110 protein-coding genes, 2 tRNA genes and 3 pseudogenes (1 of these 115 only partly in view) are annotated in these 112533 nt (G+C 64.4%); 48 read left to right on the forward strand and 67 right to left on the reverse strand.

Going from position 1 to position 112533, the window contains the following annotated elements; all coding sequences use genetic code 11:
- Positions 1-330 precede the first annotated feature (330 nt).
- The 3 genes from LB535_RS22675 to LB535_RS22685 form a co-directional block, all read right to left on the reverse strand.
- Positions 331-1497, reverse strand: coding sequence for a trans-sulfuration enzyme family protein (locus LB535_RS22675; RefSeq protein ID WP_224633778.1), 1167 nt, complete (start codon positions 1495-1497; stop codon positions 331-333).
- On the reverse strand, positions 1494-2930 hold the full coding sequence (locus LB535_RS22680) for a pyridoxal-phosphate dependent enzyme (protein WP_224633780.1): 1437 nt from the start codon (positions 2928-2930) through the stop codon (positions 1494-1496). The genes LB535_RS22675 and LB535_RS22680 overlap by 4 nt, the downstream gene beginning before the upstream one ends.
- A 203-nt stretch (positions 2931-3133) precedes the next feature.
- On the reverse strand, positions 3134-3532 hold the full coding sequence (locus LB535_RS22685; RefSeq protein ID WP_224633782.1) for a RidA family protein: 399 nt from the start codon (positions 3530-3532) through the stop codon (positions 3134-3136).
- A 170-nt stretch (positions 3533-3702) separates the two neighbouring features.
- On the opposite strand from LB535_RS22685, the gene LB535_RS22690 reads away from it, so the two are divergent.
- Positions 3703-4032, forward strand: coding sequence for a hypothetical protein (locus tag LB535_RS22690; RefSeq protein ID WP_140542969.1), 330 nt, complete (start codon positions 3703-3705; stop codon positions 4030-4032).
- A gap of 63 nt (positions 4033-4095) precedes the next feature.
- A complete protein-coding gene (locus LB535_RS22695; RefSeq protein WP_224633785.1) occupies positions 4096-4677 on the forward strand; it encodes a cysteine hydrolase in 582 nt (193 codons plus the stop codon).
- A 204-nt stretch (positions 4678-4881) separates the two neighbouring features.
- On the opposite strand, the pseudogene LB535_RS22700 reads toward LB535_RS22695, so the two are convergent.
- Positions 4882-5124 (reverse strand): annotated as a pseudogene (locus LB535_RS22700) (winged helix-turn-helix transcriptional regulator); the annotation flags it as partial.
- Positions 5125-5236: 112 nt separating this feature from the next.
- Between LB535_RS22700 and LB535_RS22705 the strand changes: the two are divergent.
- Positions 5237-6007, forward strand: coding sequence for a type 1 glutamine amidotransferase domain-containing protein (locus LB535_RS22705; protein WP_224633787.1), 771 nt, complete (start codon positions 5237-5239; stop codon positions 6005-6007).
- A gap of 106 nt (positions 6008-6113) precedes the next feature.
- On the opposite strand, the gene LB535_RS22710 is transcribed toward LB535_RS22705, so the two are convergent.
- Positions 6114-7454 (reverse strand): FAD/NAD(P)-binding protein, encoded by a 1341-nt coding sequence (locus tag LB535_RS22710; RefSeq protein WP_224633788.1) that lies wholly within the window; start codon positions 7452-7454, stop codon positions 6114-6116.
- A 371-nt stretch (positions 7455-7825) separates the two neighbouring features.
- Complete coding sequence (locus tag LB535_RS22715; RefSeq protein WP_140542964.1) at positions 7826-8011, reverse strand: hypothetical protein; 186 nt, start codon at positions 8009-8011, stop codon at positions 7826-7828.
- 309 nt (positions 8012-8320) lie between these two features.
- Between LB535_RS22715 and LB535_RS22720 the strand changes: the two genes are divergently transcribed.
- The 4 genes from LB535_RS22720 to LB535_RS22735 all read left to right on the forward strand — a co-directional run bounded on the left by LB535_RS22720 (position 8321) and on the right by LB535_RS22735 (position 11484).
- Entirely contained in the window at positions 8321-8683 is a 363-nt protein-coding gene (locus LB535_RS22720) for a septal ring lytic transglycosylase RlpA family protein (protein WP_095767965.1), read from the forward strand.
- 290 nt (positions 8684-8973) lie between these two features.
- Complete coding sequence (locus LB535_RS22725; RefSeq protein WP_095767964.1) at positions 8974-10251, forward strand: polyhydroxyalkanoate depolymerase; 1278 nt, start codon at positions 8974-8976, stop codon at positions 10249-10251.
- A 187-nt stretch (positions 10252-10438) separates the two neighbouring features.
- Positions 10439-11056 carry a transglutaminase-like cysteine peptidase gene (locus LB535_RS22730; RefSeq protein ID WP_095767963.1) on the forward strand — a complete coding sequence of 206 codons (618 nt, stop codon included), beginning with the start codon at positions 10439-10441 and terminating at the stop codon, positions 11054-11056.
- Positions 11057-11250: 194 nt separating this feature from the next.
- A complete protein-coding gene (locus LB535_RS22735; protein ID WP_140847511.1) occupies positions 11251-11484 on the forward strand; it encodes a hypothetical protein in 234 nt (77 codons plus the stop codon).
- Between the two features lie 208 nt (positions 11485-11692).
- Here LB535_RS22735 and LB535_RS22740 read toward each other — a convergent pair whose 3' ends face one another.
- From LB535_RS22740 to LB535_RS22755, 4 genes are read right to left on the reverse strand one after another with little or no spacing between them, the layout of a single operon-like run.
- On the reverse strand, positions 11693-12055 hold the full coding sequence (locus LB535_RS22740) for a helix-turn-helix domain-containing protein (RefSeq protein WP_224633791.1): 363 nt from the start codon (positions 12053-12055) through the stop codon (positions 11693-11695).
- Between the two features lie 24 nt (positions 12056-12079).
- Positions 12080-12604 (reverse strand): Smr/MutS family protein, encoded by a 525-nt coding sequence (locus LB535_RS22745; RefSeq protein WP_140847517.1) that lies wholly within the window; start codon positions 12602-12604, stop codon positions 12080-12082.
- On the reverse strand, positions 12601-13704 hold the full coding sequence (locus LB535_RS22750) for a murein transglycosylase A (protein WP_224633793.1): 1104 nt from the start codon (positions 13702-13704) through the stop codon (positions 12601-12603). Before LB535_RS22750 ends, LB535_RS22745 begins: the two co-directional genes overlap by 4 nt.
- Before the next feature lie 22 nt (positions 13705-13726).
- Positions 13727-14434: a Tim44/TimA family putative adaptor protein gene (locus LB535_RS22755; RefSeq protein ID WP_224633805.1), complete on the reverse strand. Its 708-nt coding sequence runs from the start codon at positions 14432-14434 to the stop codon at positions 13727-13729.
- A gap of 201 nt (positions 14435-14635) precedes the next feature.
- Here LB535_RS22755 and LB535_RS22760 point away from each other — a divergent pair, with 201 nt between their 5' ends.
- Positions 14636-15130: an FxsA family protein gene (locus tag LB535_RS22760; RefSeq protein WP_140847526.1), complete on the forward strand. Its 495-nt coding sequence runs from the start codon at positions 14636-14638 to the stop codon at positions 15128-15130.
- A gap of 352 nt (positions 15131-15482) precedes the next feature.
- The gene (gene secB, locus LB535_RS22765) at positions 15483-15986 is read left to right on the forward strand and encodes a protein-export chaperone SecB (protein WP_095767956.1); all 504 of its coding nucleotides are present in this window, start codon (positions 15483-15485) and stop codon (positions 15984-15986) included.
- Positions 15987-16187: 201 nt separating this feature from the next.
- On the opposite strand, the gene yidC is transcribed toward secB, so the two are convergent.
- Genes yidC through rpmH form a run of 3 tightly spaced genes read right to left on the reverse strand, consistent with a single transcriptional unit; the run spans position 16188 to position 18535 of the window.
- Complete coding sequence (gene yidC / locus LB535_RS22770; protein ID WP_224633806.1) at positions 16188-18017, reverse strand: membrane protein insertase YidC; 1830 nt, start codon at positions 18015-18017, stop codon at positions 16188-16190.
- Positions 18018-18030: 13 nt separating this feature from the next.
- Positions 18031-18384 carry a ribonuclease P protein component gene (gene rnpA / locus LB535_RS22775; RefSeq protein ID WP_095767954.1) on the reverse strand — a complete coding sequence of 118 codons (354 nt, stop codon included), beginning with the start codon at positions 18382-18384 and terminating at the stop codon, positions 18031-18033.
- A 16-nt stretch (positions 18385-18400) separates the two neighbouring features.
- Positions 18401-18535 carry a 50S ribosomal protein L34 gene (gene rpmH, locus LB535_RS22780; RefSeq protein ID WP_008833937.1) on the reverse strand — a complete coding sequence of 45 codons (135 nt, stop codon included), beginning with the start codon at positions 18533-18535 and terminating at the stop codon, positions 18401-18403.
- A 254-nt stretch (positions 18536-18789) separates the two neighbouring features.
- Here rpmH and LB535_RS22785 point away from each other — a divergent pair, with 254 nt between their 5' ends.
- Together LB535_RS22785 and LB535_RS22790 are read left to right on the forward strand one after the other, a co-directional pair.
- A complete protein-coding gene (locus LB535_RS22785) occupies positions 18790-20283 on the forward strand; it encodes a sensor histidine kinase (protein WP_224611275.1) in 1494 nt (497 codons plus the stop codon).
- Positions 20284-20471: 188 nt separating this feature from the next.
- Positions 20472-20548: transfer RNA gene (locus LB535_RS22790), tRNA-Arg, on the forward strand.
- A gap of 302 nt (positions 20549-20850) precedes the next feature.
- On the opposite strand, the gene LB535_RS22800 is transcribed toward LB535_RS22790, so the two are convergent.
- On the reverse strand, positions 20851-21705 hold the full coding sequence (locus tag LB535_RS22800) for an arylamine N-acetyltransferase family protein (RefSeq protein ID WP_224611273.1): 855 nt from the start codon (positions 21703-21705) through the stop codon (positions 20851-20853).
- 652 nt (positions 21706-22357) lie between these two features.
- Here LB535_RS22800 and LB535_RS22805 point away from each other — a divergent pair.
- A complete protein-coding gene (locus LB535_RS22805; protein ID WP_224633807.1) occupies positions 22358-22885 on the forward strand; it encodes a dihydrofolate reductase family protein in 528 nt (175 codons plus the stop codon).
- Positions 22886-23005: 120 nt separating this feature from the next.
- On the opposite strand, the gene LB535_RS22810 is transcribed toward LB535_RS22805, so the two are convergent.
- From LB535_RS22810 to LB535_RS22845, 8 genes are all read right to left on the reverse strand, one after another.
- On the reverse strand, positions 23006-23656 hold the full coding sequence (locus tag LB535_RS22810) for a 4'-phosphopantetheinyl transferase (RefSeq protein WP_224633808.1): 651 nt from the start codon (positions 23654-23656) through the stop codon (positions 23006-23008).
- Positions 23653-24132 (reverse strand): GNAT family N-acetyltransferase, encoded by a 480-nt coding sequence (locus tag LB535_RS22815; protein WP_224633809.1) that lies wholly within the window; start codon positions 24130-24132, stop codon positions 23653-23655. The genes LB535_RS22810 and LB535_RS22815 overlap by 4 nt, the downstream gene beginning before the upstream one ends.
- The gene (locus LB535_RS22820; RefSeq protein WP_224633810.1) at positions 24129-28142 is read right to left on the reverse strand and encodes a Pls/PosA family non-ribosomal peptide synthetase; all 4014 of its coding nucleotides are present in this window, start codon (positions 28140-28142) and stop codon (positions 24129-24131) included. The genes LB535_RS22815 and LB535_RS22820 overlap by 4 nt, the downstream gene beginning before the upstream one ends.
- A 313-nt stretch (positions 28143-28455) precedes the next feature.
- Positions 28456-29343 (reverse strand): RNA polymerase sigma factor, encoded by an 888-nt coding sequence (locus tag LB535_RS22825; RefSeq protein ID WP_224633811.1) that lies wholly within the window; start codon positions 29341-29343, stop codon positions 28456-28458.
- A 41-nt stretch (positions 29344-29384) separates the two neighbouring features.
- Positions 29385-29705 (reverse strand): hypothetical protein, encoded by a 321-nt coding sequence (locus LB535_RS22830; protein ID WP_224633812.1) that lies wholly within the window; start codon positions 29703-29705, stop codon positions 29385-29387.
- A 95-nt stretch (positions 29706-29800) separates the two neighbouring features.
- Positions 29801-30766, reverse strand: coding sequence for a ketopantoate reductase family protein (locus tag LB535_RS22835; RefSeq protein ID WP_224633813.1), 966 nt, complete (start codon positions 30764-30766; stop codon positions 29801-29803).
- A 96-nt stretch (positions 30767-30862) separates the two neighbouring features.
- The gene (locus LB535_RS22840; protein WP_224633814.1) at positions 30863-32518 is read right to left on the reverse strand and encodes an FAD-binding dehydrogenase; all 1656 of its coding nucleotides are present in this window, start codon (positions 32516-32518) and stop codon (positions 30863-30865) included.
- Positions 32519-32558: 40 nt separating this feature from the next.
- Positions 32559-33545 carry a Gfo/Idh/MocA family protein gene (locus tag LB535_RS22845; RefSeq protein WP_224633914.1) on the reverse strand — a complete coding sequence of 329 codons (987 nt, stop codon included), beginning with the start codon at positions 33543-33545 and terminating at the stop codon, positions 32559-32561.
- Positions 33546-34115: 570 nt separating this feature from the next.
- Between LB535_RS22845 and LB535_RS22850 the strand changes: the two genes are divergently transcribed.
- On the forward strand, positions 34116-34298 hold the full coding sequence (locus LB535_RS22850) for a hypothetical protein (protein ID WP_112128832.1): 183 nt from the start codon (positions 34116-34118) through the stop codon (positions 34296-34298).
- 34 nt (positions 34299-34332) lie between these two features.
- Here LB535_RS22850 and LB535_RS22855 read toward each other — a convergent pair whose 3' ends face one another.
- Together LB535_RS22855 and LB535_RS22860 are read right to left on the reverse strand one after the other, a co-directional pair.
- On the reverse strand, positions 34333-34641 hold the full coding sequence (locus LB535_RS22855; protein WP_224526116.1) for a UBP-type zinc finger domain-containing protein: 309 nt from the start codon (positions 34639-34641) through the stop codon (positions 34333-34335).
- A gap of 123 nt (positions 34642-34764) precedes the next feature.
- Entirely contained in the window at positions 34765-36432 is a 1668-nt protein-coding gene (locus LB535_RS22860) for an FAD-dependent oxidoreductase (RefSeq protein WP_224633815.1), read from the reverse strand.
- 208 nt (positions 36433-36640) lie between these two features.
- On the opposite strand from LB535_RS22860, the gene LB535_RS22865 reads away from it, so the two are divergent.
- The gene (locus LB535_RS22865) at positions 36641-36901 is read left to right on the forward strand and encodes a hypothetical protein (RefSeq protein ID WP_224633816.1); all 261 of its coding nucleotides are present in this window, start codon (positions 36641-36643) and stop codon (positions 36899-36901) included.
- Between the two features lie 268 nt (positions 36902-37169).
- On the opposite strand, the gene LB535_RS22870 is transcribed toward LB535_RS22865, so the two are convergent.
- From LB535_RS22870 to LB535_RS22915, 10 genes are all read right to left on the reverse strand, one after another.
- The gene (locus LB535_RS22870) at positions 37170-37952 is read right to left on the reverse strand and encodes a hypothetical protein (RefSeq protein ID WP_224633817.1); all 783 of its coding nucleotides are present in this window, start codon (positions 37950-37952) and stop codon (positions 37170-37172) included.
- A gap of 62 nt (positions 37953-38014) precedes the next feature.
- Positions 38015-38099 (reverse strand) — tRNA-Leu (locus LB535_RS22875).
- A 412-nt stretch (positions 38100-38511) separates the two neighbouring features.
- Complete coding sequence (locus tag LB535_RS22880; protein WP_224633818.1) at positions 38512-39132, reverse strand: 2,3-bisphosphoglycerate-dependent phosphoglycerate mutase; 621 nt, start codon at positions 39130-39132, stop codon at positions 38512-38514.
- Between the two features lie 31 nt (positions 39133-39163).
- On the reverse strand, positions 39164-39985 hold the full coding sequence (dapB, locus tag LB535_RS22885; RefSeq protein WP_224633819.1) for a 4-hydroxy-tetrahydrodipicolinate reductase: 822 nt from the start codon (positions 39983-39985) through the stop codon (positions 39164-39166).
- A complete protein-coding gene (locus LB535_RS22890; RefSeq protein WP_224633820.1) occupies positions 39982-41853 on the reverse strand; it encodes an ABC transporter ATP-binding protein in 1872 nt (623 codons plus the stop codon). The genes dapB and LB535_RS22890 overlap by 4 nt, the downstream gene beginning before the upstream one ends.
- 119 nt (positions 41854-41972) lie before the next feature.
- Positions 41973-42992 (reverse strand): glucokinase, encoded by a 1020-nt coding sequence (locus LB535_RS22895; protein ID WP_224611255.1) that lies wholly within the window; start codon positions 42990-42992, stop codon positions 41973-41975.
- Between the two features lie 213 nt (positions 42993-43205).
- On the reverse strand, positions 43206-44288 hold the full coding sequence (mepA, locus tag LB535_RS22900; protein ID WP_224633821.1) for a penicillin-insensitive murein endopeptidase: 1083 nt from the start codon (positions 44286-44288) through the stop codon (positions 43206-43208).
- Between the two features lie 126 nt (positions 44289-44414).
- Positions 44415-45317 (reverse strand): SDR family oxidoreductase, encoded by a 903-nt coding sequence (locus LB535_RS22905; protein WP_224633822.1) that lies wholly within the window; start codon positions 45315-45317, stop codon positions 44415-44417.
- A 13-nt stretch (positions 45318-45330) separates the two neighbouring features.
- Positions 45331-46482 carry a tRNA epoxyqueuosine(34) reductase QueG gene (gene queG / locus LB535_RS22910; protein ID WP_224633823.1) on the reverse strand — a complete coding sequence of 384 codons (1152 nt, stop codon included), beginning with the start codon at positions 46480-46482 and terminating at the stop codon, positions 45331-45333.
- The gene (locus LB535_RS22915) at positions 46463-47155 is read right to left on the reverse strand and encodes a glutathione S-transferase family protein (RefSeq protein ID WP_095767936.1); all 693 of its coding nucleotides are present in this window, start codon (positions 47153-47155) and stop codon (positions 46463-46465) included. Before LB535_RS22915 ends, queG begins: the two co-directional genes overlap by 20 nt.
- 216 nt (positions 47156-47371) lie before the next feature.
- On the opposite strand from LB535_RS22915, the gene LB535_RS22920 reads away from it, so the two are divergent.
- Positions 47372-48178: an undecaprenyl-diphosphate phosphatase gene (locus LB535_RS22920; RefSeq protein WP_224633824.1), complete on the forward strand. Its 807-nt coding sequence runs from the start codon at positions 47372-47374 to the stop codon at positions 48176-48178.
- A 227-nt stretch (positions 48179-48405) separates the two neighbouring features.
- On the opposite strand, the gene LB535_RS22925 is transcribed toward LB535_RS22920, so the two are convergent.
- From LB535_RS22925 to rph, 7 genes are all read right to left on the reverse strand, one after another.
- A complete protein-coding gene (locus LB535_RS22925) occupies positions 48406-48783 on the reverse strand; it encodes a YraN family protein (protein WP_140547157.1) in 378 nt (125 codons plus the stop codon).
- Between the two features lie 81 nt (positions 48784-48864).
- Complete coding sequence (gene rsmI, locus LB535_RS22930; protein ID WP_224633825.1) at positions 48865-49755, reverse strand: 16S rRNA (cytidine(1402)-2'-O)-methyltransferase; 891 nt, start codon at positions 49753-49755, stop codon at positions 48865-48867.
- A 10-nt stretch (positions 49756-49765) separates the two neighbouring features.
- Positions 49766-50197, reverse strand: a complete 432-nt coding sequence (locus LB535_RS22935; RefSeq protein ID WP_224633826.1) for a hypothetical protein — start codon at positions 50195-50197, stop codon at positions 49766-49768.
- Between the two features lie 170 nt (positions 50198-50367).
- The gene (hemW, locus tag LB535_RS22940) at positions 50368-51540 is read right to left on the reverse strand and encodes a radical SAM family heme chaperone HemW (protein WP_224633827.1); all 1173 of its coding nucleotides are present in this window, start codon (positions 51538-51540) and stop codon (positions 50368-50370) included.
- Positions 51537-52214 (reverse strand): RdgB/HAM1 family non-canonical purine NTP pyrophosphatase, encoded by a 678-nt coding sequence (gene rdgB / locus LB535_RS22945; RefSeq protein ID WP_224633828.1) that lies wholly within the window; start codon positions 52212-52214, stop codon positions 51537-51539. Before rdgB ends, hemW begins: the two co-directional genes overlap by 4 nt.
- The gene (locus LB535_RS22950) at positions 52214-52624 is read right to left on the reverse strand and encodes a VOC family protein (protein WP_095767929.1); all 411 of its coding nucleotides are present in this window, start codon (positions 52622-52624) and stop codon (positions 52214-52216) included. Before LB535_RS22950 ends, rdgB begins: the two co-directional genes overlap by 1 nt.
- A 184-nt stretch (positions 52625-52808) precedes the next feature.
- Positions 52809-53525 carry a ribonuclease PH gene (gene rph, locus LB535_RS22955; protein WP_027169620.1) on the reverse strand — a complete coding sequence of 239 codons (717 nt, stop codon included), beginning with the start codon at positions 53523-53525 and terminating at the stop codon, positions 52809-52811.
- A 220-nt stretch (positions 53526-53745) separates the two neighbouring features.
- On the opposite strand from rph, the gene hrcA reads away from it, so the two are divergent.
- From hrcA to LB535_RS22985, 6 genes are all read left to right on the forward strand, one after another.
- On the forward strand, positions 53746-54828 hold the full coding sequence (gene hrcA / locus LB535_RS22960) for a heat-inducible transcriptional repressor HrcA (RefSeq protein WP_224633829.1): 1083 nt from the start codon (positions 53746-53748) through the stop codon (positions 54826-54828).
- Positions 54829-54899: 71 nt separating this feature from the next.
- Positions 54900-55097, forward strand: coding sequence for a hypothetical protein (locus LB535_RS22965; RefSeq protein ID WP_095767926.1), 198 nt, complete (start codon positions 54900-54902; stop codon positions 55095-55097).
- 121 nt (positions 55098-55218) lie between these two features.
- On the forward strand, positions 55219-56559 hold the full coding sequence (locus LB535_RS22970; protein ID WP_224633830.1) for a PQQ-dependent sugar dehydrogenase: 1341 nt from the start codon (positions 55219-55221) through the stop codon (positions 56557-56559).
- Positions 56560-57002: 443 nt separating this feature from the next.
- The gene (locus tag LB535_RS22975; protein WP_140645935.1) at positions 57003-57620 is read left to right on the forward strand and encodes a LysE family translocator; all 618 of its coding nucleotides are present in this window, start codon (positions 57003-57005) and stop codon (positions 57618-57620) included.
- Positions 57621-57808: 188 nt separating this feature from the next.
- Positions 57809-58789 (forward strand): cysteine synthase A, encoded by a 981-nt coding sequence (gene cysK, locus LB535_RS22980; protein WP_224633831.1) that lies wholly within the window; start codon positions 57809-57811, stop codon positions 58787-58789.
- 109 nt (positions 58790-58898) lie between these two features.
- On the forward strand, positions 58899-59522 hold the full coding sequence (locus tag LB535_RS22985; protein WP_224633832.1) for a glutathione S-transferase family protein: 624 nt from the start codon (positions 58899-58901) through the stop codon (positions 59520-59522).
- Between the two features lie 295 nt (positions 59523-59817).
- Here LB535_RS22985 and LB535_RS22990 read toward each other — a convergent pair whose 3' ends face one another.
- Together LB535_RS22990 and LB535_RS22995 are read right to left on the reverse strand one after the other, a co-directional pair.
- Positions 59818-61065, reverse strand: a complete 1248-nt coding sequence (locus tag LB535_RS22990) for an RNA polymerase sigma factor (RefSeq protein WP_140847079.1) — start codon at positions 61063-61065, stop codon at positions 59818-59820.
- Positions 61066-61072: 7 nt separating this feature from the next.
- Positions 61073-61444: a YciI family protein gene (locus LB535_RS22995; protein WP_140847080.1), complete on the reverse strand. Its 372-nt coding sequence runs from the start codon at positions 61442-61444 to the stop codon at positions 61073-61075.
- A 259-nt stretch (positions 61445-61703) separates the two neighbouring features.
- On the opposite strand from LB535_RS22995, the gene LB535_RS23000 reads away from it, so the two are divergent.
- From LB535_RS23000 to LB535_RS23010, 3 genes are all read left to right on the forward strand, one after another.
- The gene (locus LB535_RS23000) at positions 61704-62663 is read left to right on the forward strand and encodes a TAXI family TRAP transporter solute-binding subunit (RefSeq protein WP_140847082.1); all 960 of its coding nucleotides are present in this window, start codon (positions 61704-61706) and stop codon (positions 62661-62663) included.
- 227 nt (positions 62664-62890) lie between these two features.
- Entirely contained in the window at positions 62891-65017 is a 2127-nt protein-coding gene (locus tag LB535_RS23005) for a TRAP transporter permease (RefSeq protein ID WP_224633833.1), read from the forward strand.
- Positions 65014-65391: a DUF1850 domain-containing protein gene (locus LB535_RS23010; protein WP_224633834.1), complete on the forward strand. Its 378-nt coding sequence runs from the start codon at positions 65014-65016 to the stop codon at positions 65389-65391. The genes LB535_RS23005 and LB535_RS23010 overlap by 4 nt, the downstream gene beginning before the upstream one ends.
- Positions 65392-65435: 44 nt before the next feature.
- Here LB535_RS23010 and LB535_RS23015 read toward each other — a convergent pair.
- The 4 genes and pseudogenes from LB535_RS23015 to LB535_RS23025 all read right to left on the reverse strand — a co-directional run.
- Positions 65436-67028, reverse strand: a pseudogene (locus LB535_RS23015) (DUF4166 domain-containing protein); the annotation flags it as partial.
- A 30-nt stretch (positions 67029-67058) separates the two neighbouring features.
- Positions 67059-67505: a thiol-disulfide oxidoreductase DCC family protein gene (locus tag LB535_RS23020; RefSeq protein WP_224607271.1), complete on the reverse strand. Its 447-nt coding sequence runs from the start codon at positions 67503-67505 to the stop codon at positions 67059-67061.
- Positions 67506-67590: 85 nt separating this feature from the next.
- Complete coding sequence (locus tag LB535_RS28890) at positions 67591-67716, reverse strand: hypothetical protein (protein WP_263481806.1); 126 nt, start codon at positions 67714-67716, stop codon at positions 67591-67593.
- Positions 67717-67718: 2 nt separating this feature from the next.
- Positions 67719-67865, reverse strand: coding sequence for a hypothetical protein (locus LB535_RS23025; protein WP_095770181.1), 147 nt, complete (start codon positions 67863-67865; stop codon positions 67719-67721).
- 398 nt (positions 67866-68263) lie between these two features.
- Here LB535_RS23025 and LB535_RS23030 point away from each other — a divergent pair, with 398 nt between their 5' ends.
- From LB535_RS23030 to ligD, 3 genes are all read left to right on the forward strand, one after another.
- The gene (locus LB535_RS23030) at positions 68264-68770 is read left to right on the forward strand and encodes a ferritin-like domain-containing protein (RefSeq protein ID WP_095770182.1); all 507 of its coding nucleotides are present in this window, start codon (positions 68264-68266) and stop codon (positions 68768-68770) included.
- An 81-nt stretch (positions 68771-68851) separates the two neighbouring features.
- Positions 68852-69715, forward strand: a complete 864-nt coding sequence (locus LB535_RS23035) for a Ku protein (RefSeq protein ID WP_224633835.1) — start codon at positions 68852-68854, stop codon at positions 69713-69715.
- A gap of 12 nt (positions 69716-69727) precedes the next feature.
- A complete protein-coding gene (ligD, locus tag LB535_RS23040) occupies positions 69728-72229 on the forward strand; it encodes a DNA ligase D (RefSeq protein WP_224633836.1) in 2502 nt (833 codons plus the stop codon).
- Between the two features lie 3 nt (positions 72230-72232).
- On the opposite strand, the gene LB535_RS23045 is transcribed toward ligD, so the two are convergent.
- Positions 72233-72943 carry an ArsR/SmtB family transcription factor gene (locus LB535_RS23045; protein WP_224633837.1) on the reverse strand — a complete coding sequence of 237 codons (711 nt, stop codon included), beginning with the start codon at positions 72941-72943 and terminating at the stop codon, positions 72233-72235.
- A 168-nt stretch (positions 72944-73111) separates the two neighbouring features.
- On the opposite strand from LB535_RS23045, the gene LB535_RS23050 reads away from it, so the two are divergent.
- Together LB535_RS23050 and LB535_RS23055 are read left to right on the forward strand one after the other, a co-directional pair.
- On the forward strand, positions 73112-73480 hold the full coding sequence (locus tag LB535_RS23050; RefSeq protein ID WP_224633838.1) for an NIPSNAP family protein: 369 nt from the start codon (positions 73112-73114) through the stop codon (positions 73478-73480).
- On the forward strand, positions 73477-73821 hold the full coding sequence (locus tag LB535_RS23055; protein ID WP_224633839.1) for an antibiotic biosynthesis monooxygenase family protein: 345 nt from the start codon (positions 73477-73479) through the stop codon (positions 73819-73821). Before LB535_RS23050 ends, LB535_RS23055 begins: the two co-directional genes overlap by 4 nt.
- A gap of 163 nt (positions 73822-73984) precedes the next feature.
- Here the strand turns inward: LB535_RS23055 and mbfA are convergent, their stop codons facing one another.
- Entirely contained in the window at positions 73985-74968 is a 984-nt protein-coding gene (mbfA, locus tag LB535_RS23060) for an iron exporter MbfA (protein ID WP_224549729.1), read from the reverse strand.
- A gap of 176 nt (positions 74969-75144) precedes the next feature.
- On the opposite strand from mbfA, the gene LB535_RS23065 reads away from it, so the two are divergent.
- The 3 genes from LB535_RS23065 (at position 75145) to LB535_RS23075 (ending at position 77248) form a co-directional block, all read left to right on the forward strand.
- Positions 75145-75468 (forward strand): hypothetical protein, encoded by a 324-nt coding sequence (locus tag LB535_RS23065; protein ID WP_095770189.1) that lies wholly within the window; start codon positions 75145-75147, stop codon positions 75466-75468.
- A gap of 319 nt (positions 75469-75787) precedes the next feature.
- Complete coding sequence (locus LB535_RS23070; protein WP_224633840.1) at positions 75788-76765, forward strand: threonine/serine dehydratase; 978 nt, start codon at positions 75788-75790, stop codon at positions 76763-76765.
- A gap of 159 nt (positions 76766-76924) precedes the next feature.
- On the forward strand, positions 76925-77248 hold the full coding sequence (locus LB535_RS23075; protein WP_224633841.1) for a hypothetical protein: 324 nt from the start codon (positions 76925-76927) through the stop codon (positions 77246-77248).
- 47 nt (positions 77249-77295) lie between these two features.
- On the opposite strand, the gene LB535_RS23080 is transcribed toward LB535_RS23075, so the two are convergent.
- The 4 genes from LB535_RS23080 to LB535_RS23095 are packed head-to-tail and all read right to left on the reverse strand — an operon-like array spanning position 77296 to position 81000.
- Positions 77296-78432 carry an ABC transporter permease gene (locus LB535_RS23080; RefSeq protein ID WP_224633842.1) on the reverse strand — a complete coding sequence of 379 codons (1137 nt, stop codon included), beginning with the start codon at positions 78430-78432 and terminating at the stop codon, positions 77296-77298.
- The gene (locus LB535_RS23085; RefSeq protein ID WP_095770115.1) at positions 78429-79349 is read right to left on the reverse strand and encodes an ABC transporter ATP-binding protein; all 921 of its coding nucleotides are present in this window, start codon (positions 79347-79349) and stop codon (positions 78429-78431) included. The genes LB535_RS23080 and LB535_RS23085 overlap by 4 nt, the downstream gene beginning before the upstream one ends.
- Positions 79346-80299 (reverse strand): HlyD family secretion protein, encoded by a 954-nt coding sequence (locus tag LB535_RS23090; RefSeq protein WP_224526199.1) that lies wholly within the window; start codon positions 80297-80299, stop codon positions 79346-79348. The genes LB535_RS23085 and LB535_RS23090 overlap by 4 nt, the downstream gene beginning before the upstream one ends.
- Positions 80296-81000, reverse strand: a complete 705-nt coding sequence (locus LB535_RS23095) for a CerR family C-terminal domain-containing protein (protein ID WP_224633843.1) — start codon at positions 80998-81000, stop codon at positions 80296-80298. The genes LB535_RS23090 and LB535_RS23095 overlap by 4 nt, the downstream gene beginning before the upstream one ends.
- A gap of 90 nt (positions 81001-81090) precedes the next feature.
- Here LB535_RS23095 and LB535_RS23100 point away from each other — a divergent pair, with 90 nt between their 5' ends.
- The gene (locus tag LB535_RS23100; RefSeq protein WP_224606543.1) at positions 81091-81564 is read left to right on the forward strand and encodes a CYTH domain-containing protein; all 474 of its coding nucleotides are present in this window, start codon (positions 81091-81093) and stop codon (positions 81562-81564) included.
- A complete protein-coding gene (locus LB535_RS23105; protein WP_224633844.1) occupies positions 81561-82493 on the forward strand; it encodes a CHAD domain-containing protein in 933 nt (310 codons plus the stop codon). Before LB535_RS23100 ends, LB535_RS23105 begins: the two co-directional genes overlap by 4 nt.
- Before the next feature lie 189 nt (positions 82494-82682).
- Here LB535_RS23105 and LB535_RS23110 read toward each other — a convergent pair whose 3' ends face one another.
- Positions 82683-83468: a helix-turn-helix domain-containing protein gene (locus tag LB535_RS23110; RefSeq protein ID WP_224587372.1), complete on the reverse strand. Its 786-nt coding sequence runs from the start codon at positions 83466-83468 to the stop codon at positions 82683-82685.
- Positions 83469-83581: 113 nt separating this feature from the next.
- Between LB535_RS23110 and LB535_RS23115 the strand changes: the two genes are divergently transcribed.
- On the forward strand, positions 83582-84436 hold the full coding sequence (locus LB535_RS23115; protein WP_224633845.1) for an ATP/GTP-binding protein: 855 nt from the start codon (positions 83582-83584) through the stop codon (positions 84434-84436).
- Positions 84437-84606: 170 nt separating this feature from the next.
- Positions 84607-85533, forward strand: a complete 927-nt coding sequence (locus LB535_RS23120) for a DMT family transporter (protein ID WP_224633916.1) — start codon at positions 84607-84609, stop codon at positions 85531-85533.
- 9 nt (positions 85534-85542) lie between these two features.
- Here LB535_RS23120 and LB535_RS23125 read toward each other — a convergent pair whose 3' ends face one another.
- From LB535_RS23125 to LB535_RS23140, 4 genes are all read right to left on the reverse strand, one after another.
- A complete protein-coding gene (locus LB535_RS23125; RefSeq protein WP_224633846.1) occupies positions 85543-87264 on the reverse strand; it encodes a SulP family inorganic anion transporter in 1722 nt (573 codons plus the stop codon).
- Positions 87265-87396: 132 nt separating this feature from the next.
- The gene (locus LB535_RS23130) at positions 87397-87666 is read right to left on the reverse strand and encodes a helix-turn-helix domain-containing protein (RefSeq protein ID WP_224633847.1); all 270 of its coding nucleotides are present in this window, start codon (positions 87664-87666) and stop codon (positions 87397-87399) included.
- A gap of 91 nt (positions 87667-87757) precedes the next feature.
- The gene (locus LB535_RS23135; RefSeq protein ID WP_224633848.1) at positions 87758-88459 is read right to left on the reverse strand and encodes a phosphatase PAP2 family protein; all 702 of its coding nucleotides are present in this window, start codon (positions 88457-88459) and stop codon (positions 87758-87760) included.
- Between the two features lie 18 nt (positions 88460-88477).
- On the reverse strand, positions 88478-88816 hold the full coding sequence (locus LB535_RS23140) for a hypothetical protein (RefSeq protein ID WP_224606559.1): 339 nt from the start codon (positions 88814-88816) through the stop codon (positions 88478-88480).
- 251 nt (positions 88817-89067) lie between these two features.
- Between LB535_RS23140 and LB535_RS23145 the strand changes: the two genes are divergently transcribed.
- Both LB535_RS23145 and LB535_RS23150 read left to right on the forward strand, forming a co-directional pair.
- Positions 89068-91065, forward strand: a complete 1998-nt coding sequence (locus LB535_RS23145) for a PhoX family protein (protein ID WP_224633849.1) — start codon at positions 89068-89070, stop codon at positions 91063-91065.
- 433 nt (positions 91066-91498) lie between these two features.
- A complete protein-coding gene (locus tag LB535_RS23150) occupies positions 91499-92536 on the forward strand; it encodes a phosphatidylglycerol lysyltransferase domain-containing protein (RefSeq protein ID WP_224633850.1) in 1038 nt (345 codons plus the stop codon).
- A gap of 362 nt (positions 92537-92898) precedes the next feature.
- Here the strand turns inward: LB535_RS23150 and LB535_RS23155 are convergent, their stop codons facing one another.
- From LB535_RS23155 to LB535_RS23190, 8 genes and pseudogenes are all read right to left on the reverse strand, one after another.
- Complete coding sequence (locus LB535_RS23155) at positions 92899-93660, reverse strand: ABC transporter permease (RefSeq protein WP_140845276.1); 762 nt, start codon at positions 93658-93660, stop codon at positions 92899-92901.
- Positions 93657-94583, reverse strand: coding sequence for an ABC transporter ATP-binding protein (locus tag LB535_RS23160; protein ID WP_224633851.1), 927 nt, complete (start codon positions 94581-94583; stop codon positions 93657-93659). The genes LB535_RS23155 and LB535_RS23160 overlap by 4 nt, the downstream gene beginning before the upstream one ends.
- Before the next feature lie 623 nt (positions 94584-95206).
- Positions 95207-96907 (reverse strand): phospholipase D-like domain-containing protein, encoded by a 1701-nt coding sequence (locus tag LB535_RS23165; protein WP_224633852.1) that lies wholly within the window; start codon positions 96905-96907, stop codon positions 95207-95209.
- Positions 96908-97824: 917 nt separating this feature from the next.
- Positions 97825-98764 (reverse strand): annotated as a pseudogene (locus LB535_RS23170) (IS110 family transposase); the annotation flags it as partial.
- 536 nt (positions 98765-99300) lie between these two features.
- Entirely contained in the window at positions 99301-100038 is a 738-nt protein-coding gene (msrA, locus tag LB535_RS23175; RefSeq protein ID WP_224633853.1) for a peptide-methionine (S)-S-oxide reductase MsrA, read from the reverse strand.
- Positions 100039-100349: 311 nt separating this feature from the next.
- Positions 100350-100631, reverse strand: coding sequence for a hypothetical protein (locus tag LB535_RS23180; RefSeq protein WP_224633854.1), 282 nt, complete (start codon positions 100629-100631; stop codon positions 100350-100352).
- Positions 100632-100717: 86 nt separating this feature from the next.
- Positions 100718-101410, reverse strand: coding sequence for a DUF1223 domain-containing protein (locus tag LB535_RS23185; RefSeq protein WP_224633855.1), 693 nt, complete (start codon positions 101408-101410; stop codon positions 100718-100720).
- A 179-nt stretch (positions 101411-101589) separates the two neighbouring features.
- The gene (locus LB535_RS23190; protein ID WP_224633856.1) at positions 101590-102081 is read right to left on the reverse strand and encodes an endonuclease domain-containing protein; all 492 of its coding nucleotides are present in this window, start codon (positions 102079-102081) and stop codon (positions 101590-101592) included.
- A 25-nt stretch (positions 102082-102106) separates the two neighbouring features.
- Here LB535_RS23190 and lepA point away from each other — a divergent pair, with 25 nt between their 5' ends.
- Entirely contained in the window at positions 102107-103912 is a 1806-nt protein-coding gene (lepA, locus tag LB535_RS23195; protein WP_224633857.1) for a translation elongation factor 4, read from the forward strand.
- Positions 103913-104055: 143 nt separating this feature from the next.
- On the opposite strand, the gene LB535_RS23200 is transcribed toward lepA, so the two are convergent.
- Complete coding sequence (locus LB535_RS23200; RefSeq protein ID WP_224633858.1) at positions 104056-104640, reverse strand: hypothetical protein; 585 nt, start codon at positions 104638-104640, stop codon at positions 104056-104058.
- Positions 104641-105061: 421 nt separating this feature from the next.
- Here LB535_RS23200 and LB535_RS23205 point away from each other — a divergent pair, with 421 nt between their 5' ends.
- The 9 genes from LB535_RS23205 to LB535_RS23245 all read left to right on the forward strand — a co-directional run.
- Positions 105062-105907, forward strand: a complete 846-nt coding sequence (locus LB535_RS23205; protein WP_224633859.1) for a hypothetical protein — start codon at positions 105062-105064, stop codon at positions 105905-105907.
- 140 nt (positions 105908-106047) lie between these two features.
- Positions 106048-106560 carry a hypothetical protein gene (locus tag LB535_RS23210; protein ID WP_224633860.1) on the forward strand — a complete coding sequence of 171 codons (513 nt, stop codon included), beginning with the start codon at positions 106048-106050 and terminating at the stop codon, positions 106558-106560.
- A complete protein-coding gene (locus LB535_RS23215) occupies positions 106557-107081 on the forward strand; it encodes a hypothetical protein (protein WP_224633861.1) in 525 nt (174 codons plus the stop codon). The genes LB535_RS23210 and LB535_RS23215 overlap by 4 nt, the downstream gene beginning before the upstream one ends.
- Positions 107082-107322: 241 nt before the next feature.
- Complete coding sequence (locus tag LB535_RS23220; protein WP_140633290.1) at positions 107323-107670, forward strand: hypothetical protein; 348 nt, start codon at positions 107323-107325, stop codon at positions 107668-107670.
- Positions 107671-107800: 130 nt separating this feature from the next.
- Positions 107801-108172 (forward strand): endonuclease domain-containing protein, encoded by a 372-nt coding sequence (locus LB535_RS23225; protein ID WP_224633862.1) that lies wholly within the window; start codon positions 107801-107803, stop codon positions 108170-108172.
- Between the two features lie 202 nt (positions 108173-108374).
- Positions 108375-108746, forward strand: a complete 372-nt coding sequence (locus LB535_RS23230; protein ID WP_140845363.1) for a hypothetical protein — start codon at positions 108375-108377, stop codon at positions 108744-108746.
- Between the two features lie 217 nt (positions 108747-108963).
- Positions 108964-110112, forward strand: a complete 1149-nt coding sequence (locus tag LB535_RS23235) for a CDGSH iron-sulfur domain-containing protein (protein ID WP_224633863.1) — start codon at positions 108964-108966, stop codon at positions 110110-110112.
- A gap of 53 nt (positions 110113-110165) precedes the next feature.
- Positions 110166-110468, forward strand: a complete 303-nt coding sequence (locus LB535_RS23240; RefSeq protein WP_140845289.1) for a cupredoxin family copper-binding protein — start codon at positions 110166-110168, stop codon at positions 110466-110468.
- Between the two features lie 328 nt (positions 110469-110796).
- Positions 110797-112533: the 5' portion of a hydantoinase/oxoprolinase family protein gene (locus LB535_RS23245; protein ID WP_224633864.1), read on the forward strand. Its footprint extends 285 nt past the window's final position; the window shows 1737 of its 2022 coding nt (coding positions 1-1737); the start codon lies at positions 110797-110799; its stop codon lies beyond the right edge, outside the window.

Here is a 112533-nt window from a genome sequence, read left to right on the forward strand (position 1 = left end):
CTGTCCGAAAGGACGACCAGGATTCATTCGGTCTCCTTCCCACTTCAACCATACACCAGAACCAACACACAGGATTCTAGGGTCTTCGCGCGTCGCTTCGCTCCTTGCTCCGCCCTAGAATGACGAAGGACAGGTTGGCGGGACAGCCCCCCTCTGGCCTGCCGGCCATCTCCCCCACAAGGGGGGAGATTAGCAGCTCCGCCGGCGCGCTCTTCCTGCAACGTCGATGATTTGCGAAAGCGGTCGCGACATCCAATCTCGGGGGAGATGGCCGGCCGGCAGGCCAGAGGGGGGTGTGACGGAACTCGACGATTGCCCCCAAGACCCTCACTACCCCAGTGCCTGCTCCAGATCCGCGATCAAATCATCGCCGTCCTCGATCCCACACGACAGCCGCACCAGCGAATCCGATATCCCGATCGCTCCGCGCTTTTCCGCCGGGATCGATCCGTGCGTCATCAGCGCCGGGTGCTCGATCAGGCTTTCGACGCCGCCCAGGCTTTCGGCCAAAGTGAAGAGCTGCGTACGTTCGAGGAAGCGTTTTGTTCCCGCCAGGTCGCGGTCGAGATCGACCGAGATCATGCCGCCGAAGGCGTGCATCTGCTGGACGGCGATGGAATGCTGCGGGTGGCTGGCGAGGCCGGGATAGATGACCCGGCGGACATCTCTTCGCGTTTCCAGCCATTGCGCTATTTTCAGGCCGTTGGCCGAATGACGCTCCATCCTGAGCGCCAGGGTTTTTATACCGCGCAGCGCCAGAAAACTGTCGAACGGGCCGGAAATGGCGCCGATGGCGTTCTGCAGAAATTTCAGCTGGGCGGCAAGGTTCTTGTTGTCGCCGACGACCGCCACGCCGCCGACCATGTCGGAGTGGCCGTTGAGATATTTCGTCGTCGAATGCACGACGATGTCGATGCCGAGCTCCAGCGGGCGCTGGATATAGGGGCTGCAGAAGGTGTTGTCGGCGACGGTGAGCAGCCCTTTGCGTTTGGCCAGGGCGGCGACCGCTTCGAGATCGACGATGCGCAGCAGCGGGTTGGTCGGCGTCTCGACCCAGAGCAGTTTAGTCTCCGGCCGGATCGCGGCCTCGACCGCGGCGAGGTCGGTGAAGTCGGCGAAGCTCACCTGCAGCCCGGCGGAGCGCTTGCGCACCCGCTCCATCAGGCGGAACGAGCCGCCATAGATGTCGTCGGTGGCGACGATATGGGCGCCGGAATCGAGCAGCTCGAGCACCGTGCCGATCGCCGCCAGGCCGGAGGCGAAGGCGAAGGCGGCCGAGCCGCTTTCGAGGTCCGCGACCGCGCGCTCGAAGGCGAAGCGCGTCGGGTTCTGGCTGCGGGCGTACTCAAAGCCCTTGTGCACGCCGGGCGACTGCTGGCCGTAGGTGGAGGTGGCGTAGATCGGCACCATCACGGCGCCGGTCAGCGGATCGTGGCTCTGGCCGCCATGGATGGTGCGGGTGGAAAAGGCCAGGCGGTTCTTGCCGTTCGAAGTCATTTGGCGCGGCGCCTCAGATGGTTGATCAGGTCGATACGAGTTATCAGGCCGATGAACTCTTCGCCATCGAAGACGATGGCGACCTCGTTGCGGTCGAAGACAGGCAGCAGCGCGTCGAGCGTCTGATTGGCCTGCAACGTGTGCAGGTTCGACGTCATGGCCGTGCGCACCGGCGCGTTGAAACGGTCCCAGCGGCCGTCATAGGGTCCATCGACCTTGGCCAAAATATCGCTCTCGTCGACGATGCCGACCAGCCTGCCTTCGTCCAGCACCGGCAGCTGCGAAACGTCGGAGCGGCGCATGCGGCCATAGGCGTTGAGCAGGGCTTCCTCCGGGCCAACGGTCACAATGTCGCCGGTGCGCGGCGAGCGCATGACCAGGTCGCGCAAATCGCCATGCTGTTCCTGGTCGGCAAGGCCCTGCTCGGCCAGCCAGATATCGTCGAAGACCTTCGACAGATACTTGTTGCCGCTGTCGCAGACCAAGGTGACAACGCGTTTTGGCGTCGTCTGCTCGCGACAGTAGCGAAGCGCTGCCGACAGCAGCGTGCCCGAGGAGGAGCCGGCCAGGATGCCTTCCCTGGACAACAGATCGCGCACCGCCAGCATGCTCTGCTTGTCGGGAATGGAATAGGCCTTTTTCACCAGCGACAGATCGGCATTGGGCGGCACGAAATCCTCGCCGATGCCTTCGACCGTCCAGCTGCCGGCCTCCTCCATCTTGCCGGTCTTGATCAGCGGCGCCAGCACCGAGCCGACCGGATCGGCCAGCACCATCTCGGTCTTGGGCGAGTGTTTCGCAAAAAAGCGGCCGAGGCCGGTGAGCGTGCCGCCGGAGCCGACGCCGACCACCACCGCGTCGACATCGCCTTCGAGCTGCGAGAAGATCTCCGGCCCGGTCGTGGTCTCATGCGCGAGTGGGTTCGCCGGGTTGGCAAACTGGTTGGCATAGAAGGCGCCGGGGGTCTCGGCGGCGATCTTCTCGGCCATGTCCTGGTAATATTCGGGATGGCCCTTGCCGACATCGGAGCGGGTCATGCGCACCTCGGCGCCCAAAGCGCGCAGATGCTGGATCTTTTCGCGCGACATCTTGTCGGGCACGACGAGGACGATGCGGTAGCCTTTCGGGATGCCGACCTGGGCGAGGCCGAGGCCGGTGTTGCCGGCGGTGGCCTCGACGATCGTGCCGCCGCGCTTCAGGCGCCCCTCCTTCTCCGCCGCCGCGATCATCGACAGCGCGATGCGGTCCTTGATCGAGCCGCCGGGATTCTGGCTTTCGAGCTTGATGAATAGGCGGCATTTGCCGGTGTCGAATTTGGTCAGCTCGACGACCGGCGTCTGGCCGATCAGGTCGAGCACCGAAGCGTAAGGAGGACGCAATCTCGACAGGTTGATGTGCGCGCCCTGCGGCGCCGCTTTTGTCTGCTCGCTCATCTTGAGTGCTCCATCGAAGCAGTTCGAGGCGGATGTCGGCAATCTCGCGCGTGGAGCCGCGGGAATCCATTCCGGCTTCGCGGATCGCGCGCCCTGTCTTTTCCAGCCCTTTTCATCAGGAAAGAAGATAGATCGTGCCAATCCGGCGGCGAGTGGAGGAATGGAATTTCACGGGCGCGTAGTCTGTCCGCTCAAGCGGGGAACTACGCAATCGCCGCCTGGCCCTCGATCTCGATGAGGAAGTCCGGATTGCCGAGGCCGACAACACGCAGCGCCTTGATAATGGGCGGCGGAGCACGGTTGGCCCAGAACGCCATCCAGGCGCCAAAGCCCGGAGCGATATCCTGGTCGCCAACGATATAGACCGACAGGCTGACGAGATTCTCCAGCTTCGCTCCGCCAGCTTCCAGCACCTTGGCCAGATTGGCCAGCGCCTGCGTCGTCTGCGCCGCGAGATCGCCCTTGCCTACGATGTTGCCTTCGGCATCGACGCCGTTCTGCCCTCCGACCAGCACAATGCGCGCGGAAGCAGGCAGCGACACGCCTTGCGAATAGGCGGGGTTGCTGTGCATGCCTCGCGGGTTCAACCTTTCGATAGTCATTCTCGTTCCTCCATGCCGGCAATGACCGGCCGCCCTTGTCTAAAATCAAGCGGCACAGAGGCCCAGCTTGAGGGCCTCTTCAACGCACCATATCGTTCGTTGCCGATGCCTTTTCCATCATGCTAGCCGAACGAAGCGCGGGACGAACAGCGCGTGCCAAGGAGCGGCCGATGAAGATTCTTGCCTATGACAATTTCAAGCCCGGCGTCACGCTCGACGATCTCAGGCCCTATCTGCGCGACGAGGTCTCGAATGTATGGCGGCTGTGGAAGCAAGGCATCGTGCGCGAGAACTATGCGCGCGCCGATGTCGGCGGCGTCATCATCGTCTTCGAGCTCGACAGCGTCGAGCAGGCCATGCGCTATACCGATGATTTCCCGCTCTCCAAAGCCGGGCTGCTGGAATGGCATTTTATCGCTTTCGACGCGCCGCTGCCGCTGGAATTCCTGTTCGACCCGACCGTCGATATCGCCAAACCGTGGGATCGGACGGCAGCATGATCCGCTCTGGCGAAGGCATCGAGATTCCGCAGCGCCTGGCCCGAATGGTGCGATCCGCGCCGCATGGCGCTGGTCGTCTACGACATGCAGGTCGGCATCTGCCGCCAGATCGAAGGCGCTGCGGCGATCGTCGAACGCACCGGCACGGCATTGGAAGCGGCGCGCTCGGCCGGCATGCGGGTGGCATTCACGCGTCATTTGTCGCTGCCGAAAAAATGGATGGGCGCCACGCAACTGCGCACCGCCATGGCCTGGCAGCGGTGCGACAGCCCCGACGCTGTCCAGCCATGGTTCCCGCGCGACGCCGAAGCGACACGGATCGTGCCGGAACTCGCTCCGCGCGCGGACGAGGCCGTGTTCGACAAGCTGACCCTGTCGGCCTTCGATTCCACCTCGCTCGGCTTTGCACTGCGTGACTGCGGCGTCCGTGCGGTGGCGCTCGCCGGCATCGCCATGGAGATCGGCATCGAGCCGACCGCGCGCCAGGCGACCGACAACGGCTTCGTCGCCGTGGTGATCGAGGACGCCTGCGGCTTTGGCAATAGCGAAGCGCGCGACCGCTCGATGGCGACGCTGCGCTTTCTTGGCGAAGCCGTCGTCACCGATGTCGCGGGCTTTTGCGGCGCGCTTGCCGATGCCGCTTGATCTCAGGCTGGAGGCCTTGTTCTTACGCAATTGCGGACGGAAGGCTACGGCGAAGTCGCCGAGCCCAACCGCTACGCACTTTCCTGGAATTGCTCCAGGCAGCTGCTTCAATGTCGGTGCGGAAGCGCACGCCCTCGGCGCGGCCATGCCGGATGCCCAGTCGTAGAGCGCCTGCAGCGCCGCGGCGAGGTCGCGGCCGCGCTCGGTCAGCGCGTAGCGCGCCTTGCCATCCGGCGAGGTCTCGAGCGTGACGAAGCCGATCTCGACAAGATCGGCCAGGCGCTGCGTCAGCATCTTGTCGGAAAGCGAAGGGATCAGCCGGCGCAATTCGGAATAGCGCAGCGGTCCTTGCTTGATCCGCGCGATGATCACCGTCTTCCATTTGCCGCCGAGCGCATCGAGCGCGAACTCGACCGGGCAGCCATAGAGTCTACCGCGTTGTGTCATGCGCCGATCCTAGGCAAGGGCCGCGCGCAGCAAAAGCGGAATTTACCCCGCCATGTGGCCAGATTGCCGTGCCCGGCTTCGTCGGCGACGACTTCATAAAAGGGAGAGCAAAATGAGTGTTCGGGATCCCAATCCGGTCAATGCACGAAAGCCGAAGCGGGTGGCGATCGTGATCGCCAATCCGGCCGTCTCCACCATAACGGGGTGGCCGGTCGGCTTCTGGTGGAGCGAGCTCACCCATCCCTGGTTCGCTTTCACCGAGCGCGGCTACGAGGTCGAGATCTTTTCGCCCGACGGCGGCAAGTGCGAAGCCGATGCGCTGAGCGACCCGCGCGATCCGTCGGGCTATTCGGAGGCCGATCTCATCTCGCTCGGTTTCATTTCGAACCCGAAGCTACAGGCGCTGGTCGACGACACACGGCCGGTGGCCGAGATCGATGTCGCTGGCTTCGACGCCATCGTCGTCGCCGGCGGCCAGTCGCCGATGTTCACCTACGAAGGCGCGACCGGTCTCCAGCAGGCCTTCGTCGCTTTCCACGAGGCCGGCAAGGTGGCCGCCGCGCTCTGCCACGGCACCGCCATCCTGCGCTATGCCAGGCGCGCCGACGGATCGCTGCTTGCCGTGGGCAAGACGGTGACCGGCTTTGCCAATGTCGAGGAGGATTTTGCCGACAACGCCACCTGGGCGATGGGGGCACTCGAACGCGGCAAGCATTTGATGCCGTGGCGGATCGAGGACGAGCTCAAGGCGATCGGTGCCAATTATATCCAGGCCGGGCTGTGGCGCGGCTTTGCCGTGCGCGACGGCAACCTGATCACCGGGCAACAGAATTTTTCCGGCGCCGAAACCGCCCGCGTCGTCTGTGAGGCGCTTGGCGGCTAGAGCACGATCCCGAAAAGTGGGAACCGGTTTTCGGAGAAGAATCACGCTCCAACAAAGAGTCAGATCAGGATGGCGATTCAACGAAACGCCATTCTGATCTAGAGCCTTATCCGAGCAGCTGCTTGCCCAGCTTCGCGCATTGCACGCGAATGTCGGGAATGGCGTCGATCTCGAAGAAGGTGCCGCGCGTCAGCGGTCCGGCGGCGAGCAGCTTCGACGACACCGTGCCGTCGGCCGCGATCAGCTCGCATTTCGCCGTGACATCGAGGCCGAGGCGCAGCGGATCGGGACGCGCCAGGCCGCGCTCGATCAGCGAGCGCACCACACCGTTCGACGTCCGCGAAATGTCGCGGGCGATGCCCATGCAATCGTAGAGCCGGGCGACGTCCAGGGTCTCGACGTCCTGCGTGCCGCGCGGCTGGATCTTCACGACGAAGCCGCCGTTCGGTTCTATGGCCACCACCCTGCCGGCGACGAGACGGATGCGGCCTGAGGCGACCGCCTCGGTGACGCGCGCATAGACTTCCGGCGCCATGCGGTGGCGGTGGATGTCCCACCAGGCCTTGGTGTGCTCGACGAAGCGGCGCTTGGCCGAGGACGGCCAATTCTGCCAGATCGTCTGGTTGAAGGGTCTGAGACCGTCGACGACGTCGCGCCAGTCGCCGCCGGCTTTCTGGGTCTCGCGGATCAGGTTGCGGAACCAGCCGACGAAATAGGAAAGCTGGGTGCCGAGCGGAATATCGGCGATATCGAGCTTGATCGGATTGCCCTTGCGGTGCGGCGACGGCAGCAGGCCGCGCCGCGACACCGCGACGATAGCGCCGCGATGGCCGCGCTGCTCCAGCGACAGGAAAGCGTCGACCATGCTCAGGCCGGTGCCGAGCAGCAGCACCTGGGCTTCAGCATCGAGCCCGGTGTCGGCCTCCGTCCCCATCCGGACGGCGTGACCTTGGAAGGCGCCGGGCTGCTCGTCATGACCGGTGGCCAGGACGGCGAGATGCGCCACGACGCTGGTGCCGTTAGCAAGCGCGACCTCCACGCCCGACGAGGTCGGCGCGATCGACAGGCTCTCCTCGCGGATCAGCCGCAGACGACTGGTGTCGCGCTCGCGCTCCTCGAGGCCCTCGAGCACATCCTGCAGATAGCGGGCGTAGAGGCTGCGCGGCGCATAGAACGGTCCCTGGTCCGGCCTCGCGAGGCCGCGTTCCAGCACCCAGCGCGCGAAATGCGTCGGGTCGTCGGCATAGGCGCTCATGCCGGAGGCGTTGACGTTGAGCACATGCGCCGAAAGCAGCGTCGAGTAAGCCATGCCCTGGCCGAAATGCGGCCGCTTCTCGATTAGCGTGACGCGCAGGTCCGGATTGGGCGACTTCAACAGGTGCGCGGCCAGCACGACGCCGCTGGCGCCGCCGCCGACAATGATGATGGAGTTGCCGCGTCCAACCATGACTGCTAGCCGAAACGTGACTCGAGCGATCAGCGCCGGGCGAGCGCCGCGGACGGCCTCAGCCGCAAGCCACGAACGATCGCCGGAACGGTTTTTTGAAGGTCGCGCATCGTTCTCTCACTCCCAATGTTGATAAGATTACTATACTAACCGTACCAAGCACGAAATCGCAGTCCCAATGCCACCCCCTTTGAAGCATGGATTTGCCGAGAAGGGATGACAGCCGGATTTTTCGTTCGCTGGGGTGTTTTGTGGGAGGGCGGCGGCCATCTTTCTTTGTCATTCTAGGGCGAAGCGACGCGCGCAACGATGCTGCTTGCCGGCGAATGCGACCGCCTGACCGCCAGCCGTCTCCGCCCGGACCGGCAAGGTCATATGCGCGAGCGGGTCGCCCAGCGCAGGCCGACCACGCCGACCAGCATGGTGACGAGGCCGATATAGAGCCATTGCGTCTGCCCGGTCATGAAACTGCCCTTGACGAGACCGAGGCCTTGCAGCGACCACAGCGCACCCAGCCCCAGCACAATCAGCGCCAGCACAAACCTGATCAATCGCATCGGCTGGACCCTCTCCGGAAGTCGATCCTGAACGGCAATGGGTACGCAACAAAAGACGTCGAGGAATCGAAGCAGTTCCGTCCTCAGTACTTAAAATCTTGTGGGCCGATCTTGCCCCGAATGTCCCGTATGCCGGCCCGATATTCATTGAGAATACGCCTTAACGGGGCCGTGAATATCATGACAAACTGTTTCGCGGCGACTCCAAACGTGTGCTGTCGCCATGGAACCGCCAGATCAATGCCGCATTTCCCGCCTCATTCGGCACATATCGGCGGGGCATATCTCTAACGGAGCCATCCCCAAAGCATGAAGAAAACTAACCAGACTGCGCTTGTCGCGGTAACGATCGCGGCTGGCCTGATGGCCGGCGCCTCATCCGCCTCCTCCGCCGCCGCGCAGTGCGGCCGCGCTTCCTGGTATGCGCTGCATTCCAGAACCGCCTCAGGGGAACGCATGAACCCCTCGGCACTGACTGCAGCCCATCGCTCCTTGCCCTTCGGCACCAAGCTTCGGGTCACCAACAAGAACAACGGCCGCAGCGTCGTCGTGCGCATCAACGATCGCGGTCCGTTCGTGAAGGGACGCATGCTCGATCTCTCCCGCGGCGCCGCCGGCCAGCTGGGCTTCATCGGTTCGGGCCATACCGCCGTCTGCATGGCGCGCGTCTGAGCCGCCTTTTTGATGCATGTCGTCATCCAAAGCGCTGCCCACTTCAGGGCGATATGCATTGGTCGTGTCCGGCATGAGGGGCCGGACACATATCCTTCACATTTCGGCAGCGCACATTGAGCCGGCTCGCCCGCTTAGGTCCGGTTTTCAACAGGTTGAACGAAAGATGCATTCGTCAGACAAAATGACGTATTGCATCGCAACAATATCTTGCTAACCTCGCCGGGAGACATTCAAGGCTCGGCGCAGTTCGTCGTCCTTTTGGTCGTCGGACGGCAGCGGGGTTCGCGATGTTCTACCAGCTCTACGAAATGAACCATGCGGCGCTGCAGCCGGCCCGCTTCTATGCCGACGCCGTGCGGCTCTTCTACTCCAACCCGCTCAATCCGGTTTCCCACACCCCCTTCGGCCGCTCGGTCGCGGCGACCGCGGAGCTCTTCGAGCGAACCACCCGTCGCTACGGCAAGCCGCAGTTCGGCCTGGACAAGGCCGTGGTCGACTGGAAAAGCGTCGACGTCACCGAAAAGACGGTCTGGTCGAAGCCCTTCTGCGACCTGATCCGCTTCGAGCGCGCGCTGCCCGCCGGCCGCAAGCCCGATCCGAAGCTTTTGATCGTGGCGCCGATGTCGGGCCATTACGCGACGCTGCTGCGCGGCACAGTCGAGGCGATGCTGCCCCATGCCGACGTGCACATCACCGACTGGGTCGATGCCCGCATGGTACCGGCGGCGCAAGGAAGCTTCGATCTCGACGACTATGTCGACTACATCATCGAGATGTTCCACGCGCTCGGCCCCGACACGCATGTGATGGCCGTATGCCAGCCCTCCGTGCCGGTGCTGGCGGCGGTGGCGCTGATGGAAAAGCGCGGCGACCCCTTCGTGCCCTCCACCATGACGCTGATGGGCGGACCGGTCGACACGCGCCGCAACCCGACCGCGGTCAATCTTCTGGCCAAGGAAAAGGGCATCGACTGGTTCCGCGATAATGTCATCATGCCGGCGCCATGGCCGGTGCCGGGCTTCGGGCGCCCGGTCTATCCGGGCTTCCTGCAGCTCTCGGGCTTCATGAGCATGAACCTCGACCGCCACATCATCGCGCACAAGGACTTCTTCATGCACCTTGTGAAGCATGACGGCGACAGCGCCGAAAAGCACCGCGACTTCTACGACGAATATCTGGCGGTGATGGACCTGACGGCGGAATTCTACCTGCAGACGGTCGACACCGTGTTCGTGCGCCACGCTCTGCCGAAGGGCGAGATGACGCATCGCGGCGAGGCGGTCGATCCGAAGGCGATCCGCAACGTCGCGCTGCTGACCATCGAGGGCGAGAACGACGATATTTCCGGCCTCGGCCAGACCCAGGCCGCGCATGATTTGTGCGTCAACATCCCGGCCGACAGGCAGGCGCACTACATGCAGCCGGCCGTCGGCCATTACGGCGTCTTCAACGGCTCGCGCTTCCGCTCCGAGATCGTGCCGCGCATCGTCGATTTCATTTCCAGCTATGGCCGCCAGCACCGGGTGGCGGCGAAGCCTAAACTGGTCCGTTCCGCCAAAAGCTGAACTCCGGAGCCCGGCATCAGCCTAGCCGCCGCCTGGCGGCCAGCGGTGTTGCACCCGCGCTTCTGTTGCGAAAGTGCCGCTACCGGATCGCGCAGGTAACCATGCCGCCAAACTGACCGTCGTCTCCAATTGACACGGACTGTAAATCGCCCTTAACGTTTCGTTAATAAAGAACAGGGCGGGGGCAATGACTTCCTCAGCGATGACGCGGATTCTGCGCTTGTGTGCAGCCGCAGGACTGGCGATCTCTGCGCATTGGGCGGTGCCGGCCTGGGCGGCTGGCGCGATGGCCACGGGCGGCCTGACCTCGCAACCGATCGGCCACTATGATTTCTGCAAGTCGCATCCGAGCGAATGCAACATCCGCCCGGTCAATCTCGGACCGGCCACCATGACGGACGGGCTGTGGCGCAGGCTGGTCAGCGTCAGCGCCAAGGTCAACGCCGCCGTCAAGCCGTTGAGCGATCTCGATCACTACGGCAAGGACGAAGTCTGGGCCTATCCGGACGACGGCTATGGCGACTGCGAGGACTATGTGCTGGAAAAGCGCCGCCAGCTCTACCGCCTGGGCATGTCGCTGGCCGACCTTTTGATCACCGTCGTGCGCAAGCCGGACGGCGAAGGCCATTCGGTGCTGACGGTGCGCACCGACAAGGGCGACTATGTGCTCGACAACCTGACCGACAAGGTCAAAGCCTGGGACGCGACCGGCTACCGCTTCCTCAAGCGGCAGGCGATCGACAACACCGGGCGCTGGGTCTCGATCCGCGACGGCCAGCCTGTGCTTGTGGGCTCGGTGCAGTAGGCAGAGCTGAGGGCGCTAACCTCGGTTTCGTCATTCGAGCAAAGCAAGGAGCGCAGCGACGCAGCGCAGGCCCTAGATGACGAAGAGAGGGTTTCGCTCTCTCGGACACATTATTTCGCATCTCTCCATGAACCTTTTGCGTCCGGCCGGCGACACACAGCCGTGGACGACAAACCCAACCATGGAGAATTTCAATGACTGCTTTACTGCGAAACACCCTGCTTGCCGCCATCGCGGTGTCGGCCTTGACCGGATCGGCCCTGGCGGACGAGACCACCAAAAGCTGTGCCAAGACCAATCTCAACGACCTGTGGAGCGGCCGTTGCTGCGGCGTCGACTCCTCGGCTTGTCTGGGCGGTGGTAACGGCGGCCGCGATCACAACAACAATGGCGGACGCGGTAGCACGAACGGCGCCGGCAAGCAGTGATTTCAGGAATAAGGGCTGTCCGCGGCCCAGCACACGGAAGCCGTGGCCCTCGCTGAACGTCACCGCGGTGCAGAACGATCTCTGTTCTGCACCGCCTTGTCCTTCGCGCGAGGTCACGGAATGGATCCTCAGGCCTGCGCGTCCGCTTCGCCCGTGGATGACGAAGTTCGGGCGGCTTCGGCTAGCCGCCCCGTTTCATCAGGGCAAGCTATCCGCGCAGCGCAGCGCGGACAGCCGCCGTGATTTTCCTCAGCTCCGCCTCATCCAACTTCTCGATGCTCTCGGCCAAAAGGTTGGCCAGCTCGGTGGCCGCCGGCGACAGGCCCGATGTGTCGATCCTGACCCTCGGATGCGAGCTTTCGGCGAGGCGGGCAAGATCCTCGGCGTCGTCCCAGATGATGTTGAAATAGCCGATAATCTTCTGGATCAGTGTCCAGGTCGGCGCGCCGCGGCGGCCGTGCTCGAGCGCCGAAAGATAGGCGGCGCTGACGCCGATGGCCTTGGCCATCGCCTTCTGGCTGACGCCGCGCTCGGCGCGCAGCGTCCTGAGCTTCTCGCCGAACGGGGTCATGTCGGCTGGCTCATTGCCGAATCCTCATGACCGTATCCGCCGCAGCCGCACATAGAGCGCGCCCGAGCCGCCATGATTGCGGGCGGCATGGTCGTGGCTGGAGACGAGATGCCGGAAAGCGGGCGTCGACAGCCAGGCCGGCACGGCGCGGCGCAATATGCCGTCGCCGCCCGAGGACGACCCCTTTCCGGTGATGATCAGCACGTAACGGATGCCGCCGGCATGCGCGCGGTTGAGGAAGGTGAGCAGCAGCGAATAGGCCTCGTCCTGCGTCATGCCGTGCAGGTCGACGCGGCCTTCGATCGGCAGCCGGCCTTTTTTCAGCTTGTGCAGCGTCTGGTCGTCGAGCGAATGCGCCACATGCGGCGCCTTCGGCTTGGCGGCCACGGCCGCTACGCCATTGGCGGCAGGCCGGGGCGTCTCAGGCTTGGGCTCGACGATGTCGGGGATCTCGACGGCCGTTTTGCCCTTCAGCGGCCGGGCAGAGCGCGCCACCAGGTTCCACAGGATGCGGTCGTCATCGCTGAGATGGTCGTCGCGGCGGCTCACCGGGTCGCTCCATGCAGAAGCGCACGCGGCACCAGCGCATAGAAATCGGCCCCGTTGCGGACCACGCCGGCGATCTCGCCGGCAGCGTCGCCTGAGCCGGCGAAGAGGTCGCCGCGCGCCGGACCGGTGATGGCCGAGCCGGTGTCCTGCGCGATCATCAGCCGCCGGAACGGTTTTTCGTCAAAGGCGGTGAGCGTCGGCGCGTCGATGTAGAAGGGCGTGCCGAATGTGTGCAGCAGGCGGTCGACCGCGACCGAGCGACCCGGCGTCAGCGGCACCTTGGCGGCGGCGATGGGCCCAAGCGCCGCGTCGTCGACCGCGGCTTCGCGGAAGAAAATGTAGGAGCGGTTCCGCCACAGGATCTCGTCGACCCGGTCGGGATGTGCCTTGAACCAGGCTCGGATCGATTGCATCGTTACCTTTTCCAGCGGGATCTCGCCGAGATCGCTCAAGACCTTGCCGGGGCCGGTGAAGCGCTGGCCCGATTTCGCGGCGTAAGTGACGCGGCAGAGCTTGCCGTCGGTCATCTTCAGACGCGCCGCGCCCTGCACGTGGATGAAGAAGGCGTCGACCTTCTCGGCGAGCCAGGCGATCTCGAGGTTCCGGCCGGAGAGCGCGCCGCGCTCGATTTCGCCACGATCGAAATATTCGACCGGAACACCATCGGTCCGGCGGGCGAAGGCCAGATAGGCATCCATGCCGGTCGGCCGGTTGCCGTCGTCGATTTCGATCAGGTCGGCGGGGCGCGACAGCAGCGGCACGGTGAACCGCCCGGTCCTGACCGGCGAGGCTTCGACCTCGGGCTCGTAGAAGCCGGTGACGAGACCCGAGCCGTTTTCGGGCCGCACCAGCATCGGCACGAAATGCCGTTCGAAAAAGGATCGCGCCTCGGACCTGCTCGGCGCCGAAACGGCACGCGCCTCGGCATACGCATCGGCAAAAGCATTGAAATCGACGCCGAGCGATCCGGTGCGGTAGGATTTTATCGGCGCGTGGAAGGCCGAGCGGCGAAACGCGGCGAAGGCCGCAGCATGGTCATCTTCGCCCCAGCCCGGAAGATCGCTGAAGGATTTTATGCCGAGTGCGGAAGAGAGCGGCACGACTGGGCCCCGCCGCTTGATCTCAATCTTCTTCTTCGGTGGCGACGAGCTTCCAATTCGGGTCGCGCGAGCGGGTGTCGCGGGCGAAGGTCCAGACATCCTTGACCTCGGCCACCGTTTCAGGGTCGCCGTCGATGACGGCGCCGGCCTTGTCGCGGGTTGCCGAGATCAGCTCGGAGACGACGCGCAGCGTGATATGCGCTTCCGAGCCCTTCATTTCGGCGGCGACGATGTCGGCCTTGTCGATGCCGACGAAGGAGGACTGGATCTTCTCCGATTTGGCCTCGCGGTCGCCGATCGCGGCGACGAAACCGTCATAGACTTCGCGCGACAAAAGGTTCTTCAGCGTCTTACGGTCGCCGTCGGCATAGGCCATGACGATCATCTCATAGGCCATCTTGGCGCCGTCGACGAAGGTCTTGGGATCGAAGGACGGGTCATTGTCCTTGATCGCGCGCAGGCCCCTGTTGAGGTCGGTATCCGGCTTGGCGAAGGCGTCGATATCGGCATAGATCTCGGGCGCGATTTCGCCCGGCGCGCGCTTGCGCGGCAGCGACACCACATTTTCAGGCTTTTGCGCCGCGTCGGCCTCGCGCGTGCGGCTCGCCGAATAAGGATCGAAGGGCGGGCGCTCGTTTCCGGTGCGACGTCCAAGCACGTTGCGCAGCTGGAAAAAGATCACAACCGCCGCAATCAGAAAGAAAATCGTGCCGAAGTCGAAGAAACCCATATTTTCCGCCAACTCGATCCCTGTCCGTGCCGGACCGGCGTAACCCCTGGGGACCGCGGTCGCATAGCGTTCAACACCCAAAGCATATAGAACGGCAGGCGCAATCATTCAAATCAAAGGCAGCCATACCTATCTAAAGGCGCCAAGGCCAGCGGCGATTGTCCGTCAGCGCCGCAAAAGAAGAAAGCGATCGGTCAAGACTTGCGCATCTCGTTCATCCCGCTGTTCCTGCTCCTGCTGCCGCTTCTGGAGATCGCCGGCTTCGTCGTCGTCGGCCGCGAGATCGGGGCTTTGGCTACGGTCGGGCTGGTCATCCTTTCCAGCGTCGCGGGCAGCCTGCTGCTGAGGCTTCAGGGTTTTGGCGTCATGGCGCGGGTGCGGGCGGAGATGGATGCCGGGCGCGATCCCAGCCGCCAGCTCGCGCATGGGGCGATGATCGTGCTGGCGGCGATCCTTTTGATCATTCCGGGCTTCATCACCGATTTCTTCGCCATTCTTCTCTTGTTGCCGCCGGTGCGCGACTTCGCCTGGCGCCTGCTGAAGAACCGCATCGTCATGGCGACCAGCTTCAGCCGCGGCTTTTCGGCGCGCCGCCGCAACAATGTCATCGACCTCGACGACAGCGACTATTCGCGCGACGATTATCCGGACCGGCCGGACCACAATTCGCCCTGGCGGCGGCTGAAGAACGATTAAGCGGCCAAAACGTCTACCGGTTCGCCCTCGGGCGGAGCGGGAAGCGAGCGTACCGCGCAGCCCACAGGATCCTGTGACTTCCGAGCGTTGCCGCGGTGCAAAATTCTGCTCCGCCGCATTGCACGGCTCAGGTCACGGAATGGATTCCAGGGTCTCCGCGACGCCGCTTCGCGGCTGCTCCGCCCTGGAATGACGAGGTTGGGAGGCTCCTGCCAATCCCCGCCGTTCGCGCTGTCCTGTTCCTTCTGCCGATGAGGGCGGCAAAACTTGTTTTGTCCGGCCGAGCATGGTAGCGAACCCGCGATTTCAATCCGGTCAGCAATGCTGCCCAGGCAAAAGGACTTAAAGGCTCATGGCCAGCAACGATGACGCCGCGACCGGCGCCGCCAACGGCAACGGCACCCAAAACCAGCCCTCGCTCAATGTGCTTGCGCAATATGTGAAGGACCTATCCTTCGAAAGCCCCGGCGCCCCGAATTCGCTGCGCGGCCGCGACAAGGCTCCGGGCATCGCAATCAATGTCAATGTCAACGCCAACCCGCTCTCGGACAAGCAGTTCGACGTCAATTTGACGCTGAACGCCAAGGCCTCCTTCGACCAGGAAGTGCTGTTCAACGTCGAGCTGGTCTATGGCGGCGTCTTCGCCATCAGCGGCTTTCCGCAGGAGCACATGCTGCCGCTGCTGTTCATCGAATGCCCGCGGCTTCTGTTCCCCTTCGCCCGCCAGATCGTCGCCGACGCCACCCGCAATGGCGGCTTCCCGCCGCTGATGCTCGATCCGATCGATTTCGCGCAGATGTTCCAGCAGCGCATCGCCGAGGACCAGGCTGCGGCTGGCAAGGTCCAGGTGAGCTGAGGTTAACCGGCGCTACACCCTATCGAAAGCCCGGCTTCGCGCCGGGCTTTTTTTTCGCTGTTTGCTCCGCCCTGGAATGACGGCCGGGAACATGGCCCCGGCCAATCTCGAAGGTTGACGGCTGATCGCTGGGCCTGATCAACAAAAAACCCCGGACAAAACGATGCCAGGGTTTTTTCGTCTTAGCAGTTCAGGAGCCGTCTATTCCGCCGGCGATGGTTTCTTGCGGAAAATCGATGCCAGATTGTCCCACAATTCGATCTTGGCGCCCTGGCGCTTCATGATCACGCCCTGCTGCAGAATCGACAGCGTGTTGTTCCAGGCCCAGTAGATCACGAGGCCGGCCGGGAAGCTGCCCATCATGAAGGTGAAGATCACCGGCATCCAGGTGAAGATCGCCGCCTGCGTCGGGTCCGGCGGTGCCGGGTTCATGCGCATCTGCAGGAACATGGTGATGCCCATGACCACCGCCCAGGCGCCCATATGCGGCAGGAAGGCCGGCGCCGCGAACGGCAACAGGCCGAACAGGTTGAAGATCGAGGTCGGATCCGGCGCCGCGAGGTCGTGGATCCAGCCGAAGAACGGCGCGTGCCGCATCTCGATGGTGATGTAGAGCACCTTGTAGAGCGAGAAGAAGACCGGGATCTGCAGCGCCACCGGCCAGCAGCCGGCCAGCGGATTGATCTTCTCGGTCTTGTAGAGCTCCATCATCGCCTGCTGCTGCTTCATCTTGTCGTCCGCGTATTTCTCGCGGATCTCGACCATCTTCGGCTGCACCTTCTTCATGTTCGCCATCGAGGCATAGGACTTGTTGGCGAGCGGGAAGAAGATGGCCTTGACGACGACGGTGGTGGCGAGGATCGCCAGCCCGAAATTGCCGAAGAATTTGTAGAGCGTGTCGATGAGCCAGAACATCGGCTTGGTGATGAAATAGAACCAGCCCCAGTCGATCAAAAGGTCGAACTGGCGGATCTGCCGGTCCTTGGCATAGGCGTTGATGGTCGAGACTTCCTTGGCGCCGGCGAAGATTTCGGATTCGACCGTCGTCGACTGGCCGGGCGCGATGCTGATTGCGTCGGACAGGTAGTCGGACTGGTAGCTGTGGCTGTGCGGCCCGTCCTTGAACTCGAAATAGGAAAATTTCGGCTGGAAGGGCTGCTTCTCCGTTGGGATGAGCGTCACGGCCCAGTATTTGTCGGTGATGCCGAGCCAGCCATTGGTCGACTTGCTGGGCGTGTATTCCTTGTCCTTCTCGATCTTGGCGTATTTGTATTCCTGCAGCCCCTCGCTGCCGGTCACGCCGATCAGGCCCTCATGCAGCACATAGGTGCTGGCGACGGCCGGCTTGTCGAAACGGGTGACGCGCCCGTAATTGTACAGCGAGACGGCGGCCGTTCCGGAATTCTGCACCGTGTCGGAAACGGTGAACATGTATTCGTTATCGATCGAGATGGTGCGCTTGAACGTCAGGCCCTTGTCGTTGGTGAAGGTCAGCGTCACCGGCGTCGAGGGCGTCAGCGTCGGATTGCCGTCGACGCTCCACACCGTATCCGCGCCGGGCACAGTGCCGGTGGTGTCGTTGCCGACGAAGCCGATCTCGGCGAAATAGCCATTGGGCAGCGACGACGGGTTGAGCAGCTCGATCTCGGGCGAGTTCTTGTCGACCGTCTCGGTGTAGTGCTTGAGCCTCAGGTCGTCGAGGCGCGCGCCGGTCAGGTTGATCGAGCCCTCGAGGCTGGGCGTGTCGATCTTGACGCGCTTGGTGGCGGCAATCGCCTGGTCGCGGCTGGCCGCGGTCACGCTGTCGCTGCCGGGCGCGCTGGGGATGGCGCCGGCGGTCGGGGCCGGCGTTCCGGCCGCGCCTGGATTGGTGCCCTGCGCTTCCTTCTTCTGCGCCTCGACGCGCTGTTGCTCGACGCGTGCCTGCTCGCGCTGCTGTTCCATGCGCGGGTTCATGTAGAACACCTGCCAGAGCGTCAGGATCAGCACCGACAGCGCGATGGTGATGAAGAAATTGCGGTTGTTTTCCATCGAAGCCCTTGGCCTATCGTGTTCCGCGCAGCCGGCGGGAGAGCTCGGCCTTCAACTGGCCGAACGGAATGGCAAGCACGTCTTCACGCCCGACGATGACATAGTCATTGCCGGGCGCCATGTCATCGGCGGCATGAACGCGCACGGCTTCCCTCAGCCGCCGCCGGACGCGGTTGCGCACCACGGCGTTGCCGACCTTCTTGGTGACTGTGTAGCCGACGCGCGGCGCAAGGTCATCGCCGCGGTCGAGAACTTCAACGAGAAAAAGCCGCCCGCGGCGTTTCTCGCCGCCGCGCACAGCCAAGAAATCCGCGCGTTTCAGAAGCCGCCCGGGAGTTTTCCCCTGTGGCTTGCCGGGTGCGGGCAACGATCTCGTCTTTCGTTCAGGCGCTGAGCCGCTTGCGGCCGCGGTTGCGACGGGCGGCAACGACGCCACGGCCACCCTTGGTGGCCATGCGGGCACGGAAACCATGCCGGCGCTTACGGACGAGCTTGGACGGTTGGTAGGTACGCTTCATTTGTTTTAATACCGCGGGGTGCGGCCCTTCTTGATTCTGTCACTGTGCAACAGGAGCTTTGCCGGGCCGGCCTAGGCGCGATCGAAACCGCGCCGGGACGAATGGCCCGAGCGTGAGCGGGCTTATAGAAAGAAGGTCTTTGGAAGTCAATCCGCCCCGCCGCGAGGCATTTTTCGCGGAGCCGACGATGAAATTGGCAAAAAAGCCGCAAATCGCATAGTCTTGGCCGATCAAGCCTTTGTGAATGCGCGTCAATGACGAGTGAAACTCTGCCCACGAACGAAAAGGCACAGCCGGCGGCGGCGAATTCGTCGCGCCGGGTGCCGTTGTCGCGCGGTCTGTCGACCAAGCTGCTTTTACTCACCATCGCCTTCGTGCTGCTGGCTGAAATCCTGATCTTCCTGCCCTGGATCGCCAGCTACCGGGTCAACTGGCTGAAGGAGCGCCTGAGCACAGCCGCCGCGGTGTCGATCGTGCTGTTGCAGGGCGAGCCCAACTCGCTGTCGCACAACGCCCAGAACGATGTGCTGATGGCGATCGGCGCCAAGGCGATCGCCGTGCGTGACGGCGGTGTCTCGCGGCTTCTGGTGGTCGCCGACATGCCGCCACAGGTCGACGCGCACATCGATATCGCCAATGTCGGCCTGATCAACGGCATGACCGGCGCGCTCGACACGCTGTTCTTCGGCGGCAAGCGCATGCTGCGCGTCTTCGGCCCGGTCGGCGACAGCGACAAGGAATTCGAGCTGATCATGCCGGACTACCGTTTGCGCGACGCTATGCTGAGATACTCGCGCAACGTCGCCGTCGTCTCGCTGCTCATCTCGCTGTTCACCGCCATGCTGGTCTATGCGGCGATCGACCTGATCATGATCGGGCCGATCCGCACCATGACGCGTTCGATCCTGGCCTTCTCCGAGGCGCCCGACGATCCCGGCCGCGTCATCCGCCCCGCCGACCGCGCCGACGAGATCGGGGTCGCCGAACGCGAGCTGTCGCAGATGCAGGACCGGCTGCAGAAGATGCTGTCGGAGCAGAAGCATCTCGCGGATCTCGGCCTGGCCGTCTCCAAGATAAACCACGACATGCGCAACATCCTGGCGTCCGCGCAGCTGATGTCGGATCGCCTGCGCCAGGTGAAGGACCCGACGGTGCAGGCCTTCGCGCCGAAGCTTCTGCGCGCCCTCGACCGCGCCGTCTCCTATTCCGAAGGTGTGCTTCACTATGGCCGCACGCAGGAGCCGGCGCCGTCGCGCCGCCGCGTGCGGCTGCGCCAGCTGGTCGACGACGTGCACGGCCTGCTCGACATCGAGGACGGCATCGAGTTCATCAACGCCATCGAGCATGCCTTCGAGGTCGATGCCGATTCCGACCAGCTGTTCCGGGTGCTCACCAATCTCTGCCGCAACTCCGTGCAGGCGATGGCAGCCGACACCGAAAGCGCGGTGGTGCGCCGGCTGGCCGTCGCGGCCGAGCGCCAGGGCAGCGTCAGCCGCATCACCGTCACCGACACCGGTCCCGGCCTGCCGCCCAAGGCGCGCGAGAACCTGTTCGCCGCCTTCCGCGGCTCGGCGCGCACCGGCGGCACCGGGCTTGGCCTGGCGATCGCGCACGAGCTGATCCGCGCTCATGGCGGCACGGTCGAGCTGGTCGAATCGATCGGCGGCCGCACCGTCTTCGCCGTCACCATTCCCGACCAGCCGGTGCGGCTCGACCAGGCGCGCAATGGTTTGCGCCGCCCGGCTTGAGCCCACCACCGCCTGCGGAGCCGCTTGTCGGTAGCGGCGCGCCTCGATCGGCATCGGCAAAACCACCTGCGACAAAACTTTTGCCGGATCGGCTTGCTTTTCGCAAATTCAGTCGTTAGGGAACACTCCACATCGCGGCCGGCCTTCTCGACCGGATCGCGGGGCCTGTGTCATGCACGGCCTGTTGCGCGCCCGTAGCTCAGCTGGATAGAGCACCAGACTACGAATCTGGGGGTCAGGAGTTCGAATCTCTTCGGGCGCGCCACTTCGCAATACGCTATTGGCGCCAAAATCGGCCGGTGCTTCGATTAACCAGTCAGGTTGTCGAGTTAAGTGCACTGGACTGCACCCGTGCGTGAGACACGCTAACTTCTGTGACAGGTTGTCCCTGAGGATGACCGATGACGGAATGGCGATCCGGACGTTTCCGACGGCGTACAATTGAAGGCGATCAAGCGTGCGGAAGGCGGCGAAGGCGTTCTGCCTGTGGCACGCAAGCTCGGGATATCGCGCAAGCTCCTGCATGATTGGATCAAGGCGTGGAAGGCCCTTGGGCCTGAGGGGAGTCTAAGCAAAAAACGGATGCGGAGCGTCTCCCGTCCCTTTCGCCTTCATAACCGCCACGCACTCATCGATCTGCTGATCGGACATGTTCAGCCCGAATTCGCCACGCAGCACGTCCCTGAATTCGATCTCGGTTGCGAGCCAGCGCTTCTCCGCGTGCCCCTCCGCGTCGCGGACCGTGACACGCGCATTGTACATGGTGATCCGACTCCTGTTCGGTCCCGGCTTCGCCACGATGATGTTGCCCTGGTATGGCGCGTCCGGGTGGGTTGCGGTGTACCAGTTGGTGATCTCGTATTCGCCATCATAGCGCGGGTAAGGAATGACCCGGTAAATGTGCTGCCAGCCACGGTTGAGCAGCGCCTGGAGCGTCAGCTCGCCGCCGACATCGATAAAGCGCATGACCTCGTGCGGCGTCTCTTGTTCGATCTGCGGCGCAAGCAAGAGCGCGCAGGTCGGCGCGAGGTTGCCGAAGCCGACATCCGCAAGATAAATTCCCTCCGGCAACTCCACTTTTAACAGCATGTGGATGGCCGGGCGCGGCGCATCGATCGCCAGCCCGCGTACGACACGCCCTTGCAGGCTTGTGATCCTGTAGCCGAGCGACCAAAGTCCGGCCCGGAACAGCATGTTCTGTTCAAAGCAGTATCCGCCGCGCTTGCTGGCGATCATCTTGTGCTGAAGCGAAGGCACATCGAGCTTGGGCGGAAGCCCGAGCATGATATCCAGCGTTTCGTAGGCGATTGAATGCGAGTGCGCGAAAATAAGTCGATTCAAGGTCTCAAGCGTTGGTGTGACGGGCCCGGAATAGCCGATGCGCGCAAGCCAAGCGTTCTGATCGAATTGCGTGTCGGACATCTCGCGCACCTCCGCCGTTTCGCAACGCCGATATTACCAGTCTGGGTCCGACCGCGAAACATGCCAGAAGTCTAGCATGTCGATGAGGGTGGCTCGGTCCGAGTTGAGTTCGAGAACAGCTTGGCACCTTTGAGACATGCCGACGGGCTCTGAGAAAGTCTCTTCCATCGAGCTCGAGCGGAAGCGGCCAGCCGACCGTAAAACGTCGCTATGGCCCATCGCGCCGTTCCCCGGATTGATCGAAATGGCCGCACTTGAAGGGTAAGCGGACCGCGAAATCGGGAAGACAGCTGGCCATGAGGCGTAGTGCAAGATCGCAGTCCGTCGCTGGTTATTCGGCCGGATCGTTTGGGCGGCGGCCGCATCATAGCGCCACGGCGAAGCAATAGTGCCCATCTTCATCGGCCGCGGCGCGCCAACAATTTCAGATATTTAGCTGAATCCCACCGTTTTCAAATGGCCGTTTTGAAACGGCTTTGCATCGTCGGAGCGCGGTTGGGAGAACCGCAACAAAGGATCGGGCGATCATCTGGCCCGAAACGTGTTGCGTTTATGTATGCGGCAGAACCAATTGCAAAATAAAATCAGTCGGCCTAATCTGAACCGATTGCACAATGCAATTAGATTTGTGATGCCGTGTGAGGAACAGACAATGGCCAAGCTCGCGTTCGGAATGAACCAGTCGCTGGACGGCTACGTCGATCACACGGCCTTCGGGCCGAGCCCCGCGCTTTTCCGCCACTTCATCGAGGAGGCCGAGCGTCAGGCGGGCAGCATCTACGGTCGCCGCATGTATGAGATCATGCGCTACTGGGACGACGAGCATCCTGAATGGGATGCCGAGCGACTTGCCTACGCAGCGGCGTGGCGGCGCCAGCCGAAATGGGTCGTCTCACGCTCGATGAAGTCCGTCGGTCCCAACGCAAGGCTTGTCGAGGGCGATCTCGGGGACGCTATCCGAAAGCTGAAGGCCGAGCGCGACGGCGAGATCGAGGTCGCCGGCCCGGATTTGGCGCGAAGCCTCACCCAGCTGGGCCTGATCGACGAGTATCGGATCTACCTGCACCCGGTGGTGCTTGGCCACGGCAAGCCTTATTTCGCCGGACCCCGACCGCCGCTCCGCCTGATGGCTCATGACCGGATCGAGGATGTGATCAGGTTAGCCTACGCTCCCGCCTGATCTCCGTCGTCCGACGCGCCCTCCGCCAGACCGCTTATTCGAGGCTCGCAGTTCGAATCTTCGGACGCTATTCGTCGTTCAAACGCCCACCCTGAAATGTCGGGGCAGGGCCCGGCGCGCCTATGCCGGGTAAGCCAGCGCCAGGATTCTGGGCGAGATGGTGAAGCGCACGGTCAAACGATTGCCGGATGAAGTGACCGCCTCGCTCGAGGTGAGATCGACGGCGATGTCCTCAAAGCCCAGCACCCGGCCGTCGAGCGGAAACGAGGCCTTGTAGACCGCCTCCTTGATCGCAAACAGAATGCGGCTGCCCAGGCGGGAATCAAGATCGCCCAGGCGATCTTGCGGCGTTGCCACCATGCCTCGGAGCTCGTGTGGCAAGGGCAGGGCAGGTTCGATGTCGACGCCTACGCTTCTCACCGCATCGGATCGCGCGGCGACCGCCATGGCAAGTTCATCGTCATGCGCGATTGAACCGACGATCCCTGCAGGCCAGATCGGGTTTCCCAGTTGGCCCCGCAAGACGGCGAGATCCGCAAAGCTCAGCCGCCGCAGCAATTCATGCGCGACCCGACGGCCCGCTCCAGTGGCGGCGCGCGCCCTCTGTTCGCGCGTGGCGATGGAAGCGCCTTCCGCCGGCAGGAGGTATTGTTCGTCGCCGGCACGAACAAGACGGCAGCCGGTGACGAGGCCGGGCGGCGTGAGGTAGGCCAGCGCCTCCTCGACGGCGCTTTCGATGTCCGGTTGCGCGTCGTCCGGCCGTGAGCTCACTTGCTGCCCAATTCGAGCACGGCAATCATCTCGCCATCCTCGTCCAGTCCCGCCTCGACGAAACCGAAGCCGGCATAGAGCCGGCGCGCCGCCTCGTTGTCCGGTTCATAACAGATCGAGACGCGGCGTATGTGGCCGAGCTGCGCGATCTCCTCCAGCGCCCGGGCAACCGCGGCACGGCCAAGGCCCTTGCCCTGTTCGCGGCGGTCGATCATGAAACGGTAGATGATCGCCTCGTCATCGTCGTCTGGAGCGCTGTACATTAGGAATCCGACGACGCGCCCGGCCGCAACGACAGCGCGGGCGAGGGCCTCGTCGTCTTCCCCGGCCTCTTCCAGCGAGTCGGCATTCGAGGCGACGAAGCCTTGCTGCTCAGGCATCAGCTCGAGCGCCAGGATCGCCGCCCGGTTGTCCTCGCCGACAGGCCGCAGGACAACCTGGCGGTCGCCCGTCCGCGCTTCGGCCGAACGCGTCACTGTTTCTGCCCGATCTCGATCGCGCGCGCGTCGATCGGCGTCACCACGCCATAGAGCTTGGCCGGGTTGCCGCGCCACACGGTGTTGGGCTCCAGCACTTCGCCCTTCATGACGAAGCAATCGAGGTCCGCCACGGATCCCTCGCCCATCACCACGGCGTAGTGGATGAAGGCGGCAGAGGCGAGCGTGCAGCCATTGCCGATGCGGATATAGTCGGATTTGAACGCGCCTTCCTCCAGCGAATGTGCCTGGATGACGCAGCCCTCGTTGAGCGTCGCGTCGTCGCCGATCTCCACCAGCGACCGCTCGGTGATGATGCTTCCCCCGTCATAGACGCGCCGCCCGACCTTCACGCCCACCAGACGCAGGATCAGCGGCCTGAACGGGGTACCGGTGAACAGGCCCATGATCGGCGAATCGGACAGTTTCCAATGGCGTTCGTGGCGCCAGAAGACCGGGTCGTAGATCGTGGCCATCCTGGGCTTCAGCCGGCGGAAACCGAGGCTGACCCGTTCGAGGAAGATGTAGAACGGAATGCCGATCGCCGTGGTCAGCACCACCGCCAGGAACAGCGCCGTCTGCTCCCATTCGTTGTAGTAGTTGAGCGCCCTGTCCCAGATGGCGAGCGTCAGGAACAGGATCAGCCACTGCGCGGCCAAGAACAGCAGCGCGGTGACCAGATTGTGGAGGTTCTTCAGCGGCAGCCGGCGGCGGCGCTCCTGGTCGGAGATCAATCCGAGAAGCTCCTTGTCGCGATTGACCATGCGCGGGATTTCAAAGGGCGGCGACCCCAGCAGCCCGACATTCTCGCGCACAGGACCATCGACCGGTACATGCACCTTGGTCCCGAGCAGGCAATTGTCGCCGGTGCGGGAATCCGGCGAATAGATGATGTTGTTGCCGAAGAAGTTGCGCTCGCCGACCCGCGTATGCTCGAGACGGAAGGAGTTGGCGGACTTCTGCATGTTGACCATGAACAGGCCGTCGGAGACCATCGTTTCCGAGCCGATCTCGCTGAGCTGCGGGTTTTCATGCCGCTGGTTGGTGCCGAAATTCGACCCGGTCTGGTTCACCTTGTTCAGCCGCCAGCCGATGGCGCGCAAATAGTAGACGACGGCCGAGCTGTCGCCGAACAGCACATTCAGCAGTCGCACGTTGCTGACCAGCTCCAGCATCGATTGCAGCCAGTAGTGAAAGCCGTAGAGCGAATAGTCTCGGCCGGGCTTCAGCATGAGGTTGAACAGCCGCGGCACGATGGCCGCCAGCAATACGCCGCCGATGATGAAGCCCGCCAGCGTCACCGTAGTGCCGATCGCCACGATGCCGATGGTCTCCTGATAGTCGTCACCGACATTTTCCCAGTAGGTGTGGAACAGAAGCGGGAACGGCGTGACGATGGCGAAGAGGATGAAGAGCTGGATCGCCTCGTAGATGATCCGGCGCGCTCGCGACAGCGGCACGTTGGGAACCGTGCAATAGTCCGCCTCGGTCGGAATCGCCGGCGATCCGTGCCAGCGCTCGCCGGCAGGGATCGCCTGTCCGCGATGCAGCGACGAAGCGTGGCCCAGCTGGGCGCCATCGCCGATGCGGGTGTCGATGTCCAGCGTCGAGCCGACGCCGACGAAAGCGTTGTGGCCGATGTCGAGCGGGCCGGTGTGGATGTAGCCCGCCTGGGCGCGGAAGCCCAGGATCATGGAATCCTTGCGCAGGATCGAGTTGTCCCCGATCCTGATCAGGTCGGTGCAGACCGGAACGGAGCGGCACTCGATAACGGTGCGGTTGCCGAGCCGGGCGCCGAGCAGGCGCAGGTAGAGGCTGTACAGCGGGCTGCCGCGGAATAGCACCACCGGCGCGCTGCGGACCAGCGTCTTGACGACCCAGAAGCGATAATAACGCCAGCCCCAGATCGGGAACGTCTCGGCCTTCCAACGTCCGACCAGCAGCCATTTGGCGATGATGGCAAAGCCGCTGAGCCCGAAGAATACGCTGGCGGACAAGAGAACGCAGCGCAGATAGAGCTGCACCGGGTCGTCCAGCGCGTCATAGACCCAGTTGAGTCCGTCATTGATCGCCCAGAGCGAGGCATAGCTGTAGAGCGTGTAGAACATGAGCTGCCCAAAGCCCGTGCTCCAATAGGCAAGGCCGGAAGCCCGATGCGTCAGCATCGGCTCGCTCGCGGCAACCGCGACCATCTGCGGCGCACGCAGGTAATCGGCGAGCTTCGCGACCGTGGGATGCAGGTAGATATCGCGCATCGAGGTCGTCGACCAGGCCTTGCGGGAGCGGATACGCGCGCAGAACCTCGCCATCAACAGCGAGTTTGCGCCGAGGTCGTCGAAGAAGTGGTCTTCGATGGAGATGTCCTCGAATTTCAGCACATCCTGCAGCGTGTCGACCAGGAACCTCTCGTCCTCGTTGCGCGGGTCGATCATCGCATGGCCGGCCGCGACGCGCGCGCTGGTCGGCTTTGGCAGCTTCCTCAGGTCGACCTTATTGGAGACGGTCATCGGGATCGCGGGCAGCTGCTCCAGATAGGCCGGGACCATGTAGTCGGGCAGCCGCTGCTTGAGCTCCCGCACTAGCATGGTGCGATCCACACTGTCGCCACCGCTCCTGGGGGCATAGTAGGCGACCAGTTCCGTGCGCTCGGGCTCGATCTCCCACGTCGTAACCGCCGCCTGCGCGATGCCTGGCTGCTCCAGCAGCACGGCCTCGATCTCGCCCAGCTCGATGCGGTAGCCGCGGATCTTCACCTGCGTGTCGATACGGCCGTGATACTCGATCTCGCCCTTGTCGTTGATGCGGCCGAGATCGCCCGTCCGGTAGATGCGGCCGCTGGGGTTGTTCGGCAGGCCGATGAAATCCTTGATGAATCGCTGTTCGGTAAGCTCCGGCCGGTTGAGGTAGCCTACCGCCACGCCCATGCCGCCGATGCAGACCTCGCCCAGTGCGTCGCCGGTCAGCACTTTCGGCTTTTCGGGGTCGAGAATGGCTATCGAATAGGTAGGCAGCGGCCTGCCGATCGTCACCGGCTCGTCCGGCGTCAGCAAGGCCATGGTGGCGGTGACCGTGGCCTCGGTCGGGCCATAGGTGTTCAGGATCTGGCGGCCGGGCTTCGCCCAGCGCACCACGAGCTTTTGCGAGCAGGCTTCGCCGCCGACCAGGATCGCGCGCAGGCTGGGCGCGTCGCTCTCGATCGACGACAAAAGCGTCGGACTGCAGGCCATGCAGGTAATATGATGCTCGCGCAGGAAGCTGGCCAGCTCCTCGCCAACGAGGGGCTGCTGGCCGGGGGCCGGCACGACCGTGGCGCCGGCGGCAAAGGGCACCCAGATCTCCTCCGAGGAGAAGTCGAAAGCGATGGTCATGCCCTGGTACACGCGATCGCCCGGCTGGTAACCGTAGGATGCTGCGGCGACCCGGATGAAGTTGCAGAAGCTCTGATGCGTGATGACCACGCCTTTCGGCTTGCCCGTGGTGCCGGACGTGTAGAGAATGTAACAGGTCTGGTCCTGGCTGCCCTCCGGCAGGGGCGCAGTTTCCGGCTTGAGGGCGATTTCGGATTCCGCCGAGTCGATCGAGATATGCGGAACCGGCAGGCGCGCCACGCGCGCGGCGTAACCGGAGACGCTGATCACCATCGTGACATTGGCGTCCTCGATGATCATCACCATGCGATCTTCGGGGAAGGCGGTGGCTAGAGGAACGAAGGCCGCCCCTGCCTTCATCACGGCAAGGATAGCGATATAGGTTTCGGCGGAGCGATCCAGCAAAAGGCCTATCCTGTCGCCCGGCTTCACGCCGCGCTCGATCAGCAGATGCGCGAACTGGTTGGCGCGGCTGTTCAGCTCGCGGTATGACCAGGGCCGGCCGCCGGAAATCACCGCCGGTGCTGCGTCGAAGCGGCTCGCCAGATCGCCGAAGAAGCGGTCGAGCCTCTCATGCGGCTCGCCCTTGTGGATGAAATCGGGGCCGATCAGGATCTGATCGCGCGGTGGCGATTCCGTCACGACTTTGGCTTTGGGCGCGTTTTTCTTGGCGGGTTTGCTTGCTTCATTCAGAGACATTGGAAGACCCGCGAGCCCGTGATGGCTCGCACTATGCCGTGATTGGCGAAAGACAATTGGCTGACGATGGTGAGCCAGTTGATTTGCCTTTGCGGCGGATTTGAGATGGCGTTCCGATCGACAATTCATGCCACGTGACGTTCACGATGATGTGACGGAGCGCCGATCTCCCCCGCGAAGCCGTATCGTTCTGCGCGCGCTCTGCGGGATCATCTCCGCAGGCAGCGGCTCGATCAGCTCGCGGATGCGTCGCAGCTCAATCGGTAGGGAAGCAGATATCCGCCTCGACGAGGCAATAAGGGACGTGCCGGAAATCGCGAATGCGCACGACCTCATCGCCGCGCCAGTCGATCAGCATGAAGCCGCGCACCGCATCGTGCGCCTGCGGGTTGCGGATCAGGATCGCCGGCTGGCCGTCGACGAAGCCGAGCGACAGCGCCCAGTCGCCGAGGCGGTCGTAATTGCCGAAATAGGTCGAGGCTTCCTTCTTGCCGTTGAGGCGGGCGCGATTGAGGACGTCGACCTGGATGTCCTCGGCGATCAGCGTCCTGACCCCGTCGAAGTCGCGTGCGTTGAACAGGTCGATGTAGCGGCGCAGCCGGCGCTCTTCTTCGGGATCGAGCCTCGGCACCGCCACGTCGTCCGGTGCCGAGGCCAGTGCCTTCAGCTCCGCCCGGCCGCGATGCAGCGCCGCCTTGGTGGCGGCTAAAGTCGCGCCCGTAACCTCGCAGGTTTCATGCAGGCTGAGGCCGAGCACATCGACCAGGATCACGGCGCTGCGCTGCGCCAGCGTGAGCCGCATGAAGCTGCGCAGGCTCGCCGCCGCCGCCAGTCTCGCCCCGGCGTCGGCGGAGAGATCTTCTATTTCGGTCATGTCGGCCTCGGTCATGCGCGAGCGCTCCCGCAGGCGGCGGCGCAGATGATCCTGCGCCGCATTATGGGCGATGCGGAACAGCCACTGCTCCGGACGCTCGACCATGGCACCGCCATCGTGAGCAGCAAGCGCCTTCACCACCGCCTCCTGCACGATGTCCTCGCCCTCGATCGCCGAGCCGGCCATGCGGGCGGCATAGCGGTGCAGCTTCGGGCGCAGCCCGACAAGCATGGATTCGAGTTCCGCGCGGTCGAATTTCGCTGCGCTCATCGTCCTCATTCTCGCCTCGCCGATTACATGCCGTGCCCTGGTCAGGCCGGCACGGCTTCATCTGCCCCGGCCAGCATACGATAGTCACCGACGATCTTCGCCGGCGACCTGGCAAGCGGCGTCGAACGTCGCGCGGCATGATCGGCGCCGAAGGCCTTGAACGCGTCGAGCTCGGTCAGCGCCGAGCTATCCTTGTCGTAGCCGACGATGTGGACGAACCCGCCATTCTCCAGTTCGAGCACCAGATAGCGCAAGGTTTGCGGCTGCGTTTCATCCAGCGCCTCGAACACTTTTGCCACCAGCGCCCGGTTCTCGGCGATGCTTGCGTCTTTCACGCCGTAGCGGATGAGATTGTAGGTCATGGTCGTCTCCTGTTTGCGATCTGCGTGAGGAAGACGTTCCATGGCCTCCAAAGAATTCCCGGGCCGGGTCTTATCTTTTTGATCGTCTGCGGCGATCAGCCGGTTCCGCCGATCATGGAGACGATCGTGTCGTCGCCGGCCGATTGCGGCCGCATCCGGCCGCTGGCCAACTCGACCGACAGTTTGCATAGGGCTGAGTTGACGGGCGTCGCCATGCCGTGCAGCCGCCCGAGAAGCACGATCTCGCCGTTGAGGAAGTCGGTTTCGAGGGAGCCGGTCCCGCGCACGATGCTCTGCAGCGTCGAGGAGCCGACACGCGTTCGGCCGGGGATGGCGGTTATGGTCAATTCCTCGCGCGCCATGGCGTCGGTCTTGTCCCAGTCGATCCCGGCGGCGGTGAGCACCGCCTCGGCTTCGGCGCGCGCCTTGGCATACCATTTCCGCTGCAGCTCCGTCTCGCCCAGCGCCGCGTCGATGATGTTGCGAAGGTTGGCGAGCAGCTTGCGGTACTTGCTGCTCATCACATTGTCCCTGGGGTCGGCGATGAAACCGGAGGCGCTCAGAACCCCGCATAGTTTCTCGACTGTGTCGTCGATTCCGGAAGGATAGCGGCCGATATCGAAGGCGCCGATCTTGGGCGCGAAATAGGCCGCGACCTGACCGGGCGTGTCGTAATCGGCCGGCAGCATGACCGTCGCGCCATAGACATTGGCGAAGAAACGCAAGGCCAGCGCCTCGTTGGCGACGCCGTTCTGGAAGCAGCACACCGGCTGCGCCGTGACACCGGCGGCGTTGAGCCGTTGCAGCGCCCCGAGCGTATCAGGCGTTTTCATCGTCAGCAGCACGACATCGTCTGGCTCGAAGGAAATCTCCGACGGGTCGGCATGGGCGGGAAAGCGCGCGGTCCTTGTGCCTTGCGGGGTGGAAAGCGACAGTCCCGAGGCGCGGATGGTATCGAGCTGCCTGCCGCGGGCGATGCCGAGCACCGTGTGGCCTGAAAAACTCAGCTGGGCCGCGATGGCGCCGCCGATGGCGCCGATCCCATAGACGATGATGCGCATGCTGTTCCCGTCATGATTGGGGTTGGGACTTCAGTCGAGTTGACCGAAAAAGCCTACAGCGTTGTCGCCGAGGCGGCGACCATCCGCGCCCTCCGTTCACGCAATCGTGGCCGCCGCCGCCCGCCCCGCGCTGCGCCCCGAAAAAATGCAGCCGCCGAGAAACGTGCCTTCCAGCGCCGCATAGCCATGCACGCCGCCGCCGCCGAAGCCGGCGACCTCGCCCACCGCATAAAGCCCCGGCACCGGCTGGCCGGCGGCATTGAGCACGCGGCTATCGAGGTCGGTCTGCAGCCCGCCCAGCGTCTTGCGGGTCAGGATGTTGAGGCGCACCGCGATCAGCGGGCCGTTCGCCGGATCGAGCATCTTGTGCGGCTTGGCGGTGCGGATCAGCCTGTCGCCGAGATAGGAGCGCGCACCGCGCAGCGCGGTGACCTGGGCGTCCTTGGAGAACGGATTGTCGAGCTGCATGTCGCGGGCGCGGATCTCGCGCTCGACCTGGGCGCCGTCCAGCAGCGGCTCGCCGCCGGCCAGCGCGTTCATGCGCGCCACCAGCCTGGAAAGATCGGCCTCGACGATGAAATCCTCGCCCTTTTCCATGAACGCTTTCACCGGGCCGGGAATGCCTGATGTCGCGCGGCTCAGCACCTGCCGCCAGCTTTTGCCGGTGAGGTCCGGGTTCTGCTCGGAGCCCGACAGCGCGAACTCCTTCTGGATGATCTTTTTGGTCAGGATGAACCAGGAATAATCGAAGCCGGTGCTCATGATGTGGCTGAGCGTGCCCAGCGTGTCGAAGCCGGGATAGAGCGGCGCCGGCAGCCTTTTGCCGCGCGCGTCGAGCCAAAGCGAGGAGGGGCCGGGCAGGATGCGGATCGCGTGCTCGGTCCAGATCGGCGCCCAATTCCTGATGCCCTCGACATAGTGCCACATGCGGTCGCGATTTATGATCGAGCCGCCGACCGCCTCGGTGATCGCCAGCATGCGGCCGTCGACATGATCCGGCACGCCGGTGATCATCCGCTTCGGCGGCGCGCCTAGGCGTTGCGGCCAGTTCTGGCGCACCAGCTCGTGATTGCCGCCGATGCCGCCGGAGGCGACGATCACCGCTTGCGCATGGAGCTCGAAATCGCCGGCCATGTCACGAGAACTCTTGCGGCCGCGCTCAACCGTGCTTGGCTGCAAGATGTCGCCACGTACGCCGCTGACCGTGTTGCCGCTGCGGACAATCTCGGTGACCCGGTGGCGGAACCTGAACTCGACCAGCCCGCGCTTCTGCGCCTCGCCCACGCGCAGCACGAAAGGCTCGAGCACGCCAGGCCCGGTGCCCCAGGTGATGTGGAAGCGCGGCACCGAATTGCCGTGGCCGACGGCATTGCCGCCGCCGCGCTCGGCCCAGCCGACGACGGGGAAGAATTTCATGCCCCGCTCGATCAGCCAGGAGCGCTTCTCGCCGGCGGCGAAGCCGACATAGGCCTCCGCCCATTTGCGCGGCCAGAAATCCTCCGGACGGTCGAAGGCGGCGGTGCCCATCCAGTCCTCGAGCGCGAGGTCGTGGGAATCGCGGATGCGCATGCGCCGCTGTTCCGGCGAATCGACCAGGAACAACCCGCCGAACGACCAGAAGGCCTGGCCGCCCAGCGACTGTTCCGGCTCCTGGTCGACGATGATGATTTTCTTGCCGGCCTCCGCCAACTCCGTCGCGGCGACGAGGCCGGCCAGCCCCGCGCCGACAATGATCACGTCCGCGTCAGCCATTTTCCCTCCCAGAACCAGCCGGCAAACTTATCGCGACGTCTCAGACGGGCTCCCAGCCGTCCTTCTCGCCGGCGCGGAAGATGGCGTCGATGACCTTCTGGTTGAGCACCGATTCCTCCAGCGTGAAGACGCGGTCCTTGCCGCCTTGCGCGGCGCGCACGAAGGCTTCGCACTCCAGCCGGTATTGCTGCGTGCCCGGGAAGCGAAACACCTGCGCCTCGCTGTGGTTCTGGTTGTGCAGCTCGATGCGGTGGTGATCGTAGAGCCCGGCATTGAACGGGGCGAAGACCTCGATGAAGCCCTTCTCGCCGTGGAATACCATCACCTGCCGCGCCGCCATCTGCGTCGACAGGTAGAAGGACAGCTCGAAATCGCCGAAATCGGCTCGGATCGAGGAATAGATGTCGGTGCCGAAAGTCTTGTCGCGCTCGATCGTCGCCTGCACCCGCAGCGGCTCCTTGCCGGTCGAAAAGCGCGTCGACACGGTCGGATAGACGCCGATGTCGGGCAGCGCGCCGCCGCCGAGATCGAGCTGGTTGCGCATGTTCTTGGGGTCGATATTGTAATAGGAAAACGCGCCCTGCACATGGCGCAGCCGGCCGATGGCGCCGCTTGCGATCAGGTCGCGCACCTTGATCCATTGCGGGTGGTAGACGACCATGAAGGCCTCGCAGACCAGCACCTTCTTCTCATCGCTCAGCTTGATCAGCGGTGGGATGTCCTTGGCGTCGAGCGCCAGCGGTTTTTCCACCAGCACATGCTTCCCGGCCTCGATCGCCTTTGCCGTCCATTCGACATGCTGGGAGGTGGGCAGCGGAATGTAGACGCCGTCGACCTCCTCGGAGGCGAGCAGGTCCTCATAGGAGCCGAAAGCATGACGGGCGCCGAAACGCTCGCCCAGCGCCTTGGCCTTCGATAGGTCGCGGCTGGCGATTGCCGACAGAACGCCGTTCTCCGACTCCACGATTGCCGGCAAAAGCTGCTCGCGGCCGATCTTTGCCGTCGACAGAACACCCCATCGGAACATCATGCTTCTCCATGTCGGTTACAGGCGACGAGGTTTGCCTGAAATCGGCGGAAAAGCCAATGCGTGAGGCAGCGCGCCTTCCTCGCCCCACGCAGTGGGCTACGGCATGCACACATTTCCAAGCGGCTGGCCTTTGGCGATAGCGTGCATGGCAGCTTAGAGCATGCATTGTCTTATGCAGCGCTGGTCGACCCCCACTCCGTCTCGGCTTCGCCGAGCCACCTCTCCCCCGATCGACGGGGTAGAGGAAAGGCGCCAAGCCTTTTGCCGTCAACGCTCGTCCAGCAAGGCTCGCTTCCTTTCCCTGCGGAGGGGGAAAGGTGGCGCTGCGAGACAGCGACGGATTGGGGGAACCACGTGGCAATCAAGCCTCAGGTCGATCAGTCACGCCAGTCACAGAAGATATGTGCATAGCGTAGACGAAGTGGTGAGAGTTGACCGCGCAGCGGACGAGAGGGGGGCAGCGCTGCCCTTTGCGATGCAGCAGATCGTCGCTCGTTAACCGAATCGGAAGGAGATGTTTAACGCTTCGTCTCTATGTCCGGCCCCGGGAGGCACAACAGAGCGAGCATGATGAACGATAGCCCCGAAAAGCGAAACGAATGGCGTGCCATCTTTTACGTGCAGGCGCGCGTCGCCATCCTGTTTGTGCCGGTTGTGCTCAGCCTTCTCCTCATCGGCATCTTCGCCGGCAATGAGCGCAAATCCGTGCCCGATGCCGTCGATCCGACCGTCACGAGTTCGGTGCGCTGAACAAGGCGTCGCCCGGCCGGCTTGCCCTGCACCGTCAAACAAACTTCGGGATCGGGCCGTTCTGCGGCGTCGTGTCGTCGCCGAGATCGATGAACACCTCGTCGACGAAGCACCAGCCCCAGCCTTCCGGTGGGTCGTAGCCCTCTATGATCGGATGCTGCGTGGCATGGAAATGCTTCGTCGCGTGGCGGTTGGGCGAGTCGTCGCAGCAGCCGACATGGCCGCAGGTCCGGCAGAGCCTCAGATGCACCCACCAGGAGCCGCTCTTCAGGCATTCCTCGCAGCCGAGCGCACTCGGCGTGACCTTTTTGATGTCCTTCGTATGCCTGCATTCGTCCATCATGGTCTCCTGGCCGGTTTGGCCTGTTGGTTCCAGAGCGTGATCCCGAAAAGTGGGAACCGGTTTTCGGAGAAAGATCATGCTCCAACAAAAGTTGGACCGTGATGGCGATTCAACGAACCGCCGTCACGGTCTAGCGGCGCCGTCCCGCGCCAGATAGGCATGCAGCGCCGCAACCACCTGGGCGCCTTCGCCGACGGCGGCAGCGACGCGCTTGGTCGAGCCGCAGCGCACGTCGCCGATGGCGAACACGCCGCTGCGGCTGGTCTCCATCAGCCCGTGCCCCGGTGTCGTGTCCGGTCCAGTGCGCACGAAGCCCTTGGCGTCCAGCGCCACGTTGCAATTCGCCAGCCAGTCGGTGTTCGGGTCGGCGCCGATGAACAGGAAGAGGTGGCGGATGGCGCGCGTCGTCTCCTCGCCGGTCGCCCGGTTGCGCCAGTGCAGCCGCTCGAGATTGCCGTCATGGCCCTCCAGCGCTGCGACCTCGGTCTCGGTCAGCACCTCGATGTTGGGCTGTGCCTTGATACGCTCGACCAGATAGCGCGACATGGTGGCGTCGAGGCTGTCGCGGCGCGCCAGCAGCGTCACCTTGCGCACTTGGCTCGCCAGATAGACGGCCGCCTGGCCGGCCGAATTGCCGGCGCCGACCAGCGCCACTTCCTGGTCCTGGCAAAGCCTGGCCTCGATCGGCGAGGCCCAGTAATGCACCGAAGTGCCCTCGAACTGCGCGAGGTTGGCGATATCGAGACGGCGGTAGCGCGCGCCGCTGGCGATCACCACAGCGCGTGAGCGCACGCTCTCGCCGTCGCCGATGGCCAGCCTGTAGCGGGCCCCATCGCCAGCGTCGTCCAGCAGCTTCGCCTCGTCGGGAATGACCATCTCGACGCCGAATTTCTGCGCCTGGTTATAGGCGCGCGCCATCAGCGCCATGCCGGTGATGCCGGTCGGGAAGCCGAGATAGTTTTCGATGCGGGCCGAGGCGCCTGCCTGACCGCCGAACGCGCGGCAATCGAGCACGATGGTCGACAGCCCTTCCGAGGCGGCATAGACCGCGGCCGCCAGCCCCGCCGGCCCGGCGCCGACGATCGCCACGTCATAGATTTTTTCGGCATCGATCGGCCGCAGCAGGCCGACGCAGCGGGCAAGCTCGGTCTCGCCCGGATTGTGCATCAGCTTGCCGTTGGGGCAGAGCACGATCGGCAGATGGTGCGGGTCGACATGGAAACGCTCGATCAGCGTTTTGGCGCAAGGGTCGGTGTCGGAATCTAGAGCGCGATGGGGAAGGCCGCTGCGCCGCAGAAAGCCCTGCAGCCGTAGCACGTCGCCATTGCCGGGCGGGCCGATGACGACCGGCCCGCTGGTGCCGCTTTCGAGCAGGCCGACCCGGCGCAGGATCAGCGCCCGCATGACGCGCTCGCCGAGATTGGCCTCCTGCACCATCAGGTCGCGCAGCCGCTGCGAGGGGATGACGATCGCCTCGACCGGCTCGACCGCCTCGGCATTGACCAGCGACGGCCGGTTCGACAACTGCGCCAGCTCGCCGACGAAATTGCCGGCGCGGTAGCTGATGATCGCCTCGCGCGGGCCAAGCCCGCCGGCCTGGGTGATGTCGACCTTGCCCGACAGGATAAGGATCAGCCCGGGCGAGACCGCGCCGGCTGTCACGATGTGGTCGCCGGCGGCATAGGCGCGTGCCTCGCCAAACCGGCGCATGCGCCCGATGTCCTCGTCAGTGAGCACGGGAAACATCTGGTCGCGGCGCGCGGCGATGGTCGGGCTGACGGAAGGGGCCATGGGGCGGACCGTAGCGCCCGGCGCGGCGGGTTTGAAGCGGTTTGTTGGAGGACTGGCCGGAAGGGGAGGTTGGCATGACTCGGAGGGTCAATGCGTTACCTCAGCCGAAGGATCGCAGCTGAGCAGAACCACGACCGCTACGGCTTTCGGTGATGGCCCTGACACTTGCGCCAACCTTGCGATACAAAACAGGCGAAGGAGGTGGAACATGAGAAAGGTGCTACTGACGATTTTGAGTATTTTGATTGTGAGCGCGGTGACCTTTCTGCAACCGGCAATGGGCAACGGAAAGGGCTTTAAGAAGCAGCTGCGCAAAGCAGCCGATGAAGCGGCCATAGCAAATGGCACCGCTACTCCAGAGCAGAAGGCAAGGGACGCCAGGCGCAAGAAGAGACAAGCCGAGCTAAATGCTATACGTGCCAAATTGCACTCTGGCAGCGGCCAGAACAAAGCCGCCGACTCAGACTGATATCCATGGCGCTGATGCTGCCGACCGGGAGCGCACGATTGCAAGACGCGTGTCTGGATGCGAGCTGACATTCGGGATTGCGCCGCCTATGACCGATATGCTCGCCGGCGGCATCCGCGTCGGTCAGAATGGGAAACGTCTGTCGCGGCGCGCGGCGATGGTCGGGCTGACGGAAGGGGCCATGGGCGGACCGTAGCGTCAGGGGCGGCTGGTTTGAAGCGGTTTGTTGGGCGACTGGCTGGAAGGGGGTTGGCTGCTATGCCTTCATCTATCCGAGCGACGTCGCCAGCTTGCGCAGCGTCCCGCGCGGATCCTCGGTGATGACTGAGCCATGCGAGACAAGGATGCGCTTGAGCGCCGGCTGTTCGGCCCATCGTCTCAATTGCGCTGCGAGTGCCGCCTTGTCGCGGACCATCGTCAGCTTGACCGGCCAGGGTATATGCGGCTCATCACCGGCAAATCCCATCATGCGCAATGCCCAGCCTGCAAAGCCGGATGCGCCGCGGATGTTGCCTACGATATCGTTGAGAACGAGCGTCGTGCCGTTTGGTCCGTCAATTTGCAACGCCGCTTCGCGATCACGGGTTCCGGGGACGGTGACGAGCTTGACGTCGGGATCCCCAAAGTCGCCGCGCGTCGCATCGACATGTACCGCCTTCTCGACGCTATTGAGCGCGCCAGCCGGTGCAATCACCTGAAGGGTGGGATAGCGATCCTTCCATGGCTTTGCATCGAGCCGATGATGATCATTAGGGACGATCAAGAAGGCCGGCTGGCCGAAGGCCTCGATCTCGCGCATCTGTTCGTCGTCGAGCGCGATGGCGCTGAAGATGACAAGCCGCCGGTCGCGCAGTCGCACCACGGTCATGCGCCGTTTCATGTTGCCAATTGGCATCGGTATGTCGCCGGTCACCGTCAGAATATCGTCGCCGACAGGAGAGAGCCTGCCATGCGGCAGAACCTTCCACTCCTTGAACGGCGCGGGCATCACGGAACCTCGGGTTAACCGGCAAGATAGGAACGGTTCAACGCGAGACGAGTTGCAGGACACAAAAAAGCCCGGAAAGTCCGGGCTTTTTTGCTCATCGCGTCAGATCGTCTGAAACGGGAATTTGGTGCCCAGAAGAGGACTCGAACCTCCACTCCTTGCGGAACACGGACCTGAACCGTGCGCGTCTACCAATTCCGCCATCTGGGCTGGTGGGCGCTCTAGTAAGCGGGCAAACGATGTGTGTCAACGCGCTTTTTTCGTCGGCATTGGCGCTGCTCCTCATCCGCCTGCCGGGCATTTCTCCCTGTGAACGGGCTACGCCATGCACACATCGTTCTGTGATTGGCGTGACTGATCAGGCCGCGGCTTGATTGCCACGTGGTTCCCCCAATCCGTCGCTGCTTCGCAGCGCCACCTTTCCCCCCTCCGGAGGGAAAGGAAGGGAGGGTCGCTGGACGAGCGTTGACGGCAAAAAGCTTGGCGCATTCCTCTACCCCGTCGATCGGGGGAGAGGTGGCTCGGCGAAGCCGAGACGGAGTGGGGGTCGACCAGCGCTACATTGGCCAATGCATGCGCCAGGCTGCCGTGCACGCTATCGCTAAAAGACTGAAAAGGAAGCTCACCCCTCCAGCACGTCCTTCTTGGCCACGGTGGAATCGGCGTTGAGCTTATAGATCACCGGCACGCCGGTGCCGAGCTCGAGCTTGACGATCTCCTCACCGCTCTTGCCGTCCAGCGCCATGATCAGCGCGCGCAGCGAATTGCCGTGCGCGGCGACCAGCACCGTCTCGCCGCGCAGCACATGCGGCTGCACCTCGTGCAGGTAATAGGGCCACACGCGTGCGCCGGTATCCTTCAGGCTTTCGCCGCCGGGCGGCGCGATGTCGTAGGAGCGGCGCCAGATATGCACCTGCTCCTCGCCCCATTTCTTGCGCGCGTCGTCCTTGTTGAGGCCGGAGAGGTCGCCATAGTCGCGCTCGTTGAGCGCCTGGTCGCGGATCGTCTTCAGGTCGCTCTGGCCGACGATGTCGAGGATGTGCTGGCAGGTCACCTGCGCCCGCTTCAAGGCAGACGTGTAGGCGATGTCGAATTTCAGGCTGCGCGCCTTGAGCTTCTCGCCGGCGGCAAGCGCCTCTGCTGTGCCTTGGTCGGTCAACCCGACGTCGCGCCAGCCGGTGAACAGGTTCTTCAGGTTCCATTCGCTCTGGCCGTGGCGCACGAGCACGAGAGTTCCCGACATGTTTGCTCCTATGGAATGGTTTGGATAGGGATCAGCTCAGGCCGAGCACGTCCCGCATGGAATAAAGCCCCGGCTTCTTCGCGCGGGCCCAAAGCGCGGCTTTCACCGCGCCGCGTGCGAAGATCGCCCGGTCCTCGGCATGGTGGGAAAGCGTGATGCGCTCGCCGGTGCCGACCAAGATCACGCTGTGGTCGCCGACGACGGAGCCGCCGCGCAGTGTTGCGAAGCCGATGGAGCCGGCCTTGCGCACGCCGGTATGGCCGTCGCGCACCCGCACGCTGTTGTCGGCGAGATCGATGCCGCGCCCTTTCGCCGCCGCCTCGCCGAGCAGCAGCGCCGTGCCGGACGGCGCGTCGACCTTGTGGCGATGGTGCATCTCCAGGATCTCGATGTCGAAATCCTCCGGGTCGAGCGCCTTTGCGGCCTGCTCGACCAGCACCGCCAGCAGATTGACGCCGAGGCTCATATTGCCCGATTTGACGATCGTGGCATGGCGCGCGGCGGCGGCGATTTTCGCGTTATCGTCGGCCGAGCAGCCGGTGGTGCCGATGACATGGACGATGCGCGCCTGCGCGGCATAGCCGGCGAATTCGACGCTTGCCGCGGGCGCCGTGAAATCGAGCACGCCGTCGGCCTTGGCGAATGCCGGCAGCGGGTCGTCGACGATCGGCACGTTGATGATGCCGATGCCGGCGAGCTCGCCCGCGTCCTTGCCTAGATGGGCCGAGTCCGGCCGCTCGACCGCCGCGGCGACGCGCGCGCCGGGCATTGTGTGGATGGCGCGGATCAGCGTCTGGCCCATGCGGCCGGCGGCGCCCACCACCACCAGGCCCATATCGCCGGCTTCACTCATGCGCTTCTCCTGACGGTCTTCTTGGCGCGGCTGCGCGATGCGGGAGTTTGGGCCGAAGTCTGGCTTGCCTTGACGTCGTCGACAAGCCCCAGCCCCTTCTTGCCCTGTATCCGGTGGAAGCGGGCATAGATGCTGTGCGGGTCGGCCATCAGCGTCGCATGCGTGCCTTCCTCGACCAGCCGCCCCTCCTCCAGCACGATGATGCGGTCGGCATTGACCACTGTCGACAGCCGGTGCGCGATCACGATGGTGGTGCGCCCTTCCATGACATGGGTCAGCGCTTCCTGCACGCGCGCTTCCGCCTCGTTGTCGAGCGCCGAGGTCGCTTCGTCGAGCAGAAGGATGGGCGCCTGGCGCACGATGGCGCGCGCGATCGAGACGCGCTGGCGCTGGCCGCCCGACAGCGTCACGCCGTTCTCGCCGACCGGCGTGTCGTAGCCTTGCGGCTGCTGGCGGATGAAATCGTCGGCGGCCGCCTGCTTCGCCGCCTGCTCGATCTCGGCGTCGGTGGCCGACAGCCGGCCGTAGCGGATGTTGTCGCGGATCGTGCCTTCGAATAGATAGGGCGCCTGCGAGACATAGGCGATCGATTGGCGCAACGACCGCTTCGTCACCTTCGAGATGTCCTGGCCGTCGACTTCGATCGAGCCCTGGTCGACGTCGTAGAAGCGCTGCAGCAGCGCCACCAGCGTCGACTTGCCGGCGCCCGAGGCGCCGACGATCGCCGTCACCTTGCCGGCGGCAGCGGTGAAGCTCAGGTTTCGCAGCACCGGCATGTCGGCGCTGTAGCCGAACGTCACATTGTTGAAGCGCACCTCGCCGGTGGTGATCTTCGCCTCAACCGCGTCGGGCGCGTCGCCCTGCTTCGGCTCGAGGTCGAGCAGCTCGTAGATCATGCGCGCATTGACCAGCGCGCGTTCCATCGTGACCTGCATGCGCGCCAGGCGCCGCGCCGGATCATAGGCAAGAATCAGCGCGGTGATGAAGGAAAACACCGCGCCCGGCGGTTGGCCGAGATACAATGCCCGAAAGCCGGAATAGGCGATGACGGCGGTAACGGCGAGACCGGCCAGCATGTCGGAAATCGGCGACAGCCGCTCGGAGACGCGGGCGATCTTGTTGCTGCGCTGCTCGGCCGTATCGGCCATGATGCCGATGCGGCGGGCCAGCTCGTCCTCCATGGTGAAGGCCTTGACGATGGCGATGCCTTGAACTGCCTCCTGCACCGAGCCGCTCAGCCGCGAGTTGATCAGCACGGATTCGCGGTTGATCTTGCGCACCCGGCGGGTGATGTAGACGACGGCCCAGATCAGCGGCGGTCCGATCAGCAGCGAGCTCAGCGACAACACCGGATCCTGGTAGACCATCAGGCAGACTAGGCCGATCAGCGTCACCGCGTCGCGGGTGATCGAAATCAAGGTCAGCGACAGCAGGTCGCGAATGCCGCCGACATTCTCGTCCAGCTGCGCCGCCAGGCGCCCGGAACGCGTATCGTTGAAGAAATTGACGCCGAGCTTCATCAGTTGGTCGAAACAGCGTTTCTGGTACCGGGCGACGAGATTGTTGCCGATCGTGGCTAACATCACCGCCTGGCCGTAACCGGCAAAGCCGCGCACGAGGAAGGCGCCCATGAAGCCGGCGCAGATCCACCAGACGGCGCCGCTGCTCCGTTCGTAGAAGATTTGATTGACCATCGGCGCCATGACCCAGGCCGAGAAGGCGGTCGCGCCCGAAACCAACAGCGAGCAGACGATGACGACCGCATAGGACCAGCGATGGTCATAGCCGTTTTCAGCGACGATACGGCGCAGCACCGCCGTGACCTCGGCGGGCCGGCTTTTTGCCTTGTTTGGATTTTGAAGTGTCAAATCGAAGCGCTTCGTGGGTTCTCGTAAACGTCAGGACGCCTTTTTCGCACCCTCTTAGCGCCCCGGCTACGGCTTGCCTATGGCGAAACTTCGTCGCGCCGTCCCGAGCGCCGGAGCGATCACGCCCGCCAGTGCCGCCCCGCCGTCCGCACGCCGAACAGCGAAGGCGTCCTGGCATAGGCGGCAAGCCCGAGCAGCGCCGCCAGCGGATGGGTGATGACGTAGACCGGCATTTCGCGCATCAGCGCGCGGTGCGGCGCCTTGTCCTCGAAGGCGGCGCGGAAATTGCCCGCTTTGAGCGCCGGCACGATCTTTTGCGCGATGCCGCCGGTCAGGAACACACCGCCGCGGCCCATGAACACCAGCGCCAGGTCGCCCGCGGTGCGGCCGAGGCAGGTGACGAACAGCGCCAGCGCCTCCTCGGCCACCGGATCGGACTTCGAAAGCGCCGCCGCCGTGACCTCGGCCGGCGTGGTCAAGGGCGTCGGCCTGCCGTCCGTGCTGGCCACGGCGCGGTAGACGTTGACGAGCCCACGTCCGCACAGGATCTGCTCGCCGGATATGCGGCCCTCAAGCTTGTCGATATGCGGGAACACTTCGAAGTCGCGCGGCGTGCGCGGGCCGATGTCCATATGCCCGCCCTCGCCCGGCACCGGTATCCAATGGTCGAGCGCATAGATCAGCCCGGCGACGCCGAGTCCCGTTCCGGGACCGAGCACGACCCGGCTCGCATTGGGTTCCGGCGTGCCGCCGCCGATCTTTTCCATATGCTCTTCGCCGAGCGCCACCACGGCCAGCGCCTGCGCCTCGAAATCGTTGAGCACGACGACCTCGCCCAGACCCAGATTGGCAAGCATCTGCCGAGGCCTCACGACCCAGGGGCAGTTGGTGAGCGGGATCTCGTCGCCGTCAACCGGCCCGGCGACCGCCAGCACCGCCGAGTTCGGCTGGATGGACGAGCGGTCAAGCACCGCCGCCTGGATCGCCTCGTCGATGGTCTTGAAATTCGCGGTCTGGACGATCTGCGGCTCGGTGGCTTCCGAATTGGCGTCGAGCACGATCGAGAAGCGCGCATTGGTGCCGCCAATATCGCCGATCAGGACCGGAAACCGCAGTCCCTTCTCGTCTTCGCCTGCCATGCTCTTGATCGTCCTCGTTGCGGCGCCGCTGCGCCGTTTCAATCGATTGACTAGCGCATGACCCTGCAAAGGGGAAGCCCGCTTGCGCCTTAGAGCAATTCCAGGAAAAGTGAGAGCGGTTGGGCTCGGCGCCCGCGCCGTAGCTTTCCATCCGGAATTGCGTCAAAGCGAAGAGATAGGGCGTTTCGCCGCTTCGTGAAACGGTGAAACGCACTAGTTCCCGGGCCTTGGCCTTGGCAGCGGGATGCCGATCTTTGGTGTCGGCGCGAAAGCGCTTGCCGCCGCCGGGATCGCGGCGTTGCCGCTGGCGATCGTTTCCGCCGGCTCGGTCGGCTGCGGTTCGGCCACGGCCACCGCGGCATCGCCGCCGCCATGATAGGTCACGGCCTCCAGCGAGGGCGCGTCCGGGGCATTGACCACGTCCTGGCATTGCTTGGGCAGGTTGGCCATCGTCATCAGGTCGCGCGCCTTGGGCGCATCCGGATTCTTGTTCGGCCGCCACGGCTCCTGGGTGAACCACCAGGCGAGCGGCTTGCCGCAGCCATCGTCGTCCGGCGTCGTCTCTTGCCCCTTGCAGAAGGGCGAGCCCGGCTGACAGCCGATGCGCATATGGAAATGATAGTCGTGGCCCCAGAACGGCCGGATCTTGCGCAGCCAGGAGCGGTCGCCGGTGACGGTGTCGCAGAGCTTCTTCTTGATGCCGGGATTGACCAGGATGCGCTCGACCTCAGGATAGCTCGCCGCGCGCTTCAAAAGCCGCGTATGCGCCGGCGTCCACAGCGCGTCCTTCACCAGATGCGTTTTTTCGTCGACCATCAGCGTCGCGCTCATGGTCTCGCGCTGCGCGATGGTCAGCGGTCGCTTCGGCATCGGCGTCAGCCAGATATCGGCGTCGAGCCCGATCTGGTGCGAGGCATGGCCGGTCATCATCGGTCCGCCGCGCGGCTGCGAGACATCGCCGACCAGAAGCCCTGGCCAGCCATCGGCGTGGGCATCGCGCGCGAGCTTCTCGATCAGCGCGATCATTGCCGGATGACCCCAGCGCCGGTTGCGCGACGGGCGCATCACTTCCCAGGTCGGGCCGTCCATCGGCAGCGCAACGCCACCGGTGAAGCAGCCTTTCGAATAGAAACCGAAGGATTGCGCGGGCGCCACGGCCGGCAGTTTTCGGGCGCCGAACAACTCCTTGGCACGAGGTTCGGCCGAAATAGCGACAGCCGCCAGCGCGGCGAGCGCCACCAGCGCCAGCGCGGCGGTCAGGAACGGCTTGCGGTCAGGCAGCGATCGCAAATTCATCAGGCTGGGTCCCTCTCCAGTCTATCCCTTTGCCGCGCGTCAAGCGATCTGATCAGGAACGAATCATACCACGCCGCGCGTCCCACAGCGATCAAAGCAGTAGAAGATGATCGTCCTTCACCGGCATCATCCTCGCATCGGGCTGCGCGGCGCTCCGTCCCGCCAGTTGCCCTCGGCCCACATCCGCTCCAGCGCCACCCGGTAGTTGGGAAACCGGAAGCGGTAGCCGGCCGCCTTGATCGCCTGATTCGCGACGCGCTTGTTCTCGCCATAGAAAGACCGCGCCATGGGCGAAAGTTGGGCGGTCTCGAAAGGAATTTCGGGCGGCGGCTCGATCCCCATCAGCCCGGCGGCGTAAGCCACGACGTCCTGCGGCGGCGCCGGCTCGTCATCGGTGACGTTGAAGATGCCGCCGAGATTGTTTTCCGCCAGAAGCCAGAGCGCCCCGGCGATGTCGTCGCAGTGAATGCGGTTGAACACCTGTCCCGGCTTGACCAGCCGCCTTGCGGTGCCGTCCTCGAGATTGGCCAGCGCGTTGCGGCCGGGTCCATAGATCCCGGAAAGCCGCAGGATCGCCACCGGCTTGCCGATCTCGCGGCCAAGCTTCAGCCATTCCTGTTCGGCCGCCACCCGCATCATCGAGCGCTTCGACACCGGCCGGCAGTCGCTGGTCTCGTCCACCCAGGCGCCGCCATGGTCGCCATAGACGCCGACGGTCGAGAGATAGCCGATCCATTCCAGCGCCAGCATCTTTGCCCGGATCGTCTCGCTGGCGGCGTTGAGCACCGGGTCGCCGGCCTCGTCGGGAGCGATCGAGACGATGAGATGCGTGGTCCTTGCGAGCGCATCGCTGACCTCGGGCGAGAGCGCGCCATCGAATTGTAGCGGCTCGATCCCGGCCGATCGCAGCACCTCGAACTTTTCCTGCGCCCGCGTCGTGCCGCAGACCGGAGCGCGCCGGTCATTGGCCCGCGCGAAAGCCTTGCCGGAATAGCCGGCGCCGAAGATGAGGAACCGTCTTTCGCCCATCGATGAACCCCCTTCAATCGGCCTTCGCCGGATGTGCCGGCGCGGCCAGCCATTCCTCCCGGACCGTCGCATCCGTCTCGGCTTTCGCAGCTGTGGCGGCAAGATCGCCAAATTCGCGGTCGGAGAGCAGTCGCGACAGGGCCCAGATTGCCGCACCCCGCACCAGCGGCGAGGCGTCGTCGAGCAGGTGATGCACAATAGGCGTTAGCGAGGCGTCGTCCGAATTGCCGGCGGCAATCAGCACGTTGCGGACAAAGCGGTCGCGGCCGATGCGCTTGACCGGCGAGCCCGAGAAGAATGAGCGAAATCCTGCATCGTCGAGCGCGAGCAGCTCCGAGAGCGGCGGCTCGCGAAGATCGGCGCGCGCGGCAAGCTTCGCCTCCGAAGCCGCGCTGGCGAACTTGTTCCAGGGGCAGGCGGCCAGGCAATCGTCGCAGCCATAGATGCGGTTGCCGATCGCCTCGCGGAATTCGCGCGGGATCGGCCCCTTGTTCTCGATGGTGAGATAGGAGATGCAGCGCCGCGCATCGAGCCGGTAAGGCGCCGGGAAAGCATTCGTCGGGCAAGCGTCGAGACAGGCGCGGCAGGAGCCGCAATGGTCGATCTCAGGCTTATCCGGCTCCAGCTCGGCCGTGGTGAAGATCGTGCCGAGGAACAGCCACGAGCCATGCGCGCGGCTAACCAGGTTGGTGTGCTTGCCCTGCCAGCCGAGCCCCGCCGCTTCGGCAAGAGGCTTTTCCATCACGGGTGCCGTATCGACAAACACCTTCACGTCGCCGCCTGCCTTCGCCACGATCTTGCCGGCGATCTCCTTCAGCCGGCCCTTCATCACGTCGTGATAGTCGCGGTTCTGCGCATAGACCGAGATCGCGCCGCGGTCGCGCTTTTCGAGGACATCGCGCGGGTCGCGGTCCGGGCCGTAATTCATGGCGAGAACGATGATCGAGCGCACCTCCGGCCACAGCGTCGAGGGTTCGGCGCGGCGCTGAACAGTGTCGGCGATCCACTTCATCGAGCCGTGGAAACCGTCGGATACGAATTCGGCGAGCCTTGCCGGCGCCAGCGGGATCGCGTCCGGCCGGGTCACCGCGACAGCCTCGAAGCCGGCGCGGCGCGCCTCCGCCTCGATCAGCGCGCGTAAGGTTTCAGAAGTCGAGGTCCGCATAATGCGATACCGGCGACAGGCCGCGCACCCGGTCTGAAAGCAGCGGCCGGAACGACGGCCGCGATTTCACCCGCGTGTACCATTCGCGCGCGGCGCCATGTTCGCGCCAGTCGATCTCGCCGAGATAATCGAGCACCGAAAGCGTCGCCGCCGCCGCGAGATCGGCGTAGGTTACCTTGTTGCCGGCCAGCCAATGGCGCGTGCCGGCCAGCCAATTGGTGTATTTCATGTGCTGGCGGATGTTGGCGCGCGCGGCGCGGATGGCGGCCGAGTCCGGCGAGCCGCCGCCGGCGGTTTCCGGCATGACCGGCTTCAGCACGCGCTCGCGCACCAGGTGGCGGGTCACTTCGCTTTCGGCCTTAGCCAGATACCAGTCGGTCAGCCGGCGGATTTCGGCGCGCTGCATCGGGTCCTCAGCGAACAGCCGCCTGTCGCGCTTGAGCACACCGCGCGTCTCGTCGAGATATTCGGCGATCACCATGGCGCCGACGATCGGCACGTCGCCTTCGGCGAGCAGGATCGGCAGCGTGCCGGCCGGGTTCAGCGCCAGGAACTCCTTGCGCCGCGTCCACGGCTTTTCCTCGATCAGCGCCAACTCCTCGCCATACTCGCCGAAAGCGAGGCGCACGAAGCGGCAGGTGGCAAACATGGGATGGTGGAAAAGCGTCAGCATGGTTCCGCGATGAAAAGGCGCACTGGCGAATCGGTGTCAGCGCCGATAAGTCTTGGCCGCCCGATTCCAGGGACTGTCATGGTGTTGCGACCTATAGGGGGACTTCCGCCCCATGACAAGCAAACCTTCCTCCCCCTCGGAGCATGATGTCGTCCGAAAACCGCTTCACACTTTTCGGCATCATGCTCTAGCCGCCATTCGAACCAAGAGGTTGCCATGGAAAGCCAGACCATCGTCGAAGCGCTGCTGCTTGGGCTGCTGGAGGGCCTGACCGAGTTCATCCCGGTGTCCTCGACCGGCCACATCCTGCTTGCCGGGCATTTCCTCGGCTTCCACTCCACCGGCAAGGCCTTCGAGATCCTGATCCAGCTCGGCGCGATCCTGGCGATCCTCAGCGTCTATTTCAGCAAGCTGTGGCAGATGCTGATCAAGCTGCCCAGCGATCCGCAGACCCGGCATTTCGTCGTCGGCATCCTGATCGCCTTCCTGCCGGCTGCCGTGATCGGCGCGCTGGCGCATGATTTCATCAAGACCATATTGTTCGAATCGCCCCGGCTGATCTGCATCATGCTGATCATCGGCGGCGTGGTGCTGCTCATCGTCGACCGCATCAACCTCAAGCCGGTCCACCACGATGTCGAGGACTTCCCGTTGAGCGTCTATCTCAAGATCGGCCTGTTCCAGTGCCTGTCGCTGATCCCCGGCACCTCGCGCTCCGGCTCGACCATCGTCGGCGCGCTGCTGATGGGCGTCGACAAGCGCGCGGCGGCCGAATTCTCCTTTTTCCTCGCCATGCCGACCATGGTCGGCGCTTTCGCCTTCGATCTCTTCAAGAACCGCAACGTGCTGACCTCGGCCGATTTGCCGATCATCGCCGTCGGCTTCATCGCTGCCTTCGTCACCGCGCTCATCGTGGTGCGCTTCCTGCTCGATTACGTCTCGCGCAACGGCTACGCGCTGTTCGGCTGGTGGCGGCTTGCGGTGGGCGGGCTCGGGTTGGCGGCGTTGATGGTCTGGGGGTGAGACGGGCTTCGCCCGCTCTGCTTTGTCGAGTTCCCGCCAACCCCCCTCTGGCCTGCCGGCCATCTCCCCCGCAAGGGGGGAGATCAGACGTCACCGCGGCTTTCGCCAATTGCGGAACCGAAGAAGGGCACGGCGCCCAAGCTGCCAATCTCCCCCCTTGCGGGGGAGATGTCCGGCAGGACAGAGGGGGGTGCTGTCCCGCCCAGCCTATCTCCGTTGAGCAGTCCTCAATTCCTCCCATAAAACGCATTCTCGACATGCACCGGCCAGCGCCAGGGCAGCACCGCCACCATGTCGAAACGCATCGACAGCCGGCCGTAATCCGGCTGGCGCGACAGCCACAAATCCGCGGCGCCCTCGATCCGGCGCTCCGATTCGCGGCCGATCGCTTCCATCGCCTCGATCAGCGTGCGGCGCGCCTTGACCTCGACGAACAGCACGAGGTCGCCGCGCCGGGCGATGAGGTCGATCTCGCCGAGCCTGGTGCGGTGGCGGCGGGCAAGGATGCGATAGCCCTTCAGCATCAGCGCCAGCGCCGCCAGCCACTCGCCGCGGTGGCCGCGCCGATAGGCCTTTCGGCGATGGCCGACCGTGCGTTCAGCCATCCCCGGTTCCTTTCTTTTTGACCATGATCTTGTCCGACCCGGAGGTCAGCGAATGCAAAAACCGGCCTCCACTTTTCGGGATCATGGCCTGTCCTTGAGCTCGATCAGCCGGCGGTAAAGCGCCTGCTTCTGGCCGCCGGTCATCTTCGCGGCTTCCGCCGCCGCCTTCGATGCCGGCATTTCGGCCGCAAGCGAGAGCAGGAGGCGGTCGATGTCGGCCGGCTGGTCCTCCGCCGCTTCGGGCGGACCGACACAAATAACGACCTCGCCCTTCGGCGTGTCGGCCGCCCCGTAATGGTCGGCCAGCTCGGCAAGCGTTCCGGTGCGCATCTCCTCGAAGGCCTTGGTCAGCTCGCGCCCGATGGCGGCTTTCCGCGCGCCGCCCAGCGCCTCGACCATGGCGCCGAGCGTCTCTGCCAGACGGCGCGGCGATTCGAAGAAAATCAGTGTCGCCGGCACCTGCTTGAACGTCTCCAGCTTGGTCAGCCGCTGCCCGGTCTTCACGGGCAGAAATCCGGCGAACAGGAAAGCATCGGAAGGAAGGCCGGAAGCGGTCAGCGCCGCAAGCGGAGCCGAGGGTCCAGGGATCGGCACGACGCGGATGCCGTGGTCCAGCGCCTCGCCGACCAGCCGGTAGCCGGGATCGGAAACCAAAGGCGTGCCGGCGTCGGAGATCAGCGCCACGCTCTGCCCGGCGGCCAGCGCCTCGATCAGCTTCGGCCCTGCCTCGCCCGCGTTGTGCTCGTGATAGGCGGTGGTGCGGCGGCGGATGCCGTAGCGCTCGAGCAGCACGCGCGAAACGCGCGTGTCCTCGCAGGCGACGATATCGGCAGCGGCCAGCGTCTCCAACGCGCGCAGCGTAATGTCGGCCAGATTGCCGATCGGCGTCGCCACCAGATAGAGCGCCGGCTGAAGCGGCCGCGCCGCGATCTCGCTTTGTCCGATCAGATAGCTGCGTTTGTCGCCGGTCACCGAATGCCCCTCATTCCGAGCAATTCCAGGAAAAGTGCGTCGCGGTTTTCCGTCCGGAATTGCGTGAGAACCAAGTCTGTTTCGCATGGCTGACGCCCCGTTGCAAAACGTGAGGTCGAGGCAACGAAATCGCCTTGCCTTTGCCACAGTGCGGAACGAAACCCACATCGGCGAATTTAACCCCTGATTCCCCGGGAGGAGGCAGGACCGAACGATGCCCAATCGCTTCGATATTTTTATCAGCCGACTTGAAAGCAAGACCGCCCGCGAGGGCATCCCTCCACATCCCATCGCCGCCGAGTCCGGCGCGCGCCGCGACAAGGCTGACCAGAAGCCTGTCCGTCACGGCGAGGCGCATGGCGAGAAGCACCGCGGCAAGCACCGCCAGAAGCACGACGCTTAAGGCGTCGCGTCCATCGTCATTGGCCGCGAGCGGCCCCACTTCGTCATTCCAGGGCGAAGCAAGGAGCGAAGCGACGCGCGCAGACCCTGGAATCCATTCCGTTACATCGAGGCGTTGCAGCGGGTTCAGAATTCTGCACCGTTGCGCGCTGCGATAAAGGTCACGGAATGGATTCTCGGGTCAAGCCCGAGAATGACGAAGGCGCCAGGTTACCTGGCCAAATCCGCCACCACCGCATCCAGCACGATCATCCCCGCCGTCGTGGCGCGCAGGCGGGCGTTGCCGACAGGCGCCACCAGGCCTTCTTCCTGCAGCACCGAGAGCCGCGCGCTTGAAAGGCCGCGACCCGAGAGCGCCTCGTAGCGCTGCAGGTCGATGCCTTCGGCCAGCCGCAGTCCCATCAGCAGGAACTCGTCCGCCTCCTCGGAACGCGTCAGGATCTCGCCGCCGGTGACGCCGTGGCCTTTGGCCTCGACCAGATTGGCCCAGGTCTCCGGCATTCTTTCCGCGATGGTCACCGTGCGGCGGCCGTTCTCGACGAAGCGGCCATGCGCGCCGGGGCCGACGCCGACATATTCGCCATAGCGCCAATAGGTGAGGTTGTGCCGGCTCTCGGCGCCCGGCCGCGCGTGGTTGGAAATCTCATAGGCCGGCAGGCCTTGCGCCGCCGTCACCTCCTGCGTCAGCGCGTAGAGGTCGGCGGCATGATCGTTGTCGGGCAGCGTGAATTTGCGCGCAGCGTAAAGCGCGTGGAAGGGCGTGCCCTCCTCGATGGTCAGCTGATAGAGCGACAGGTGGTCGACGGCATAGCCAATCGCCTGCTCCAGCTCCACGCCCCATGCCTCCGGCGTCTGGCCGGGTCGCGCATAGATCAGGTCGAAGGAGAGGCGGGGGAAAATGTCGCGCGCGAGGCCAATGGCGTGCAGCGCCTCCTCGACATTGTGCAGGCGGCCGAGGAAGCGCAGATCCTTGTCGTTGAGCGCCTGCACGCCGAGCGAGACGCGGTTGACGCCGGCGGCGCGATAGCCGCGGAAACGCTCGGCCTCGACTGAGGACGGGTTGGCTTCCAGCGTCACTTCGATGCCGGCCGGCACCGTCCAGTTCCTCGCCACGGCCTTCAGGACGGCGGCCACCGTTTCCGGCTTCATCAACGACGGCGTGCCGCCGCCGAGAAAGATGCTGGTCACCTCGCGTGGCCCGGTGCGGGCCCGCATGGTTGCGAGCTCCGTCTCGAAGGCGCGGGCAAAACGCTCCTGGTCGACCGGCTGGTGGCGGACATGGCTGTTGAAGTCGCAATAAGGGCACTTGGCCGCGCAGAACGGCCAGTGGATATAGACGCCGAAGCCGGGGCTGCGGTCGAGCGGTAGGGGCACTGCGCTCATGCGGATCCTGATCGCGCCAAATCCAATCTGGCCAAATTCAATCGCACTTCGGCGAATTTCTGAAAGGCGCGGGCGCGGTGCGAAAGCGCCGTCGCCTGGCCGGGCCTCCAGCCATGCTTTTCTTGCGCGCTCATCTCGCCAAAAGTCTTGTCGAAACCGTTGGGCAGGAACACCGGATCATAGCCGAAGCCGAGCGTGCCGCGCGGCGGCCACACCAGCCTGCCTTCGGCCTCGCCGCGATAATATTCGGCCTCGCCGTCGGGAAATGCCAGGCAGATGACGGCGACGAAGCGGCCGGTGCGCTGCGCGGGCTCCGTAGCGCCAACCTCCTGCAGCGCCACCTCGGTGCGCTGCATGGCCATGCCGAAATCCCTGCTGCCGTCCGGCGTCTCGGCCCAGTTGGCGGTATAGACACCGGGCGCGCCGTCGAGCGCGTCGACGCAGAGCCCGGAATCGTCCGACAGCGCCGGCAGTCCGGTCGCCTTGGCGGCGGCATATGCCTTGATATAGGCGTTCTCCTCGAAGGTGGTGCCGGTCTCGTCGGGTTCGGGCAGGCCGTATTCCTTGGCCGATTTCGCCTCGAATCCGAACGGCGCCATCAGGTCGGCGAATTCGCGCAGCTTGCCTTCATTGTGGCTGGCGACGACGATCTTTTTTCCGTTGAGCGAGTGCATCAGAAACCCCAGATCCTTGGCTCGGCGAACTCGATCGAATTGCCCGACGGGTCGCGGATATAGATCGAGTGCCCGCCCTGCGGCCATTCAAAATCGCTTTCGATGGCGATGTTGTTGGCGGACAGATGCTTGCGCCATGCAGCGATTTCATCGGCGGTTGCCGCAAAGCAGAGGTGCCCTTCGCCGGCCGTGCCGTGCGGCGGCACCTTCAGCCGAGCGTCCGGCGCCGGCGGGATTTTCGTAGCGTCGGCATTGAAGAGAAGCAATACGCCGTCGCCGCAGCGGAAGAAGACGTGGCGCCCTTCGACCTTGCCCAAGGCTTCGAGGCCGATGATGTCGCGGTAGAAGGCTTCGGCGGCGTGTAGGTCTGTGACGTAGAGGGCGGATTCGAGAATTGCGGAGGGTATCACGAGGCCCCCCTCTCTGCCCTGCCGGGCATCTCCCCCTCAAGGGGGGAGATTAGCTGTGGCCGCGCCGGCACCTCTTCTGCAGCATTGGTGATTGGCGAAAGCCGGCGTGACATACAATCTCCCCCCTTGAGCGGGAGATGGCCGGCAGGCCAGAGAGGGGAGCCTAGGCTCGGCATTCGAAAACCTAAGCCACCGCCATCTGCTGCAGGCTCACCAGCCGCGAAATGCCCTTCTTCGCCAAGCCCATCAGCGCCGCGAACTGCTCCTCGGAGAAAGGCTCGCCCTCGGCCGTGCCCTGGATCTCGACGATACCGCCCTTGCCGGTCATGACGAAATTGGCGTCGGTGCCGGCCGAGGAATCCTCCAGGTAATCGAGATCGATGACCGGCTGGCCGTCATGAATGCCGCAGGAAATCGCCGCGACATGGTCCTTAAGCACCTTGGCGACGCTCACCATCTGGCGCGCTTCCATCCAGCGCAGGCAATCGTAGAGCGCCACCCAGCCGCCGGTGATCGAGGCCGTGCGGGTGCCGCCATCGGCCTGGATCACGTCGCAATCGACGGTGATCTGCTGCTCGCCCAGCGCCTGCAGGTCGACCACGGCGCGCAGCGAGCGGCCGATCAGCCGCTGGATCTCCAGCGTGCGGCCGCCCTGCTTGCCGGCGGAGGCCTCGCGCCGCATGCGCTCGCCGGTCGAGCGCGGCAGCATGCCGTATTCGGCCGTCACCCAGCCCTTGCCGGAATTGCGCATCCAGGCCGGCACCTTTTCCTCCAGGCTCGCCGTGCACAGGACATGCGTGTCGCCGAACTTCACTAGGCACGAGCCTTCGGCATGCTTGGAGACGCCGCGTTCGAAGGAGATGGCGCGCATTTCGTCGGCTTGGCGTTTGGAGGGGCGCATTCGGCCTTCTTTCTTGTCGTTTCCGGAATCGTGGCCGGCTTGTAGACGTATGCGCAGCATGGCGCAAAGGAAAACGAGGTCGCAACGGAAAACGGGCCGCGCGACCGCAAACGCGCCACCGGTGACCGCAAACGCGGCACCGTGTGACCGCGAGCGCGGCACCGGGTTGCGCCGCCGTAGCTTAAGTCTATATCTTTTCGGAAGGAGGTTTCTCGCCGGAATGAACAAACCAGTCGATCCGACGTCGCAGTCGCCGGTACTTCAGTCACTCGACATGCGCTCGCGCGATATCTTCCGGCGGATTGTCGATTCCTATCTGCGCGACGGCGAGCCGGTCGGCTCGCGCAGCCTGTCGCGCATCCTGCCCTCCTCGCTGTCGCCCGCCACCATCCGCAATGTGATGAGCGACCTCGAGCATCTGGGGCTGATCTACGCGCCGCATGTTTCCGCCGGGCGGCTGCCGACCCAGAGCGGCCTACGCTTTTTCGTCGACGCCTTCATGGAGCTGGGCGACCTTTCCGACGACGAGCGCCGCACCATCGAGGCGCAGGTGCGCGCCTCCGGCTCGGGCGCGACGCTGGAGCATATGCTGACCGAGGCCAGCCAGATGCTGTCGGGCATGTCGCGCGGCGCCGGCCTCGTGCTCGCCTCCAAGCACGAGGTGGCGCTGAAGCACATCGAATTCATCCAGCTCGAGCCCGCAAAGGCGCTGGCAGTGCTGGTGTCGCAGAACGGCGATGTCGAGAACCGCGTCGTCGACCTGCCGGCCGGCACCACCGTGTCGCAGCTGCACGAGGCGTCCAATTTCCTCAATGCGCATATCCGTGGCCGGACGCTGGCCGAGGCGCGGGCGGAAATCGCCCGCATCAAGGACGAGACCAGGGCGGCCCTCGACACGCTGTCGCAGGATCTGGTCGAGAAAGGCCTCGCGGTCTGGGCCGGCGCCGAAAGCGGCCTGCCGGCGCGCCTTATCGTGCGCGGCCGCGCCAACCTCCTGGAAAACGTCACCGCTCAGGCGGACATAGAATTGCTTCGCCATCTGTTCGAGGATTTGGAAACCCAGGACGGACTGCTGCAGCTGCTCGATCTCGCCGAAGAGGGGCCGGGCGTGCGCATCTTCATCGGCTCGGAGAACAAGCTGTTTTCGCTGTCCGGCTCCTCGCTGGTCGTCGCCCCCTATCGCGACAAGGACGCCCGCGTCGTCGGCGCGCTTGGCGTCATCGGGCCGACCCGCCTGAACTACGCCCGCATCGTGCCGATGGTCGATTACACTGCACAACTGATTTCCCGCATGCTTCGTTAGGTGTATCGATATTCAGGTGAGGCCGGCCTGACCTGAACCTCGACACAGCTGAGGGTGCTAAGGAGAAGAACATGGCGCTGGAATCGCTCAAGGCCCAGATCAGCCTGCTGCTCGAGGAAATGGTGAACCAGCCCGAGGACGAGCACGAGATCCAGGAGCAGCTGCGCGAGAAATTGAGGGAGATGCGCGCCATGGGCCTGCCCCTGCCGGCTGATCTCGTCGAGTTGGAAAAGCGCCTCGACGACGACCTGGATGCCGAAGAGGCCTGAGGCCGGCAAGTCACGTGCGCGAGCTTCTCTTTTCGATCGTTAGCCCAATATGTTCTGTCTCCGGGGCCTTATCGACTGAGGCACCCGAAGGCAGGACATAGTGGCAGAGACGGAGGACAGCATGATGCGGATCGCCGGCCTTGCGGGCCTCGCGCTGGTTTTTGCCACGGCTGCCTTTGCGCAGCAGGCCGGTCAGCCCTTGCTCAGCGGCGAAAAAGCTTTCGGCGACTGGAAAGCCGACCGTCCGGGCGTGCGCCGGCTGCTGAAACCTGAGGATTTGCCGAAACCCGATATGACGGAGTCCGCTTCGAACGGCGGCGGCGTCACCGAGCGCCCCGAGGACGCGAAGCCAAAGCTTCCGCCTGGCTTTTCCGCCGAACTGATCGCATCCGGCATCGACAGTCCCCGCGTCGTGCGGGTGGCGCCGAACGGCGACCTCTTCGTTGCCGACAGCCGGGCGAACCAGGTGCGCGTCTATCGCCTGGCGGAAGGCAGCGCCAAGCCTACACAGGAGTCGATCTTCGCCAAGGGCCTGACCCGGCCCTACGGCATCGCCTTTTATCCGCTGGGCGACAAGCCGCAATGGGTCTATGTTGCCAACAGCAACAGCGTCGTCCGCTTCCCCTATCGCGAGGGTGACCTGGAAGCGTCGGGCAAGCCGGAAACCATCGTCGCCAAAGTCCCCGCCAGCCACCACTGGACGCGCGACATCGCCTTCTCGCCCGACGGCAAGACGCTCTATCTGTCGGTCGGCTCCGGCTCCAATATCGCCGAGGACATGGGCGCGAAGCCGAAGGGCGGTGTCGAGGCGTGGACGAAATCGCAGCCGCTGGGCGAGGCCTGGGGTCCGGAACAGGGCCGTGCCGACGTGCTGGCCTTCGACCCCGACGGCAACAACCGCAGAACCGTCGCCACCGGCCTGCGCAACTGTTCCGGCATGACCATGCAGCCGGCGACGGGCGCGCTCTGGTGCGTCGTCAACGAGCGCGACGAGCTTGGCGACAACACCCCCTTCGAATACGCAACCGCGGTGAAGGAAGGCGCCTTCTATGGCTGGCCGTGGTATTATATCGGCGACAATGAGGACCCGCGCCACGAGGGCGCCCGCCCCGATCTCGCCGGCAAGGTCACGGTTCCGGACGTGCTGATGCAGGCGCATTCGGCGCCGCTCAACATCGCCTTCTATGATGGCGCCAACTTCCCGGCCGATTTTAAGGGCGACGCCTTCGTCACGCTGCACGGCTCGTGGAACCGCAATGTCCGCACCGGCTACAAGGTGGTGCGGCTGAGGTTCAAGGACGGCAAGCCGACCGGCGAATACGAGGACTTCGCCACCGGCTTCGTCATATCCGACGACGCGGTCTGGGGCCGGCCGGTCGGCGTCGCCGTGGCCAGCGACGGCGCGCTGATCCTGACCGAGGACGGCAACGGGACGATCTGGCGTATTACGTATGGTGGGTAGCTCCTCCACGGAGGGTTTTTAGGGTCAGTGCAAACGTTGGAATTGGCGGAGGCCTCCCAACCTCGTCATTCCAGGGCGAAGCAGGAGCGCAGCTCCGTCGCGAAGACCCTGGAATCCATTCCGTGACCCTGATCATAGAACGCAGCGGAGCAGAATTCTGCACCGTTGCTACGCTTCGAGGTCACGGAATGGATCCTCGGGTCTGCGCGCGTCGCTTCGCTCCTTGCTCCGCCCGTGGATGACGAGGCCGGGCCGTTTCGGCCAATCTTCGAGGCATGCCACTCCACCAACGCAAGCATAAGGGATCGGTCAATTCCTCTTGCTGGGAAAACCAGCTCCGGCCGAGCTGGCGCAACGAATCCCGCCGTGAGGGAATTACCAGTGGCCGGGCGTCATGATAAAAGCCCCGCTCCCTTCGGGGAATCATACGCCAGGCCAGAACCATGACACTCACCGGATTCCTTGCCTACAGCGCCGCGCTCGGCGTCGCCGCCGCCATTCCGGGCCCCGGCGTCACGGCGCTTGTCGCCCGCGCGCTCGGCTCCGGCTTCCGGTCCTCGCTTGCCATGTCGTTCGGCCTGATGCTCGGCGACCTCACCTATCTCACCGCCGTCGTGCTCGGGCTCGCCTTCGTCGCGCAGACCTTCGGCATGGTCTTCCTCGCCATCAAATGGGCCGGCGTTGCCTATCTTGCTTTCCTCGCCTGGCGCTTCTGGACCAGCGGCATCACGCCCGAGACCGTCGAGGCGCGGAAGGCCAAAGGCGGGCTGGTGTCGAGCTTCATCGCCGGGCTGACGGTGACGCTCGGCAATCCCAAGACGATGATCTTCTATCTCGCCATCACGCCGACCATCGTCGACCTGAAGACGATCACGCTCGCCGACTACGCGATTCTTGCGATGCTCACTGTGGCGGTTCTGTTCGTGGTGCTGGTGCCTTATCTGGCGCTCGCGGCCAAGGCGCGCTGGTTCCTGAAATCGCCGCGCGCGCTGAAGGTGCTGAACCGCACCGCCGCCGGCTTCATGATGGGCGCGGCTGCCGCCATAGCGGCGCGTCAATAGGTTCCAATCTCAACCGATCCCGAATTCGGCCAAACTATTCCTGAAACCCGGCGTGGCGGAAAATGCATTTCCGGCCTCGGGCGCTTTTGAGCAACCGCCCCACTCGGATATTTTCCAGCCGCAGCCTATCTTGCGCGGTTGAAAGTCTTATTCTGTCCGCCTGTGCCATTGCCTTGGGAGCGAAACCAATGAACAAGCCCGTCACCTCCGCGCGCGTGCCCGGCCGCGGCCGCGTCTTCAACTCGATCACGGAGACGATTGGCGACACTCCGCTGGTCAGGCTGGACAAGTTCGCCAGTGAGAAGGGCATCGTCGCCGACCTTCTGGCCAAGCTCGAATTCTTCAACCCGATCGCCTCCGTCAAGGACCGCATCGGCGTCGCCATGATCGAGGCGCTGGAGGAGGCCGGCAAGATTTCGCCCGGCAAGACCACGCTGATCGAGCCGACTTCCGGCAACACCGGCATCGCGCTCGCCTTCGCCGCCGCCGCCAAGGGCTACAAGCTGATCCTCACCATGCCGGAGACGATGTCGGTCGAGCGCCGCAAGATGCTGGCGCTGCTCGGCGCCGAGCTGGTGCTGACCGAAGGCCCGAAAGGCATGAAGGGCGCAATCGCCAAGGCCGACGAGCTCGCCGCGACGCTGCCCAACGCCATCATCCCGCAGCAGTTCGAGAACCCGGCCAATCCTGAAATCCACCGCCGCACCACGGCCGAGGAAATCTGGAACGACACCAATGGCGAGGTCGACATCTTCGTTGCCGGCATCGGCACCGGCGGCACCATCACCGGCGTCGGCCAGGTGCTGAAGAAGCGCAAGCCCTCGCTGCACGTCGTGGCGGTCGAGCCGGAAGCCTCGCCGGTTCTGTCGGGAGGCCAGCCCGGCCCACACAAGATCCAGGGCATCGGCGCAGGCTTTGCGCCCAAAATCCTCGACACCTCGATCTATGACGAGGTCGTCAGGGTCTCGAACGAGGATTCGGTCGCCAATGCGCGTCTCGTCGCCCGGCTCGAAGGCGTTCCGGTCGGCATCTCGTCGGGCGCGGCACTCCAGGCGGCAATCGTCGTCGGCTCTCGGCCGGAGAACAAGGGCAAGACCCTCGTCGTCGTCATCCCCTCCTTCGCCGAGCGCTATCTCTCGACCATCCTGTTCGACGGGCTGGGGGCCTGAACGGACTGGACCGCTGAAAAGGCGCCGGTGGCATTCGTCGGCGGCTTGAGGCAGGCGCCGCTTCCGGCTCATATCGCCGCCGGCCCAATCGGCCGGTGGGAGGGTTTTCATGTACAAGCTCTATACGCGCCCAAACAGCGGCGGCTTCGTCGTCGAGGCGGCGCTTGCCATGGCCGGCGTGCCCTTCGAGCAGATCGACGTACCCAAGAAGGATCCGCCGGATCCGGCCTTCCTCGCCATCAGCCCTTTGAACCAGGTGCCCGTGCTGACACTGCCGGACGGTCATTCGCTGACCGAATCTGCGGCGATCTGCATCCTGCTCGCCGAGCGCCACCCTGAAGCTCGTCTCGCGCCGCAAGCGGGCTCGCCCGCCCGCGCCGATTTCCTGCGCTGGCTGGCTTTCATGTCGTCGGTGCTCTACCCGGCGGTGCTGCGGCTCTATTATGCCCAACGCTACACCACCGATGGCGACGGCCTGCAGCCGGTTAAGCAGGCGGCGGTCGCCGAGATGGATCGCGGCTTTGCCATTCTCGATCAGGCTTTGGCCGGCCGCGACTGGCTGGCCGGCAAGACGCTGTCGCTGGCGGACATCTACCTCGTCATGCTGGTGGCCTGGCATCCCGAGGTCCAGAAGGCGCGCGGCGCCTGGCCGAACATCGAACGCCTGTGGGCGAGGCTGCGCGAGAATGAGCTGATGCGCAAGCTGAACGCATCGCACGAGATGTGGGCCTAGGGCAATTCCAGGCAAGTGCGCAGCGGTTGCGCTGGCAGATCGCACGCCTTGGAGATTGGCCGAAACGGTCCGGCATCGTCATCCACGGGCGAAGCAAGGAGCGAAGCGACGCGCGCAGACCCGAGGATCCATTCCGTGACTTCGACGCGCCGCAACGGTGCAGAATTCTGCGCCGTTTGCATCCTTCGGCCAAGGTAACGGCATGGATTCTAGGGTCTGCGCGCGTCGCTTCGCTCCTTGCTCCGCCCTAGAATGACGAGGTCGGGAGGCTGCAGCCAATCTCCCTTCCATTGCCCTAATTCCTGACGAGCTTCGCCTTCTCGCCCTGCAGGAAACGCCGCAGCGCGGCGTCGCGCTCGAGGCCGATCGCCCGGTCGTAGGATTCTGCCGCCTGCTTGATATTGCCGAGTCTCGCCAACAACCCGGCGCGGGCGGCCCAATAGGGCTGGTAGTCCTGCAGCCGCTTGTCGTCGCCCAGCACGTAAAGCGCCGCTAGGCCGGCCGTAGCGCCCTCGGTTTCGGCGATCGCCACCGCCCGGTTGATCGCCACCACGGGCGAGCCGGCCACGGCCTGCAGCGCGTCATACAGCTGGCGGATCGCCGCCCAGTCGGTGCCGCTGCCGCGCCGGCGTGCCGTATGGGCGGACTGCACGGCGGCCTCCAGCTGGTAGCGGCCGATGATCCCCCTTTGCGCGGCGCGCACCAGCAAGGCTTCCGCCTCGTCGATCAGGCTGTCGTCCCAGAGCGCGATGTCCTGCTCGGCTAAAGGCACGAAATCCCCCTCCGGGCCGCGTCTCGCCGAGCGGCGCGCCTCGGCGAACAGCATCAGCGCCAGCAGGCCGAGCGCCTCGGGCTCGTCCGGCATCAGCGAGGCGACCAGCCGGCCGAGCCAAATCCCTTCGGCGGCGAGATTGCGCCGCCGGCTGTCGGTGCCGGTCGGATCCGACCAGCCTTCGGCGAAGGTGGCGTAGATCGCTTCCAGCACCGCGCCCAGCCGCTCGCCGAGCTCCGCCTGCTCCGGCACACGAAACGGAATCCCGGTCTCGCGGATGCGCGCTTTGGCCCGCACCAGCCGCTGGCCCATCGTTGCCGGCGAAACCAGGAAGGCCGAGGCGATCGTCGCGGCGTCGAAACCGAGGATCGTCTGCAGGATCAGCGGCGCGCGCACGCTGGCCTCGATCGCCGGATGGGCGCAGGCGAACATCAGCCGCAGTCGATCGTCGGGCAGATCTTCGCCCCGCACGCGCTCCTCCATCTCCTCGGCGATCAGCTTCAGATGATCGCGCGCCGCCTCGCCGGTCAGACGACGCCGCACGGCGTCCACGTCGCGCCGCCGCGCCACGGCGAGCAGCCAGGCTTCGGGCTGCGCCGGCACGCCGGTTCGCGGCCAGCGTTCGAGCGCGGCGGCGAAGGCATCGGCCAGCGCGTCCTCGGCGCCAGCGACGTCGCGCGTGCGCGCCGCGAGCCAGGCGACCAGCTTGCCGTAGCTGCGCCGGGCGGCCGCCTCGGCCGCCGCCCGCGCGATCTCCGAGCGATCATCCATCGCGGGGTCACTCCGCGGCGGCGACGTACTCTGCCATTTCCCAGATCGGCCGCAACTCGACCGTGCCGGTGCTGGACGCGGGGCAGCGCGCAGCCCATTCGATGGCCGTGTCGATGTCGGCTGCCTCGATCATGTAGAAACCTGCCAGCTGCTCCTTGGTGTCGGCATAGGGGCCGTCGAGCACGTTGGTCTTGCCGTCCGCCATCCGCACCGCGGTAGCCGCCTGCGTCGGGCGCAGCCGCTCGCCGGCGATGTACGCGCCGGATTTCTTCAGCGCCTCGGTATAGGCGCCATAGGCTGCGAGCACCTGCTGGGTCTGCTCCTTCGGAGCATTCGCCATCGCGGCTTCGTCATTGTAGATCAAAAGCATGTATCGCATGGTCTTCTCCCGTTTCTTGAGGGCCGCATCGTCGCGTGCCGGCCTATGTCGTGCGGCCTCGGCCGATTTCGACAGGCGCCGCGAGAATCTTTTTTTGCCGCGCCGCTGATGTGCCGGTCGATCGGCTCCTTTTGCCACTCTCAACCATTGGTCTAACGCACGCAATTGCGGGTTGGCATTTGCCTTCCGCCGTCTAAACTCGTCGCAGGCTCGCCAGGAGGGGCGGATTGCGGGCCAGCATTTCAGGGAGGAAATCGCGATGTTCAATTTCAGGACCAAGCTTGTTGCCGCCGGCGCGCTGGCCTTGGCGCTCGGCCTTGGCGCCGTGTCGGCCGGGGCGCAGGAATTCATCAATGTGCTCACCGGCGGCACGTCTGGTGTCTACTATCCGCTCGGGGTCGCCCTGTCGGAGATTTACGGCAAGGGCATCGAAGGCGCCCGCACGCAGGTTCAGGCGACCAAAGCGTCGGTCGAGAACCTCAACCTACTGCAGCAGGGCAAGGGCGAGATCGCCTTTGCGCTCGGCGATTCGGTCAAGATGGCTGCCGAAGGCAACACGGAGGCCGGCTTCCCGGGCAAGCTCGACAAGTTGCGCGGGATTGCCGCGATTTATCCCAATTACATCCAGATCGTCGCCAGCCAGGACTCCGGCATCAAGACGCTCGCCGACCTCAAGGGCAAGAGCCTGTCGGTCGGCGCGCCTGCCTCCGGCACCGAGCTCAACGCGCGCGCCATCTTCGCCGCCGCCGGTCTAAAATACGAGGACCTCGGACGGGTCGAATACCTGCCCTTCGCCGAATCGGTCGAGCTGATCAAGAACCGCCAGCTCGACGCCACCTTGCAGTCGGCCGGCCTCGGCGTCGCTTCCATCCGCGATCTCGCCACCTCGATTCCCATCAACGTCGTCGCCGTGCCGGCCGAGGACGTCGCCAAGATCGGCGCGCCCTATCTGTCGGTGGTTATCCCGAAAGGCACCTATGAAGGCCAGACGCAGGATGTCGCGACCGCCGCGGTCGGCAATTTCCTGATTACCCGCGCCGACGTCTCCGACGAGACCGCCTACCAGATGACCAAGCTGCTGTTCGAACATCTCGACCAATTGGTAGCCGCCCATGCCGCCGCCAAGGCGATCGATCCGGCCAAGGCGCTGGACGGCATGCCGGTGGCGCTGCATCCCGGCGCGGAGAAATATTACAGGGAAAAAGGGCTGCTGAAGTAGGGGGCGCGGCAGTCTGAGATGTCTTCGCCAGACACCCCCCTCTGGTCTGCCGGGCATCTCCCCCGCAAGGGGGGAGATTGGCTGTCGCCGCGCGCTTCGCCAATCGCCGATGTAGCAGGAAGAGCGCCGTCATTGACGCTTCCGATCTCCCCCCTTGCGGGGGAGATGCCCGGCAGGGCAGAGGGCGGTGCCTCGCACTGCCATTCGTTCATCCTGGAGCCCGTCGGATGACCGAAGCAGCGTCCGGAACAACAACCGAGGGCAACCCGCCCACGTTCCATCTTCCCGTCGCCGAGGAACAAGTCGAAGGTCTGCCGCCCGGTTTTGGCGAAGGCCTCGCCGGCAAGGCGGCCTTCCTGATTGCGGTCGCTTTTTCGGTCTTCCAGATCTACATCGCCGCTTATGGCAGCCTGCCCAGCCAGGTGGTGCGGGCCATGCATGTCGGCTTCCTGCTGCTGCTCGGTTTCGGCCTGATCGCCAATCTGCGCGCCAGGAGCGCCGCGGCGAAGGCGGGCTTCTGGGTGCTTGGCGTGCTGGGATTCGCCACCGGCCTCTACAATTGGTTCTTCTATGCCGACCTCATCCGCCGCTCCGGCTTCCTCACCACGCCCGACCTGATCGTCGGCGCACTGCTGGTGGTGCTGGTCTTCGAGGCGGCGCGGCGGCTGATGGGCCTGCCGCTGGCGATCATCGCCTTCATCTTCCTCGCCTATTGCTTCGTCGGCAATCATTTGCCGCCGCCTTTCATCCATCGCGGCTATGATTTCGCGCAGCTTGTCGACACCTTCGCCTATGGCACAGAAGGCATATACGGCACGCCGATCTATGTTTCGGCCGCCTACATCTTCATCTTCGTCGTCTTTGCTGCCTTCCTCGAACGGGCCGGCATGATCGCGCTGTTCAACGATTTCGCGCTTGGCCTCGTCGGTTCGTGGCGCGGCGGCCCGGCCCAGGTCTGCGTACTGTCCTCGGCGCTGATGGGCACCATCTCCGGTTCGGGTGTCGCCAATGTCGTCGCCAGCGGCCAGTTCACCATTCCGTTGATGAAGCGCTTCGGCTTCCGCTCCGCCTTCGCCGGCGCGGTCGAGGCGACCTCTTCGATGGGGGGCCAGATCATGCCGCCGGTGATGGGAGCCGTCGCCTTCATCATGGCCGAGACCCTGAACATCCCTTACGCCGAGGTGGTCAAGGCGGCGATCATCCCGGCGCTGCTCTATTTCGGGGCCTGCTTCTGGCAGGTGCATCTGGAGGCCGGCAAGGCCGGCCTGCACGGCATGGCCAAGGCGGAGTTGCCCAATCCCTGGGAGGCAGTCAGGAAGCACTGGCCGCTCGTGCTGCCGCTCGCGGTGCTGGTCTATCTGCTGTTTGCCGGCTACACGCCGATCTTCGCCGGCACGATGGGCCTTGCACTGACCGTCGTGCTCATCCTCGGCACGCCGCTGGCGGCGTTGATCGGGCCGTTCGCCTTTCGCCTCGTTTTCTGGCTGGCGCTCGGTCTTGCGGCGGCATCCTTCATGCGCTTCGGCGTCAATGTGCTGAGCCTCGTCATCGCGGCGCTCGTCATTGCCTGCCTCGCCTTCAAGGGCGGACGCCAGACACTGCGCATTTGCGTCGATTCGCTTGCCGAAGGAGCCAAGAACGCCCTGCCCGTCGGCATCGCCTGCGCCATCGTCGGCATCGTCATCGGCACGCTGACGCTCACCGGCATCGCTTCCACCTTCATCGGCTGGATCATCTCCATCGGCGAGAACAATCTGTTCCTGTCGCTGGTGTTGACCATGCTCACCTGCCTGGTTCTCGGCATGGGCATTCCGACCATTCCCAACTACATCATCACCTCCTCGCTTGCCGGCCCGGCGCTGCTTTCGCTCGGCGTGCCGCTGGTGGTCAGCCACATGTTCGTCTTTTATTTCGGCATCATGGCGGACCTGACCCCGCCGGTGGCGCTTGCCGCCTTTGCCGCAGCACCCATGGCCAAGGAAAGCGGCCTCAAGATCGGCATCCAGGCGACCAAGCTCGCCATTGCCGGCTTCGTCGTGCCGTTCATGGCCGTCTACACGCCGGCGCTGATGCTGCAGGACGCCGGTCCCATCGCGGCGTCGTTCGGCTATCCCGTCGAGGTCGGCTATATCCTCGTCAAGGCCTGCATGGGCATCGTGCTCTGGGGCGCCGCCGCCGTCGGCTTCCTCGCCCGCCGCATGGCCTGGTGGGAGCGTCTCGTCGCGTTCTGCGCCGGCCTGCTGCTGGTGGCCGCATTGCCGCTCACCGACGAGACCGGCTGGGCGCTGGCGTTTGTCTGGATCGGCTGGCACTGGTGGCGCGCCCGCCGGCTGTCCACGGCGGGGACCGCATGAGCCTGTGCATCCTTGCCGCCGGCAAAACGGTGACGCTTGCCGTCGCCGCCTTCACGCTGTCCTGGACGCATTCGGTGGAACGGACGCGCTGGCAGGAGGATTGGAACGTGTCGCCGGCCGGGCTGCAGGCCGTCGAGGCGCGGGTCAAGGGCTCCGGCGCCGGCATGGAGCCCCCGGAGGGCTCGGTGCTGCGCAGCGGCTGGTGGGTCTATGCGCCACGGATCGGACCCCAGCCGCGCCTGGTGCTCGCGGCGTCCGGCGCCACCGGGAAGGGTTGGACGCTGTGCACGGCCGCCGGCTGCCGCGAACTGGGCGAGACGGCCGGCGAACCCACCGTGCTCGAACCGTGCGACGGCTCAAGCCAGCCGCGGTAGCGCACGATCAGCCCGGCGACCGGGTGCGATATCTCGACATGGAAGCGGAAGCGGCCGTCCTCGACGGTTTCGTACGCGGTCGAGCGCGGACAAAGCCACATCGGCAGCGGCAGGCCGAGAAAGCTCCAGCGGCGCAGCACGAGCGACAGGCGGTTCTTGCCCGCCACCAACGCCATGGCGAAGGTGAGCGGGCCGAAGCGCTCGCAAAGCAGCCGCTCCGATCGGCCACGCCCGGCAAACTGCCGGCTCGAAAAACCGTACGTTGCGAAAGTCCGCGTCCAGGTCTCACCGTGCCCGTCGGCAGCGAAACGCACCTTGACGGGGACATCGGCCGCGCCAGGTGGGAAGCCGGCCATGCGGGCGGCAAGCCGGCTAAGAATGCCGCCGCCGCGTTCGATGCTGGCGCGTCCATTCGCCATTGCCGCTCCCTCATGTATGGCGCGGATTTCAGCCGGAAGGCTTTCCCACGCATCGCCGAGCAGATCGGGATAAAGCGCCTTCCCTTTGCCGGTGTCGTCCCTGAAGCCGGTGTAAATCGTCTTGCCGGCGAACGGCGTTTCATAGTCCTCCAGCTCGACGTCGCGCACGGCCGCCCGCGCGCCTGGTGGGGGCATGCGGCCGTCGAGCGCCTTGCGGACGATCGCCGCGACCGCCATGGACGGGATGAGCGGCCCGTCATCGCCCTCGGCCAACAGGTGCCAGGACCGCTTGTTTGGTCTGCCCTCTGCATCTGCGCCGTCGACCTCCACGAACATACCGCCGCGATGCTCGCCCCATGACAGCCGGTTGGTCGCCCAATGCATCAGCGGCGCCAGCGGCGACAGCGACCGCACCAGGCCAGCGCGGACCAGCCAAGCCAGGCCGATCAGCGCCCGGTGCAGCAGCTCGGGCACCGGGCCGGCGCCCATCCAGATCATCTTCGTTTCCGGCCACAACGCCTGCAGCGCGCGCAAATCCGGCACGTCGACCAGCGAGAACAGCGTGTTTCTCAACGGCACGCGCCCGGGCGGCGCGATCGTATAGCGCATCTGCTCGGTGAACGGATAACCTTCGGCCGGTCTGCCGCCCCGCAGCATCTGCACCGGCCGGCCGGCATAGCTTGCAATGGCGCGGATGACGTTCTCGCCGACGCCGGCGAAGGGCGACGGTGCGATGCCGCCGCGGATGCCGTCGACACGCACCATGCCGGCCGAAAGGCGCCGCACGACCGCCGCCGTCAGCACAGGAAAGCTCGACACGCCGGAGAGCACCATTACGCCGGCCGCCTTAGCCGCCGCGTCGAAGGCTGATACCCCGGCGACGAAGTCCGAACCGTCGGCAAGGTCGAGATAGTGGATGCGCGCACCGATACAGGCTTGGACCAGCCGGTAGCGCCCCTCGCCATAGGCCTGGAACGGACCGCTGGCGTCGACCACGATGTCGGGCAGCATGCCGGCGAGTTGCGCGGCAAGGTCGCCGTCGCGGTCGAATGCCGTCGGCACAAGCCTGGCCTCGGTCGCGCCCCGTCCTTTGCAGTAAGCCTCGGCCCTTGCCAGCGACCGGCCGGCGATAATGAGCTCGAGCCGAGGCTCATTCTCCAGCAATTGGACGATGCGTCCGCCGAAGGTGCCGTAGCCGCCGACGATGAGAAGCTTCATGCTCTGCCCCCAGTGTTGCCGGCACCGCCGTCAGCCGATCAATCGCTCCCGCAATTCGGCCGAAGGTATCTCGCAACTGTCTTTCCGGCCGAACAGCGCGTAGCGGTTCTTGGCTACGCGGTCATAGAGCCAGTCGCGCAGCGGCCGCGGCAGGATGAGCAGCGCCTTCGCGGAGCGCCATGGCCAGCCGAGCGCGTCCATGACGGCGACGAAACTGTCGAGCTTGGTGAAGGCCGCGCCGTCGATGATGGCGAGGTTGCTGTCGTAGTCGTCGGTCGGCAGGCCGTGCTCGCGAAACAGCGCCTCGCCGAGCGGCGACTGCGCGGTGGCGAAGCGGAAACGTCTTTTCCGGTCGAGCTTGAGGATGAGCTGAACGAAGCCCGAGCAGAACACGCAGACGCCGTCGAACACGATCAGCGGCTGGCGGGCGTCATAGGCCCGGCGCGGCAAGATGGGACGTTCGGGCAGGTCGGTCATGGCGGCCCCGGCTGCTTGTGACCCCCTTACGCTGTACCAAGGGGACACTAAGCTAGGGGAGACACTAAGGCAGCCGGCGGCGGCGTCAAAGTCGCGGCGTTGTCGCACGCCAGTTGCCGGCGAGCGTCAACCGCTCGGCGCGATAGGTGGTGGCGCGCTGGTCGGCGGCCGGCCGGCAGATGCGGCCATGGTGGGCTCGTTCGCGGGTCATGATCAGTTCACGCCGACGCCCAGCGAGTTGCCGCGGCGCGCGCAGGCCGGGCCTGGGCCGCGCATGTAATAGCGCTCCGGCCGATAGGTCGGCGCGACGAATTCGCGAATGGCTGCGGCATAGCCGGCGATGTGATTCCAGAAGTTCATTTTACCTGGTCCCTGTCCCGCTTTCGGATGTCCCGTCCGAATTGTTCGAGAGCATAGCGTCGAGGCGTGAATAGTCGGTGAACGTGATGTTAATTTCTGGTCCGAAACACGTTGCTTCGTGGCGGGATTGCGGCTGATTCGGGGTCTTTCGGCGCCTTTCGTCGCGATTCCGCTCCATGTGACTTTTGCATCACATATGTTTCGTTCCGATGTCGCTTGCGCGCGCATCTGTTTCACGTCCGGCCGGTGACAGGGAATTTCCTTTCGTGCGCCTGGTCGGGCAGGAACCTGTCCCGGAACACGACGTTGACCCCTCAAGGCCGGGGGCGAACCGGCCGTGTTGGCGGCCCTCTGCCGCGCAACTTCCCGACAATGCGAAACATGGAAAGGCAACCGCCATGGGCTTCTTTTCGAAAGACATCAAGACGCTGGACGACCTCTTCATCCACACGCTGCGCGACATCTATTATGCCGAGAAGCAGATCGAGAAATCGCTGCCGAAGATGATCGATAAGGCGACCGATCCGCAATTGAAGGGCGGCTTCGAGAAGCATCTCGCGCAGACCAAGGGTCACATCGAGCGGGTCGAGCAGGTGTTCGAGCTGCACGGCGTCAAGGCCAAGACCGTCAATTGCCCGGCCATCGACGGCATCCTCGCGGAGGCTGACGAAGTCAGCGGCGATGTCGACGACAAGGAGGTTCTGGATGCCGCGCTGATCGCCTCCGCCCAGGCCGTCGAGCACTATGAGATAACGCGCTACGGCACGCTGATCGCCTGGGCCAAGCAGCTCGGCCGCAGCGACTGCGCCAACGTGCTGGCCAAGAACCTCAAGGAAGAAGAGGCGACGGACCGCAAGCTCACCGAGATCGCGGAAAGCAAGGTCAACCTGCAGGCCGCCGAATAGCAGGCTGCGTGGCCAGCCCTCCCGGAACCCAAGCGAACCCCTGTCCGTTGCGGTTGAAACCGCATCGCGCAGGAGTTCGCAATGGCACCACGCCCGGCTTGGAAGGGCTATCTCAAACTGTCGCTGGTCACATGCGCCATCGAGCTCACCAACGTCGTGACCCATGCCGAGAAAGTCTCTTTCCGCATCCTCAACCGCAAGACCGGTAATACCGTGAAGCGCATCTATGTCGATGCGGGCACCGGCAAGCCGCTTGAGGAGGGCGACGAGGTCAAGGGCTATGAGGTGAGCGACGGCGACTTCGTCCATATCGAGGAGGACGAGATTGAGGCGGTGCAGATCGAATCCTCGCACACGATGAGCCTCGACGGCTTCGTCGAGAAATCCTCGATCGAGCAGATCTACCTCGACACGCCCTACTATGTTTCCCCGGCGGACGAGGTGTCGCAAGAAGCCTTCGCCGTCATCCGCGACGCGATGGCGGCCAGGAAGATGGCGGGACTTGCGCGCATCGTGCTTTATCGGCGCGAGCGGCCGGTGGCGATCGAGCCGCTCGGCAAGGGCATGGTGCTGACCACCTTGCGCTACGACGACACGGTGCGCCGGCCGGCGACGGTGTTCGAGGACATCGCGGCGGCGAAGACCGACAAGGAGATGATCGACCTGGCCCAGCACATCATCGACGGCAAGACGACGAAGTTCGACCCGTCGAAATTCGACGACCGCTACGAGGAGGCGCTGCTTGAGCTGATCCGCGCCAAAAAGGCGGGCAAGAAGGCGCCCAAGGCCAAGGCGCAGCCAAAGCCGTCCAACGTGGTCAACCTGTTCGATGCGTTGAAGAAGAGCCTGAACGCGGAAGGCGGCGGCAAAGCCGGCAAGGCCACATCGAAAGCGGCGGCCGGGAAAAGCAAGAGCAAGGCCGCGCCAAAACGCAAATCCGCATAGGAGGATGGCGGCATGGCCGGCCTCGAGCAGTATCACGCCAAGCGCGACTTCAAGCAGACCGCCGAGCCGGCCGGCAAGGTCGGCAGGCAAAAGCAAGGCGGCGGCATCTTCGTCGTCCAGAAGCATGCCGCCACGCGGCTCCATTATGATTTCCGGCTTGAGCATGACGGCGTCTTGTGGAGCTGGGCGGTGACGCGCGGCCCGAGCCTCGATCCGCATGAGAAGCGGCTGGCCGTGCATGTTGAGGATCACCCGATCGACTACGCGTCTTTTGAAGGCACCATTCCGAAGGGCCAATATGGCGGCGGCTCGGTGATCGTCTGGGACGAAGGCAAGTGGACGCCGGATGGCGATCCGGCCAAGGGCATGAAGAAGGGCCATATCGACTTCGAGCTCGAGGGCCACAAGCTCAACGGCCGCTGGCATCTGGTCAGGCTGCGGCCCCGCCCGGGCGAGAAGCGCGACAACTGGCTGCTGATCAAATCCGACGATGCCGCCGCCCGGCCCGGCGAGGATGTTCTCGAGGAGGAACCGAAATCGGTGAAGTCGGGCCTGACCATCGAGGAGGTGGGCGAAGGCAAGACCGCCAGGGGGCAGACACCGAAAGTCTGGCAATCCAACAGGCCGGCTGCCGCCAAGACCAAGGCCGGGCCTGGCAAGCGTCTCGAATTCATCGAGCCGCAGCTGGCGACGCTGGAAAAGGATGCGCCCGCCGGCGAGGACTGGCTGCATGAAGTCAAATTCGACGGCTACCGCATGCAGGCGCAGATCGCCGGCAGCGAGGTCCGGCTGCTCACCCGCGCCGGCCTCGACTGGACCGGGAAATTCGAGGGGCCGGTCACCGCCGCGCTGGCCAAATTGAAATGCCGCGACGCCATCATCGATGGCGAGATCGTGGTGCTGGCAGACAGTGGCGTGTCGTCCTTCCCGATGCTGCAGGCGGATCTGTCGGCGCGCCGCGCCGACCGCTTCATCTATTACGTCTTCGACTTGATGAGGCTCAATGGCGAGGATCTGCGCCGAGAGCCGCTGGTCGAGCGCAAGCAAGCCCTGGCTGAGCTGCTCGGCGAGCAGCCCGAAAATTCGGCGCTGCGCTTCAGCGACCATTTCCACGAGCCCGGCAAGGTGATGCTGCAACATGTTTGCCGCATGGGCCTGGAAGGCGTGGTCTCGAAGCGCGCCGACGCGCCCTACCGCAGTGGGCGGGGGCTCTCCTGGATCAAATCCAAATGCACGCTGCGCCAGGAATTCGTAATCGGCGGCTATCTGCCCTCGGACAAGACCGGGCGCGGCCTGCGCTCGCTGCTGGTCGGCTTCAACGAAGGCGGCAAGCTGCACTATGCCGGCCGTGTCGGCACCGGCTTTTCCGGCAAGGTGATGACGGATTTGAAGAAGAAGCTCGACGGCCTCAAGGCGACGGCCTCGCCGTTCTCGGCCGCCGTGCCCAAGGGCAAGGGCCTCACCTTCGTCAAGCCGGAACTTGTCGGCGAGGTGGAGTTCCGCAGCTGGACTTCCGACCGTATAATCCGGCACGCCTCGTTCCAGGGGTTGCGCGAGGACAAGCCGGCGGAGGAAGTCGTGCAGGAACAGCCGAAGAACGCCGAAACCGGGGCGAAGCCGGGTGCAAAGACCGCGCCGAAACCCTCGGCCGGAACGGCGAAGACCTCGATCAAGCTCTCGCATCCCGACAAGCTGCTATGGCCCGACGAAAAGGTTTCCAAGCGGGACCTGCTCGACCATTACGCTCTGGTCTGGCCGCGCATGGCGGAATTCGTCGTCAACCGGCCGCTGAGCCTGGTGCGGGCACCGGACGGCATCCACGGCCAGCGCTTCTTCCAGAAACACGCCTCGCCCGGCATGAGCGACAAGATCGCCAGGATGAAGGATCCGACCGATGGCGAGGAGATACTGTTCATCAAGGATTTCGACGGGCTGGCCGCGCTTGTCCAGTACGGCGTGGTCGAGGTGCACATCTGGGGCTCGACGATCGATAAGCTGGAAAAGCCGGACCAGATCATCTTCGATCTCGATCCTGACGAAGGCGTCGATGTCGGCCGCGTGCGCGAGGCCGCGCTCGACATCCACGAGCAGCTCAACGAGCTGTCGCTGCCGAACCTGGTCAAGACCTCAGGCGGCAAGGGCTATCACGTGCTGGTGCCGCTGAAGCCGTCGGCGGAGTGGGATGAGGTCAAGGATTTCGCCCATGATTTCGCCCGCGCGCTCGAGCAGGCCGCGCCCGACCGCTACACGGCGACGCTGTCGAAGAAGGCGCGCACCGGCAAGATCTTCGTCGACTATCTGCGCAACGGCAGGGGCTCGACCACCGTCGCGCCCTATTCCTCACGCGCCAAGAAGGGTGCGACGATATCGATGCCGGCGACCTGGCCGGAGATAAAGAAAGGCCTGGCGCCGAATGCGTTCCCGCTTGGGGATGCTTCCACGCTGGCACAGCTGAAGAAGGCCGATCCGTGGAGGGAGTTTTTCAAGCTGGGGAAGGTGCTGAAGCGGGGATAATTTTCAACGTCGGCGGGACAGCATCGCGAAATTGCCCGCCGAGGAGAGGAACACCCGCTCAAACTCCTGCCTGCCCGTCGGCGAGAACACCACGGCGCGGCTGTCCTTCTCGCGTCGCGCCCATTTCTCGGCGATGATCTTGTCGAGGATGGCCGCACCAAGCGTGCCGGCGAGGTGCGATCGCCGCACGCTCCAGTCGAGGCAGGCGCGGCAAACCGGCCGCCGCGCCTTGACACCGGTCTCGATGCCGAGCGCGGAAAAATGCGCGGCCCCGGACGGCGAGAGCCTGATTTGGTTGTCGTCGCGCAGCAAAAGCTTCCTGTCGAGCAGCCGGTCGAGCATCGCCACCGCCTGCTCGCCGGCCAGGTGATCGTAGCAGACCCTCGCCACGCGCATGGCCGCGTCGCGCGGTCCCGGCCGCACACGCTTCGGGCCGACCGCTTCGGCGACGCCGATGATCGCCTCGATCATGCCGGCCACCTGCGCGCCGGCGAGACCGTAATAGCGGTGTCGGCCCTGGCTGGCCAAAGTCAGCAAGCCGCCATCCATCAGCTTCGACAGATGCGAGGAAGCGGTGGGCAGCGACACACCCGCTTCCAGCGCTAGTTCCGACGCGGTCAGCGCCGTACCGCCCATGAGAGCGTTGAGCATGTTGGCGCGGGCCGGGTCGCCGACCAGGCTGGCGATGCGGGCGATGTCGGGTCCTTCACGCATGGTTCGATCCTCATCGAAGCATTCCTGTCAGGGAAGCACTATTCTGCGGTCGGCTCAAGCAGCGCGGCAAACTCTCCTGACAGGAGAATGCCTAGCACAAAGGCGCAAGCGATGTTTCGACCGCGGTCGAACCGTCGTCGTCCAAAACCAGCCGACGAGGAGACCGACATGACCATCACCTGCTTTATCCGCTACGAGATCGACCCGTTCGGCAAGGCGGCCTTCGAGCAATATGCGCGGGCCTGGGGCCAGGCCATTCCGCGCTGCGGCGCCGACCTGATCGGCTATTACGCCCCGCATGAAGGCTCCGCCACCACCGCTTACGCCGTCTACAACATCGAGAGCCTCGCGGCCTACGAGGCCTACCGCGCGCGGCTTGCCGCCGACCCAGCGGGCAAGGCGAATTATGAATTCGCGCGGCGCGAGAAATTCATCTTGAAGGAAGATCGCCTCTTCCTGAAGCTGGTGTCCGGGCCGCATGGGCCGAGACAGGTCTTTCGCACCGACGTGGTTGTCAAGGAAGGGGTCGAGACATGATCGCTGTCATCTTCGAGGTGGAGCCGGCGGAAGGCAAGCGCGATGCCTATCTCGGCATCGCCGCCGAGCTTAAGCCGCTGCTTGAGAGCATAGACGGCTTCATCTCGGTCGAGCGCTTCCAGAGCCTGACCGACCCCAGGCGGGTTCTGTCGCTGTCCTTCTGGCGCGACGAGGAAGCGGTGAAAGCCTGGCGCAACACCGAGGAGCACCGGCAGGCGCAGAAAGCCGGGCGCGGCGGCATCTTTGCCGACTACCGTCTGCGCATCGCCCATGTCATGCGCGACTATGGGATGGAGGAAAGGGCCGAGGCGCCGCAGGATAGCCGCGAGGTGAATGGGTAGGCTCCCCCTTCTCCCCTTGTGGGAGAAGGTGGATCGGCGCGCAAGCGCCGAGACGGATGAGGGGTGTTCCAGCGGAGTGAGACGCTTGCTTTCCCTGGAGCACCCCTCATCCGTCGCCTTCGGCGACACCTTCTCCCACAAGGGGAGAAGGAGAGCGCCGGCGCTACGCATTGCCGATCAGCACGCCCGCCCCGAACACCAGCGCGCCGCCCAGCACCACCTGGAAGGCGGCGCGCCAGAAGGGGGTCTGCATGTAACGGTTCTGCACGAAAGCGATCGCCCAGAGTTCGAAGAACACCACCACCGCCGCCACGGCAGTGGCCGTCCAGAAATGCGGGATCAGATAGGGCAGCGCGTGACCGAGGCCGCCCAGCGAAGTCATCAGGCCGACCGTCAGCCCGCGCTTGATCGGCGAGCCGCGCCCCGACAGTTTGCCGTCGTCGGAGGCGACCTCGGTGAAACCCATCGAGATGCCGGCGCCGATCGAGGCGGCGAGGCCGACCAGAAGCGTCTGCCAGGTGTCGTGCGTGGCGAACGCCGCGGCGAAGATCGGCGCCAGCGTCGACACCGAGCCGTCCATCAACCCGGCCAGCCCGGGCTGCACATAGGTGAGGATGAATTGGCGCTGCTCGGCCGTCGCCTCCTCCACCTTGACGGTTCCCGGCACATGCTGCTGCTCCAATTCATGCGCCGAGCTTTCATGACCCTGCTCGGCCGCGGCGAGGTCATTGAGCAGCTTGCGCGTCGAGGCGTCGGTGGTGCGCTTGGCCGCCTCGACATAGAAGCGATAGGCCTGCCGCTCCATTTCCTCGGCCTGCCGCCGCACATGCTCGATGCCGAGCGGCCTCACCAGCCAGTCCGGCTTGCGCTCGAAATAGCCTTTCACATGCTCGCGCCGGATCAGCGGGATGCGCTCGCCGAAGCGCTTGCGGTGAAGCTCGATGAGCGAATCGCGATGGCCGTCCTCTTCCTCGGCCATCGCCTCGAACACTTTTGCCGATTGCGGAAAGTCCTGTGCCAGGCCATCGGCATAAGCGCGGTAGATGCGTCCGTCATCCTCCTCGGAAGAGATCGCCAGCGCCAGGATCTCCTGCTCCGAAAGCGAATCGAAGGAACGGCGGCCGAAGCCGAAAACACGGGAAAGCATGATGGGATCACTCTAGTTTAGAATTGTTCTAAACTATGATCTTGGCAGTTGAAGGTCAATTGCCAACGGCGCGGGCTGCGGGCGCGCGAACGCTGATCGCGCGAGGCCAAACCCTTCATTATTGCCGAATGTTTGCCTATATAACTGACCGCCACCGAAATTGAAGGACGCCCGGCATGACGGACAAGAAGCCCCCGCACGCATTTGACGCCAAGCCGGTTCTCGATCTCATCGCCAGCATCGAGGCCGACCTGCAGCGCCTGAAAGGTCTTGTCGAGGAACAGCTCGATAAATTCGACCCGGCCAACCCGCACAACAAGACGCCGGACGGCAAGCTGACCGAGGAAGGCGCCGAGTGCTGCTACCGCATGTTCGACGAAGGCAAGTCGCGCTACACGGTTTCCCAGCAGATGAAGATATCCTTCGCCGCCGCCACCCACCGCTTCAACTCCTGGCGCAAGCTGGGCGGCAGCAAAAGGACGAAGACGCTGCTGGGGTGAACCTGCGCTTTCGTCATCCTCGGGCTTGACCCGAAGATCCATGCCGTGACTTCTGCCGTAGAATGCGGCGGTGCAGAACAATCGTTCCAAATTCGCTGTAAAAGGCGACCCAATTCTGGTCCGCTTTCGCGCGTCACGGACGTCACGGCATGGATTCCCAGGGTCTGCGCGCGTCGCTCCGCTCCTTGCTCCGCCCTGGAATGACGAAGGTGACAGCCGCTGGCGCATCTTCCAAAACCTTGTCTCCATCACATTTTTTCGTTGGCGCGACGCCCCGGTTTGCGTGCACCATGACGGGTCTTATCCCGCGAGGCCCATCATGCTCACCCTGCCCGGCATCTCCGACATCCGCGCCGCCGCCGAGCGGCTTTCCGGCCTGATCGTCGAAACGCCGCTCATCGAATCGCCCGAGCTCAACGAGCGCTATGGCGGCCGCATTCTGTTCAAGCCCGAGACGCTGCAGCGAACCGGCTCCTTCAAGATTCGCGGCGCCTACAACAAGCTGTCTACCCTGAGCGAGGAAGAGCGCGGCCGGGGCGTCGTCGCCTTCTCCTCCGGCAACCACGCGCAAGGGGTGGCGGCCTCGGCCGCCATGTTCGGCGTCAAGGCGGTGATCGCCATGCCAGCCGATGCGCCGGCGCTCAAGATCGGCAATGTCCGCAAGATGGGCGCCGAAGTGGTGCCGTTCGATCGCTACAAGGACGACCGCATGACGGTCGTTCGCCCCTATATCGAAAAGGGCATGGCGCTGGTGCCGCCCTTCGACGATCCGGCGATCATCGCCGGCCAGGGCACGATCGGCTTGGAACTGATCAAGCAGGCGAAAGCGCTTGGCGCAGCGCTCGACGCCGTCGTCGTTCCTTGCGGCGGCGGCGGCCTGTCGAGCGGCATCTCCGTCGCCGTCAAGGACGCTTCGCCGAGCACGCAAGTCTGGGCGGTCGAGCCCGAGCATTTCGACGACACGCGCCGCTCGCTGGCCAAGGGCGAGCGGGTCGCGAACGAGCCCGGCCATAGCTCGATCTGCGATGCGCTGCTCACCGCCGAACCCGGCGCCATCACATTCGAGATCAACCGCCGGAATCTCGCCGGCGCCGTCGCCGTCTCCGACAAGGCCGCCGCCCAGGCGATGCGTGACGCCATGGCTTATCTCAAGCTGGTGGTCGAGCCCGGCGGCTGCGTCGCTTTTGCCGCGCTGTCATCCGGCGAGATCGACCTTGCCGGCAAAAGCGTCGCCGTAGTGCTCTCCGGCGGCAATGTCGATTTCGGCACCTATGCGGAGATCATGGCGGCGGCTTAGCGGTGGCGACTTGGTTCCGCGATTGCGTGCCGTCTGATTGGACGCAGCCGTATCCGGATGAAAAGGATCACCCGGTTGCCGCAAACGGCCGCGATGAGTGGAAAGCGGATGTTAAGCCATTACGATAGCAGAGATAGCACGATCAAGGTCTAGGAGAATATGCAGCTCGTCATGGAAGGACAACCATTGCTCGTCCATCTTGCGTTGGGGGCCGGTGTTGCTGTCTTTCTCGTCAGCTTTGTGGGAATGCTTTGCGGTATCTATCTCAGCCTGACAAAAACGGAAGCGCTCGCAACAAAGCCCGATGAAAGGGGGCTTCCATATTGGGAGCGAGCTGCACGCAAGAATAGCCGAGCTAGTGGCATCTTCGTCCAAAGCGAATTCAAACATCTGCGCTATCTTCTATTCGCTGCAGTAATTGGCAGCCTCGGCTCCTTCGGCACTCTTCTCCTCATTGTCTACGTCTTTGGAGAACGCGCTTAGGTCCGATTTCGGTTTAATTCGGGCGCTCCCAACCATTAGTTTTGACCCTAGTCCAGCGTGCGCCTGAACCGCACCAGCGCTACGCCGGTAAACAATGCCACGAACACCACCAGCCAACCGACTTCCGTAGCCACCGCCGGCAGCTCTGCCCCTTTCAGCATGACGGCGCGGGTGATGCGCAAAAAATGCGTCAGCGGGAAGATCTCGCCAAAGGTCTGCGCCCAGCCCGGCATGCCGCGATAGGGGAACATGAAGCCCGACAGCATGATCGAGGGCAGGAAGAAGAAGAAGGTGAGCTGCAGCGCCTGCATCTGCGTGCGCGCAATCGTCGAGATCGTGTAGCCGAGCAGCACCAGCGACAGCACGAACACCAGCACTGTGGACAGCAGCAGCGACAGCGACCCCATGAAGGGAATGGCAAACAGAAGCTTCGCTGCGGCCAGCACCACCACCACCTGCACCGCGCCCACCACCAGGTAGGGCAGCACCTTGCCCATCATGATCTCGAGCGGGCTCGACGGCATGGCCAGCAGGTTTTCCATCGTGCCGCGCTCGGTCTCGCGCGTCAGCGCGATCGAGGTCATCATCACCATCGTCATCTGCAGGATGACGCCGAGCAGGCCGGGCACGATGTTGTATTGCGAGATGCCCTCGGGATTGTAGCGCCGGTGCACGACGACATCGAGTTGGCCGCGCGCCGCCTCCTTGGCCGTTTCCTCAGTGCCCTGCGCCCTGAGCAGCGCCTGGCCTGCCACGGTGCTCAGCGTCGAGATCGCGCCGCTGGCCACCGCCGGGTCGGTGGCGTCGGCCTCGATCAGGATCTGCGGATTGTCGCCGCGCTCGACGCGGCGGGCGAAATCGGCGGGGATGGTGACGACGAAGGAGACGTCGCCGCGCGCCATCAGGAACTCGGCTTCCGCCGCACTTTGCGCGACATGGTCGAAGCGGTAGTAGCCGGTGGTCTGCAGCGCCGAGACCATGGCCCGCGTGTAAGGGTCGCTGCTGGTCGCCACAAGCGCGGCCGGCAGGCTCTTCGGGTCGTTGTTGATCGCATAGCCGAACAGCACCAGCTGGATCAGCGGCACCCCCAGCATCATGGCGAAGGTGATGCGGTCGCGCCGCATCTGGATGAATTCCTTGGTCAGCAGCGCGCCCAGCCTGGCGAAGGAGAAGACCGCTTTCATGCCATATTGTCCTTCGAGCCGGCCATGAACTGGATGAACACATCCTCGAGGCTGGTCTCGCCTGGCTTCACGGTGACGCCCTTGTGTTCCTTCTCGACGTCGGCCAGCGCCTTTTCGAGCGCCGCCTTGTCGGAGCCGACGACATGCAGCGTCGCGCCGAACGGCGCCACCTGGTCGACGCCGGGCCTGCCTTGCAGCGCCTCGGCCACCTGGTCGAGCCGCGGCCCCTGCAAGACGAAAGTGGTCAGCCCGGCATTCTTCACCACCTCGTCCACGGTGCCGGTGGCGAGCATCTTGCCGTAGGAGATGTAGCTGATGCGGTGGCAGCGCTCGGCCTCGTCCATGTAGTGGGTGGAGACGAGCACGGTCAGCCCGCCGCCGGCGAGGCGATGGATCTCGTCCCAGAACTCGCGCCGCGCCTTCGGATCGACGCCGGCCGTCGGCTCGTCGAGCAGAAGCAGCTTCGGCTCGTGCATGATGCAGGCGGCCAGCGCCAGCCGCTGCTTCCAGCCGCCGGAAAGCGTGCCGGCCAACTGGTTGCGGCGGCTGGCCAGGCCGAGATCCTGAAGCGTGCGCGAGACATACTCCTCGACCGGCCTCAGCCGGTAGAGCCGCGCCACGAATTCGAGGTTCTCGCCGATCGTCAAATCCTCGTAGAATGAGAATTTCTGCGTCATGTAGCCGACTTCGCGCTTGATCTTGAGCGCGTCGGTGCGGATGTCGAAGCCCAGCACCGTGCCGTCGCCTTCGTCCGGCGTCAAAAGCCCGCACATGATGCGGATGGTCGTCGTCTTGCCCGAGCCGTTCGGCCCGAGGAAGCCGACGATCTCGCCTTCGGCGACCGTCATCGTCACATGGTCGACGACGGTCTTGTCGCCGAAGCGCTTGACCAGGCCGCGAACGTCGATGGCGTTCATTGCCCGAGATCCGCAAGATCGACATCGACGATCTGACCGGGCTGCAGTGGTCCCGCATCGCCCTCCGGCCGCGCCTCGACGAGATAGACCAGCTTCTGCCGGTTCTCCAGCGAGTAGATCACCGGCGGCGTGAATTCGGGGTCGGGCGAGACATAGCTGACGCGTGCCTTCAGCCCTGTCCCGCAGCCGTCGCAACGGACGTTGAGCTCGGTGCCGACCTTGACCGCCGAGAACGCGCTTTCGGGGACATAGACGCTGAGCTTCACGGCGCCGTCCGGCAGCATCGAGATCACCGGCGCGGTCGGCCCGGCTGTGTCGCCTGGATTGCGGATGACGTCGTTGACGCGGCCAGGCGAGGGCGCCGCCAGCACCCGCTTCGACAGCCGCCACTCGGCCTGCTCCAGGGTCGACCGCGCCTGCTTGACCTGGTTGTCGGCGGCCTTGATGGTCTCGGCCCGCGCCGGCAGATTGCCGACGGCCAGATTGGCTTCCGCCTGGCCGACCTGGGCGTTGGCGGTCTCCAGCGAAGCCGAGGCGGTGTCGTAGTCGGCCTGGGTGCCGGTGCCGCGCTTGTAGAGGTCGCTGGCGCGGTCGTATTTGCGCTTGGCGTCGGCCGCCTGGGCTTTGGCCATGTCGACCTCGGCCTTGAGCACGGCGATTTCCTCGGGGCGCTTGCCGACCTGCAGATCGGCAAGCTGCGCCTGCGCCTGCGCAAGTGCGGCTTTAGCCTGCGCAACCTCGATCTTGGCGTCGGCGTCTTCCAGCGTCGCCACCGCCATGCCGTTCTCAACGCGGTCGCCGCGCCGAACCGACACCGTCGCCACCTGGGCCACTTCGATCGGCGCCATCAGCACATATTCGCCTTCGACATAGCCGACGGCCAAAGGTGCGGCCGGCGCGCAGGCGCCGAACAATTGGGCCGCGAGCGGCAGCGAACAGAGAAAGCTCATGATTTGCCCTTCTTGCCGGCGGCGGCCCCCCGCGCGGCCAGCATTGCCCGGAGATTGTCGGTTGCGACCGCCACCACCTTGGCGGCCTCTTCATTGCCGATGTCGCGCCAGCCCATCCGGCGCATCACCGCCTCGCGGCCGATGCGGAAATAGATGACCTGGCCGATCATGGTGAAGACGGTAAGCTTGGTCGCTTCGCTCTCGGCCGGCTCGCCGGTCGCCTGTTCCCAGACCTGGCACAGCCGCCGGTGCGTCGGCTCGAACACGCCGGCATAGATGCGGTCGAGCGCGGCGGTCGGATGCGAGAGCTCGCGCAGTACGAATTGTACGATCTCGCCGGCCTGCGGACTGGCCACGACGAAACCCACCATCCGCTCGAGCGCCGCGAAAAGCTGCGCTCGGGCTGCTTCCGGGTCCAGGGGAGCCGTTGCTTGCACGCCGCCCAACGCCTGGCCGGCAATTCCCTGGATGGTGTCGATGATGAAGTCGGCAGCGGCGGCGCGCAGGCCCTCCTTGCCGCCGAAATGATAGGCGATGGAACCGATATTGGCCTTGGCCTCGGCCGCGATCTCCCGCGTCGAGGTGCCGTCGAAACCCTTTCGCCCGAACAGCCTGAGCGCCGCGTGGACAAGCGCCGCGCGCGTTTGATCGGCGGTGCCGACCTCGCGCTGCGGCCTTCTTGCGATTGATCGTTTGTTCATACCTCCACTTTAATCAATCGATTGATTAAAGTCAAATTTGGCCTCGACTCGGCTTGCCTTCCCGGCCCTCACAGGCTTTAGTGCCCGGCCATGAGCAAGGAAGTCGAGCGCAAATTCCTGGTCTCCAGTCCCGCCTGGCGCGGTGAGGTCGAGGCGGAAATCCGCATTCGTCAATTCTATGTCGCCGCGCAGCCCGGCCGCACGGTGCGGGTGCGGATCAGCGACGGGCGCTCCGCCAAGCTGACGCTGAAGTTCGGCGACAGGGCGCGCGAGCGCGACGAATTCGAATATTCGATCCCGCTTGCCGAGGCCGAGGAATTGATGGCGTTCGCCGTCGGACGTGTCATCGAGAAGACACGCCACCATGTTAGACACCGCGGCTATCTCTATGAAGTCGATGTTTTCGGCGGAAAGCTCGCGGGGCTGGTGATCGCGGAGCTGGAGACGCCGGAGGACGTATCTGACGAAATGCTGCCCGACTGGCTCGGTCGCGAGGTCACCGGCGAGTCGAGGTTCTACAACGCGTCGCTGGCCCTCGGGGGGATTCCGGAGATCGCCGCATGAGCTTCCGCATCGATCCGCGCTTGCCGCTGACCGGCGAGGTCAGGCGCATATTGGCCGACGAGATCGGCAAGGCAGTCGCTCATCTCGAGATGGCGCGAGAGAAGCCGGAGCAGGGACTGCACAAATGCCGCAAACGGCTGAAAAGCGTGCGCGCCTTGCTGCGCCTGGTTCGTTCCGGGGACGAACCGTTCTGCCAGACCGAAAACGAATGCTATAAGCAGGTGTCGGCGCTGCTGGCCGGCCCGCGCGAGGCGACCGCTCTCATCGAAACTATCGACCGTCTGGCCGATGCCTTTCCGGAACAATCTGCAGGCGGCGGTCTCGACCCCGTGCGTGAACGGCTGGTGCTGCGCCAGCACGAGCTCCATGCCGGTCCCGGCCTCGACGCCGCCATCAATGCGGCGATCGCCGCATGCCGGGAAGGCCTGGAGCGCATCGACAGGCTGACTTTGCCCGACCAGCCGGAGCAGGCGGCCGACATATTGGCCGACGGCGCCCGCGCCACCTTGCGGCGGGCGAAGAAGGCGCTGGACAAGGCGGAATCACGCGGCGCGGCCGACGATTTTCACGACCTGCGCAAGGCGGCAAAGACGCACGCCATGCATCTGTCGCTGCTCGGCCGCCTGTGGCCGACGCCGATCAAGGCGCGCCGCAAGGCGGTCGACAGGCTCGGCGAGCAGCTCGGCGAATTGCACGACGTCTTCGTCATTTGCGCCCTGCTCGACGCCGAAGGCGAGCCGCTCGGCCCCGCCGACGAGACGAAGCTTCTGCGCAAGCTGCTGAAACGTGCCGAAAAGAGTCTGGCCAAGGCCTGCCTTGCGGATGCCGCCGAGCTGTTCGGCGACAACCCCAAGCGCTCGGCCAAGAGATTGGCCCGCAAGGCGCGCGATGATCTCGCCGGACCGCAGGAAGAAGCAAAGGCGGCTTAGCGCGGCGTGTCTCCTTCTCCCCTTGTGGGAGAAGGTGGCCGCGAAGCGGCCGGATGAGGGGTATTCCAGGGAACGAGGCGTTGGCGATTGCGGCTTTGGACAAGCGCTGCGGCCAAGCTGGAGCACCCCTCATCCGTCTCGGCGCTGCGCGCCGATCCACCTTCTCCCACAAGGGGAGAAGGGGCAGCGCTACGCCGGCAGCGCTCGTTTCTCCTTCGCCGCCCTGGCGCCCGCATCCCTCGGATGCGGTCCGATCGGCATGATCGCCGGAAACGGCGTCGCGCCGAAGGCGAAGGTCCATTTGTAGCCGGTGAGCTGGTCCTCGGGCGTGGTGTGCTGGTCGTGATGGGCAAGCAGCCTGGCACGTTCGGCGAGCTCGTCGGCCTCGCGGCGCAGCATTTCCGCCGTTTCGGGCCGCATCCGCCGGGAAAAGCTGATGAAGGTCGCGGCCTGCTCCATATGGCCGATCGCCCAGCCGATGAAGTTCTTGTTGGTCATCTCAAAATGCGGCTTCAGCGGCCCCTCGAAATCCCACTGGATCGGCGCGTCGACCAGTAGCCTTGCCGACAGGCCGCGCCCCAGCGCCACCAGCCCGAGCTCCTCGAGGTCGCGCAAATAGAGGAACATCGAAGCTTCGCTCAGGCCTTGCGAGCGCATGATGCCTTCGGGCGTGAACTTCTCCGACAGCATGACGAAGACGAAGAGCAGGGCCGGCCGCGCCGCCAGCCGGCGCTCGATCTCCGGCGCGACGCGGTTGGCCGGACCCGGCCCGCGGTTCATCGCGCCGAGCACGTTCTCCAGCTCGACATCGGCCGCGGCGCAGATCTCCATCAGCCGGTCGAGCTTGCAGTTCTTCTCATGGAAGATGCGCTTCACCGTCGGCTCGGAAACGCCCATGCGCTCGGCGAGCGTCCGGTAGGTCAGGCCCTTGGCCTTCAGCGTCCGTTTCAGCGCCTCGAAGATCGGACCGTTCATGGACTGCGCCTCATTCGCGCGAATTCGTATTGAACTGCGATACTAGTCTCGTTCCGGCTTCCAGGAAAGTATCGAAAATCCTAGCTCTCTGCCGTCATCACAGGAGAGCATCCATGAAACACCTCGTCGCTTCAACCGTCTTCGCCGCCATCTCCGTCATATCCGCCGCGCAGGCCGGCGAGCTCTGGCGCGCCGCCGGCTTCGAGCAGCCGGAATCGGCCCTTGTCGATGCCGCCCACAACCGCATCATCGTCTCCAACATCGTCGGCAATCCCGGCGCGGTGGACGGCAATGGCTATTTGTCGCTCTTGTCGATGGACGGCAAGGTCATCTCTCGCCGCTGGGTGGACGGCATGGACGCGCCCAAGGGCATGGCGATCGCCGGCGGCAGGCTCTACGCCGCCGACATCACCAAGGTGCGCGTCGTCGATCTCGCCAGCGGCAGACTGGTCGAGACCATCGATGTGCCCGGCGCCGTTTTTCTCAACGACATGACCGCCGACAGTGCCGGCAAGGTCTATGTCAGCGACATGCTGGCCGACACGATCTACCGCATCGACGGCGACAGGCCGGAACTGTTCGTCAAGGATGCGCTGCTCGCTTCGCCGAACGGCGTGTTCGCTAATGGCGGCAGGTTGATCGTCGCGTCCTGGGGCAAGGACATCAACAGGACCGATTTCAGCACCGCCGAGCCCGGCGGCCTGCTGTCCGTCGACCTTGCCACAAAGAAGGTCACGCCGCTGCCCGGCGCCCAAAAATTCGCCGATCTCGACGGCGTCATCGCCATTGGCGACACCATCTACGCCACCGCCTACATGACCGGCACGCTCTACGGCTACAAGCCCGGCGGCGCGTCGACGGTGGTAGCGACCTTCAAGCCGGGCAGCGCCGATATCGGCACGGACGGCGAAAGGATCTTCGTGCCGCTGATGGGCGAGGGCGAGGTCGTGGGGCTGTCACTGGATTGAGCATGTCGCGGCGGAGAAGCATTGCAACGCCGGCGGGACAGTTTCGCATCTCGGCACTCAACGGCGAGGCGAGTTTTTCACCTCGCCAATCGCGATTGGATCGCAATGTCGGTGGCGGCTGCCATCTGGTTTCGCCGGCCGCTCCGGACTATTCGGCGGCAATCCGTCATGTGAGCGAAGCCGTGAAGACATCCAGCCTGAACGGCGCCGTTTCCCCGACGATCCCGGTGCTCGTCTGCGCGCTGGCGATCTTCCTGCTGTCGGGCATGGATGCGGCGATGAAGTCGCTGGTCATCGCGGTCGGCGTCTACAATACGGTGCTATGGCGCAGCATGGTCGCGACCGTGGTCGCGGGCGCGGCCTGGTCGACGGGGCCACGCTCGAAACCGACCCTCCCGGTGCTCGGTCTGCATGCGCTGCGCGCGGTCATTGTCGGCATCGTCCTAGTCTCGTTCTTCTGGGGTCTCGCCAGGCTGCCGCTCGCCGAAGCCATAGGCCTGAGCTTCGTCGCGCCGTTGTTTGCGCTTTTCCTCGCCGCATTGTTGCTGGGCGAGCGCATTAGGCGGCAGGCGGTGTGGGCGTCGCTGGCCGGCATCGCGGGCGTCTTGATCATACTGGCCGGCCAGTTCGGGCAGGCAGGCCATTCGCAGGATGCGCTTTTGGGCACGGTCGCCGTGCTCGTATCGACGGTCTTCTACGGCTACAATCTGATCCTCGCCCGGCGACAGGCGCTTCTGGCCAAGCCGGTCGAGATCATGCTGTTCCAGAATATCTTCGTCGGGATCATCCTGGGTTGCGCGGCGCCTTGGCTTGCGGTTGCGCTGCCGAGAGAACTTTGGCTTCCCTTGGCAGGCGTGGCGATGCTGTCGCTCGCCGGCCAATTCCTGATGAGTTGGTCCTACGCCCGTGCCGAAGCGCAATATCTGATCCCGACAGAGTACTCGGCCTTCATCTGGGCGATCGCGCTTGGCTGGTTCTTCTTCGGTGAGAAGGTGACCTGGACCACGCTGGCAGGCGCATGTCTCATCGTTGCCGGCTGCCTGATCGCCGCACGAGCCAGCCCCAAGCTTGCCGAGCCGATCGAAGCGGCCGTTTGAGCAGGGCGCCTACGCCGTCTCCGCTTTTCCGCCCAGCTGCGCCCGCGCGTCACGGATCGAGGCTGCATAGGTCACCAGCGGCCGCTTGACGCCATGGCTTATCAGGGTGCGCCTGACTTGCGACGAGGCGCCCGCGATGATGAAGCGTCCTCCGGCGCGCCTTGCGTTGTTCGCCGTGCTTTCGATGACGTTTGCCGCGGTCGAATCGAGGAAGGGCACAGCCGAGCAATCGAGGATGAAGTTCCTGTGCTGGTCGGCGATACGGTCCAGCACGGTCGCGATCGTTGCCGCAGCGCCGAAGAAGAACGCCCCCGATATGCGATAGATGACGGTATCCGGATCGGTGGCGGCGGCGAGGTCATAGGCAACGCGCCCGCCATTTGCGGCGTCGGCGCGGTCCTCCGTCACCGGCGGGACATGTGCCTCCACCTCGACCGAACGCGCCATCCGCCCGATGAACAGCAGAGCGCCCAGCGCAAAGCCGATCACGATGCCGGTGGTGAGGTCGCGGAAGATGACAAGTCCGAAAGTGACCAGAAGCACCAGGGCGTCGCCCCAGGACGATCGGATCAGCGCCAGGAAGGCGGGCTTCTCCACCATGTTCCAGGCCACCGTGGCCAGCACCCCGGCGAGCGCCGCCAGCGGGATGTAGCTGGCAAGCGGCGCAGCCACCAGCATGAACAGCAGCAGGAAGGCGGAATGGAATATTCCCGACAACGGTCCATGCGCGCCGGCGCGGATGTTGGTCGCCGTGCGCGCGATCAGTCCGGTCACGCAGATCCCGCCGAACAGCGCCGAGCCGATATTGGCGATGCCCTGTGCCACCAGTTCGCAGTTGGAGCGGTGCCGTCGGCCGGTCATACCGTCCGCGACCACGGCGGAAAGCAGCGATTCGATTGCTCCGAGCAGGGCGAAGGAAATTGCGTCGGGCACCACGGAGACGAGCTTCTGCGCATCGAGCGCCGGAAGAGCCGGATCCGGTAACATCCGCGGAATGCCGCCGAATTGCGTTCCGATCGTCTCTACAGGAAGACCGAGAAGCGTCGTCGCCAGCGAGGCCGCAGTCACCGCGATCAGGAGGCCCGGCCACGAAGGGCGCCAGCGCTTCATGGCCACGATGATCCCTATCGTCAGCGCGGCGAGCGCAATGGCCGCCGGATTTGCCGTTCGGGCCGCCTTGCCGAGCGCGATAAGCCGCGGCAGCAGGTCGCCTGGCTCCTTGCCTGGCAGCGTCAGGCCGAACAGGTCGTGCAACTGGCTGGACAGGATGATGATGGCGATGCCCGCAGTGAAACCCACCGTCACCGGATAGGGAATGAACTTCACATAGGCGCCGAGCCTGAGATAGCCGGCCGCGAGCAGGAAGACGCCGGCCATGAGCATTGCCAGGATCAGTCCGTCGACACCATGCCGGTCGACCGTCGAGGCCACGACCACGATGAAGGCGCCGGCGGGCCCGCCGATCTGGAAACGGCTGCCGCCAAGCGCGCCGACGATGAAACCGCCGATGATCGCCGTAAACAGTCCGCGCTCGGGCTCCACATGCGAGGCGATCGCGATCGCCATCGATAGCGGCAACGCCACGATGGCGACCGTCAGGCCGGCGATCACATCGGCCCTCAGCTGCTTGAGGTGGTAGCCCTCGCGCAGCACCGTCACCAGCTTTGGTGTGAACAGCTCGGCGAAGGTCGGCCGTGCTTGGTGGTGAATTGCCCGCCGCGCCTGATCCATGAACTGCTTCCGCTCCACAGGGCGGCGGGATCGTCGGCTGGATGTCGGCGGTCGCCGTCGCGATAAAACGTTGCGACGCCGCATCGCTGCCCGAAAACCGGTAACGGTTCCCGAGGCGGATGCGGTTGCGGCTCAGCCCTGCGGGTTCTGCGCCGCGGTGGCCTTGAGGCGCACGCCCCTGCCGCCGCGTTCGCTAGTCTGGTTCTCGCCGATCAATTCCACCCCGGCCTCATCGAGGGCATGGATGACCTTCATCAGCGTGTCGACGACGCCTCGCACGACGCCCTCGCTCGCTTCCATACGCTGTATCGTCGGAAGCGAAACGCCGGCGCGCTCGGCAAGCGTTCGCTGGTCGATACCGGCCAACGCCCTTGCGGCGCGCATCTGCGCAGCAGTGATCATCGGCCAGAACCTTTGTCTGAGTCTGCGATATCAATCGATAATACAAGCATAGTGATGTTTCAAGCGTCATTTAATGTAGATGAGACATCGGTTATTCGCTATCCTTAACGACCTTGCGTCGCTGCAGCAGCCGCGCCGCAAGCCAGCACAGCATGGCCCAGGCAAAACCTGCGCACCAGCCGGCAAGCACATCGGAGGGCCAGTGCACCCCGAGATAGACGCGGCTGGCGCCTACCAGCACGGTGGTGAGCACGGCGAGGCCGAGCACGAAGACCTTGGTCGTCCGGTCCGGCAGGAAGCGGGCCGCCAGCGAGCCAAGCGTCAGATAGGTCACGGCCGACAGCATGGCATGCCCGCTGGGGAATGAGAGCGAGGTCTCGGTGACGAGATGCGAGACGAGATCGGGCCGCGGCCGGTCGACCTCGAGCTTGAGCAGGCTGGAGAGCGCTTGCCCGCCGGCGACGGCCGCGAACATGAACAGGGCTGTCGAGGGTCTGCGGATCAAGAGCAGATAGAGGATGGTCGCCGTCGTGATCAGCACCAGCACAGCGGTGCTGCCCAGCGCGGTGACATCGCGCACCGCGCCCTCCAGCCAAAGCGGGCCGATCGGACTGTCCGGCTGCCCGGCATGGCGGAAGGCGAGCAGGATTTCCGTGTCGAAGGCGTGCGGGGTCGTGGCGCGCGCCAGTTCGATGAGTTCCACCAGGCCCCATAGCCCGCCGGCAATCACCAGCCCGGCCAGCAGCACCGGGAATTCCAACTTGTTGAGGAGCGCGTTGGGGGTCGATTTCATTCGGGCCCTCGGGTCCAGCTACAGCCGCTGGATATAGGGCCCGAGCGTGATCAGCGCGACCGCGGCGATCGCCAGCACCATGCCGATCGCCTGCAAGGCATTGAGCCGTTCGCCGAAGAAGGCGATCGCCACGACATTGACCGCGACAAGCTGGATCACCGCCGATAGGCTGAACGACACCGACATGCCGAATTCCCGCACCAGCCTCAGCATGATCAGATTGCCGGCCGAGTAGAGCGCCAGCGTCAAAAGCAGCTTGGCCAAGCTCGGCGCCAGCCCCCATTGCTTGGCCGCCATCGCCGCCAGCAGGAATATCACGGTCGAAATGCCGAGCTGCGCCAGTCCCCAGAAACTCACCTTGCCGTCCCCTTTTGAAGCGCCGTCGCCACGCCGGCCAGCCCTTGTTTCCGAAGCGGGCGATGTCGTCAAGCTGACCACAGCCAAGCGCAGGCGCTCAAGGGACTGAAGCCGGGTATCGCAAAAGCCGCCGCGAGCCGGCAAACAACTATTGCGGTTCTATCACGGCAGTGTCACGAAAATGTGATCGGCGCGCTTTAGGGGTCGAAAGGTCAAAATCCCCAGCCACTCAGAAGCCAGAGGACAAACTCATGACCGTGACCCCTGAGACCCGCTTCCGCACCAGCCAGCTCGAGGACAATGACGGCCCGCCCGTCAATCCTACCGACAACCACACCATGGGCGAGATCATCGCCGCGCGTTTCTCGCGCCGCGGCTTCCTGAAGGGCTCGCTGGCCGTCTCGGCCATCGCCGCCACCGTCAGCCCGCTGGCGCTCGTCGCCGCCGACGAGGCGCGCGCCGCTGACGCTTCGGCCTTCAAGTTCGACGAGCTCGAAGCCGGCATCGACGACAAGCACCATGTCGCGCCCGGCTATGACGCCGACGTGCTGTTGCGCTGGGGCGATCCGCTGTTTGCCGATTCACCCGACTTCGATCCGCTGAAGCAGTCGGCCGAAGCCCAGGCAAGACAGTTCGGCTACAACAACGACTATGTCGGCTATATTCCGATCGACGGCTCGGCCGAGCACGGCCTTTTGGTCGTCAACCACGAATACACCAACCCGCATCTGATGTTTCCCGGCATCGTCTCGGTCGTCGAGAAGGACGGCAAGAAGAAGGCCGAGGTGGCGCCGCTCTCGAAGGAGCAGATCGATGTCGAGATGGCCGCCCATGGCGGCACCATCGTCGAGATCCGCAAGCAGGACGGCAAATGGCAGGTGGTGCGCGACGGCAAGCTCAACCGCCGCATCATGTCGACCACCGATATGGAGCTGTCCGGCCCGGTGGCGGGCCATGACCGCGTCAAGACCAATGCGGACCCGTCCGGCACCAAGGTCATTGGCACCCTCAACAATTGCGCCGGCGGCGTCACGCCCTGGGGCACCTATGTGATGGCCGAGGAGAACATCCACGGCTATTTCTCGGGCGAATTGCCGGAAGGCCACAGGGAAGCGGCCAATTACAAGCGCCTCGGCATCCCCGAAGGCGCCTATGAGTGGGGCGCGCATTACGATCGCTTCAACCTTGCCAAGGAGCCGAACGAGCCGAACCGTTTCGGCTGGATCGTCGAGGTCGACGTCAACGATCCCAACTCCGTGCCGAAGAAGCGCACCGCCATGGGGCGCTTCAAGCATGAGGGCGCCGAATCGATCGTCGCCAAGGACGGCCGCGTCGTCTTCTATCTCGGCGACGACGAGCGCTTCGACTATGTCTACAAATTCGTCACCAAGGGCATTTTCAACCCGAACGACCGCGCCGCCAACTTGGACCTGCTCGATGACGGCACGTTGCATGTGGCCAAATTCGCCGAGGACGGCTCGGTCGAATGGATGCCGATCGTTTTCGGTCAAGGCCCGCTGACGGCGGAGAACGGTTTTGCTTCCCAGGCCGACGTTCTCATCGAGACACGGCGCGCCGCCGACCTGCTCGGCGCCACCAAGATGGACCGGCCGGAGGACATCCAGCCCAATGCCGGCAACGGCAAGGTCTATGTCATGCTGACCAACAATTCCAAGCGCAAGGCCGAGCAGGTCGACGCCGCCAATCCGCGCGCCGAGAACGCTTTCGGCCACATCATCGAGATCGTCGAGGACGGCGGCGATTTCGCCGCCACCAAGGGCAAATGGGAAGTGCTGTTGAAATGCGGCGATCCTTCCGTTGCCGATGTCGGCGCCACTTTCTCGACCGCGACCACCGCCCATGGCTGGTTCGGCATGCCGGACAATTGCGCCGTCGATTCCGCCGGGCGCCTGTGGGTCGCCACCGACGGCCAGGGCCCGAAGGCCACCGGCCGCACCGACGGTCTCTGGGCGGTCGATACCGAGGGTGCCGCGCGGGCAACGTCGAAACTGTTCTTCCGCGTGCCGATCGGCGCCGAAATGTGCGGCCCGCTATTCGCGCCGGATGACCAGACAGCTTTCGTCGCCGTGCAGCATCCGGGCGACGGCGGCGAGGACTGGGAAGGTTTCGGCCGCCCATCCTACTACGAGGACCCGTCGACCCGCTGGCCGGACTTCAAGCCGGACATGCCGGTGCGGCCGTCCGTCGTTGCGATTACGAAGCAGGGCGGCGGCAAGATCGCCGTGTGACGCGCTGAGGTTGCAGCTTTGAGACGCGGACGTCGGAGATTGGTCGCAAGGCTTCCCCGACGTCGTCAATCGCAGGGCGAAACAGGAGAGAAGCTGCGTCGCGAAGCCCCTGGAATCCCTGCCGTTACCTTCGCCAGGGCGTGCAACGGAACAGAATTCTGCGCCGTGGCGGCGCTTCCAAGTCACGAGCATGGACTCTGTCGTCTGCGCCGCGTCCCTTCGTTCCTTGCTCCACCATAGAATGACGATGCTGGGCGGCTTAAACCCTACGCTGCCGCTCTGCGGCCGACGGGCAGCGGACGCTTTGGGACATTTGCCCTTCATTCGCCGCCGATTGCATCCTAATATCGCGCTGACGCGACGCGGCCGGCGGCGGTCGCGGCGATTCGCGACCTGAGGGCGGCAGGTCATCACTTCTTGGCACGCGGAGCTCATGGCGCCCCTGCGCATCTATTTCGACAGGCTTCTCGATGCCGTGGCACCCAAGGTCCCGCGACGCGACCTGACGGACGACGAACGCCTGGCGCTGGTGCGCCGTTACGGCGATTTCTCGCTCGCCTATTCGACGGCGGTGCAGCAGAAACTGTCCTATTTCAGCGATGGCGACGGCTATATCGCCTTCGGCACCAAGATGAGCCGTCATTTCGCGCTCGGCGATCCTGTGGTCGACCCGGCGGATCGCGCGGCCTATATCAAGCGCTTCGTCGAAGCCGCCGGCGGCCCCTGGTTCGTCCAGGTCGGCGCCGACACGGCCAAGGTGCTCGCCGGCCTCGGCTACCAGGTCAATCGCCTCGGCATCGACACCAGACTACCGCTGCCTGCGCATGATTTTTCCGGCAAGCGCAACGAGACCGTGCGCTATTCCGAGCGCTGGCTGACGAAGAAGGGTTTTACCCTCGCCGAGGACAAGGGCGACGGGCTGCAGGACGAGATCAAGCAGCTTTCCGCCGACTGGCGCAAAGAGCGCATCATCAAGCGCTGGGAAATGGGTTTCCTCAACCGCCGTTTTTCCGAAGAGATCGGCGCCGACATGCGGCGCTTCCTCCTGCACGGACCTGAAGGTCAGCTTCTCGCCATCCTCGATTTCGACCCGTTGTTTCGCGACGGCAAGGTCATCGGCTACACCACCTCCTTCAAGCGCAAACAGGTCGATGCGACGCCACATGCCGAGATCGGCCTGACCAAATTCGCCGTCGACCGCTTTCGCGAGGAGGGCGTCTCACAGGTGACGCTCGGCCTCTCGCCGCTGCTCGATATCGAGCCGAGCGGGTTCGCCGAATCGAGCTTCTGGCGCGGCACCTTCCAGCGCGCCTATAACTCGCCCTGGGTCAACCGCTCGCGCTTCAACCTGCAGGGCCAGGCGGCCTTCAAGCGCCGCTTCCATGGTATCGAGGAGCCGACCTATATCGCATTCCGCAAAGGGACTTTCGTAGAAATGCTGGGCCTGCTGCGGCTGATCAAGGCGGTTTAGAGCAGGCTCTTTCCTCGCCCCGCTTCGTCTACGCTATGCACGCATCTTCTGCGAGTGACTGGTGAGGCCGAGGCTTGATTGCCACGTGGTTCCCCCAATCCGTCGCTGCTTCGCAGCGCCACCTTTCCCCCCTCCGGAGGGAAAGGAAGGGAGCCTTGCTGGACGAGCATTGACGGCAAAAGGCTTGGCGCCTTTCCTCTAGCCCGTCGACCGGGGGAGAGGTGGCTCGGCGAAGCCGAGACGGAGTGGGGGTCGACCAGCGCTACATTGGACAATGCATGCGCCAAGCTGCCATGCACGCTATCGCCAAGACCAGTCGCTTGGAAATGTGTGCCACTTCGTGGGGCAAGGAACAAGTTCCGTCAGTTCCGCAGCCGGTAGCCGGTTTTAAAAATCCACGCGACGATCGCGATGCAGATCGCCAGGAACATCACCGTCATGCCGAGGCTGACGCCGACCGAGACGTCAGCCTTGCCGTAAAAACTCCAGCGGAACCCGCTGATCAGGTAGACGACCGGGTTGAACAGCGTGATCGTCTTCCAGATGCCTGGCAGCATATGGATCGAATAGAAGCTGCCGCCGAGGAAGGTGAGCGGCGTGACGATCAAGAGCGGCACCAGCTGCAGCTGCTCGAAGGTCTTTGCCCAGATGCCGATGATGAAGCCGAACAGGCTGAAGGTCACCGCGGTCAGCACCAGGAAGGCGATCATCCAGAATGGGTGCTCGATCCTGAGCGGCACGAAAAGCGCCGCGGTGGCCAGGATGATCAGGCCGAGCATGACCGACTTGGTCGCGGCACCCCCGACATAGGCGATGATGATTTCCAGGTAGGAGACCGGCGCCGACAGGAGCTCATAGATCGAGCCGACGAATTTCGGGAAATAGATGGCGAAGGAGGCGTTGGAGATCGACTGCGTCAAGAGCGACAGCATCATCAGGCCGGGCACGATGAAGGCGCCGTAGGCGATGCCGTCGATCTCGGTGATGCGTGAGCCGATGGCCGAACCGAAGACGACGAAATAGAGTGATGTCGAGATGACCGGCGAGATGATGCTCTGCAGCACCGTGCGGAAGGCGCGCGCCATCTCCACCCGGTAGATCGCCCATACCGCGCGCAGGTTCATGGCTCTTGCCTCAGAAGATTGACGAAGATCTCTTCGAGCGAGCTGTTCTTGGTGTCGAGGTCGCGGAACTGGACGCCGGCCGCCTCGAGGTCGCGGATCAGCGAGGCGACGCCCGGACGGTCGCTCTGGTTGTCATAGGTGTAGGTGAGCTGGTTGCCGTCGTCCGACAGCTCCAATGAATAGTGCGACAGGGCGTCCGGAACGGCGGCAAGCGGCGCGCGCAGCTCCAGATTCATCTGCTTGCGGCCGAGCTTGCGCATCAGCTCGGCCTTGCCTTCGACCAGGATGATCTCGCCTTTGTTGATGACGCCGACGCGGTCGGCCATCGCCTCGGCTTCCTCGATGTAATGCGTGGTGAGAATGATGGTGACGCCCTCCTCGCGCAGGCGCCTGACCATTGCCCACATGTCCTGGCGCAGTTCGACGTCGACGCCGGCCGTCGGCTCGTCGAGGAACAGCACACGCGGTTCGTGCGACAGCGCCTTGGCGATCATCAGTCGGCGCTTCATGCCGCCCGACAGCGTGATCGCCTTGGAATCCTTCTTGTCCCACAGCGAGAGGTCGCGCAGCACCTTTTCGACGAACTCCTTGTTGGGCGCCTTGCCGAACAGGCCGCGGCTGTAGTTCACGGTCGCCCAGACCGTCTCGAAGGCATCGATGGTGAGTTCCTGCGGCACCAGCCCTATCAGGCTGCGCGCGGCGCGGTAATCCCGGCCGATGTCGTGGCCGTCCACGGTGACAGTGCCCGACGAGCGGTTGACGATGCCGCAGACGATCGAGATCAGCGTCGTCTTGCCGGCACCGTTCGGCCCGAGCAGCGCGAAGATTTCGCCGCGCTCGATGTCGAGATTGATTTCCTTCAGCGCCTTGAAGCCGGTGGCATAGGTTTTCGTGACACCGGAGATCGAGATGATGGATGACATGCTGAAATACGGCCGGCTGGAAAAGGTGACCTGATATAGGTCGGCTGTTGTCCGGCGCAACTGGAATCGACGCTGCTGCTGACAGTTCTGGACAGGGAACGCCCAATTGGCGGCCCTTGCCAGACCAGGTATACCGGCCGCGGCGACTGGAGCGCCGGCGCTGGCGACGGCTCATTTCTCCCCGTTTACGCCACGGCATGCACACCTTTCCAAGCGGGCTGGCCTTTGGCGATAGCGTGCATGGCAGCTTCGCGCATGCACTGTCTTATGCAGCGCTGGTCGACCCCCACTCCGTCTCGGCTTCGCCGAGCCACCTCTCCCCCGATCGACGGGGTAGAGGAAAGGCGCCAAGCTTTTGCCGTCAACGCCCGTCCAGCAACGCTCCTTTCCTTTCCCTCCGGAGGGGGGAAAGGTGGCGCTGCGAAGCAGCGACGGATTGGGGGAACCACGTGGCAATCAAGCCTCGGGCCGATCAGTCGCGCCAGGAGAAATGCCGGCAGGGCAATGAGGGGCGGCGCTGACCTGTCAGGCAGTTATGGGTCGGCGGTTAGCCGCAGATGCCGGCGCTGCCCCTCATCCGTCACTTCGCGACACCTTCTCCCCGTGGAACGGGGAAAAGGAAATCAGGTCTGCGTCCAGAACGCGATCTCCTGCGCCTTGGTCCTGAGCTCGGTCTTCAGCCACTGATCGTCGTCGTCGAGATAGCTCCACGGCGTCCTGCCTTGGGCCCGCATCTCGCGGATGTAGGAGCGATAGCGGTAGTGGCTGTAGACCGACATCGCGTAGGTGGCATAGGCGGCGGCAAGCTTCCTGTGGCCGCGCACGATCACCAGGTTCTCGTCGTTCTTCTCGCTCGCCGGCGCCGAGAAATTGTGGCTGCCGGTCACCACCACGCAGTCGTCCGAATGCGGGTCGGTCACCAGGATTTTCGAGTGCACGATGGCGTGGCCGATCTGCGACAGGAAGCTCCGCCGGTTGACCTCGGCGATCCATGGCCCGAGCGGCGCGTCGAGGCCCTGCGGCTGCGCCACCGCGTAGCGGTCGGGCGTGAATTTCCGGTCGCTGCTCACCAGGTCGATATCGAGGAAATTCTGCTCGGTGCCGCCCTCCTCCGCGCTCAGCGTCGAGACCACGCCGCGCACATACATGCCCTTTTCCCTTGCGCGCTGCCCGGCCAGCGTGTGCAGCCCCTGCTTGCCCGGCGTGAACATCAAGAACAGCACCGCCTGTTTGGCGGAGGCGATGACGTCGCGCAGCGCCGCCATGTCGGCGCCATCCGAGGTGCGGGTGAACCACACGGTCGCCTTGGCGGTCCCGACCGTGAAAGTCTTGGGCGCGTCGTTGTCCGCCATCAGCGCCGGCGTGAAATTGGCCGGGTCGGTCTTGGGCGGCGAGGCGTCCTTCAACAGGTCCCAATGCTTGCGGAAATGCGCCGCGACCGCCGCGTCCTCGATCAGCAAGCCGTTGTTGACCTGCGTGCACAGGCCGGTGGTGCTCCAGTTGGTGCTGCCGGTCCACGCCATCTTCGGCTCGCCGTCCTTGGACACGACGACGAATTTGTTGTGGCCAAGGCCTTTCGATTTCAGCATCCGGTCGACGGTCGCGATGCCGTGGTCGTTGAGGTTCTTGCGCGCCTCCTTGTTGCCGTCGCCGCTTTTGTCGGAGCCGTTGGCGAGGATGAGATGGAGCCGCGGCCCGAGCCCGATCAGCGCCGTCTCCAGCGTCGCGTCGCCGAGCTCGTAGAGCGCGGCATGCAGCTCGTCGCCGGCGACCTGCGTCAGCCCGATCATGCGCAGCCCGAGATCGCCTTCGAGGAAAGCGCGGAATTTTGCGTCGCCATTGGTCTGCAGGCTCTTCTTGAAGGCCGCGGGCGACAGCTTGTTCTTGGCCATGTAGCGGGCGACGAATTGCGACAGAACCAGGCCGCGGTTGAAGTAGCAGGAAAAGCCGCCGCCGGCGTCGGTGGCGAGCGTCGCCCAGTCCGTCCAGTCGCTCGACACCCCCTTGGTCAGCGGCTTGCCGGGTCCGGCGCTCATCATCGCGGTCACCCGGTAGCGCACGACATTGCCGACATCGGCCGCATGGTCGGTCCAGTTGAAGCGCTGGAACGGCCAGACATCCGACGGCCTGTGGTCGCCCGATTTCGGCTTGTCCTTGGTGAAGCCGACGCGGTTCTCCACCGGCTCGATCCTCTCGCTCGCGCCGGCCTTGCGGCCGCGCTCGAGCAGAAAACCCCGGCACCCGGCGATGAAGTCGCTCGGCGCCCAGGCGACGAAGGCGTCATCGCCATTGGTGTAGACGGAGACTTTTATGTCGATGGCCATCTGTCGTTCCTCCCCATCGTCGTCGTTCCCGAAGCGCGGCCGGCATGCCCGGCCCAACAATGCAGGCAACAAGAATCCGCCCCTAAAGCAGCGCTCCGGATCAGTTGAAACAGAATTGTCGAAAAAGTGACGGCGATGTTTATGTTGCGGCAGAAGGTCGGATGTCAATGTTTTGCAGCGTCAAGTATAATTCTATGAACTGCTTCACATTGTGTTCTGTTTTGCCAGCAAATCAAAGGGCGGATGGCTTCGTCAACCGAAAGTGCGAACCTCGGAGATTGGCGCAAGCCCCTCAACGTCGTCATTCCAGGGCGGAGCAGCCGCGAAGCGGCGTCGCGCAGACCCTGGAATCCATTCCGTGACCTTGATCGAAGGATGCAGCCGGGCAGAATTCGGCACCGTGAGCGGCGCTCGTAGGTCACGGAATGGATCCTCGGGTCTACGCTGCGTCGCTGCGCTCCTTGCTCCGCCCGTGGATGACGAAGGCCGGGCCGTGTTGGCCAATCGCCAAGGCATGCCGCCTGCCCACGCAGACACATACCCGACGATCGAAAAATCCCAGCCTCGTCATGTATGGACGGCCCCTCTTGGGCAAGAGGCAAAATAGCGGCGACGGCGCAAGTCTGGAGCGGTCATGTATTCGGCCTTTGATGCGGTCGATTGATGACCGCTGGCCCGCAAGGGTTACGCGGATCGGGTTCCAATCATTCCAGCGCGCTTTGTATCGCTATGACGAGGCGGAGTGTCCCGACCCAGGTCCTGACCATTTTGCCGTGCTGCTTTTTGCTCTTTACGCTGTTGAGGGCCTCGATAGCGGTCTAAGCCGCTACCGGCGCCCTGTATTGTGTCTGCCTGTATTCTTGTCCTGAGGTGAGCATGGCCCAGATGATACGCGCGGTCTTGGCCGCCTGAGCCACGACCGCGACCTTGACCGGCCGCCTGGCCAGCAGGCCGCGAATCCAGGGCGAGCCTCTGTCGGGCTTGGCCCTGACCTGACGCAACCAGGAACTGGCACCGAGAATGAGCAGCCTTCGCAGGTCTTTGTCGCCGGCGCGACTGATATGGCCCGTCAGTTTGTGCTTGCCGCCGGTGTCATGGCTCTTGCGGGTCAGGCCCAGCCAGGCGGCGAAGTCCCTGCCCGAGGCGAACTGGCGGCCGTCGCCAATGGCCGCAATGGTCGCTTGCGCGATGATCGGACCGACGCTCGGGATCTTCGTCAGCCGCATGGCAGCCCGATCCTGCTTGACCTGGGTCACGATCTGCTTGTCCAGCTTGCGGATCTCGGCATCGAGCGCGCGCCATTGCCCGACCAGCGGCGTCAAGCAGATCAGCAGCACCGCGGGGAGTGGCCTCATCCGGGGCCTCGATGCGCCGCAGTAGCGCTTCCATGCCCGCAGCCCCCTGGGCGCTTGTCTGGCCCATCTCATAGAGCAGGCTACGAATGGCGTTGGCCAGTTGCGTGCGCTGGCGCACCAGAAGGTCACGCGTGCGATGCAGACCTCTGGCCCCTTGCTGTTCGACCGTCTTGATCGGCACGAAGCGCATGTCGGGCCGGCTCACCGCCTCGCAACAGCCTTGGGCATCGCGCACATCGTTCTTGTTACGCGGGACGTAGGGCTTCACATAGGCCGGCGGCATCAGCTTGACCTCATGGCCAAGCGCTCGCAGCGTGCGGCCCCAGTGATGGGCCGAGCCGCAAGCCTCCATGCCGATCAGCGCCGGCGGCTGCGCGGCGAAGAACTTCACCATCTGCGCGCGGCGCAGCTGACGCTGCACCACCACTCGCCCGGTCGCATCCACGCCGTGCACCTGAAACACGTTCTTGGCCAGATCGATTCCAAATCTGATAACTTGCATGACGGACGGTCTCCTCCGCTGGGGTTTCAACACGGCCAGCTTGGCACATTCGATGCCGCGAGGGGCCGTCCACCCATCATTCCAGGGCGGAGCAAGGAGCGAAGCGACGCGCGCAGACCCTGGGAATCCATACCGTGACCTTGATCGAAGGATGCGGTGGTGCAGAAATTCCGCACCGTAGCGGCGCTCATACGTCCCGGAATGGATCCTCGGGTCTGCGCGCGTCGCTTCGCTCCTTGCTCCGCCCGTGGATGACGATTGCGATGAGCGTTTCGGCCAATCGCCAAGGCATGCCGCCTGCCGACCGCGGACATACCTGACGATCGAAAAATCCCAGCTTCGTCATTCCAGGGCGGAGCAGCCGCGAAGCGGCGTCGCGCAGACCCTGGAATCCATTCCGTGACCTTGATCGAAGGCTGCAGCGGAGCAGAATTCTGCACCGCGGCAGCGCTCATACGTCACGGAATGGATCCTCGGGTCTGCGCGCGTCGCTGCGCTCCTTGCTCCGCCCGTGGATGACAACGAGCGGGTGTCGCTCAGCTCTTGCTGGAGGCCAGCACAAGCACCGGCTTCTCGCTGTAAAGTTTTGGGAACAGCGCCTTTAAATTCTTGATCTTGGGCAGGTCGTTGTAGACGATATAGGGATAGGTCGGGTTCAGCGTCAGGAAGTCCTGATGATAATCCTCGGCCGGGTAGAAGGTCTTGCCGGTCTCCAGCGTGGTGACGATCGGCTTGCCGAACACCTTGGCCTTGTCGAGTTGGGCGATATAGCTCTCGGCGACCTTCTTCTGCTCGTCGTTTTCGGCGAAGATCGTCGAGCGGTATTGCGTGCCCTGGTCCGGCCCCTGGTAGTTCAACTGCGTCGGATTGTGCGCGACCGAGAAATAGACCTGCAGCAGCTGGCCATAGGTGACCTTCGACGGGTCGTAGGTGATCTCGACGGATTCGGCGTGGCCCGTGCGGCCGGTGCCGACGACTTCATAGACGGCGTTTTCGGCGCTGCCGCCGGTATAGCCGGACACAGCCTTGCTGACGCCCTTGACGTGCTGGAACACGCCCTGCACGCCCCAGAAACAGCCGCCGGCGAAGATCGCCTTTTCGGTGCCGCTCGCCGCCTTTTCGTCCAGAGCCGGCGGCGGGATCACCACCGCGTCCTCGGCCGAGCGGGCCGGTGTCTGCCAGAATACGGCCGCGGCCGCGCTGAGCACCAGCGCCGCCAGCGCACCTTTGGCAAGGAATGGCCGCTGCGCGGCTTTCTTTTCAATGCCGGTCATGTTGGGTCTCCTTGTTGTTGTTCCATTATATACGAACGCAGCCTCGAAGCGGTTCTCACTTTGCCGTGCGGCCAATGGCCGAGGGCGCTCCCCCTCTCCGTCTCGGCTTCGCCGAGCCACCTCTCCCCCGCCTCTGGCGGGGGCGAGGAACCCAGGCGTACAAAGGCCGCGTCCTCCGCGATTGGCGTTTCCTCGCCCCCGCAAAGCGGGGGAGAGGTGGATCGGCGCGCAGCGCCGAGACGGAGCGGGAGCTGCGCTGCCCTGTGCGATTGCCTCGCAGGCCGGCGACGCAGGCGGATCGCCAGCTCACCCTACTGAGCGGTGGTGTCCGCAGGCTTCATGGCATCCGTCGAAGGTTTCATTGCGTCGGTGGCGGGCTTCATCGCATCCGCCGGCTTCATCGCCTCGGTGCTCATCGCGTCGGGCTTCATGGCATCGGCGGGCTTCATGGCGTCCGCCGGCTTCATGGCGCCGGTCGCCATCGCGTTGGCGGGCTTCATCGCGTTGGCCGTGTCGTCGGCGCGCGCGCCGGCGACGAAGACGGACGCGGAAAGCGCGAAGGCCAGCGCCGGCAGCGTGAGGAACTTGGTCATGGTAGTCTCCTTGGGTTTGGCGCGCGCATGCGGGCCCTGGTGAAGCGTTGCCGCTTTCATGCGGCCCCGCGCGAAGAGAAGGAAAATCAGTTGGCCGCCGCGGCCAGGATCGGTCCGCCGCCTGGCGCCTGCACCAGCACCGCGGTGCTCAAGCCCCCGGCGGCTGCCGGCAGCGGCAGCGTCGTCGCCGTGCCGTTCCAGCTGCCGAGCTTGGTCAGCGCATGCACGACATTGGCGTGCGGCAGCGTGCGGCCGGTGTTCTCGCCGCGCGCCACCGGCACCTCGACGACGCCTCTTGTGTAGCGCACCAGCCAGATGTCGGCGCCGCCGCCCGGCGCCTTGCCGGCGCCGATGCTGACCTTGCCCTGCCCAAGCGAAAGCTCCGGCCCCTGCGTGCGGCCGCCTTTGGCGATCAGGCTCTGGATCTCGCCCGGCGCGGCGCCCACGCCGTCGCTTCTGCCGTTCACCACCACTTGCGGCGTGAACGGCCCGTCACGGCCGAGCGACGGCTCATAGGTCACCTGGCGTTCCGTGAATTCCTTGCGGCCGAACGTGTCCTTCCAGCCGAGATAGTCCCAATAGGTGACGTTGAACGACAGCGCCAGCACGCCCGGCTGGTCCTTGACCTTGATCAGGTTGGCGTTGGCCGGCGGGCAGGACGAGCAGCCTTGGCTGGTGAACAGCTCGACCACGGTGAGCGGCTGCGCGGTCGCGGCGCCCATCGTGGCCGCGAGCATCGCGCCGGCGAGCAGGGCGATCTTTGTCTTCGATCCGGTCATGGGAAGCAGTCTCCGTAGCGGCGGGTCATGCTCCCATTTCGCCGGGATGGAGAGGTTCGTTACAGCTTCACCGGTTTGTGATTGGGGTGCTTCCCTTCTCCCCTTGTGGGAGAAGGTGGATCGGCGCGCAGCGCCGAGACGGATGAGGGGTGCTCCAGCGGAGTGAGACGTCTACCCGCTCACCGCCACGGCTGCAGGCCGGGATCGTTCACATAGGCGATGATCGTATCGCAGACGCCGTCCAGATCCTTCAGGACATCATCATTCCAAAAGCGCAAGATCCGAAATCCTCTCGCCTTCAACTCAGCTCCGCGAGCCAAATCCGATTCCGAGTCCGCATGCTGACTACCATCGAGCTCGACGATGAAGCGCGCTCCGAGACAGGCGAAATCGGCAACGTATTTTCCGACAGGTACCTGCCGGCGAAACTTGATCCGATCAAGCCTGCGGTCGCGTAATTCCTGCCACAGCTTGTGCTCAGCCTCCGTCATCTCACGGCGGACGTTCGGGCAAAGCTGCGCTTGGCTTGGGTGACGGGCTGGTGCGGCATTGCGCCAGACTAGCTGGCCGCTGAGTTCCGTCCAACACCCCTCATCCGTCTCGGCGCTGCGCGCCGATCCACCTTCTCCCACAAGGGGAGAAGGGAAAAAGGCGTTCCGCTTGCCCCTCAACCTCGCCCCTGCTAAAGCGCGCCGCATGACCACCCCGCTCGACCACATCCGCAATTTCTCCATCGTCGCCCATATCGACCATGGCAAATCCACGCTTGCCGACCGGCTGATCCAGCTCACCGGCACGCTGGAGGAGCGCGACATGAAGGAGCAGGTGCTGGACTCGATGGATATCGAGCGCGAGCGCGGCATCACCATCAAGGCCCAGACCGTTCGGCTGAACTACCGCGCCAAAAACGGCGATGATTATGTGCTGAACCTCATCGACACGCCCGGCCATGTCGACTTCGCCTATGAGGTGTCGCGCTCCTTGGCCGCCTGCGAGGGCTCGCTGCTGGTGGTGGACGCCTCCCAGGGCGTCGAGGCGCAGACCTTGGCCAACGTCTATCAGGCCATCGACAACAACCACGAGATCGTCGTGGTGCTGAACAAGGTCGACCTGCCGGCGGCCGAGCCCGAGCGCATCCGCGAGCAGGTCGAGGAGGTGATCGGCCTCGACGCCTCCAACGCGGTGCTGATCTCGGCCAAGACGGGGCTTGGCGTGCCGGACGTGCTGGAGGCGATCGTCCATCAGCTGCCGCCGCCGCGCGAGGGCGATATCGCGGCACCTCTGAAGGCCATGCTGGTCGACAGCTGGTACGACGCCTATCTCGGCGTCATCGTTCTGGTGCGCATCATCGACGGCGTGATGAAGAAGGGCCAGACCATCCGCATGATGGGCACCGGCGCGAAGTACCTCGTCGAGAGGACGGGCGTGTTCAAGCCGGCCCGCGTCAATGTCGACGAGCTCGGCCCCGGCGAGTTCGGCTTCTTCACCGGCTCGATCAAGGAAGTGGCCGACACCCGCGTCGGCGACACCATCACCGAGGACCGCCGCCCGACCGCCAAGGCGCTGCCCGGCTTCAAGCCGGCGCAGCCGGTGGTGTTCTGCGGCCTGTTCCCGGTCGACGCCGCCGATTTCGAGGATTTGCGCGCCGCCGTCGGCAAATTGCGCCTAAACGACGCCAGCTTTTCCTATGAGATGGAAACCAGCGCCGCGCTCGGCTTCGGCTATCGCTGCGGCTTCCTCGGCCTGCTGCATCTGGAAATCATCCAGGAGCGGCTGGAGCGCGAGTTCAACCTCGACCTCATCGCAACCGCGCCCAGCGTCGTCTACCGTCTGAACCTCAACGACGGCTCGGTGAAGGAACTGCACAACCCGGCCGACATGCCCGACGTGGTCAAGATCGCCTCGATCGAGGAGCCATGGATCCGCGCCACCATCCTGACCCCCGACGACTATCTCGGCGGCATCCTGAAGCTTTGCCAGGACAGGCGCGGCATCCAGGCCGATCTCTCCTATGTCGGCAAACGCGCCATGCTTACCTACGACCTGCCGCTCAACGAGGTGGTCTTCGATTTCTACGACCGGCTGAAGTCGATCTCCAAGGGCTACGCCTCCTTCGACTATCACCTGACCGACTATCGCGAGGGCGACCTGGTCAAGATGTCGATCCTGGTCAATGAGGAGCCGGTCGACGCGCTGTCCATGCTGGTGCACCGCACAGCGGCGGAAAAGCGCGGCCGCGCCATGTGCGAGAAGCTGAAGGAGTTGATCCCGCACCATCTGTTCAAGATCCCGATCCAGGCCGCGATCGGCGGCAAGGTCATCGCCCGCGAGACCATCTCGGCGCTGCGCAAGGACGTCACCGCCAAATGCTACGGCGGCGACGTGACCCGCAAGCGCAAGCTGCTCGACAAGCAGAAAGAGGGCAAGAAGCGGATGCGCCAGTTCGGGAAAGTGGATATCCCGCAGGAAGCGTTTATCCAGGCGCTGAAGATGGGGGATTGAGAAGCCGGTTGGCGCGCGCAGCGCGCCAACCCATCGATCCAGTGAATCGATGGCAGGCTTTGAAAGCGGGGGAGCTGCCGGCAGGCAGCGGGCCTCCCGCCAGCGCGGCGCTGAAGCTGCGCGCTCGGGATTACTCGCGGCGGTTACGAGTTCTTGGTGTCCCGACCGTCCGGTTCTTTTGCTACGCCTTTGAACGGACCTTCCGAGGATTTCCGCTCCATAAAATGGCCAGTGCGTTCGTCGCGCTTTTGCCAGTCACCGTTGTCGTGCTGGAACTGCGTACGACCTTTGACCGCACCTACGCGGTAGTCATCACCGGTGTTTCTTGCCACGTTGGCCTCCATTGGGTGATTGCGAGACAGCATTTCGGTAAGTATGCCATGTTGACCTTTCACAAGTTGAAGAAGGTCGCTCTGAATATTTTGTCGAAATGCAATATCTTCTCGTCGAATTTCTTCAATTCTATTGACAATTTCTTCGATGTCAGCCGAAAGGGAATTGTTGCCTGGTGACGGATCTGAGTATAGCTCCAGCTCAGCAGCTCTCTTAAGGCTGGCTGCCACCCACGCGCCTATCTTCATCCCCCTCTTCTTCGCTGCCATTCTGGATTTTTCAACGACGTCTATGTCCAAATTTTTGATAGTCCACTGCCGGACTTCTTGCGTATGGTTCTCGTCGTCGACATCAGTTGTGCTTTCGGGAAGTGTCGCTCCGTTTTGATAAGTCATTTTGAACTCCTCGTGCCCAAGCGAACCATTGGGCATCTAATCGGCACCACAATTGTACCCATTTTAGGATACAAAGTTGGTGCGATTTTGATTTAGGGTTAACGCATCAGAGAGGAGGTCTTCACAAAAGATAGACCTGCCAGACTGCATGCGAAGGAGTTCCGTGGTTCCGCCTCCTTTTTCGATTCGATAACGATGCCCTTTCTGCTGCCGTGCCCATGTTTCACCTCCGTGTGGTCCAAAATCCCGACTGCCCCAACCAGCCAAATCACCTGAAAAGGTTAATAAAACCATAAGACATTTGTGCAAGGGGTATCAATAGGGTATTTTTGCGAGTCCTAGGCTTTACAAAAAGGGTTTTCCTCGGATACGTTTTGACCCATTTCAGTTGTGCCTTTTCCCAATTTTCAGGGAGGACCCCATGGAGTGTTTGCCTGTCGAATGGCAGAAGATTTCTGCCCAGGTTGTTAATCGGTTCAAGGCCGTCGCCGGGCGAGCGGAGATGCACATATCCAGCGAGGCCAGGGGTACCATCACCACATTGCTCTCGATAAGGAGCGTGGAAGTGGTCGACGACATACCAGGCGACGCCGCGTTCGTGTTTGACCAGAAGATCAGGCACCTCAAAATCAATCGCCGTGGCCTTGAGCGCATCTATTTGATGGGCACGAAACGCGACTTCGATGGAATGGACCCGGTGGACTTCTGCGAGGTGGCTTTCTCGTTATATTTTTTCCATGAGGCACACCACATATCGCAGCGGCTGATCGAGTTTGAGGACGTCCAGGCGATGAAGCGCACGGCCGGCGAAGACAAACTGGGGGAGATCGATCTTCTCGCAGACACCGTTGCAGCGCAATTGTTTGCTGCCATAGAGACTGAAAACGCGTTCGAAGGTCGAGAATTCTACTGTGCTGCTTTTGTGTCGGCACTTAATTTCATGGTCAGCTATTGCTTCCCGGCTTTCGGGTTCTCCCTCGAAAAAAAGCACAAAGTACAACGCGCCCTTGGAATTGTGCTTATGGCAATGCGCGGGCAAAGGGCGATTCAATCAGGCCAACTGCAGAACGATTTCGACTTGGCCATCTACCCGTTCTTTTCAAAGGATTTTACGGAAATGATGCTGATGGGGCTGGGAGGTACCCCTTCAATGTCCGTTGTCCGCGTCTACAAGGCGCTTCGCCCTGAGTCTACAAAGGCACTGTTAGAAATTCTGGACAGTGGTGATATCGAGGCAATCCAGAAAGCGGCAAAGCTTTTGGCATGAAAGTCAGTGAAGCCAATAGGCCACTTGCGTATCACAGCAGTGCGCGGGCAGCCGTCCGGTCATGACTGCTCAATAGGGTGCTCTCCCTTCACCATCCTCCCACCTTGGCGTATCCTCTCCCCAGCTTGGGGAGACGTCACATGCGCTCCACCTTAGACACCGTCGCCGCGATTGGTCTCGCCATCGGCGGCGGTTTTGGCTTGGCGGGCACTTTCGTTGCCAGCGACGCGCTGCGCGAGACGGTCTGGACCATCGACGGTGTCGGCATCGTCGTCGCCATGGCGCTACTCACGATGAAATACCAGCGGTTGGGCAATGATCTCGTCGCGGCCGGCTTCCTTACCTTCCTGGCCGGCGAAAGCCTGCTTCTGGCCGGCAATGCGGCGGGCCTGCAGGCCTCAGTGCCCTCCTATGCCGGCGGCATCGCGCTATGGGCGGCGGGGCTGGTGATGGTCAGCGCGCAAGCCACTTTCGCGCTGTGGATGCGGCTCACGGCGTCCGTCGCCGCCGTGCTGTTCGCCGCCTCGGTCCTGATGATCCTGTGGGTCGCGCCGCTCTTGCCCACCTCGGCGCCGCTGCCGGCGCTCGGCTATCCGTTCCTGGTGCTGACCTTCATCGGCTGGATCTGGACTTTGCTGAAGCCGAAGCGTTGAGCGCGAAGGCGATGGCCGCGCCGCTCGAAATCCGCAACAGCCCGTCGGGAAAGATCCTGCCCGCCGTCGGGCCGTTCCTGCTTGGCGGCATTTTCGGTTTCGGCGCGCTGCAGGGCGTGGCCACGGGGGCGAACAGCGGGCATGTGCTGTGGATCGCGCTGCTTGGTGCCGCTTGCCTGGGGCTCGGCGTATTCATCGCGCGCGGCGCTTTCGACAGTTCGGTCAAGGTGGTGCTGGACAGCCAAGGTTTCCGCGATGCCCGCGCCGGCGACGTGCTGGTGCCGTGGAGCAAGGTGAGAAGCGTGCGGCTTGCCGCCGGCGGCAAGGGCGCGGCGATGCTCAATTTCGAGCTCACCGAGCAGCCGCCCGACGCAATCCGCTATTCCTCCGCCAACGCCTTCGGCCTGATGCCCTTCGGCCGGAACATTGTGCATATGGAAATCTCCTCGCTCGACGTGCGGGGAGAGGAGATGGTGGACGCGGTGAAGACATTCGCGCCGCATGTGGCGGTCAAGCGCTGACTTCCCCTTCTCCCCCCGTGGGAGAAGGTGGCCGCGAAGCGGCCGGATGAGGGGTGTTGGAAGGAATGAGGCATCGGCGATTGGGTACAATGCGCCGCTTGCAACGAACGGCCTCGCCAAGCTGGAACACCCCTCATCCGTCTCGGCGCTACGCGCCGAGCCACCTTCCCCCACAGGGGGGGAAGGGGAGGTCGCGCCTCGCGCCCACCCGTGCTCTACTTCCCTCCCGGGGGACCTCGCCATGATTCGCGCTCTGCTCGCCTTCCTTCTCCTCAGCACCCCGGCATTAGCCGCCGACATGTCGGTCTTCGTGCGCAACCAGCGTTCGGACGGCGTCGCGGTCGAGCTGTTCAGCCGCGACAGCCAGAAAGTCTGGCCGGGCGACGACAAGGTGTTCCTCATCCGCCCGAAGGCGCGAAAGTCCGTGCCGATCTCCTGCGAGCCGGGCGAGCATATCTGCTGGGGCGCCTGGGTGAACGGCGATGATTCCGTCACCGCGGGCGTCGGCCCCGACAACGACCAGCCCTGCGACACCTGCTGCTTCATCTGCACCGAGCATTCGACCGAGACGGTGGATCTGGCGGAATAGCGGGGCGTTCCCCTTCTCCCCTTGTGGGAGAAGGTGGCTCGGCGCATAGCGCCGAGACGGATGAGGGGTGCTCCAGCGGAGTGAGACGCCGGATATTTGAGCGGGCACCAACATTGGCTAATCTTCCGCCATGCCGCACCAACCTGTAACCCCGGCCAAACGCAATTTCGCCCGGTCGATGCGCCGCGAGCCGACAGAGGCGGAAGACCGCTTATGGCACGAATTGCGCGGCCGGCGTCTGGACAATATCAAGTTCCGGCGGCAGGTGCCGATAGGCAGGTTCGTCGCGGATTTCCTCTGCGCCGAGGCAAAACTCATCGTCGAAATCGACGGCAGCCAGCATGCGGAGTCGCTCCGTGATCTGGAGCGCGACGCCGGACTTAAGGCAAGGGGATTTCGCGTGCTGCGGTTCTGGAACGATGATGTGCTGAAAGAGCTGGATGCGGTCTGCGATACCATTATTGCGTATGTGAAAGATAAGAGTTTGCAGCCCTGGCGGTGATCCCACCGGGCGTCTTCGCCAAGCTGGAACACCCCTCATCCGTCTCGGCGCTGCGCGCCGAGCCACTTTCTCCCACAAGGGGAGAAGGGGAAGTCCCCCAAATTCCGTCAGCCATTTTTCGCCGCCGCCCCTTGGCATATGCGCCCGCCATGTCATCATCCAACCATCGGCCGTGGGGGCCGATTCGACCTCGGGGGTTCTCATGTCTTCCACCTTCGCGCGCCGCGTTGCCGCCGCGCTTTCGCTTGCCGTCCTCATCGCGCCCGCCGCTCACGCCGGCGACGTCACCTTCCAGATCAAGAACAATCATCCCAACGCCATGCGCGTCGAGCTCTACAGCCAAGACCGCGACTATGTCTGGCCGGGCGAGGGCAAGGATTTCTATCTCGACGACGGCGAGACCAAGCAATTGCCGATCTCGTGCAACGAGGGCGAGAAGATCTGCTACGGCGCCTGGGTCGACGGCGATGAAGAAACCTATTGGGGCGTCGGCCCCAACAACAAGGAAACCTGCGAGGACTGCTGCTACACCTGCAGCGGCGGCCAGACCGAGGAGATCGACCTGGAGGAGTAGCTCTTCTCCTTCTCCCCTTGTGGGAGAAGGTGGATCGGCGCGCAGCGCCGAGACGGGTGAGGGTGCTCCAGCGGAGTGAGACGCCGGATACTTGAGCGGTCACCTACATCGGCTAATCTTCTGCCATGCCCCACCAACCCGTAACCCCGGCCAAAAGGAATTTCGCTCGGTCGATGCGCCGTGAGTCGACCGACGGGAGGACCGTCTATGGCACGAATTGCGAGGCCGCCGTCTGGACAACATCAAGTTCAGGCGGCAGGTGCCGATTGGTCGGTTCGTGGCGGATTTCCTTTGCGCCGAGGCCAAGCTCGTCATTGAGATTGACGGCAGCCAGCATGCGGAATCGCGCCATGACCAGGAACGCGATGCCGAGCTGAAATTCAGGGGCTTTCGCGTGCTGCGGTTCTGGAACGACGATGTGCTGAAGGATTTGGATGCGGTCTGCGACACCATCATTGCCTATGTGAGGGATGAGAGTCTGCAACGCTGGCGCGGTAGCGGTGCATCGGCGTTCCTGCCAAGCTGGAGCACCCCTCATCCGTCTCGGCGCTGCGCGCCGAGCCACCACCCGGCCCTTCGCAGGCTCAGGGCGTTCGAAGCTCGAAAAGCCAAGCAATTGGCTTTTCGTCCGCTAACGCGGACCGCTTCTCACCCCACAAGGGGAGAAGGGGAGTTCATTCTTGACGCCCCTCTCACCGCCGCCCTAGCCTCGCCTCAACCCAACAGGAGACCCACCCACATGGCAGGCACGGTCGAAGGCGAGAAGATCGACGTTTCCTTCAGCGGCAAGCGCTGCATCCATTCGCGCAATTGCGTGCTCGGCAATCCGCATGTCTTCGTGCCCAACGCGCCGGGCGAGTGGATCCATCCTGAAGCAGCAAGCGTCGAGCAGGTGGTGGCGCTGGCGGAAAACTGCCCGTCGGGCGCCATCACCTACACCCGCAAGGATGGCGGGCCGCAGGAGAAGCCGCCGCTGGTCAACACCGTGCGGTTGCGCGAGAACGGGCCGCTGGCCGTGCATGCCGAGATCGTGCTCGGCGAGGAAACCTTGTTCCGCGCCACGCTCTGCCGCTGCGGCCTGTCGCAGAACAAGCCGTTCTGCGACAACAGCCACATCAAGGCCGGCTTCACCGCCACAGGCGAGCCGCCGCTGAAGGAAGCGCAGGTGCTGGAGGCGCGGGACGGCCCACTGACGGTCACGCCTACCGTCAACGGCCCGCTCAAGGTTGAAGGCAATGCGGAGATCGTCACCGGCACCGGGCATACCATCGCGCGGACCACCAAGGTTTTCCTCTGCCGCTGCGGGCATTCGGCCAACAAGCCGTTTTGCGACGGGTCGCATAAAAGAGTGGGGTTCGTGGCATGACAAACGCCGCGCCCGCCTTAGCTTAGGGGGAGGACTCTCAGGAGGAATCCACCATGCGCACCATGCTCACCCTTGCCTTGCTTGCCGTCGCAATGCCCGCCTTCGCCGCAAACCACGCGGTTGAGATCAAGGACATGAAATTTCATCCGGCCAAGATCAGTGTCGCCGTCGGCGACACCGTGACCTTCACCAACGCCGATTCCAAGACGCACACCGCCACCGCGGACGACGGTTCCTTCGATACCGGCCAACTCGCCAAGGGCAAGCGCGCCAAGGTCAAGATATCGGCCGCCGGCGCGCATCCGTTCCATTGTGCGATCCACAGCTCGATGACGGGCACGGTCACGGCGAAATAGGAAACGCCGGCGCTTTAAAGACTGCTGCGCAGGCCGGCGCGAGGCCCCCTCTCTGCCCTGCCGGGCATCTCCCCCTCAAGGGGGGAGATTGGCAGCTTGGATGCCGGCGCCCCCTTTGCGACGTTGGCTATTGGCGAAAGCGCCGGCGACATCTGATCTTCCCCCTTGAGGGGGAGATGGCCGGCAGGCCAGAGAGGGGGGCCTCGCGTCGACGTTTCCAATAAACTCCGGCGCCTCCCCCTGGCCCATCCCTCCCTTCTTTATCCGCCTGCCGGTATCGGCTAAGGGCTTCGCAACAAAGCCCTCGACCCTGGACCGCCTCACAGAAATGACCGCCAAGCCTCCCCCTCTCTTCCTCGGCATCGACACCGGCGGCACCTACACCGATGCGGTGCTGTGGTCGGAGGAAGGCGGCCCGAAGGGCAAGGTGCTGGCCAAGGCCAAGTCGCTGACCACGCGCCATGACCTCGCCGTGGGCATTTCCGGCGCGGTGGATGCGGTGCTGGAACAATCCAGGACCGATCCTGCCTCGATCAAACTGGTTTCGATGTCGACGACCTTGGCCACCAACGCGCTGGTCGAGGGCCAAGGCGGGCGCGTGGCGCTGGTGATGATCGGCTTTTCAGAGGCAGACCTCGCCCGCGACGGGCTGAAGACGGCGCTTGGCACCGATCCGGTGGTGTTCTGCCCCGGCGGGCATGACGTGCACGGCAATGCGGCAAAACTCGACCTTTCCGGGCTCGAGGCGGCGCTGCCGGAACTGGGCGGCTCTGTGTCGGGCTTTGCCGTCTGCGCCTATTTCGCCACCCGCAATCCGGCGCATGAGCTGGCGGCCCGCGACCTCGTCCGCGACAAGACCGGCCTGCCGGTCACCGCCAGCCACGAGCTTTCGGCCAAGCTCGGCGGCCCGCGCCGCGCGCTCACCACCTTGCTCAATGCGCGCCTGATCTCGATGATCGACCGGCTGGTAGCGGCGACCGAAGGCTTTCTTGGCCAACGCGGCATCGCCGCGCCGTTGATGGTGGTGCGCGGCGACGGCGCGCTGGTGTCGGCGGCGTTTGCCCGCCAGCGGCCGATCGAGACCATATTGTCCGGCCCGGCCGCCAGTCTTGTCGGCGCGCGCCACATGACCGGGCTGGACGACGCCATGGTCTCGGATATCGGCGGCACCACCACCGATGTCGCCGTGCTCGATGGCGGCCGGCCGCGGCTTGATCCGGAAGGCGCCACTGTCGGCGGCTTCCGCACCATGGTCGAGGCCGTCGCCATGCGCACCTTCGGCCTTGGCGGCGACTCCGAAGTGACGCTGGAAGACGGCGCGCTCTACCCAAAAATCCTGCTTGGGCCGCGCCGCCTGGTGCCGCTGGCGCTGTCCGGCATGGTGCATGGCGAGGCCGTCACCGCCGAGCTGGAGCGCCAGCTGCGAGCGCCCAATCCCGGCCGCATGGACGGGCGCTTTGCCCTGCGCACCGGCGTGCCGGACCGGCTCGCCGCCGGTCTCACCGGGCCGGAGGCGAAGCTTTACGAGGCGATCGGCGCCACCCCGCTGGCGCTCGACCGGCTGCTCGCTTCGAATGCGCAGAACGCCACGCTGAACCGGCTGGTCGCGCGCGGGCTGGTGCACATCTCGGGCTTCACGCCGTCCGACGCCGCCCATGTGCTGGGAAAACAGGCCAATTGGCACGCTGCCACCGCCCGGCTCGGCGCCGAGCTTTTCGCCCGCCGCCGCGACGGCCGCGGCCAGACGATCGCAGCGACGCCGGAGGAGATTTCGCAGCGCGTGCTCGTCACGCTGACCCGCTGGTCGGCCGAATATATTTTGGAGACCGCCTTCGCCGAGGACGGGCTGGACGGCGCCGCCACCGTCGCGCACGCGCTGGTGCAGCGCGCCGTCGACGCCCATCCCGGCATCGCCCGCTTCACCGTCGCGCTCGACCGCCCGGTTATTGGCCTCGGCGCCTCGGCGCCGCTGCATTATGCCGGCCTGCCGCCGCTGATCGGCAATGGCTGCATCGTGCCGGAAGACACGGATGTCGCCAACGCGCTCGGTGCCGTGGTCGGCCAG

Source organism: Mesorhizobium sp. CA10, assembly GCF_020165285.1.
Taxonomy (GTDB): Bacteria; Pseudomonadota; Alphaproteobacteria; order Rhizobiales; family Rhizobiaceae; genus Mesorhizobium.

Bases quoted from the DNA above. Each gene is read 5' to 3' on its own strand.
- LB535_RS23105 (WP_224633844.1), top strand. From the start codon at position 81,561: ATGAGCTTCCGCATCGATCCGCGCTTGCCGCTGACCGGCGAGGTCAGG.
- LB535_RS23085 (WP_095770115.1), bottom strand. From the start codon at position 79,349: ATGAACGCCATCGACGTTCGCGGCCTGGTCAAGCGCTTCGGCGACAAG.
- msrA (WP_224633853.1), bottom strand. From the start codon at position 100,038: ATGACCGGCATTGAAAAGAAAGCCGCGCAGCGGCCATTCCTTGCCAAA.
- LB535_RS23005 (WP_224633833.1), top strand. From the start codon at position 62,891: ATGACCGAAGCAGCGTCCGGAACAACAACCGAGGGCAACCCGCCCACG.
- yidC (WP_224633806.1), bottom strand. From the start codon at position 18,017: ATGGAAAACAACCGCAATTTCTTCATCACCATCGCGCTGTCGGTGCTG.
- LB535_RS22735 (WP_140847511.1), top strand. From the start codon at position 11,251: ATGACTGCTTTACTGCGAAACACCCTGCTTGCCGCCATCGCGGTGTCG.
- LB535_RS22690 (WP_140542969.1), top strand. From the start codon at position 3,703: ATGAAGATTCTTGCCTATGACAATTTCAAGCCCGGCGTCACGCTCGAC.
- LB535_RS23035 (WP_224633835.1), top strand. From the start codon at position 68,852: ATGGCACCACGCCCGGCTTGGAAGGGCTATCTCAAACTGTCGCTGGTC.
- LB535_RS22895 (WP_224611255.1), bottom strand. From the start codon at position 42,992: ATGGCAGGCGAAGACGAGAAGGGACTGCGGTTTCCGGTCCTGATCGGC.
- LB535_RS22830 (WP_224633812.1), bottom strand. From the start codon at position 29,705: ATGACCTACAATCTCATCCGCTACGGCGTGAAAGACGCAAGCATCGCC.
- hrcA (WP_224633829.1), top strand. From the start codon at position 53,746: ATGAACAAACCAGTCGATCCGACGTCGCAGTCGCCGGTACTTCAGTCA.
- LB535_RS23135 (WP_224633848.1), bottom strand. From the start codon at position 88,459: ATGAAATCGACCCCCAACGCGCTCCTCAACAAGTTGGAATTCCCGGTG.
- LB535_RS22985 (WP_224633832.1), top strand. From the start codon at position 58,899: ATGTACAAGCTCTATACGCGCCCAAACAGCGGCGGCTTCGTCGTCGAG.
- LB535_RS23070 (WP_224633840.1), top strand. From the start codon at position 75,788: ATGCTCACCCTGCCCGGCATCTCCGACATCCGCGCCGCCGCCGAGCGG.
- LB535_RS23225 (WP_224633862.1), top strand. From the start codon at position 107,801: ATGCCGCACCAACCTGTAACCCCGGCCAAACGCAATTTCGCCCGGTCG.
- LB535_RS22785 (WP_224611275.1), top strand. From the start codon at position 18,790: ATGACGAGTGAAACTCTGCCCACGAACGAAAAGGCACAGCCGGCGGCG.
- LB535_RS22740 (WP_224633791.1), bottom strand. From the start codon at position 12,055: ATGACCCCGTTCGGCGAGAAGCTCAGGACGCTGCGCGCCGAGCGCGGC.
- ligD (WP_224633836.1), top strand. From the start codon at position 69,728: ATGGCCGGCCTCGAGCAGTATCACGCCAAGCGCGACTTCAAGCAGACC.
- LB535_RS23205 (WP_224633859.1), top strand. From the start codon at position 105,062: ATGGAGTGTTTGCCTGTCGAATGGCAGAAGATTTCTGCCCAGGTTGTT.
- LB535_RS23155 (WP_140845276.1), bottom strand. From the start codon at position 93,660: ATGAACCTGCGCGCGGTATGGGCGATCTACCGGGTGGAGATGGCGCGC.
- LB535_RS22975 (WP_140645935.1), top strand. From the start codon at position 57,003: ATGACACTCACCGGATTCCTTGCCTACAGCGCCGCGCTCGGCGTCGCC.
- dapB (WP_224633819.1), bottom strand. From the start codon at position 39,985: ATGAGTGAAGCCGGCGATATGGGCCTGGTGGTGGTGGGCGCCGCCGGC.
- LB535_RS23045 (WP_224633837.1), bottom strand. From the start codon at position 72,943: ATGCGTGAAGGACCCGACATCGCCCGCATCGCCAGCCTGGTCGGCGAC.
- LB535_RS22990 (WP_140847079.1), bottom strand. From the start codon at position 61,065: ATGGATGATCGCTCGGAGATCGCGCGGGCGGCGGCCGAGGCGGCCGCC.
- LB535_RS23130 (WP_224633847.1), bottom strand. From the start codon at position 87,666: ATGATCACTGCTGCGCAGATGCGCGCCGCAAGGGCGTTGGCCGGTATC.
- LB535_RS22805 (WP_224633807.1), top strand. From the start codon at position 22,358: ATGGCCAAGCTCGCGTTCGGAATGAACCAGTCGCTGGACGGCTACGTC.
- LB535_RS22920 (WP_224633824.1), top strand. From the start codon at position 47,372: ATGGAAAGCCAGACCATCGTCGAAGCGCTGCTGCTTGGGCTGCTGGAG.
- LB535_RS23100 (WP_224606543.1), top strand. From the start codon at position 81,091: ATGAGCAAGGAAGTCGAGCGCAAATTCCTGGTCTCCAGTCCCGCCTGG.
- LB535_RS22860 (WP_224633815.1), bottom strand. From the start codon at position 36,432: ATGGCCCCTTCCGTCAGCCCGACCATCGCCGCGCGCCGCGACCAGATG.
- LB535_RS23050 (WP_224633838.1), top strand. From the start codon at position 73,112: ATGACCATCACCTGCTTTATCCGCTACGAGATCGACCCGTTCGGCAAG.
- LB535_RS23010 (WP_224633834.1), top strand. From the start codon at position 65,014: ATGAGCCTGTGCATCCTTGCCGCCGGCAAAACGGTGACGCTTGCCGTC.
- LB535_RS22800 (WP_224611273.1), bottom strand. From the start codon at position 21,705: ATGTCCGACACGCAATTCGATCAGAACGCTTGGCTTGCGCGCATCGGC.
- LB535_RS22725 (WP_095767964.1), top strand. From the start codon at position 8,974: ATGTTCTACCAGCTCTACGAAATGAACCATGCGGCGCTGCAGCCGGCC.
- lepA (WP_224633857.1), top strand. From the start codon at position 102,107: ATGACCACCCCGCTCGACCACATCCGCAATTTCTCCATCGTCGCCCAT.
- LB535_RS22680 (WP_224633780.1), bottom strand. From the start codon at position 2,930: ATGAGCGAGCAGACAAAAGCGGCGCCGCAGGGCGCGCACATCAACCTG.
- rph (WP_027169620.1), bottom strand. From the start codon at position 53,525: ATGCGCCCCTCCAAACGCCAAGCCGACGAAATGCGCGCCATCTCCTTC.
- LB535_RS22705 (WP_224633787.1), top strand. From the start codon at position 5,237: ATGAGTGTTCGGGATCCCAATCCGGTCAATGCACGAAAGCCGAAGCGG.
- LB535_RS23165 (WP_224633852.1), bottom strand. From the start codon at position 96,907: ATGGCCATCGACATAAAAGTCTCCGTCTACACCAATGGCGATGACGCC.
- LB535_RS22880 (WP_224633818.1), bottom strand. From the start codon at position 39,132: ATGTCGGGAACTCTCGTGCTCGTGCGCCACGGCCAGAGCGAATGGAAC.
- secB (WP_095767956.1), top strand. From the start codon at position 15,483: ATGGCCAGCAACGATGACGCCGCGACCGGCGCCGCCAACGGCAACGGC.
- LB535_RS22925 (WP_140547157.1), bottom strand. From the start codon at position 48,783: ATGGCTGAACGCACGGTCGGCCATCGCCGAAAGGCCTATCGGCGCGGC.
- LB535_RS22845 (WP_224633914.1), bottom strand. From the start codon at position 33,545: ATGTTCCGATGGGGTGTTCTGTCGACGGCAAAGATCGGCCGCGAGCAG.
- rpmH (WP_008833937.1), bottom strand. From the start codon at position 18,535: ATGAAGCGTACCTACCAACCGTCCAAGCTCGTCCGTAAGCGCCGGCAT.
- LB535_RS22970 (WP_224633830.1), top strand. From the start codon at position 55,219: ATGATGCGGATCGCCGGCCTTGCGGGCCTCGCGCTGGTTTTTGCCACG.
- LB535_RS23115 (WP_224633845.1), top strand. From the start codon at position 83,582: ATGAAACACCTCGTCGCTTCAACCGTCTTCGCCGCCATCTCCGTCATA.
- LB535_RS23020 (WP_224607271.1), bottom strand. From the start codon at position 67,505: ATGACCGACCTGCCCGAACGTCCCATCTTGCCGCGCCGGGCCTATGAC.
- LB535_RS22865 (WP_224633816.1), top strand. From the start codon at position 36,641: ATGAGAAAGGTGCTACTGACGATTTTGAGTATTTTGATTGTGAGCGCG.
- LB535_RS23160 (WP_224633851.1), bottom strand. From the start codon at position 94,583: ATGTCATCCATCATCTCGATCTCCGGTGTCACGAAAACCTATGCCACC.
- LB535_RS23075 (WP_224633841.1), top strand. From the start codon at position 76,925: ATGCAGCTCGTCATGGAAGGACAACCATTGCTCGTCCATCTTGCGTTG.
- LB535_RS23145 (WP_224633849.1), top strand. From the start codon at position 89,068: ATGACCGTGACCCCTGAGACCCGCTTCCGCACCAGCCAGCTCGAGGAC.
- LB535_RS23055 (WP_224633839.1), top strand. From the start codon at position 73,477: ATGATCGCTGTCATCTTCGAGGTGGAGCCGGCGGAAGGCAAGCGCGAT.
- hemW (WP_224633827.1), bottom strand. From the start codon at position 51,540: ATGAGCGCAGTGCCCCTACCGCTCGACCGCAGCCCCGGCTTCGGCGTC.
- LB535_RS23240 (WP_140845289.1), top strand. From the start codon at position 110,166: ATGCGCACCATGCTCACCCTTGCCTTGCTTGCCGTCGCAATGCCCGCC.
- LB535_RS23000 (WP_140847082.1), top strand. From the start codon at position 61,704: ATGTTCAATTTCAGGACCAAGCTTGTTGCCGCCGGCGCGCTGGCCTTG.
- LB535_RS22710 (WP_224633788.1), bottom strand. From the start codon at position 7,454: ATGGTTGGACGCGGCAACTCCATCATCATTGTCGGCGGCGGCGCCAGC.
- LB535_RS22720 (WP_095767965.1), top strand. From the start codon at position 8,321: ATGAAGAAAACTAACCAGACTGCGCTTGTCGCGGTAACGATCGCGGCT.
- mepA (WP_224633821.1), bottom strand. From the start codon at position 44,288: ATGAATTTGCGATCGCTGCCTGACCGCAAGCCGTTCCTGACCGCCGCG.
- LB535_RS22965 (WP_095767926.1), top strand. From the start codon at position 54,900: ATGGCGCTGGAATCGCTCAAGGCCCAGATCAGCCTGCTGCTCGAGGAA.
- LB535_RS23065 (WP_095770189.1), top strand. From the start codon at position 75,145: ATGACGGACAAGAAGCCCCCGCACGCATTTGACGCCAAGCCGGTTCTC.
- LB535_RS22755 (WP_224633805.1), bottom strand. From the start codon at position 14,434: ATGGGTTTCTTCGACTTCGGCACGATTTTCTTTCTGATTGCGGCGGTT.
- LB535_RS22835 (WP_224633813.1), bottom strand. From the start codon at position 30,766: ATGCGCATCATCGTCTATGGGATCGGCGCCATCGGCGGCGCCATCGCG.
- LB535_RS22695 (WP_224633785.1), top strand. From the start codon at position 4,096: ATGGCGCTGGTCGTCTACGACATGCAGGTCGGCATCTGCCGCCAGATC.
- LB535_RS23180 (WP_224633854.1), bottom strand. From the start codon at position 100,631: ATGACCAAGTTCCTCACGCTGCCGGCGCTGGCCTTCGCGCTTTCCGCG.
- LB535_RS22915 (WP_095767936.1), bottom strand. From the start codon at position 47,155: ATGCTGACGCTTTTCCACCATCCCATGTTTGCCACCTGCCGCTTCGTG.
- LB535_RS22855 (WP_224526116.1), bottom strand. From the start codon at position 34,641: ATGATGGACGAATGCAGGCATACGAAGGACATCAAAAAGGTCACGCCG.
- LB535_RS23090 (WP_224526199.1), bottom strand. From the start codon at position 80,299: ATGAGCTTTCTCTGTTCGCTGCCGCTCGCGGCCCAATTGTTCGGCGCC.
- LB535_RS22905 (WP_224633822.1), bottom strand. From the start codon at position 45,317: ATGGGCGAAAGACGGTTCCTCATCTTCGGCGCCGGCTATTCCGGCAAG.
- LB535_RS22840 (WP_224633814.1), bottom strand. From the start codon at position 32,518: ATGGCTGACGCGGACGTGATCATTGTCGGCGCGGGGCTGGCCGGCCTC.
- LB535_RS23125 (WP_224633846.1), bottom strand. From the start codon at position 87,264: ATGGATCAGGCGCGGCGGGCAATTCACCACCAAGCACGGCCGACCTTC.
- LB535_RS23025 (WP_095770181.1), bottom strand. From the start codon at position 67,865: ATGAACTTCTGGAATCACATCGCCGGCTATGCCGCAGCCATTCGCGAA.
- rdgB (WP_224633828.1), bottom strand. From the start codon at position 52,214: ATGCACTCGCTCAACGGAAAAAAGATCGTCGTCGCCAGCCACAATGAA.
- LB535_RS22730 (WP_095767963.1), top strand. From the start codon at position 10,439: ATGACTTCCTCAGCGATGACGCGGATTCTGCGCTTGTGTGCAGCCGCA.
- LB535_RS23150 (WP_224633850.1), top strand. From the start codon at position 91,499: ATGGCGCCCCTGCGCATCTATTTCGACAGGCTTCTCGATGCCGTGGCA.
- LB535_RS28890 (WP_263481806.1), bottom strand. From the start codon at position 67,716: ATGACCCGCGAACGAGCCCACCATGGCCGCATCTGCCGGCCGGCCGCC.
- LB535_RS23210 (WP_224633860.1), top strand. From the start codon at position 106,048: ATGCGCTCCACCTTAGACACCGTCGCCGCGATTGGTCTCGCCATCGGC.
- mbfA (WP_224549729.1), bottom strand. From the start codon at position 74,968: ATGCTTTCCCGTGTTTTCGGCTTCGGCCGCCGTTCCTTCGATTCGCTT.
- LB535_RS23095 (WP_224633843.1), bottom strand. From the start codon at position 81,000: ATGAACAAACGATCAATCGCAAGAAGGCCGCAGCGCGAGGTCGGCACC.
- LB535_RS22995 (WP_140847080.1), bottom strand. From the start codon at position 61,444: ATGCGATACATGCTTTTGATCTACAATGACGAAGCCGCGATGGCGAAT.
- LB535_RS23080 (WP_224633842.1), bottom strand. From the start codon at position 78,432: ATGAAAGCGGTCTTCTCCTTCGCCAGGCTGGGCGCGCTGCTGACCAAG.
- LB535_RS22715 (WP_140542964.1), bottom strand. From the start codon at position 8,011: ATGCGATTGATCAGGTTTGTGCTGGCGCTGATTGTGCTGGGGCTGGGT.
- LB535_RS23185 (WP_224633855.1), bottom strand. From the start codon at position 101,410: ATGACCGGATCGAAGACAAAGATCGCCCTGCTCGCCGGCGCGATGCTC.
- LB535_RS23030 (WP_095770182.1), top strand. From the start codon at position 68,264: ATGGGCTTCTTTTCGAAAGACATCAAGACGCTGGACGACCTCTTCATC.
- LB535_RS22850 (WP_112128832.1), top strand. From the start codon at position 34,116: ATGATGAACGATAGCCCCGAAAAGCGAAACGAATGGCGTGCCATCTTT.
- queG (WP_224633823.1), bottom strand. From the start codon at position 46,482: ATGCGGACCTCGACTTCTGAAACCTTACGCGCGCTGATCGAGGCGGAG.
- LB535_RS23220 (WP_140633290.1), top strand. From the start codon at position 107,323: ATGATTCGCGCTCTGCTCGCCTTCCTTCTCCTCAGCACCCCGGCATTA.
- LB535_RS22825 (WP_224633811.1), bottom strand. From the start codon at position 29,343: ATGAGCGCAGCGAAATTCGACCGCGCGGAACTCGAATCCATGCTTGTC.
- LB535_RS23200 (WP_224633858.1), bottom strand. From the start codon at position 104,640: ATGACTTATCAAAACGGAGCGACACTTCCCGAAAGCACAACTGATGTC.
- LB535_RS23230 (WP_140845363.1), top strand. From the start codon at position 108,375: ATGTCTTCCACCTTCGCGCGCCGCGTTGCCGCCGCGCTTTCGCTTGCC.
- LB535_RS22685 (WP_224633782.1), bottom strand. From the start codon at position 3,532: ATGACTATCGAAAGGTTGAACCCGCGAGGCATGCACAGCAACCCCGCC.
- LB535_RS23110 (WP_224587372.1), bottom strand. From the start codon at position 83,468: ATGAACGGTCCGATCTTCGAGGCGCTGAAACGGACGCTGAAGGCCAAG.
- cysK (WP_224633831.1), top strand. From the start codon at position 57,809: ATGAACAAGCCCGTCACCTCCGCGCGCGTGCCCGGCCGCGGCCGCGTC.
- LB535_RS22675 (WP_224633778.1), bottom strand. From the start codon at position 1,497: ATGACTTCGAACGGCAAGAACCGCCTGGCCTTTTCCACCCGCACCATC.